Genomic DNA, 114779 nt, shown 5'->3' on the forward strand with positions numbered 1-114779 from the left:
GAACCGGGCTGGACCGGTTCTTCCCTGGCTTGAAGATGGTCGACGAAATGAGCTGGGACCATGGCACGGTCCGCGAATGCGATTGGCTGCCGGGCTGCTTCTACCTGGTTCGCCGTGAAGTACTCGACCAGGTCGGTCTGTTCGACCCTCGCTACTTCTTGTATTACGAGGAAGTGGACCATTGCAAGCGCGTCAAGGAGGCAGGCTGGAAAGTGGTGTTCTACCCGCACACCACCGTGGTGCATATCGGCGGCGAAAGCTCCAAGTCGGTGGCGGAACTGGAGGCGGCCAGCCGGCAGATTTCCACCTATCAGATTGAAAGCGAACTCCTGTACTTCCGCAAGCACCACGGCGTCACGGGGTTGATCCTGCACATGCTGCTGGTCAGTCTCGGCGATGCGATCCTGGCCCTCAAGGCGCTGTTGAAAGGGCGTGGCTGGGCGGCTATCAAGGCGTGCTGGCTGCATACCCAAGCCACCTGGTCGTCACTGTTCGCGACCCGGTTCGCACGCCAACCCACACGGTAGGTTAAACCATGTTCGAGAACATTCGTGCCGACCTGCGAGCACATGGTGGAGACTGGGGGGCCCAGGGCTTCTGGGTTCTGCTGGTCTACCGGTTCGGTCGCTGGCGCTACGGTGTGCGCCCAGCGATCCTGCGCAAGCTCTGCTCGTTGGTCTACAGAGTGCTGTTCAAGCTGATTCAGATCATCACGGGGGTTGAGTTGCCCTGCGAGGTGGTGATAGGCCGCAATTTCGTCATCGACCATTTTGGCGGCATCGTGATCAGCGGCTACGCGCGCTTTGGCGATGACTGCCGGATTCGCAACGGGGTGGTGGTGGGCTTGAAGAATGTGGAGGAGCCTATCGCGCCGGTGTTCGGCAACAATGTCGACATTGGCACCGGGGCCAAGGTGCTGGGCAATATCCGCATTGGCAACAACGTACTGATCGGCGCCAATGCCGTGGTCCTCACCGACGTGCCGGACAACTGCGCGGCGGTGGGTGTCCCGGCCACCATCAAGGCGAGAAAGCCGGTCGAGGCCAATTTGTGTTCCTGAGGTAGCCGCAGGGCAGCGCGGTAAAAGGCGTGTTTCGTTCAAGGCAGACGAGTGAGGCCCAGGGTGACAGGCATCGGAGTCGTGATAATCGGCCGTAATGAAGGGCTGCGCCTGGAGCGTTGCCTGGCCTCCGTGGCAGGCTGTGCGGACACGGTGGTGTATGTCGACTCGGGGTCCACCGATGGCTCGGTGCAGCACGCCTTGGACCAGGGTGTCGAGGTGGTGTCGCTGGATCTGTCCATCCCGTTCACAGCAGCGCGTGCACGCAACGAAGGCTTTGCCCATTTGCACGGGGTAATGCCGTCGCTGCGCTTGGTACAGTTCGTCGATGGCGATTGCGAAGTGGTCGCCGGTTGGCTTGAGCAAGCCCAGGCTTTTCTGCAGGCGCATCCAGAGGTTGCCGTGGTCTGCGGTCGGCGTCGCGAGCGGTACCCGCGGCATTCGATCTACAACCTGTTGTGCGATCTGGAATGGGACACACCACTGGGTGAAACCAAGGCGTGCGGGGGCGACGCACTGATACGTGCCGAAGCCTTCCTGGCGGTGTCGGGCTTTCGTGCCGACCTCATCGCCGGCGAAGAGCCTGAGATGTGTGTGCGGCTGCGCGCCGGCGGTTGGAAGATCTGGCGACTGGGCGTGGAGATGACCCTGCACGATGCCGACATGACCCGTTTCAGCCAGTGGTGGCGGCGGAGCATGCGAGCGGGTTACGCCTTCGCCCAAGGGGCGCACTTGCATGGCGAGACGCCCGAGCGACATTGGCGCAGAGAATCTCGTCGGGCCTGGTTCTGGGGCCTGGGGCTGCCGCTGGCCAGCGTGGTGGCCAGCCTGTCGTTGGGCAGTGTCGGGCTGCTGCCACTTCTGATCTACCCTTTGCAGACGATGCGCCTGGCACGCCGTGGTGGGCGAACATGGCGTGAGAACTGGCTGCAGGCGGTGTTTCTGGTGCTTGGGAAGTTCCCCGAGATGGTGGGGCAGGCGAAGTTTCTTTTGAACAGGTTCGGCGCTGGCAAATCCGCGCTGATCGAGTACAAGTGAGAAACCCATGACATATCGGTCGATCGTGAAAAGCGTGCTCACACTGCAGCCCGGTTACTCGCTACGGGCACTGAACAACAAGCTCAAGCTGGGAATACTGATCATCAAGCAGCGGGAAGACCTCAAGGCCTTTGTGGCGCGCATGTCGGCAGCACTGGGCCCCAAGGGGTTCAAGGCGCTGGGTTTCGACAGCATTGGCGTGGTGCAGTGGCCCTACATCAGCAAGGCGTGGGAAGCGCCGCAGCGGCTGGATGCGGTAGCGTCGCACTATGAAGTGGTCGCCGAGCAGTTCCCGAGGCTGTTGCTGATGGGGCGTGACGAGCATCAGGTGCTGTGCGATCTGTCGGGGTATTCCAGCCAGTGCACCCTGGTGCTGGACCGGCCTGTCTGGTTCCGGCGCGAGGGGGAGTTGGTGCTCAACCTGTTCCAGGGCGACCTGCGTGTGGCATCACTGGCCTTCAGCCTTGGCGGTACCGGGGGTGAAGTCTTCGTGCTGATCGGTGCCGTGCAGGGAATACACAAGGGTATCGACAGCGAAAGGTCGTTGAGTATCTACCGGGACCTGACCAAGGATTTCGAAGGGCTGCGCCCGAGAAGTTTTTTGATCGAAGTCCTCAAGTGCCTGGCCAGAACCCTTGGCGTTGCCCGTATCTATGCGGTCGGTGACCGCTATCGGCACCATCGTCATCGCTATTTCGGCACCGAAAAGGCCGACGATCTGGCGGCCAACTACGACACCATCTGGCTGGAGAACGGCGCATCGCCGTCGGAGCGCGAGGACTTCTTCACGATTCCGCTGGAGGCCGCCAGACGCTCGGCCGACGACATCGCCCCGAAAAAGCGGGCGATGTACCGCAGGCGTCACGCCATGCTCGACGATGTGTTTGGCCATATCGAGGGCATGTTCCCCGTTCAACCCGCAGCCTGGCCATCACCACTACAGCAGGGACAGGAAACGTTGCATCACCTGACGAAATCGGGGGACAGGCCAGTGACCAACAGCCTGGAGTAACGGGCTGGAAACGACTGAGCAAGCCTGGTCATTCATCACGCGGGCATCGACTTGGATTCCTATGCGCATTGCTTATTTCATCAATCAGTACCCGAAGGTCAGCCATAGTTTCATTCGACGGGAAATCCTCGCCCTGGAACGCCAGGGCATGGAGATCCAACGCATCGCCCTGCGTGGCTGGGATGCCCAATTGCAGGATGACGAAGACCTCGCAGAACGCGACAAGACCCTCTACGTGCTCAAGGACGGCCTGAAGGGGTTGTTCATGCCGTTGTTTGAGGTATTACGTGCCCAACCGCGGCGCTTCATGTCGGCGCTTGGCCTGGCGCTGCGCCATGGGCGGCGGGCCGACCGCCCCTGGCCGTACCATCTGGTCTACCTGGCCGAGGCCTGCCGTGTAGTGCAGTGGCTGCAGGCATTCGGCGCCGAGCACGTGCATGCGCATTTCGGCACCAACTCCACTGAAGTGGTAATGCTGGCCAACGCCCTGGGCGGGCCGAGCTACAGCTTCACCGTGCACGGGCCGGAAGAGTTCGACAAACCGCAGTTTCTCCATATGGGCGAAAAAGTGCGGCACGCCGCCTTCGTTGCCGCGGTGAGCTCCTATGGGCGCAGCCAGCTTTACCGTTGGGTAGCCCATGAGCATTGGGCGAAGGTGAAAGTGGTGCATTGCGGCCTGGAGCGCTCGTTCCACGAAGTGCCAGCGGTCGACGCGCCGGCGGTGCCTCGGCTGGTGTGCGTGGGGCGGCTGTGCGAGCAAAAGGGGCAATTGCTGTTGCTGGAGGCTGTACGTCTGCTGGCGGCACGGTCGGTGCCGTTCGAGGTGGTACTGGCCGGCGACGGTGAGATGCGTCCACCCATCGAAGCTTTCATTGCGCAGCATGGCTTGCAAGGGCAAGTGCGCATCACCGGCTGGATCAGCAGTGCCCAGGTCCGTGAGGAGATCCTCGCCGCCCGGGCACTGGTGCTGCCCAGTTTTGCCGAGGGCCTACCGGTGGTCATCATGGAGGCGATGGCCTTGCGCAGGCCGGTGTTGACGACCTACGTGGCCGGTATCCCCGAACTGGTCCGCCAGGGCGAGAGTGGCTGGTTGTTCCCGGCAGGTGCAGTGGAAGAATTGGCCGACGCCATGGCCGAATGCCTGGACCAACCTGCCGAGGTACTGCAGAAAATGGGCGATGCGGCGTATCGCCGTGTGTTGCAGCGCCATGATATCGACACCGAAGCGGCCAAGTTGGCTCATTACTTCAGGACCTGCGCATGATTACCGTGCTGGGATGGCTGTTGGTGGCGGTTTCACTGGTCATGCTGCTGCCAGTGCTGGTGCTGTTCACCCAGGTGCTGGCGGCCTGCCTGCCAACACGCTCACCGCCGGTGCTGGCCGGGGCGCGCCCCCGCGTGGCGGTGCTGGTACCGGCGCACAATGAATCACCGGTGATTCGCGCAACGCTCGACAGCATCCGCCCGCAATTGCGCGAGGGCGATCGGTTGCTGGTGGTGGCGGACAATTGCACCGACGACACAGCGGCACTGGCACGTTGCACGGGGGCGCAAGTGGTCGAGCGCCAGCATGCGCACCTGCGCGGCAAGGGTTATGCGTTGGACTTCGGCGTGCGCCACTTGAAGGATGACGCGCCTGAGGTGCTCATCATCATCGACGCCGATTGCCGGGTGGCAGAGGGTGCTATCGAACGTCTGGCGTGCGCCTGCGCTGCAGCCGATCGGCCGGTGCAAGCGCTCTACCTGATGCATGCACCCCAGGGGGCGGGGCTGAAGGTTCAGGTCGCCGAATTTGCCTGGCGTGTGAAGAACCTTGTGCGCCCCCGGGGCTGGGCTCGATTGGGCCTGCCGTGCCAGCTCATGGGAGCAGGGATGGCATTGCCCTGGCATGCGCTGGCCTTGGTCGACTTGGCCAACGGGCATCTGGTCGAGGATCTGAAGCTGGGCTTGGATTTCTGCCAGCGCGGCAAACCGCCTGTGTTCTGCAGCGATGCGCAGGTCACCAGTGTCTTTCCGAGCAGTCAGGAGGGTTTGAACACCCAACGCACCCGTTGGGAGCACGGTCATCTGGGCGTGCTGCTGGCGGATGCCCCCAGGCGACTTGCGGCGGCCTTCACGCAACGCAACGGCGCACTGCTGGCCATGGCCCTGGACCTGATGGTGCCGCCGCTGGCGCTGCTGACGCTTTCCTGGGTGGCGCTGTTCTGCATTTCATGGCTGGCGGGCGTGTTGTTCGGGACCTGGCTGGCGGCCGTGATCGCCAGTGCTGCGATGGGGCTGCTGATGGGGGCGGTGTGGCTGGCGTGGTGGCGCTTCGCACGGCGTTTGATCTCGTTTTCGGTGCTGCTGTACGCACCGTTCTATGCCGCCAGGAAGATCCCTCTGTACCTGGGTTTTCTGATCAAGCGCCAGGTCGATTGGGTGCGCTCGAAGAGGGACGACGGCTGATGGACAAGCACCCCTGGCAACAGCGCTGGAAGACGATCCTCGGCAAGTTGCGGGTGGTCAGCGATCCGGCGGACGAGCAGCGGATACTGGCAGCGCTGTCAGCGCCACTGGCGCCGACCGTGCTGGGTTTCGTCAACGCCCATGCCATGAACCTGGTGGTGGGTGATGCGCAATACGGCCATGCGTTGTCAGGCGCTGACGTGCTGCTGAGGGACGGGGCAGGCATGTCGATCCTCTATCGCCAGCTGGGCCTGGACCCTGGCCTGAACATGAACGGCACCGACTTCATCCCAAAACTGTTGCAGAGCTACAAGGGGCGTCGCGTGGCGTTCTGGGGGACCCAGGAACCCTTCCTGAGCCAGGCGGTGGCACACGCTGCGAGCGTTCATGGCGTAGTGCCTGTTTCGATTCACCATGGTTTCGCCGATGCCGACACTTATCTCGAACTGGCGCGCGAGGTCCGCCCGGAGCTGATCGTTCTGGGCATGGGCATGCCTAAACAGGAGGCCGTTGCCGTCCAGCTGGCGCGGGCTGCCTCGCCGTGTCTGATTGTCTGTGGTGGGGCCATCCTGGATTTCCTAGGGGGCAAGGTCACCCGCGCGCCCCGCTGGATACGGCGCCTGGGCGGCGAATGGGCGTTCCGCTTGTTCAGGGAGCCTAAACGGTTGTTCGTGCGCTATGTGGTGGGCAATCCGCTGTTTCTGCTGCGCACCTGGTTGCTTAGCCGGCGGGGCGTGTGAACCGGCCAAAAGCAAGGGCAGGAGGGCACTGCGACCACGCGGGTGACACGGCGCTGCTACAGTTGATTACAACCGCCTCGTTGGCGGGCTGGGGTGGGGCTTTCATTGGGCGTCGGGCTTTCAGGCACTGAAAGCGGCTGTTGCGCCCGTTGAAGCGGATGCAAAGACGTTTGCTACGCTCACATAGATGAGGTCGGAGAATGGTTTTCGAACCCAGAAGCAGTCGCTCCTTACTCCAGCGCAGAAGCAGCGTCAGCAACGCCATTCAAGCTGGCCTCGATGGAATCGCCGTCACCGGTATCGCCTGGTACTTGATCTACACCCAGTTCGGCTACATCACTTCCGACTACGTCATCATGCTGCTGTTGCTGATCGGCGCGCTGGCGGTGGTCTACGACCACTATGCGATCTACCGCAGCAATGCCAAGCTCAGCATCAAGGCCTTCAGGCTGTTCAAGGCTTGGTCGGTCACGTTCTGCTTTCTCGTGGTCATGGCGTTTCTCACCAAGCAAAGCGAGACCTACTCGCGCTTACTGGTGGGCAAGCTGTTCGTGATCGGTTACTTCGCCCAACTATTCCTGCACATCGCCGTGTGCGAGGTACAAAAGCGCTTCATGACCCACGGGCTGGACAATGCCCTGATCATCGGCACAGGGGAGCTGGCCAACTTCCTGCATCAGAAGATCAGCAACAACCCTTGGCTTGGCGAGCGGGTAGTGGGCTGTGTGCTGATGGAGGCGGGGCAGGACAATGGCAAGGACGGCGTTGACGGCAAGCAGCGCTTGCCGGTGCTCGGGCATGTGGGTGACCTCGATGAAATCGTCACGCGCCATGCGGTGCGCACGGTCTACCTGGTCACCCCCTTGGGCGGATCGGAGGTCATCAGCGAGGTTTACCTCAAGCTGCTCGACAGGTGCATCGCCGTCAACTGGGTGCCTGACATCTTCTCGCTGCGCCTGATCAACCACAGTGTGCGTGAAATTGCCGGTATTCCCGTGTTGACCTTGTCCGAGACGCCGTTGACGGGGATGAGCCTGTTCCTCAAGAACCTGGAGGACAGGGTGCTTGCCGCGCTGATCGTGCTGTGTGCATCACCGGTTCTGTTGGCGATTGCCGCTGCCATCAAGCTGGACAGCCCGGGGCCGGTGTTCTTCCGCCAGGAACGCACCGGCTGGACCGGCGAATCGTTCCGCATCTGGAAGTTCCGTAGCATGCACGTCCACCAGCCGGAAGCTGGCGTGGTCAAACAGGCGCAAAAGAACGACCCACGGCTGACCCGGGTAGGCGCATTCATCCGCCGCACCAGCCTGGATGAACTGCCGCAACTGTTCAATGTGCTGACAGGTGAAATGTCGCTGGTGGGGCCGCGTCCCCATGCCCTGCAACATGATTCGCTGTATTCCCAGGATATCGTGGATTACTTCGCGCGCCACAACATCAAACCGGGTATGACCGGTTTGGCCCAGGTGCGCGGCTTCCGTGGGGAAACCAAAGACATCGAACAGATGATCCAGCGCGTGGACTCCGATATCGAGTACATCAACAACTGGTCGTTGTGGTTGGACTTCGTGATTCTGGTGCGAACGCTCAATGCCTTTACCGGCAAGCACGCCTATTGAAGCCATCAGGGCTGCCCAGTCGCAGCTTGAAGCTTCCGCTGAGCATTGCTTCAGTCCTGAGCGTGCAGAGGGTGTAACGCCCGAAACCCTTCGGCTTCTTCGACCAGCCAGTCATGCACCGCACGCGCCCCTGGCTGGCTCAAACCGCCAGGCGCGTAGTGCAGGACATAGCGTTTGTGGTTGGCGATCGGTACACCGAACGGCACGATCAGCGCGCCTCGTTCGAGTTCGTCGTTGAGCAGTGTGCGCCGGGCGATGGCGACGCCAATGCCGGCAATGGCGGCTTCGATGGTCAGGTGGTTGCGGTTGAAGGTATGGCCGCGGCGTACATCCAGTCCACGGGCACCAATGCCGTCCAGGTAGAACTCCCACTCGGCATACTCGGAACTGCCGCGCCAGGCCGTGATGTCGTGCAGCAAGGGGTAGTGCACCAAGTCCGCTGGCCCGTGCAACGGTGGGCGCCCCCTTAACAGCGCGGGCGAACAGACCGGGAAGATCTGCTCGTCCAGCAATGGCGTCGACAGCATGCCGGGATAGCTGCCGTCGTTCAGGTCGATGGCCAGATCGAAATCATCCGGGTGCAATGCCTGGGCACTGTCCTCGGCCACCAGGCGCAGTTCGATATCCGGGTAGCGCTGTTGGAAGCGTGGCAGGCGAGGGGTGAGCCATTTAGCCAGGAAGGAAGGAATCGAACGCACGCGCAAGGTGCCACGAATCTCCCCGGCATCCAGGCGCAGCAACTCGGCCTCGATGCTGCCATAGGCTTCGGCCACGGTCTGGGCCAGGCGCTGGCCCTCGGCACTCAGTTCCACGCCCCGCGCCCGGCGCAGGAACAGCTGGTAACCCAGGCGCTCTTCGAGCTGGCGCATCTGCTGGCTGACGGCGCCGGGGGTGATGTGCAGTTCCTGGGCGCAGCGGGTGAAAGACAGGTGTCGGGCCGCACAGGAGAACACATGCAGCCAGACGAACGTCTGGCCATTGAGTTGTCGTCTCATCGTTTAGTTAAGCTAAAGCCTTGCTTAGAAAGTTTCGTTGGTCATCCGAAGGTATGCGCGGCAGTATCGCGCAACTTCGTATCACCGTTCAATTTTTCCGGAGGTCCGTGCAGCGGCGTACGTGGCTGGCACGGTCAGGCATTAGCATGACTATCAGTGTTTTCGACCTATTCAAAATCGGCATCGGCCCGTCCAGCTCTCACACAGTGGGCCCGATGCGCGCGGCGGCAAGCTTTGCCCTGGCCCTGCGTGAGCAGGGGTTGCTGGGGCGGATTCGTCGGGTGCAGGTGCGTCTTTACGGCTCGCTGTCGGCCACCGGCGTGGGTCATGCTACAGACCGCGCGTGCCTGCTCGGCCTGATGGGTCAGTGGCCGGACCGCATCGACCCGGCAACCATCGAGCCGCGAATCGGGCAACTGATGCAAGAGCGATGTCTGATGCTCGATGGCAGCCACCCGCTTGCGTTCGACTATGACCGCGACATGCTGTTGCTGGACGAAAGCCTGCCGTACCACCCCAATGCCATGACCTTGGAGGCACAGGGTGAACAAGGGCTGCTGTTCAGCCAGACCTACTACTCGATTGGCGGTGGCTTCATCGTCGAGCAGGGCGAAATCGACGCACCGCGCGACGACGCGCATCGCGTTACCTTGCCCTACGAGTTCTCCAGCGCCGACCAACTGTTGGCCTTGTGCAAGGCCCACGGCCTGAGTGTCAGCCAGTTGATGATGGCCAACGAGCGCGCCTGGCGTTGCGAGGAGGACGTGCGCCAGGGCCTGTTGGGTATCTGGTCGGCCATGCGCGAGTGTGTCGCCAATGGGCTGCGCAACGAAGGCATCCTGCCGGGCGGGCTAAACGTCAAGCGCCGCGCCGCACGCCTGCACCGCAGCCTGCAGGAGCTGGGCAAGCCCAATGTCATCGGCTCGACCCTGAGTGCAATGGAGTGGGTGAACTTGTTCGCCCTGGCGGTGAATGAAGAAAACGCTGCCGGTGGTCGTATGGTCACTGCACCCACCAACGGTGCGGCAGGGATCATTCCGGCGGTGCTGCACTACTACATGAAGTTCAACCCCGACGCCTGCGATGACGATGTGGTGGCATTTCTGCTGGCGGCCGCTGCGGTTGGCATCCTGTGCAAGAAGAACGCGTCGATCTCGGGTGCCGAGGTGGGGTGCCAGGGGGAGGTGGGTTCGGCCTGCTCGATGGCTGCCGCCGGTCTGGCCGAGGTGCTCGGCGCCACTCCCGCGCAACTGGAGAACGCTGCGGAGATTGCCTTGGAGCACAACCTGGGCCTGACCTGCGATCCGGTCGGTGGTCTGGTACAGGTGCCTTGCATCGAGCGCAATGCCATTGCTGCGGTGAAGGCAATCAATGCCGTGCAGATGGCCCTGCGCGGCGATGGCGAGCATTTCATTTCCCTTGACCGCGTGATCCGCACCATGCGCGACACGGGGGCAGACATGCATGCCAATTACAAGGAAACCTCGCGAGGTGGTTTGGCGGTGGCGTTCGTGGAATGCTGAAGACGCGCTGAAATATGATTGTAAAATGGCATGTAAGACAATAGGTTACAGTCGATACTTTGAGTAAATTATCGGAAAAGTATCTACTTAAAGTCATATCTCAGATCTGGTGCTTAAAGCATTGAATGTATTGCTGATAAGTCGGAGAGGCTGCACCGCGTCGAGTTCTTCGCGGGTAAACCCGCTTTTGCCTTGATCGGCGTGGAACAACCGAAGGAGCGAGCCTTGTTCGCGATGCGTCGCGTAAGCAGCACTCGATCCCACGTCAGTCCCATATCGGCGAACAAAAAGAGCATCGCGGGCGAGGCTCGCTCCCCCAGGGTGAAGCGGCCTTCTTAACCGAGTACCTCCCTCAAGCGGTACCACAGCATCCCCAATGCCAGCAGCGGTGAACGCAGCGCCTTGCCACCCGGGAAGGTCAGATGCGGAACGGCGCTGAATACATCCAGCCCCTGGCTTTGCCCAACCGCAATCGACTCCGCGAGCAGCTTCGCAGTCCAGTGGGTCACGTTCAGGCCGTGGCCGGAGTAACCCTGTGCGTAGTACACGTTCGGATGCTGGCTCAAGCGCCCGACCTGAGGGAATCGGTTGGCGGTGATGCCGATCATGCCGCCCCACTGGTAATCGATGCGTACGTCTGCCAACTGGGGAAACACCTTGAGGACCTTCGGCCGCATGTAGACCGCAATGTCCTTCGGATCGCGCCCCGAGTAGTGGCACGCGCCGCCGAACAGCAGGCGGCGGTCGGCGGTAAGGCGGTAGTAATCCAGGCCGACTTTCTGGTCGCACAGCGCCATGTTCTGAGGGATCAGCGTGCTGGCAAGCGAGTCGGGCAGCGGTTCTGTCGCCACCACATAGCTGCCAGCGGGCAGTACCTTGCCGCTTAGGCGCGGCTCCAAGTCGTCCAGGTGAGCGTTGCAACCCAATACCAGGCTTTGCGCGCGCACTTTGCCGCGCGCGGTGTGCAAGGTCACCGTGGTGCCATGTTCGATGCGCAGCACCGGGCTCTGCTCGAAGATCCGTACGCCCAGGGCCAGGGCGGCCCGCGCTTCGCCCTGGACCAGGTCCAGTGGGTGCAGGTGGCCGGAACCCATATCCACCAGTCCGCCGGCGTACTGGTCGCTGGCGACCACCTCATGCAGGTGTTCGGGGCCCACCAGGCGGGTTTCGTGGCGATAGCCAAGCGCTGCCAGTTCAGCTTGTTCATCCTGGAAGGCCGCGAACTGGGCAGGTGTGTTGGCCAGTTCGCAGAAGCCCCAGCGCAAGTCGCAGGCGATGGCATATTGTTCGATACGGCGGGCGACCAGGGCCACCGAATCGATGCCGGCGTGCTTCAGGTAACGCACGCCTTCCTGGCCCACATAGCGGGCGAACCCGCTGACATCGTGGCCGATACCGCGAATCAACTGACCGCCATTGCGCCCGCTGGCGCCCCAGCCGATGCGCCGGGCTTCCAGCAAGACCACCGAGAGGCCGCGTTCGGCCAGTTCCAGTGCGGTATTGACCCCGGTCAGGCCACCGCCGACCACGCACACATCGGCTGTCAGTTCGGTATCGAGGCTGGGGTAAGGTGCAGTGCTACGCGCCGTGGCGGCATAGTAGGACGCAGTGTGTTGGGTATTCAGAGGCATGGCGCGAACTCGCTCAGCGGTTGGACTTGATCTTGCTCCAGGAGCGGGTCATGACACGCATGATCTTCGGGCTCGGCGTGCTCGACACATACAGCTTGTCGAGTACCTCCTGAGGCGGATAGATCTCGGGGTTGTTGACCAACGATTCGTCCATGTAGGCCTTGGCATCGGGGTTGGCGTTGGCGTAGCCAACCGTGGCGCTGACCTTGGCGATCACCTGTGGGTCAAGCAGATAGTTGATGAAGGCCAAGGCCTGTTCCGGATTGTTGGCATCCTTGGGAATGGCCAGCAGGTCGAACCACAGGTTGCTGCCTTCCTTGGGGATGCTATAGGCGATTTTCACGCCGTTCTTGGCCTCGATGGCCCGGTTGGCGGCCTGGAACACATCGCCGGAATAACCAAAGGCTACGCAGACATCGCCGTTGGCCAGGTCGGACACGTATTTGGAGGAATGGAAGTAGGTGATGGAGGGGCGCAGTTCCAGCAAGCGGGCTTCGGCTTTTTCATAGTCTTTCGGGTTTTCGCTGCGCGGATCCATACCCAGGTAGTTGAGCACGGCCGGGAACAGTTCGTCCGGCGAGTCCATGAATGCCACCCCACATTGCTTGAGTTTCTTGAGGTTCTCGGGCTCGAACAGCACAGCCCAGGAGTCGATCTTGTCGATGCCAAGCGCGGCCTTGACCGTGTCGACGTTGTAGCCAATGCCGTTGGTGCCCCACAGATACGGCACCGCGTACTGGTTGCCCGGATCGTTTTGTTCAAGTTGTTTCAGCAATTTGGGGTCCAAGTGCTTGAAATTCGGTAACTTGCTGCGGTCCAGTGGCAAAAAGGCGCCGGCCTTGGCCTGCCGGGCGAGGAAGTGGTTCGAGGGCACCACCACGTCGTAGCCGGTGCGGCCAGCCAGCAGCTTGCCTTCGAGGGTCTCGTTGGAGTCGAAGACGTCATAGACCACCTTGATTCCGCTGCTGGCCTGGAAGTCTGCCAGCGTGGTGTCGCCGATGTAGTCGGTCCAGTTGTACACGCTCACGGTGGGCTGGGCCTGGGCGGCCGCTGCGAACACCAGGGTGAATGCTGCGGGGATCAGGGACTGCAAATGACGCATGTCGACACCTCGTTGGTCTTTTTCTTTGAGTTGGGTGTAGGGGGCCGCAAGGCGGCCCAGCGCCCCGGTTCGTCGGGCGCTTGCAAGGCGGTTGGGGCGCTGGGCGCCCCGGGGGAATCAAACGCTGAGCAGCAGGAACTCGCGCTCCCAGGAGCTGATCACACGCTTGAAGTTCTCGTGCTCGGCACGTTTGACCGCCACATAGCCCTGGACGAACTGTTTGCCCAGGTATTGCTGCACGGTTTCACAGTCTTCCATATGCTGCAGGGCGTCTTCGATTGTGATCGGCAGGCGCAGGTTGCGTCGCTCGTAGGCGCGGCCTTGCACCGGTGCGCTCGGCGAGATTTTCTCGACCATGCCCAGGTAACCGCACAGCAGGCTCGCGGCGATCGCCAGGTAGGGGTTGGCGTCTGCGCCCGGCAAGCGGTTCTCCACACGCATGGCCTCGGGGCTGGAGGTCGGCACACGCAGGCCGGCGGTACGGTTTTCCTCGCCCCACTCGACGTTCACCGGTGCCGAAGTGTCGGGCAGGAAGCGGCGGAACGAGTTGACGTTCGGAGCGAACATCGGCAGCAGCTTGGGGATGTACTTCTGCAGGCCGCCAATGTGGTGCAGGAACAATTCGCTCATGCTGCCATCGTCGTTGGCGAACACCGGTTTGCCGGTGGCGATGTCGACCACGCTCTGGTGCAGGTGCATCGCGCTGCCTGGCTCATCGGTGATGGGCTTGGCCATGAAAGTGGCCGCCACGTTATGCTTGAGCGCGGCCTCACGCATGGTGCGTTTGAACACCGTGATCTGGTCGGCCAGGTCCAGGGCATCGCCGTGGCGGAAGTTGATCTCCATCTGCGCCGGGCCGTCTTCGTGGATCAGTGTGTCCAGGTCCAGCCCCTGGATCTCGCACCAGTCGTAAACGTCTTCGAACAGCGGGTCGAACTCGTTGGCGGCGTCGATGGAGAACGACTGGCGGCCGCTTTCGGCACGGCCCGAGCGGCCCAGCGGCACTTGCAGCGGCAAGTCCGGGTCTTCGCAACGCTGGGTCAGGTAGAACTCCATCTCGGGCGCGACAATCGGCTGCCAGCCTTTGTCGGCATACAGCTTCAGCACCTTCTTGAGCACGTTGCGCGGCGACAGCTCGATGGGGTTGCCGTGTTTGTCGAAGGTGTCGTGGATGACGATCGCGGTGGGTTCGATGGCCCAAGGGATCTGGTAGACCGCCGTCGGGTCGGGGCGACAGACCATGTCGATGTCGGCGGCATCGAGCAGGTTGTAGTAGATGTCATCGTCGACGTAGTCGCCAGTGACTGTCTGCAGCAAAACGCTCTCTGGCAGGCGCATGCCGCGCTCGTGAAGAAACTTGGCGGTCGGGGCGATCTTGCCGCGGGCGATGCCGGTCAGGTCGCTGATCACGCATTCGACTTCGGTGATCCGGTGTTCTTTCAGCCAAGTGGACAGCTGATCGAAGGGGGCGTTCATACAGACCTCTTGATTGGGTTTTTGTGGCGCGGTGGGGGCCGGTGGCTTCCCAGGTGACGCGCTGAGGGCTATCTTGGCCGCAGCAGCGCGCAGCGATCTATCCACTTTCTTCGTCAATAAATGCACCAAAAGAGTGCAAAGGGACAGCGTGTGACAACGCCCAATGCCTTGCAGGTCCAGGCCTTCACCACCAGCGATGTAACCGAGCAAGTCCGGGCCACCCCAGGCTGGCAGCAGCAGTACCGGCAGATGTCGCCGGGGCTGTTCAATGGCCAATTGCGGTGCCTCGGACTCGATGGCGTGGAGGTTTACGAAGAGCGCCTGAATACCCGCGTGGAGCAATTCTTCACGGCGCCGAGCGGGTCGCTGGCGTTTTGCTTTGACCGCAGCGAAGACAGCCTTTACCTGCTCAACGAGCAAAGCCGCAACATCTGGATCACCCCGGAGAACTACCAGGAAGTCGCGGTGGTGTTCGACCAGCGTTTCCTTTCCAGCCACGGCCTCGACCCGCAGCGTCTGGAGGGGTTGTTCATGGTGCCGTTGGGCAGTGGCCAGAACGCGTTGTTCGGCAGTTGGCTGAGCGCCACCCTGACACGCCTTGGCCGTGCCGACTGTCCGCTGGAGGGGCAGGCTTTGGCCGAGCAACTGCTGGAGGACTGCCTGTTCATTCTCGACAACGCCTGCCAGCGACTGCAGGGAGGGGCCTTGGGACGGCGTGGCGAGGAGCGGGCGATCATGCACAGGGTCAGCGAATGGGCGGCGGACTGCCCGGAAGAAACCCTGAACCTGATGCAACTGGCTGAGGTGGCGGGTGTGTCGCTGCGACAGCTGCAACAGGCGTTCAAGGCCTTCACGGGCCTGGCGCCTGCACAGTGGTTGCGGTTGCGGCGGCTCAACGGCGCACGCCGTGACTTGCTGCGCGGCGGCGAGGTGACCGTGGCGGAAGTCGCCATGCGCTGGTCGTTCTGGCACCTGGGGCGGTTTTCGGAAAGTTACCGACAGTTGTTCAGGGAGCTGCCGAGCGAAACGCTCAAGCGCGTCAGGGCCTGAGCCGGTCGTTTGCGCAGGTTCGGCACTGAGCCCAGCATTTGTGGGCGAAAATTGTTATCGTGCCCGGCTGTTCTGCCTCGAGGTGTCGATGTTCTACCTGCCTTTGTCCAGCGATCGAGCTGACCGTCTTGCCCGTGAGCCTGCCGCCGGCGACTTCTTTCTGTCCGCCAGCCTGCTGGAGGCTGCCGCCGTGCTGTTCGTGCAGAACCTGCCGCGCCAGTCAGGCACTCCATCGGTCGAAACCCAGGAGCGCCGACTGGCGGAGATGGTGCGTATCGCCAACGACGTGGAAGCAGCTGCGCCTGGTCAGTTCCAGGCGCAGGTCGCGCAACGCTACGACCGCGAGGCATTCGCCATGGGCTTGGGAATGCTGGGCGAGAACGGTATCGGTCTGCTGTCGGCCGAGGTCCAGTATGACACTCAGGAGTTGCTCGACGACGACGGTCAGTGGAGCTTTCAGTTCGCCGATATCTACCGGCAGCGCGCCACGCCCTTGCACCCGGTGTACTTGCCGTCGCTGGCCAGTGACCTGATGCTGAGCGACCAGCAGAACCGCCTGCTGCGCGAGTTCCTGTCATGTGCCGACGAGTCGGTGGCGGTGCAGGGCTTCGCAGGCACTGGCAAGACCTTTCTGATTCACCAGTTCGCCCGCTTGCTCGACCCTTCTCGTACATTGTTGCTGGCGCTGACGGAAGGTCAGCTCAGGGCGCTGCAGGCCAGGGTCAAGGATGCCCAGGCGTACACCGCGATGACATTCGGCCAACTGGCCGACGAAATACTCAACCGCGACCTGACCAGCAATGGCTGGCGTTTGCGTGATCCGTACCGGACCAAACTGTCGTGGCGCCCGCAGGAGGCGCAGGTGGTGAAATGGCTGGGTATCCCGGACATCGGCCCACTGGCAGCCCGCGATGTGGTGGCGCTGTGCATCAAGGCCGTGCGTGCGTTCTGCCACAGCGGGGACGACCAGTTGCAGCTGCACCATCTGCCCTGGGCCGGCCCGGGTATCACACCCTTGGACCAAGAGGTGCTGCTGGATAAAGCGCGCCTGTACTGGCAAGAACTGGTTCGCCCCTCGGCCCGTGAGATCCAGTTGCCGGTGCGTGACTACCACCGTGTGAAGCTGTTGTCGCTGACCTTCGAGGTGATCGACGCCCGCTACACCCATGTCATCGTCGATGAGGCCCATGAACTGTCGGCGCCCATGCTGGCCGTGCTCGACCGCAGCCCGCAGTCGGTCATCGCCCTGGGCGACGAACTACAGAATCTCAACGGCCTGAGCCCGCACCATGGCGGTTTCATCCGCCAGCGTTACATCGATCATTCGCTGCGCGCCGGGCCGGCCATGGACGCGGTGCTCAACCCGCTGATCCAGGCCCACCCGGCGTCGATCCAGGCAGCCTTCAGTGGCAGCGCCGAGCACTATACGCGCGTCAGCTTCTTCGATGCCGTGACGGTTCCCGAGCAGCCGACGGCGTTGATCGTCGATGACGAGTGGGGGCTATTCGGCTGGTTCCAGCGACTGACGCACCAAGGGGTGCCGTTCGTCCTGCTGCAAAGTGCACGCAAGGATTTCGAGCTGTTCGTCGAGGACTGCATCGAGTTGTACCGGTACGGAACCCGGCCACGCCACCCGATGTTGTTCCGCTATGCCAGCTGGCAAGCGTTGGAGCAGGACAAAGGCGACGACAAGGCCTTCATCGCGGTGGCCAACATGCTGCGCAAAGGCTATACCCCGGAGCATTTCGCCAAGGCCAAGAGCCGTTACCGCTGGGACAAGGCGCCGAAGCTGTTCCTGGGGCGGGTGCGGGATGTGAAGAACATGGAGTTCGCCCGGGTGATGGTATCGCCGGAATTGATGGTGGCGCCGAGCACTGGAGGAGGCCGCAATGAGCGGGCGCTGACGCTGGCCGGGCTTTATACCGCGTGTTCACGGGCGCGGCATGAGTTGATCGTGCCGGGTGGGATGCTGGACTGGGTCAAGGACCAGGCGCGGGGTTGAGGGTAATGGGGCCGCAAAGCGGCCCCATTGATCGGTCAGTTCCGATCCAGCCAAACGGTCTGGGCGTTGGTGAACTCCCGCACACCAAAGTGCGAAAGTTCACGGCCAAAGCCGCTCTTCTTCACGCCACCGAAGGCCACGCGGGGGTCGGAGGCGCAGTAGCCATTGATGAACACGCCACCCGTTTCCAGTGCGGCAGTCATGCGCTCGGCCAAAGCGTAATCGGCGGTGTAGATGGTCGAAGCCAAACCAAACTCGCTGTCGTTGGCCAGCTCCACCGCGTGGTCGGCGTCGCGTGCGGTGATGATCGCCGCCACCGGTCCGAACAGCTCCTGCTTGAACGCGGTCATGTCAGGGGTGACGTTGCCAAACACTGTCGGTTCGTAGAAGTTGCCCACGCCTTCGACCTTGTGGCCACCGAGCAGCAGGGTCGCGCCTTCGGCGAGGGTCGCCTGGACCTGGCCATCAAGCTCGTCACGCAGGTCGTAGCGGGCCATCGGGCCAATGTAGGTGTCATCTTCCAGCGGGTTGCCGACTTTCAGCTGGCGGGTCGCCTCGACGAACTTGCGGGTGAATGCTTCGGCGATGCTCGCTTCGACGATCAAGCGCTTGGCGGCAGCGCAAACTTGGCCAGTGTTCTGGTAACGACCGATCACAGCAGCCTTGACCGCGGCATCCAGATCCGCGTCCGCCAACACGATGAACGGGTCGGAGCCGCCAAGTTCCAGCACGCACTTCTTCAATGCAGCACCGGCTTGTGCGCCGATGGCCATGCCGGCGCGCACGCTTCCGGTGAGGGTGACGGCCGCAATGCGCGGGTCGTTGATAGCCCGAGTGACGCCGTCGGGGGTGACGTTCAGCACCTCGAACACGCCTTCAGGCAAACCTGCATCCTTGAACAACTCGGCCAGCAGATAGGCGCTGCCCATGACGTTCGGCGCGTGCTTGAGCACGTAGGTGTTGCCGGCCAGCAATGCAGGGACCGCGCCTCGCAATACTTGCCAGATCGGGAAGTTCCACGGCATCACGGCCAGGATCGGGCCAAGCGGGCGGTATTCGATACGGGCTTTTTCGACTTGGGTCGGCTCCGGCGCCAGCATCGCCGGGCCGTGTTCGGCATACCACTGGCACAGACCAACGCACTTGCTCACTTCGCCACGGGCCTGGGCGATCGGTTTGCCTATCTCGCGGCTGATCATCTGGGCGAAGGTTTCAGCCTTGGCTTGCAGCGTGTTGGCCAGGGCCAGCAGGTACTCGCTGCGCTGACCCAGGGACACCTGGCGCCATTGGCTGTAACCCGCCTTGGCACGCTGCAGCGCCGCTTCCAGTGCGGCGTCGGTATCGAAAGGGTAGTGGCCGATCTGCTCGCCGCTGAAGGGGTCGACGGAGATGGCGTGGGTCAGGCTGCTGATCTGGCTCATGGATGTACGCTCGTTGTTGTTTATCAGTCAGCCCAGACTAGTGGTGTAGGACTTTATTGAAAACTGAATAATAATGAGCGAAACATTCACGTTTGGAGAATGACTTTGGATCTGGTGCAACTGGAGATCTTCAAGGCGGTGGCCGAGCAAGGCAGCATCAGCGCTGCCGCCCAACACATTCATCGGGTGCCGTCGAACCTGACCACCCGCATCAAGCAGTTGGAAGAAGACCTGGGCGTTGAATTGTTCATCCGCGAGAAGAGCCGCTTGCGCTTGTCTCCGGCAGGCTGGAACTTTCTTGAGTACACCCGGCGCATTCTCGACCTGGTCCACGAGGCGCGGCTTACCGTGGCCGGGGAGGATCCCCAGGGCACTTTCGCCCTGGGTTCGCTGGAAAGCACCGCGGCGGTACGTATTCCGGCGTTGTTGGCAGCCTACAACCAGCGTTACCCGAAAGTGGATCTGGACCTTTCCACCGGCCCTTCCGGGACCATGCTCGAGGGTGTGTTGTCCGGGCGCTTGGTGGCCGCGTTCGTCGATGGCCCGGTGTTGCACCCGACACTGGAAGGCATTCCGGTGTTCGAGGAGGAGATGGTGATCATTTCGCCCCTTAACCATACCCCGGTAACCCGCGCCCAGGATGTCAACGGCGCAAGCATCTATGCGTTTCGCGCCAATTGCTCATACCGCCACCATTTCGAGAACTGGTTCGTCCAGGACCAGGCGGTACCAGGCAAGATCCATGAGATGGAGTCGTACCACGGCATGCTGGCATGCGTGAGCGCGGGCGCGGGCCTGGCCATGCTGCCGCGCAGCATGCTCGACAACATGCCAGGGTGCAGCACGGTCAGCGCTTGGCCGATGTCGGAAGATTTCCGTTACCTCAAGACCTGGCTGGTATGGCGGCGAGGGACGGTCTCGCGCAGCCTGAGCATGTTCGTGAAATTGCTCGAAGAGCGCCGCGTCGGCTGACCCTGCGCAGGCACGAACTCGGGCATGGCCGCGGCGTCAAATGCTAGGTAAGCCGTTCCCATGTGGAGGGTCGAATCATGCGCAATCATCACTATGCACTGGGCGCTTTGCTGTTGCTGACGCTCGCCTTGCCGTGGACGCTGGCGGCCACCGCCGACCTCAATGCACCCATCGACATGCAGGCGGTGCAACTGCAACCCCAGGAGCAAAATGGCATCCGTTACCTGCAGGGCGGTATCGGCCAGGATGAAGCCAATGCCTTGCGCAAGACGCCGGGCTATGACTTGCATGTCACCCTGTCCACTGGGTCGGAAGGGAAGTTCCAGACCGGCGCCCAGGTCGATATCCAAAGCGCCCAGGGCCAATCCGTGCTGAGCTTGAGTGACGTCGGGCCACTGCTATTCGTTCAACTGCCGCCAGGGCAATACAAAGTCGTCGCCAATGCCCAGGGCCAGACGTTGCAGCAACCTGTGGTGGTCACTGGCAAGACCCCTGCACGGGTGGACCTGAACTGGCGTTGAATCGTTAACGTCTGCGCAGGAGTACAGATGTGCTCCTGCCGCTCAGGAGCGTATCGCCATGAACCTGGCCATGAACCTGGAGCGCCAGCTCAAGTCGCTGGACGAGCAGGGCTACGTGCTGATCCCCAATGTGCTCGACCCCTTGCGGGTGGCCTTGGTGCGCTGTGCCATCGACGACTTGCAACCCATCCACTGGGACTACCAGGGGCTGCTGGAGCACTACAAATGCGTCTTCAATCGTAACCCGCTGTGGTTACCGTTTCTTGATCTGCCGCCGCTTATCAGCTTGGCTGAAGCCGTGCTTGGTCACGACTGCCACGTGATCGGTCAGACGGCATGGCGCAGCCATCCGGGTTATCCGGGCATGGCGCTGCATCTGGACCATCTGCCCATGGCGCTACCAGCCTGGCTTCGCGAACACGGCGATTTCACGCAACCAATACAGATCCTCACGGCGCAGTTGTACCTCACCGATGTCGACCAGTCCCTCGGGCCTACATGGGTGGTGCCGGGTAGCCATCGCGCGGGCCGTACGCCACGGGAAGGCGAACGCCAATGGCAGGGCAGAGAGGCCGAGCCAGTATTGTGCAAGGCGGGCGATGCCTTGGTGTTTCGCAGCGACCTTTGGCACAGCGGCGGCGCCAACCTCAGTGAATCGCGCGATCGCGACATGCTGCAGGTGCATTACGGGCGGCGCATGGTGGCGCAGAAATTCTCGCCGTACCTGGCCTGGCGCTTCAACCCGGAGGTGCTGGAGCATGCCACGCCCAGGCAGCGACGTTTGCTGGGCGAGCATGATGAGGCGGAGTACGACTAAGTCGTGGCTATTAGCCAATAGTGGCAAAAGCCTTTCAACTTTTTGATTAACTGGACAATAATCAAAAAAGTATTACCTCGTGTGACCGGTTGGATGCACCGGCCACCGCCATAAGTGAGGGGTTCAAGCCCCCGTGTGCCTAGCAGGCCCCGTCTTGGCAGCGGCCTGCTTGTGTTGACCATCAGGAGAAGTCATTGATGAAAACCCGTCTCGCCGCTTCGCTGGCCGCCGCTGTGCTGGCCCTCGCCGGTGCCAACCTGGCCCAGGCTGCACAGGTGTCCGGCGCCGTTGGGGCCACTGGCCAAGGCGACATGACCTACCGTATCGGCCTGTCGTTCGATTGGGACAAGAAGTGGTTGGAGAGCAGCACCGGCTACCTGAGCGGCTACTGGGATGCAGCCTACACCTATTGGGAAGGCGGTGAGGCAAGTGGTGCCCACTCGCTGTCGTTCAGCCCGGTGTTCACCTACGAGTTCAGCGGTTTCACCTATACCCCCTACATCGAAGCGGGTATTGGCCTGGCTGCGTTTTCCAAGACCGACGTCGGCGATCAGCGCCTGGGGTCGGCCGTCAACTTCGAGGACCGTATTGGCTTCGGTCTGAAGCTGCCGGGTGAGCAGAAAGTCGGCATTCGTGCCATGCATTACTCCAACGCCGGCCTCAAGCAGCCAAACGATGGGATCGAGTCGTACTCGCTGTTCTACAGCAAGGGCTTCTGAGGTTCCTGGGGTCGCCTTGCGGCCTCGTCGCCGGCAAGCCGGCGCCTACAAAAGTAGGCGCTGGATGCCCGATCCGACGATCACACTTCAGAAGGTGTACGAAACCCCGGCCTGCACTGTGCGCGGTTCGCCTGGGTAGACGTAGTTGTTGAACGCGCCTTCGTCGTAGCCTTTGTCGAAGACATTCTTCAGGTCCAGGTTCAAGCGCACGTGTTCATTGACCTGATAGAAGCTGAGCAGATCGACCACGGTGTACTGCTCCATGGTGTAGGTCGTGGCGGCGGTCTGGCCTTGACGGTCGTCCACGTACTTCACCCCAACCCCAAGCCCCAGCCCCTTGGCCAGTCCATCCTGGAACTCATAGGTGTTCAGCAGGCTGAAGCTGTTGCGCGGAATATTCGCCAGCCGTGTACCAGTGGGCAGGCTGGTGTCCTTGGTCACCTCGGCATCCACATACGCATAGCCGCCAATCACTCGCCACTCAGGGGTGATGTTGCCCGCGATGTTGATGTCCAGGCCACGGCTACGCACTTCGCCGGCTGCAATCTTGTAGGTGCCGGTGGGGTCGTTCGGGTCGTTGGCCAGGACGTTTTCCTTGACGATGTGGTAGATCGCCGCGTCGACGCTCAGCTGACGATCGAGCGCTTCCCATTTCACGCCCAGTTCGTACGACTTGCCTTTCTCGGGGTCGAAACCACGGCCTGAGCCGCCTGCAGGGGCACCGCTGTTGGGCTTGAACGAGCGGGCAGTGTTGGCATACACCGCGACGGTATCGGTCAGGTCGTACAGCAGGCCGAAACGAGGCGTGACGCCATTCTCACCCTTGTCGAAATCGCCTGCCTTGTTGAGCTTGTTGACGTAGTCATGCTCGAAGCGCTCGAAGCGCACGCCGGCCAGGGCTTTCAGGCGCTCGGTCAGGGCAACCTGGTCCTGGATGAAGAACGCCCAGGTCTTGAGGTTTTCCTTGTCATGGGTCGTGGTGCGGGTCAGGGCAGGGCGGGACTGGTCGTAGACCGGGTCGAACAGGTCGATCGGATAGTCGGTTTTGCCACCGGCCGAGCGCAGGATGATCGAGTTGTAAACGTAGTCTTCGTACTCGATGCCGGTCAGCAAGGTATGGCTGAAACCAGCGGTGTCGAAGTGCCCGGTCAGGTTGAGTTGGTAATCGCGGTCTCGCCACTCCAGGTGGCGGTAGTTGAAGTTGCGTCCCAAGGTACGACCGTCGGCCTGCAGACCGTTGGCTTCGATGGCATTGCCCTTGAGCGAGCCGTCCAGCCACTGCGTGCCGCCGCCCAGGGTCCAGTCCTCGTTGAGCGCATGCTCGAAGCGCAGCTGTGCCATGTTGTTGTCGTTGTGCAGCATGTTGTCGCTGCCTTTGCCCCACACGTTGGTGTCACGCGAGGCCGACCCAAGCTGGTTGGGCAGGCGGGTCAGGCCACGGTCCAGCGGGTGGTTGTTACGCATGAAGTCGCCTTCGAAGACGATCTTGGTCGCGTCGTTGACCTGCCAGCTGAGCACGGGTGCGACGCTGTAGCGTTCGCTTTCGACATTGTCGCGGAAGCTGTCGCCGCCTTCGCCGAGCACGTTGAGCCGGTAGGCGAGGTTGCCGTCCTGGGTCAACGGGCCAGTGGCATCCAAGGTTGCCCGCTGCATGCCCTGGTCATCGAGCTGGCTACCCAGGGTGACGTTCGACTCCGGCAGCGGCTGCTTGCTGACCACATTGAAGGTGCCGCCAGGATCGCCACGGCCATACAGGCTGGTCGCCGGGCCCCGGATCACTTCCAGACGCTCGACGGTGTTGGCATCGGGGGCGTTCGGGTAGCCGCGGTTGATCGGGAAACCGTTGCGGTAGAACTCGCCGGTCGTGAAGCCACGCACGGTGAAGGTGGTCAGGCCCTGACCGCCGAAGTTGTTGGCACGGCCGACACCACCGGCATAGTCCAGGCCGTCCTGCAGGCGGGTGGCGCCGGTGTCCGTCAGCACATCCTTGGGCACCACGCTGACCGATTGTGGGGTTTCGTGCAGGGCAGTGTCGGTACGGGTGGCGCTGGCCGAGCGGGTGGCCTTGTAGCCGGTGACCGGGCCGTCCGCGCGCTCACTGTCGGCGGAACTGGTAATGCTCAGAGCCTGAAGCTCGATCTGGACGGGTTCACTCTGGGGGTCGGGCTCAGCCCAAGCCTGCGCAGAGACAGCATGAAGCACACAAAGCGAAACGAACGTGCGACGCATCGACGGTACGATCCTGGAGAGGGGCGCTGGAGGTTAAGGGGGATAAGTGTCGCAAATTACTACGAATCATTATCAAATGCATTCTTTTTAAGTGGAGCGCGCGTGCCAGGTCCTAGTCCACCGCAGCACGGGTGCGTGCTGCGGTGGACGGTCAGCTCAGCGGGTGGCCTTGATCGCGAGCACGTTGCACAACGGATGTTCCAGCACGTGCGCCGTGGTGCCGCCCAGGAACGTTTGCATGGCGTCGTGCCGGTGGCTGCCCATGACGATCACGTCCGCCCGGCTGTGGTTGACGAACTCAGCGATGGCGCGAATCGCCGGGCCTTCCAGAAAATGCCGGCGTTCGAGGGGGATTTCGTGGTGGTCACCCAAGCGGTTGAATGCTGCGCGTTGCGCGGTGCGCACGCTGCCATCGAAGCCTGGCATGGTCACGGTGCCTGCGCCGAAGTCAGCAATGTGGGTCTTGGTCGCATCGCACACATGCAGCAGGTGCAGCTCGGCATTGCATTGCAGCGCCAGGGCGTGGGCACTGCGGATGACCTGCTCGTCGAGGTGCTCGCCGGCGCCATGGCTGTTGAGGTCGACCGCCGCGGCGACCTGCCGCGGCAGGGGTAGGCGGATATCGCTGACCAGGTGCACGGCCACCGGACTGTCCTTGAGCAGTTGCCAGTCCAGCGGCGTCACCAGCAGGCGCTTGAGCACGGGTTCGTGTTGCACGTCCTTGATCAGCAGGTCGCAACCAAGGCGCTCGACTTGTTCGAGGGCGCTGGCCAGTGGGTCGCGGGTCAGCAGTAACTCGGTGGAGACATCCAGGCCTGAGTTGGTCAGTTGTTCAGCTTCGTCGGCCAGCCATTGCCGGTTGTCGCTGAGCAGGCGCTCACGTTCGCGGCCATCGCTCATCAGACCAAAGGTGTCGACGTCGTCGACGAAGACATTGATATCCAACAGCGCACCGCTGGATTCTGCCAGCGCGGCGGCGCGCTGCAGGGCGGGCGTGTGGCGCATTTGTGGGCCGAGCATGACGAACAAACGCTTGAACTGGCTCATCTCACACCTCCACGTGTGGCAGCCCCCCGGTTCATGCCTGTGTAGTTTTCTGGTCGTTGATGCCGTGCTTGTTCGTTCAGTCTAGACCTCGTGCGCAACGATGGCTTTGATTCGGTCGTGTCGGGGGCGGGCCGTTTTGACGTGGTGCCGTCCCCCGTAGCGGAGGTGCACTAACTTTATTCAGACTTGAAACTTCGCCACCTTCTCGTAGAACGCGCCTATGGTGATTGGCATCAATGTCAGTATACGAACTCCGCTCTCGTCGACGTGGATGCCATTGGCGGCTGCATGATAAACGTTAAGTTCCGAAAAGCCGTTTTTTCCGAAGTCATTATCGACTGTTCCATCGACGTTGAGTCTTGCTACGTGAAGGCTGGATTGTGCCTCTGGATCGTCACCACTTCGATAGGTTCGAGTTCCGGCCAGCAGCAACCTTCCTTGCGTGTCGAATTGCAGATGGTCGAAAACTTGCCCACCTTCAAGGTCCCCCCTGACTTCACGGGTGAACTGGGCAATTGGTTCGCCCTGCACGGTGTAGCCGTGCAAGTGCGTGCTGGTCGTGATGCTTGGCCAAACGGAAACGCTAGCCACTATCACGTCTTTGTGGATGGCAAGGCCTGCTCGGTTGGCGTTGCCACTGTCCGGTATTTTGATGGACCCTTGTACTCCAAAGGACGTATCTGGCAGAGCGTTCGGTTGATAACGCTGAAGGTGGATGGCCCCATCGGCTTGCCCAACCACAACGAAACCACCGTCGGCCATGAATGCCACATGGTAGGGAACCAGCGCTTGCCCATTGATTCTTGGCAGTTTCAACTGACTGGACTTCCCATCCTCGCCCAGGCCGGGCACTGGTGCTCCTGTTGCAGCATCCAGCAGCGCACACCAGAGGTCGTCATCCTGCGCCTCCCACGTTGCCACCGAGCCAGGGAAAACGGTGATGATGCGGTCATCGATAAGTGCAAGTTTTGGCTTGTATCTATAGTCAACGGCCTTTTGAAATTCGTTATACCCGAGGGTTTTAACAAGGGCCTCGGGCAGTAACGTGTTTTCTTTTTTGAAGGGCGGAGATGGAAGGGCGATGCCATCATCACCAAATCCGGCGACCGGAGAGAATGTTCTATCGTAGGCTCCCACTGCTACATGTACGACAGCTTTGTCCGTGTCGCCGGCGTAAATCACAGTCGAGGCTGTCAGGTAGCGTTCTTCATTTTTGTATTTTGCAAAGGTCATTGCATTGAAGTTGAAAACCTCGTAGGGAAGTGGCGAACTCTGCTTTTTGGAAACTTCAACATGGCCGGTTGCTTCATCCCATTGGCCGTCAGCACCAAGGCGGGTAAATACACCTTTTTCTCTCGTTGTGACATCATCAGTGTCGTAGCCGTAAAAGACCATGCTGCCATCGTCAGCGCTGGTGTATGGGTAAACTTGAAGCGTTTCTTTATCTGGGTTCTTGGGGGGCAGGGGCGGTACGCTTGCTTCTCCCTGATTGCCATACGATTTGTCGAGGTAGCCCGCACCTTCATTGGTGTTCATGCTCACGATTCTCCTGTTTCAAGACACGCTCACGTTGAGCGATTGGCTCTTGTCCAACAACTGTTAGAAATAACAGGTGGGTCGGGAATGCAGTCGGACACTTCGCGGGTGCTCGCTCCACCGCCAAGCGCTATGTCAGGTATGATGCGAGCCCCATCATTTCCACGAGGCCTATCCCATGTCCCTGAGCGTTGAACAGATTGGCGAATTCCGTGCCTTTGCCGAGCAGTTGGCTGACGCAGCTGCCTTGGCGATCAAGCCGTACTTTCGCGCCAGCCTGGATGTCGAGGACAAGGGAGGGCGCTTGTACGATCCGGTGACCGTGGCCGACAAAGCGGCTGAGGATGCGATGCGCGAACTTATTCAAGCTCGTTACCCTGAGCATGGCATTCTCGGTGAGGAGCTTGGCACGGCGCTGGGCAGCAGCCCGTTGCACTGGGTTCTGGACCCGATTGACGGCACTCGCGCGTTCATCACCGGCTTGCCGCTGTGGGGTACCTTGATCGCGTTGAACGATGGATCGCGTCCGGTGGTGGGTGTGATGAACCAACCTTTTACCGGCGAGCGGTTCGTGGGTACGCCTGAGGGGGCCTGGGGTAACAAGACGCTGCTTAAAACTCGGGCCTGTTCTGACTTGGCGTCTGCCACTTTGATGTGCACCACGCCGGATATGTTCGACACACCCGCACGCAAGGCGGCCTTCGAAGCCGTTGCTGGCAAGGCGCGGTTGATGCGTTATGGCGGCGATTGCTATGCGTACTGCATGTTGGCTTCGGGGTTTGTCGATGTGATTGTCGAGGCGAGTCTGCAGCCTTATGACGTGCAGGCGCTGATGCCGATCATCGAAGGGGCGGGTGGGGTGATTACGGCGTGGGATGGAAGTTCTGCGCAGCATGGTGGGTGTGTGGTTGCATGTGGTGATCCTAAGTTGCATGCACAGGTGCTGGAGATGTTGCGGTACGCGATGTAAATATAAATGAGCGGAAACTTCGATATTCAATCCGTGCGGTGATCTGGGCTCTGAGCTGGTGTTGCTTTATAGTGCCGTGAGTTTTTGTGCTACGTATTCGGTTTTAGGTTTGACGCTTTGGTGTTTGGGTTTATGAACATATCCATTTGCCAAGGCGACGCTCAATCACCTTTCCGCTCTTACAGCGGGTCACTTTTTGGCAGACGCCCCAAAAAGTAACCAAAAAAGTCTGGCTCCTATCATCCGGCCCCTACGCTGCGCTCCGGGGTTCCCTCGCTCCGGCCTTGCTCCGGGAGGACCGCGCTGAACGGCCCCTCCTGGGCCGCAGCGCTTGACGGGCATCCATGCCCGTCACCTCCCTGCGCAAGCCCTGCGCTCGGCCTCCTGAAGTCGCATCAGGTGGCGCCTGAACTACCGCGCGCCAGAAGCAAGAGCAAAGCGAAGCAAAAGAAAGTTTGCCTCGAATTTATAGTTTTAATGTTGGATTTAGCTGTTGTTGTTTTTCGGGTTTGGTATTTCATGCTCCGCTTTTGCTTTTAATGCGCGATATTCCAGACGCTGCAAATTGCGACGTCAGTAGGCCGAGCGTAGGGCTTGCGGAGGGAGGTGACGGGCATGGATGCCCGTCAAGCGCTGCGGCCCAGGAGGGGCCGTTCAGCGCGGTCCTCCCGGGAGCAAGCCCGTAGCGAGGGAACCCCGGAGCGAAGCGTAGGGGCCGGATGATAGGAGCCAGCGGTTTTTGCCTACTTTTGCCCAAGAGCAAAAGTAGGTCGCCGTAAAGGCGAAAAGGTGAATGAGCGCCTCCATGGCGAATGGATATTCACGCTATTTGAATGCCAGCGCCAAGTATTCGCTTTGAAGTATTGAAGTTTGAGGTTTTGGTATTTAGATTTATGAGCATATCCATTTGCCAAGGCGACGCTCAATCACCTTTCCGCTCTTACAGCGGGTCACTTTTTGGCAGACGCCCCAAAAAGTAACCAAAAAAGTCTGGCTCCTATCATCCGGCCCCTACGCTTCGCTCCGGGGTTCCCTCGCTCCGGACTTGCTCCGGGAGGACCGCGCTGAACGGCCCCTCCTGGGCCGCAGCGCTTGACGGGCATCCATGCCCGTCACCTCCCTGCGCAAGCCCTGCGCTCGGCCTCCTGAAGTCGCATCAGGTGGCGCCTGAACTACCGCGCGCTAGAAGCAAGAGCAAAGCGAAGCAAAAGAAAGTTTGCCTCGAATTTATAGTTTTAATGTTGGATTTAGCTGTTGTTATTTTTCGGGTTTGGTATTTCATGCTCCGCTTTTGCTTTTCATGCGCGATATTCCAGACGCTGCAAATTGCGACGTCAGTAGGCCGAGCGTAGGGCTTGCGGAGGGAGGTGACGGGCATGGATGCCCGTCAAGCGCTGCGGCCCAGGAGGGGCCGTTCAGCGCGGTCCTCCCGGGAGCAAGCCCGTAGCGAGGGAACCCCGGAGCGAAGCGTAGGGGCCGGATGATAGGAGCCAGCGGTTTTTGCCTACTTTTGCCCAAGAGCAAAAGTAGGTCGCCGTAAAGGCGAAAAGGTGAGTGAGCGCCTCCATGGCGAATGGATATTCACGCTATCTGAATGCCGCCCTTAAATCTGTGCTTTGAAGTTTGAAGTTTGAAGTTTGAAGTTTTGGTTTCTGGATGCGTGAGCATATCCATTTGCCAAGGTGACGCTCAGTCACCTTTCCGCTCTTACAGCGGGTCACTTTTTGGCAGACGCCCCAAAAAGTAACCAAAAAAGTCTGGCTCCTATCATCCGGCCCCTACGCTTCGCTCCGGGGTTCCCTCGCTCCGGTCTCGTGAAGCCGCGTATCGCACTTTTTCTCGTTTCTGGGTTCTATGCTTGGCCAGGCCCCGCCGATCCCCTGCGTGGCCGCCGACTTCGACCCGGTGCCAATGGTTGTACGCAAAACCCAATTCCTAAGACGACTGCTGCTGGCAGGAACCTTGATGTCGCTCGGCGCCTGCACCCAGCAACAGGGCCGCGATATCGTCAGCCAGCTCGGAGACGGCAAACCCAGCGAGCTGTTCCAGACCAGCGTCGACCGCTTGGCCACGCTGTCCATGCGCGACAACCTTCAAAGCCTGTACCTGCTGATGAACAAGCTCTACCTGCGTAACCCCAACCAGGTGAAATTGTCCGGCTACCTCGACGCCGCCACCGCCGAACGGCAGATACGCCACGCGATCGAGCAGCGCCAACCCCTGGCCCAACTGGGCAACAGGCGTGATCTGGCCGCCTTGAGCTATGCCCTGAGCCCGGAATTTCGCGGTGATCGCGTCGGGGCTTTCATCTATGCCATCGGCAGCATGCTCATCACCGCACACGGTGGGCGCACGGCGTTTTACATGACCGACACCATCGACCCCTTGTTCATCAACAACGCCGCCCGCAACATCGAAAAAGCCACCTGGATGCTCAGCCAACGACAAGATGCCAATGGTGTATTGCTGCTGTTCTCCAACGAGATCTCGGAAGAGGGCAGCAACCTGAGTTTCGCCGTCGAGTTCGGCAAGATCGTCGCGAGGCTGGACCTGCTGGCTGAACTGCTCGACGAGCGATACCGACGCATCGGCCTCAACTACGCCCAGAGCCTGCTGCTGATGAACTTCCTCCCCGTGCAATGAGCCCCAACGTCTGCACTGCCCCTGTAGTCATTGCCTTGCCAGCGATCCGGACGTCAACGCCAAGCAGAATGTTCGATAATCGCACCAAGCTCTCCCTCCAGCCGTTCGCTATCCGCACGCCCAATCCGGGCCTCAGATTGCCACTCACCCGCCTTTTTGCTTAGTGTGTGGCGATCCGCCGAACGTCGCCTGCCCCAGTGGACGCGCCTCAGGCCCGATAGAATGATCGTGAACGACCGCAACCACAGGCCCCAGGCCAGTAGGACGCGGCGACCAGAACAATAACGAGACCGAGTGCCTTGCCTATGGAAAGCCGCCTGCTGAGCGAGCGCAGTAGCGTGTTCCATCACGCCGACCCTTATGCCGTGTCCGATTACGTCAACCAGCACGTGGGCCACCATTGCATCGGCCTGTCCCGCACCACTCATCCCCAAGCCAGCCTCAGCCACCGCAAGTTCGCCGAGCTCGACCTGTGTCGCATCAGCTATGGCGGCAGTGTGCGCGTCACCTCGCCAGCGCTGGAAACCATCTACCACCTGCAAGTCCTGCTCAACGGCAATTGCCTGTGGCGCGGGCACCAGCGCGAGCACCACCTGGTGCCGGGCGAGTTGTTATTGATCAACCCGGACGATCCGGTCGACCTGACATATTCGGAAGACTGCGAGAAGTTCATCCTCAAGGTACCGACCCATCTGCTCGATTCGATTTGCGCAGAGCAGCGCTGGCAGCGCCCTGACGGCGGCGTGCGCTTCCTGCGAAACCATTACCGGCTCGAAGAGCTGGACGGCTTCGTGAACCTGATGGCAATGGTTTGCCATGAAGCGGAAGTGAGCGATTCGCTACCCAGAGTGCAGAGCCATTACAGCCAGATTGTCGCCAGCAAGCTGCTGACTCTGATGAGCACCAACATCCGCCGCGAAAGTCTTAGTGCGCCGCAGGCCGGTCTTGAGCGCATTCTTGACTATATCGAGCGCAACCTGAAACTGGAGCTGTCGGCTGAGGTGCTGGCAGAGCAGGCTTGCATGAGCTTGCGCTCGCTGTATACCTTGTTTGACAAGCATCTGGGTACTACGCCCAAGCATTACGTGCGTCAGCGCAAGCTGGAACGGGTGCATGCATGCCTGAGCGACCCGACTTGTGGTGTGCGCAGTGTGACGGAGTTGGCCCTGGATTACGGATTCCTGCACTTGGGGCGGTTCTCTGACGTTTATCGGAAGCAATTTGGCGAGCAGCCTTCGCAGACGTTCAAGCGGCGCGCGTAAGGCATCTGGCTCGGTTGCCTGATATTTCTAACAGTTGCGATTGGGGCAAGCCCCAAGCCACCATTTCGTTTCATTCTTGGTAACGGTGGCCACCATGTCGACGTCGCAAATGCAGCTCTGTTTCTACTCTCGTGAAGGCCTTTCGGTGATCAAATATCCTGGGACTGGGGCCTCAGCTATTTTGCGCGGCGCTGGGCTTGCGCTGATGCAACTTGATGATGGACAGGTGGGTTTTTACGCAACGGATATGCAAGGTTCAGTTCTACGAAGGTATATCCAGAATTCCTCAACGTCGATTGAGTACACAGCGTATGGGTGGGATAGCCATAAGGAAGGTGCATCAATGTTGCAATTCACCGGTCAGCGGAAAGAGCCAATCACTGGGAACTATTTGTTGGGGGACGGTTATCGTGGATATAGTTCGAGGCTTCTGCGCTTCAATGCTCCCGACAGCTTGAGTCCGTTCGGTGATGGGGGGCTCAATGCGTACTGTTACTGTACTAATGATCCTGTCAATAAAGTTGATCCGAGTGGTCATGCTGGTTGGCCGACCAGTGGCTTCTTTTGGGACGGCGTGTTCCCCAAGCGGTGGGGGCTCCGCTCGACTGCGTATTATACATTCGGTCCAAGAGCTCCAGCATTAAAAACCCTAAGCGTGAAGAAGGGACTATCTGATAAACACCCTCATCTCAGGGACAGGATAAAACACGTTGAAAGAAATCGATCCTGGAAGCCGAAGGATGTACAACAATTAGAAGATGCTTCGTTCGTGCTCCATGGCAGGTACAATCGGTACAATCTGGCTGAAAAGTATTTTGAAAGTGAAGGTTACCCCCTTGAAGCTAAAGCAGCTCGCGAGACAAGAAAGGAGATATTGAAAATTCAGCAATGGGTTGATCGAAAACTGTCAGAAGGAACGGCGTTCTTAAATCGCCAGTTGTTCGAAGCACTGCCATTTAATCATACTGCTGAGCAAGTGCCTAAAGTGCGAGCAGATGGATAGCACTCTGCACAATCCGGATAGTCCCTCATCCCCCGAATCCCTAACCTGACATGGCCTTACCAATAACAATGGAGACCCTGGCCATGTCCCTGGGATTCGACTACCTCAATGCCATGCTCGAGGACGACCGTGAAAAAGGCGTCTACCGGTGCAAGCGTGAAATGTTCACCGACCCGCGCCTGTTCGACCTGGAGATGAAGCACATCTTCGAGGGCAACTGGATCTACCTGGCACATGAAAGCCAGATCCCCGAGAAGAACGATTTCCTCACCCTGACCATGGGGCGTCAGCCGATCTTCATCGCGCGCAACAAAGACGGGGAGCTCAATGCCTTCCTCAACGCCTGCAGCCACCGCGGCGCCATGCTCTGCCGGCACAAGCGCGGCAACCGCTCCAGCTATACCTGCCCGTTCCACGGCTGGACCTTCAACAACAGCGGCAAGCTGCTCAAGGTCAAGGATCCGAGCAACGCTGGCTACCCCGACAGCTTCAATTGCGATGGCTCCCACGACCTGACCAAGGTGGCGCGCTTCGAGTCGTACCGTGGCTTCCTGTTCGGCAGCCTCAATGCCGATGTCAAACCGCTGGTCGAGCACCTGGGCGAGTCGGCCAAGATCATCGACATGATCGTCGACCAGTCGCCTGAAGGCCTGGAAGTGCTGCGTGGCGCAAGCTCCTATATCTACGAAGGCAACTGGAAGCTCACTGCCGAAAACGGTGCCGATGGTTACCACGTCAGTTCCGTGCACTGGAACTACGCCGCCACTCAGAACCAGCGCAAGCAGCGCGAGAGCGGCGAAGAAATCAAGACCATGAGCGCAGGCTCCTGGGCCAAGCAGGGCGGTGGCTTCTACTCCTTCGACCACGGCCACCTGCTGCTGTGGACCCGCTGGGCCAACCCCGAAGACCGCCCAGCCTATGAGCGCCGCGAGCAACTGGCTGCCGACTTCGGCCAGGCACGCGCCGACTGGATGATCGAGAACTCGCGCAACCTCTGCCTGTACCCGAACGTCTACCTGATGGACCAGTTCAGCTCGCAGATCCGTATCGCCCGGCCGATCTCGGTGAACAAGACCGAAATCACCATCTACTGCATCGCCCCCAAGGGCGAGAGCGCGGACGCCCGCGCCAAGCGTATCCGCCAGTACGAAGACTTCTTCAACGTCAGCGGCATGGCCACGCCGGACGATCTGGAGGAGTTCCGTTCCTGCCAGACCGGCTATGGCGGAGGCACTGGCTGGAACGACATGTCCCGCGGCGCTGAGCATTGGGTCGAAGGCGCCGACGACGCAGCCCGCGAAATTGAGCTCAAGCCGTTGTTGTCGGGTGTGCGCACCGAGGATGAAGGCCTGTTCGTGCTGCAGCACAAGTACTGGCAGGAAACCATGCTCAAGGCCCTTGAGCAGGAACAGCGACTGATCCCAGTGGAGGCCGTGCAATGAGCCTGCATGACACCGTGCGCGACTTCCTTTACCGCGAAGCGCGCTACCTGGACGATGCCCAGTGGGACCTTTGGCTGGAGCTGTACGCAGCCGATGTAACGTTCTGGATGCCCTCCTGGGATGACGACGACACCCTGACCGAAGACCCACAAAGCGAGATCTCGCTGATCTGGTACGGCAACCGTGGCGGTCTGGAGGACCGGGTGTTCCGGATCAAGACCGAGCGTTCCAGCGCGACTGTGCCGGACACCCGCACCTCGCACAACATCAGCAACATCGAGATCGTCGAGCAAGGCGAGGGCAGCTGTCAGGTGCGCTTCAACTGGCACACCCTGAGCTTTCGCTACAAGACCACCGACAGTTACTTCGGTACCAGCTTCTACACCTTGGACCTGCGCGGCGAGCAACCGCTGATCAAGGCCAAGAAGGTGGTCCTGAAGAACGACTACGTGCGTCAGGTCATCGACATCTACCACATCTGATCCGCAGTAACGCGAGCGCCGTTCGGCGTGCCACACGGCGCGCCGCGGCCAGGCTCGCCCGCGAGGTGCAACATGAGCTTCCAGATCGCACTGAATTTCGAAGATGGCGTCACCCGTTTCATCGAGGCCAGCGGCCATGAGACCGTCGCCGACGCCGCCTACCGTCAGGGCATCAACATTCCGCTGGACTGCCGCGACGGCGCCTGCGGTACTTGCAAGTGCAAGGCTGAATCCGGGCAATACGACCTGGGCGACAACTTCATCGACGATGCCCTGAGCGAGGACGAAATCGCCGAAGGGTATGTGCTGACCTGCCAGATGCGCGCCGAAAGCGACTGTGTCGTGCGTATTCCGGCGTCCTCGCAAGTCTGCAAGACCGAACAGGCCAGTTTCGAGGCGGCCATCAGCGATGTGCGTCAGCTGTCGGAAAGCACCATTGCCTTGTCGATCAAGGGCGAGTCCCTGAGCCGCCTGGCGTTCCTGCCAGGGCAGTACGTCAACCTCAAGGTGCCCGGCAGCGACCAGAGCCGTGCCTACTCCTTCAGCTCGCTGCAAAAGGATGGCGAAGTCAGCTTCCTGATCCGCAACGTCCCGGGCGGCTTGATGAGCAGCTTCCTCTGTGGCCTGGCCAAGGCCGGCGATAGCATGAGCCTCACTGGCCCGCTGGGCAGCTTCTACTTGCGGCCGATCCAGCGCCCGCTGTTGCTGCTGGCAGGGGGCACCGGCCTTGCGCCGTTCACCGCGATGCTGGAGAGAATCGCTGAACAGGGCAGCGCGCACCCGCTGCACCTGATCTACGGAGTCACCAACGATTTCGACCTGGTCGAGCTGGACCGCCTGCAGGCCTTGGCTGCACGCATCCCCAACTTCACCTTCAGCGCCTGTGTGGCCAACCCGCAAAGCCAATACCCACGCAAAGGTTACGTCACCCAACACATCGAGCCGCGCCACCTCAACGACGGTGACGTGGACGTGTACCTGTGCGGGCCGCCCCCGATGGTCGAGGCGGTTAGCCAGTACATCCGCGAGCAGGGCATCACACCGGCCAACTTCTTCTACGAGAAGTTCGCGGCGGCTGCCTGAGTTTTCATGGGGCTGCCTGCATCGTGCGGGTGAAGGCGGCCCCCTTTTATTCGATTGGCACGTCCTGTAGGGCACGGCGTTGGCTCCGCCTTCGATCGCCGGCAAGCCGGCGCCTACAGGGTGTGTCGAGCGCCTGATCGCAGGTTGAGGAATGGAACAATGAACAATCGATTCCAAGGCAAAGTCGCCCTGGTCACCGGTGCCGCCCAAGGCATCGGCCGTGGCGTGTGCTGGCGGCTCAAGGCCGAAGGCGCGCAAGTGGTCGCGGTAGACCGCTCCGAACTGGTCCACGAGCTGGCCGGGGAGGGCATGCTGACGCTGACCGCCGACCTCGAGCAGTACAGCGACTGCGCCCGTGTCATGGCGTCTGCGGTCGAGACCTTCGGCCGCCTCGACATTCTCATCAACAACGTCGGCGGCACCATCTGGGCCAAGCCGTTCGAGCACTACGAAGTGGAGCAGATCGAGGCCGAAGTGCGCCGCTCGCTGTTCCCCACCCTGTGGTGCTGCCACGCCGCACTGCCGTACATGCTCGAACGCGCCAGCGGCGCCATCGTCAACGTTTCGTCCATCGCCACCCGTGGCGTCAACCGTGTGCCTTACGGCGCGGCCAAGGGCGGTGTGAATGCGCTGACGGCGTGCCTGGCCTTCGAGACCGCTGGCCGTGGCATCCGGGTCAATGCCACCGCTCCCGGCGGCACCGAAGCACCGCCGCGCCGCGTACCGCGCAACAGCGCCGAGCAGAGCGAGCAGGAGAAAGTCTGGTACCAGCAGATCGTCGACCAGACCCTCGACAGCAGCCTGATGAAGCGCTACGGCAGCATCGACGAGCAAGTCGGCGCGATCTTGTTCCTGGCCTGCGACGAGGCCTCTTACATCACCGGCGTCACCCTGCCGGTGGGGGGCGGTGACCTCGGCTGACGGCCGCCCCAGGCAAGGTTTTCTTCCACAACAAAAACAACAGAGACAGATGCCATGCGAACCCTTGATGTTCAACCGATCATCGATAATGCCCGTTTTACCCCGTTCCACTGGATGGTCATGGCCTGGTGCGGCCTGCTGCTGATCTTCGACGGCTATGACCTGTTCATTTACGGCGTGGTCTTGCCGGTCATCATGAAAGAGTGGGGCCTGACCCCACTGCAGGCCGGGGCGCTGGGCAGCTACGCGCTGTTCGGCATGATGTTCGGTGCCTTGGTGTTCGGCAGCCTGGCGGACCGCATCGGGCGCAAGAAGGGCATCGCCATCTGCTTCGCCTTGTTTTCCACGGCCACCATCCTCAACGGCTTTGCCAGCAGCCCCAGCGAGTTCGGCATCTATCGCTTCTTCGCCGGGCTCGGTTGTGGCGGCTTGATGCCCAATGCCGTGGCGCTCATGAATGAATACGCCCCCAAGCGGCTGCGCAGCACACTGGTAGCGATCATGTTCAGCGGCTACTCACTGGGCGGCATGCTGTCGGCCGGCGTTGGTATCTTCGTGTTGCCACGCCTGGGCTGGGCGTCGATGTTCTTCGCCGCCGCCGTGCCTTTGCTGCTGTTGCCGGTGATTCTCCACTACCTGCCGGAATCCATCGGCTTTCTGGTGCGCAAAGGACGTACCGAACAAGCCCGCGCACTGCTCAAACGCCTCGATCCAAGCTGCGACGTGCAACCTGACGACGTGTTGCAGGCCCATGACCGCAACGGCAAGGGGGCCTCGGTAGTCGCGTTGTTCCGCGACGGCCTGGCCGTGCGGACCCTGGCGTTGTGGCTGGCGTTCTTCTGCTGCCTGTTGATGGTCTACGCGCTGAGCTCATGGCTGCCCAAACTAATGGCCAACGCCGGCTACAGCCTGGGTTCGAGTTTGTCGTTCCTGTTGGCCCTGAACTTCGGCGGCATGGCCGGTGCGATTCTGGGCGGCTGGCTGGGCGACCGCTTCAACCTGGTCAAGGTCAAGGTCGCCTTCTTCATCGCCGCCGCCGTGTCGATCAGCCTGCTCGGTGTCAACAGCCCCATGCCGGTGCTGTACCTGCTGATCTTCATCGCCGGCGCCACCACCATCGGTACGCAAATCCTGCTGTATGCCGGTGCCGCGCAACTGTACGGGCTCTCAGTGCGCTCCACCGGTCTGGGCTGGGCCTCAGGGATTGGCCGTAACGGGGCCATTGTCGGCCCACTGCTGGGCGGTGCGCTGATGGGTATCAACCTGCCGCTGCAACTCAACTTCATCGCATTCGCCATCCCCGGCGCGGTTGCCGCGCTGGCCATGGCGGTGCACCTGGCCAGCGGCCGGCGCGACGGTATAGCCGCGCCGGCGCAGGCCTGATCTTCAACTCACTGAACCGGAGGCCTTGCATGACAAGCCCGATTATCGAACGGCTGGAGGCGATCATCGTCGACCTGCCGACCATTCGCCCGCACAAGTTGGCCATGCACACCATGCAGCATCAAACCCTGGTGGTATTGCGCCTGCGCTGCAGCGATGGCGTGGAAGGCATCGGCGAAGCCACCACCATCGGTGGGCTGGCATATGGCTACGAAAGCCCGGAGGGTATCAAGGCCAACATCGACGCGCACCTTGCGCCAGCGCTGATCGGCCTGCCAGCGGACAACATCAATAGCGCCATGCTCAAGCTCGACAAAATGGCCAAGGGCAACACCTTCGCCAAGTCCGGCATCGAGAGCGCCTTGCTCGATGCCCAGGGCAAGCGGCTAGGCGTGCCGGTGAGCGAGCTGCTTGGCGGGCGCGTGCGCGACAGCCTGGAGGTGGCTTGGACCCTGGCCAGCGGCGACACCGCCCGCGATATTGCCGAGGCCGAGCACATGCTCCAGGTGCGCCGTCACCGGGTCTTCAAGCTCAAGATCGGCGCCAACCCGCTGGAGCAGGACCTCAAGCACGTGGTCGCGATCAAGCGTGAGCTGGGCGAGCGCGCCAGCGTGCGGGTGGATGTCAACCAGTACTGGGACGAGTCCCAGGCCCTGCGTGCTTGCCAGGTATTGGGCGATAGCGGCATCGACCTGATCGAGCAGCCGATTTCACGCATCAACCGCCGCGGGCAGGTCCGTCTCAACCAGCGCAGCCCGGCGCCGATCATGGCCGATGAGTCCATCGAAAGCGTCGAGGACGCCTTCAGCCTTGCCGCCGACGGTGCCGCCAGCGTCTTCGCCCTGAAAATCGCCAAGAACGGCGGCCCCCGGGCCGTGCTGCGCACCGCGCAGATCGCCGAAGCTGCGGGTATCGCCCTCTACGGCGGGACCATGCTCGAAGGCTCGATCGGCACCCTGGCTTCGGCCCACGCCTTCCTCACCCTGCGCCAGCTGACCTGGGGCACCGAATTGTTCGGCCCGCTGCTGCTGACTGAGGAAATCGTCAACGAACCGCCTCAGTACCACGACTTCCAGCTCCACGTACCGCGTGCCCCCGGCCTGGGCCTGAGCCTGGACGAACAACGCCTGGCGCGCTTCGCCCGCCGCTGAAGCGGTTACGGAAGAAACACGCATAACCCCGTAGGCGTGGTTCTAGCCGCGAAGCAGACGCCACGGGGATGACATCGCCCCTAACGATTTACCCGCTAAGCCAGAAGCAAGGAGATCCCTATGTTGTTCCACGTGAAGATGACCGTGAAGTTGCCGGTCGACATGGACCCGGCCAAGGCCGCGCAACTAAAGGCCGACGAAAAGGAGCTTGCCCAGCGCTTGCAGCACGAGGGCACCTGGCGCCACCTGTGGCGCATCGCCGGGCACTACGCCAATTACAGCGTGTTCGACGTGCCCAGCGTCGAGGCGCTGCACGACACCCTGATGCAACTGCCGCTGTTCCCCTACATGGACATCGAGGTCGATGGCCTGTGCCGTCACCCCTCGTCGATCCACAGCGACGACCGCTGATTCGCGCAACCGCACAAGAACAACACGAGGTACACCATCATGACCGTGAAAATTTCCCACACTGCCGAGATCCAGAAGTTCTTCGAAGAGGCCGCAGGCTTTGGCAATGATGACGGCAGCCCGCGCCTGAAGCGCATTATCCAGCGGCTGCTGCACGACACCGCACGCCTGATCGAAGACCTGGACATCACCGACGACGAGTTCTGGTTGGCCGTCGACTACCTCAACCGCCTGGGCGGTCGCGGTGAGGCCGGGCTGCTGGTGGCGGGCCTAGGTATCGAGCACTTCCTCGACCTGCTGCAGGACGCCAAGGATGCAGAAGCCGGCTTGCTCGGCGGCACTCCCCGCACCATCGAAGGGCCCCTGTACGTGGCCGGCGCGCCGATTGCCCAAGGCGAGGTGCGCATGGACGATGGCAGCGAGGAGGGCGTAGCCACTGTGATGTTCCTGGAAGGCCAGGTACTCGATCCACAAGGCCAGCCGCTGCCAGGCGCCACCGTTGATCTGTGGCACGCGAACACCAAGGGCACCTATTCGTTCTTCGACCAGAGCCAGTCGGCGTACAACCTGCGTCGCCGCATCATCACCGATGCCGAAGGCCGCTACCGCGCACGCTCCATCGTGCCGTCCGGGTACGGCTGCGACCCACAGGGGCCGACCCAGGAGTGCCTCGACCTGCTCGGTCGCCATGGCCAGCGCCCCGCGCATATCCACTTCTTCATTTCGGCGCCGGGGCACCGTCATCTGACCACCCAGATCAACCTGGCGGGCGACAAGTACCTGTGGGACGACTTTGCCTATGCGACACGCGATGGGTTGGTCGGTGAAGTGGTGTTCCACGAAAGTGCCGAAGGGCGCCATGCCGAACTGAAGTTCGATTTCCAGCTGCAAAAGGCGACGGACAACGACGCCGAACAGCGCAGCGGGCGCCCACGCGCTCTGCAGCAGGGCTGATCCAGCGAGGCGAGTTGCTCGCGGGTGAACCCGCTCCTACGGGTACTGCACAGGACCTGTAGGCGTGGGATTACCCGCGAAGCAAGCGACACGACAACAAGAGCCGGCAACACAACCCGGCCAGTAGTCTTACGAGAGGTCCAATGAAAGACCTGTTCAAAGATTGTTCGATGTCGGCCATCGTTGCCGGCTGCATCGCTACCCTGATTTCCTACGCCGGCCCGCTGGTCATCATCTTCCACGCTGCCGAGGCTGCCACTCTGTCCCATGGGCTGCTGTCGTCCTGGGTCTGGGCGGTGTCCATGGGCAGCGCCGTACTGGGTGGAGTGCTGAGTTTGCGTTACCGGGTACCGGTGGTGATCGCCTGGTCTATCCCGGGGTCGGCGCTGTTGGTCACTGCCTTGCCGCAACTGGGCATCGAACAAGCCGTCGGCGCCTACCTGGTGGCCAATCTGTTCCTGCTGCTGATCGGTATCAGCGGGGCGTTCGACCGCATCATCGCCCACTTGCCAGGCTCCATTGCAGCCGGCATGCAGGCGGGCATCCTGTTCAGCTTCGGTACCGAGGTGTTCCGCGCCTTGCCCACACAACCTGTGCTGGTGCTGGCGATGTTCGTCGCCTACCTGCTGATGCGCAGGGTACAGCCGCGCTACGCGGTGGCGGCGGTGCTGTGCGTTGGCGCTGCCGTTACCGTGGCCAGTGGCGCATTTCGCAGCGAGGCGCTGGTGCTGCAACTGGCGACGCCGCAATGGATCACGCCGCAGTTCAGCCTGCCGGCGGTCTTCAGCCTGGCCCTGCCCATGGCGCTGGTGGCCCTGACCGGTCAGTTCATGCCCGGCATGGCGGTGCTGCGTACGGCCGGTTATTCGACACCCGCCAGCCCGCTGATCAGTGCCAGTGCGTTGGGCGGTGCGTTGCTCGCGCCGTTTGGTTGCCACGGCCTGAATCTGGCGGCCGTCACCGCCAGCCTATGCACCGGCCACGAAGCCCATGAAGACCCCCGTCGGCGTTACGTGGCGGCGGTCTGCGGCAGTGTCTTGTACCTGCTGCTGGGCATCGCCGGCGCCACATTGATGTCGCTGTTCGCGGCCTTTCCCGCCGCCCTGATCGCCGCACTCGCCGGCCTGGCCCTATACGGCGCGATCAGTGAGGCCTTGGCGCGCAGCCTGGCCGAGCCTGTCGAGCGCGATGCGGGGCTGTTCACCTTTCTGGTCACTGCGTCTGGCGTTTCTTTCCTGGGCTTGTCCGCCGCGTTCTGGGGCCTGCTGTTCGGCCTGCTGGCCCATGCGCTGCTCAGGTGGCGACGACCGCAAGTTCTTGGCGCCCTGCGCCGCAACCCGTGAAAGGAGCCTTGTCACCTGCCAAACCCGTGTTCCCAACGCTTCATCAATAAAAACAAGATCAAGAGAGCTTCGGAATGAACCACACCCCTTGCGTCGCCCTGGGGCTGACCTTGCTCAGCCAACCGCTTCTTGCCGCCGACGGCGGTTTCTTCGAGGATGCCAAGGCCACCCTTAGCGCCCGCAACTACTATTTCAGTCGTGACTTTTCCGACATTGTCGGTGCCAACCAGCAATCGAAAGCTGAGGAGTGGGCCCAGGGCTTCATTCTTGATTTCAAGTCAGGTTACACGCCGGGTACAGTTGGTTTCGGGGTGGATGCCCTGGGCCTGCTGGGCATCAAGCTCGACAGCAGCCCGGACCGGGTCAATACCGGGTTGCTGCCGGTACAGGGTGATGGCCGGGCTGCCGATGAGTACAGCCGCCTGGCGCCAACCTTCAAGGCCAGGCTGTCGAAGACCGAACTGCGGGTTGGCGAACTGCAGCCCAACCTGCCCGTGTTGACCTTCAGTGATATCCGCTTGTTACCGCCAACCTACCAAGGTATGAGCCTGAGTTCGGCCGAGCTCGATGGCTTGACCGTGCAAGCAGGGCACCTGAGCTCGAGTCACCTGCGCAACGAAGCCGGTGATGGCAAGATGAACGCCATGCTCGGCCATGTGCCGCAGCGCCAGGCTCAAAGCGACGCCTTCAACTACGCGGGCGGTGACTATGCGTTCAACGCCAATCAAAGCAGCGTTAGTCTGTGGTATGGCCAACTCCAGGACATCTACGAGCAGGGTTTCGTTGGCCTCAAGCACAGCAAGCCGCTGGGCGATTGGGTGCTCAGTGCCAACCTGGGCTACTTCACGGCCCACGAAGATGGCGACGCACTGCTGGGCAACATCGACAACCAGGCGTTTTTCTCGCTGTTCACGGCCCGGCGTGGCGGACACAGCTTCCATGTGGGCTACCAGGGGATCTATGGCGACAGCCCGTTCCCACGGGTATTCGCCAATGTGTCGCCCTTGGGCAACGAGGTGCCGACCTATGAGTTCGCCTCCACCGATGAGCGGTCCTATCAGGTGCGCTACGACTACAATTTCGCGGCCATGGGCATTCCTGGACTGACCGCGACCGTACGCTACATCACCGGCGACAACGTCGACACAGGCCGTGACTACGAGGGGAGGGACCGCGAGCGCGATCTGGACCTTGGCTACGCCGTGCAGAGTGGCGTGTTCAAGGGGCTGGGCATTCGCCTGCGCAACGCCATGGCGCGTTCGAACTATCGCAGCGATATCGATGAGAATCGTGTGACGCTGGTGTACACCTGGCAGTTGTTCTGAAACGATGGCGGGGCTGCGATTGTGGCGCGAGGCGGCCCCGTGCCTACAGGACATCGCCGTCATTAGATTTGCGTTATTGGTGCGGACAACGGTAGGTTCCTGGTAACACTTCATCAGGAGTTTCACCTTGGACTCACTGACCCAAGCCGTGCTCGGCGCCGCGCTCCAAGGCACGGTGCTCGGCCGAATACAGGGCCGTCGCTCGCTGGCGTACGGCGCCTTGCTGGGTACCGTGCCGGACCTCGATGTGGTCATCCGCTATGCCGACCCGGTGTCGCAGATGACCTACCACCGCGGTTTCTCCCATTCCCTCTTCGTGCTCACCGGTCTGGCCCTGATGCTGGCGTGGTTGGTCGCCTGGCGCTGGCCCGACAAGGGCTACACGCGTGGGAGGTTGTTCCTCGCCTTCTGGCTCGTGCTGGTCACGCACCCGGTCCTCGATTCATTCACCGTCTACGGTACCCAGTTGTTCTGGCCACTACAGCTCACTCCGCTGAGCTGGGCCGCGGTGTTCATCATCGACCCGGTCTATACCGTGCCACTGCTGGCTGCGGTGTTCTACGCCGCCTGCAAGGGGTTGCAGGGACGGGGGGTGCGGGTGCTCTCACTGGCTCTGCTGTTCAGCAGCGCCTACCTGGGCTTTGGCCTGGCGGGCCGGATCACCGCCGAGCAGCGCTTTGCCGCGGCCCTCGACCAACAAGGGGTCGTGGCGAGCGACGTGCGGGCTGTGCCCATGGCCTTCAACAGCCTGGTGTGGCGGGTGCTGGCCAAGACGCCGGATGGTGATTACTACGAAGGTATCAGCAGCATTTTCGACCGCACACCGCCCGAGATGCAGCGCCTGTCGCGCAATCTGAACGTGGCCACGGCGCTCACAGACGCGCCCCTGCACAATCGCCTGCGCTGGTTCACCGATGACTGGCTGCGCTATGACGTGATTGGCGATGCGTTGGTGGTCACCGACCTGCGCATGGGGATTCCGGGCAACTACACCTTCCGCTTCGCCATGGCCCGCCGTGATGGCCAAGGGCGATGGATCGTGGATACGCCGACCTCTTGGCCGAAGGCGGGGGTGGGCGGCATGTTCAATGGCCATGACTTGGCGTTGATCTGGCGGCGCATCTTCGATCAACAGCCGCCGCTGCCGTTGGCGGCCTGGAATACTCAATACCTGGCCGAGCCCTGATCGGCTGGTCCGCTCGCGGGTCAACCCGCTCCCGCAGGCGCAGCACGGTATGGGCGTGGGTTTGCCCGCGAAGAGGTCGGAAAAACACTCAGCGACGTGCCCGCCTGCCGCTGACAAAATGCGCCACGTCATTGAATCCAGGCGTCGAGGCGTGACCTGGCGTGACCAACGAATCGATGAACGCTTCATCCTCTGCCGTGATCTTGACCTCCAGTGCCCCGGCATACGTGTCCCATTGCGCCTCGGTGCGCGGACCCACGATTGCCGAGCTCACCAGCTCGTTGTTCAGCACCCAGGCAATGGCGAATTCGACGATCCCTACGCCTTTGGCCTCGACGTAAGCCTGGATCTGGCGGGCAATGGTCAACGACTCCTGGCGCCATTCAACCTCCATGATCCGCCGGTCCTGGCGCGCCGCACGGCTACCGGCCTGCGGCGCTGCGCCTGGGGCATACTTGCCACTGAGCACGCCTCGGGCCAATGGGCTGAATGGCACCACGCCAAGGCCGTGGTAGGCCGCGGCCGTCATCTGCTCGGGCTCGGCCTGGCGGTTGACGATGTTGTACAGCGGCTGGCTTACCACTGGCTTGGCTACCCCCAGGCGCTCGGCCAGGTTGCAGATTTCGGCGATTCTCCAGCCACGGAAGTTGGATACGCCCCAGTAGCGGATCTTGCCTTGCTGCAGCAGGTCGCCAATGGCGCGCACGGACTCTTCCAGCGGAACCTTGTGGTCTTCACGGTGCAAGTAGTAGACGTCGAGGTAATCGAGGTCCATGCGCGTGAGTGTGGCGTCGATGGCATTGAAGATGTGCTTGCGCGACAGACCGCTGCGGTTGGGCAAGCCGTCGGCAGGCCCAAAGCCCACCTTGGATGCCACGATCCAGTCCTGCCGATGACGGGCGATCGCTTCACCGACGATTTCCTCGGCGCGGCCCGCGTTGTAGACGTCGGCCGTGTCGATGAAGTTGATACCTTGGTCCCAGGCCTTGTCGATGATCCGCAACGAGTCCTCGGTGCTGGTCTGCTCGCCGAACATCATGCTGCCCAGCGTCAGGGCTGAAACCTGCAGACCGCTGTGGCCGAGGGAGCGATAGATCATGCTGGGAAGTCCTTTGCAGTGGGGGTGTCCGTTCGTTTTACACAGGTTCAGCCAATCAGTTCAAGCGCCTGAGTCAGGCTCAGGGGCCGCTTCATCCGTTGCGACAACTGCGCCATCGCATCCGAATACCCCTGGGCAATCACCGCCTCGACCTGGTCGTCGACGCATTGCAAGGCAATGAAGTCGCCTTTTTCCGGCTCGCCGACGAATTCCATGCGGTTGAAGTCTCGTGCATGCCCGAGCACTTCATAGGTGCGCCCATGCTGGTAGGTCCAGAAGAACGGCACGTCATCGTAGCGCCGCTGTTGGCCGAGCATGTTGGCCGCAGCGATCACGCCTTGTTGCTGGGCCAGTCGCCAGTGCTCGATGCGTACCGGACGTCCCGAGAGGGGGAAGGTGGCGATGTCACCGGCGGCCCACAGTCCATCGGCTGCCTGCATGTGTGCATCGACGTTCAACGATTTGTCTTGGGCCATCACCAAGCCTTGGACGCAGCCAGTGGCCGGGCTGACACCGGTGCCCAGCAGAACCACGGAAGCGGCCAAGGTTTCGCCATTGGCCAGCACCACAGTGTCGACCTGGCCCTTTCCGGCCAGGCGTTCGACCTCGGTAGGGCCGTGGAAAATCACGCCCTTGCGCTCGTGCAGCGCGCGGATGCTGCGGCCGATGCGCTCCCCGAGCGGCTTGGCCAGCGGCACTTCATGACGGGTCACCACATGCACCTGGGCACCGTATTTGCGCAGTGCCGAGGCAGCTTCAAGGCCAATGAAGCCATCACCGACGATCACCACGGGATGCCCTGGTTCGGCGGCATCGAGCAGGCGGGCTGCGTCCTCGCGCGAGCGCAGGGTGAACACGCCAGGCAGCTCGACACCGTCGATGGCGGGGCGGTGCGGCTTGCCGCCAGTGGCAAGCAGGGCTGCGTCGTAGTCGATGTGCCTGCCGTCAGCAAGGGTAATCCGGCGCTTCTGCGTGTCCAGTACGCGCACCTTGCCGAACAGCCGCTCCAGGTGGCCTTTGCGAAGTGCCTCTGGCTCTAGCAATGCTGGCACTTCATCTGCGGGCATTTGCCCGGCGATGACGAATTTGCTCAGTGCGGTACGGTCGTAGGCGCTTTGGTGCTCCTGGTCGAGCCAGACCAGACGGCCACCAAAGCCGTGGGCCAGCAGCGTGGCGACCGCTGCCGAGCCAGCGGCGCCGGCACCGATCACCGCGAAACAACGGGCATCGCTGTGACGGGGTGGCTCGACCTGCGCCAGAGGTTGGTCGTCGACCCATACCGCTCCGTCCTTCACCCACGCCCGGTAACGGCGCAGATCGGTCAGCGCCGGGGGCTCGCAAACCGCGCCTTCATCGACGGCGAATGCAGCTTTGTGCCAGGGGCACACCAGCAGGCCGCCACAGACCATGCCCTCGTCGAGAGGCGCACCGGCATGGGGACAGTTGGCTTGGTAGGCGTGTACCTGGTCGCCCTGGAGGACCAGGACGAGCTCTTCGCTGCCGGCCTGCACGCGCAGGGGGCGACGGGGATCGAGTTGTTCGACGCGGGCGACGTTGTGCTGGGACATGAGGCTTCTCCAAATGGCCATTGCAACCATTTGACGCCTTTGCCTTTGGGGTGATGCAGCGAGCTGACGATCGGGTCGAGGATTGCTGGATGTTTCGCCGGCAAGCCGGCTCCTACGGACAGGAGCCCACTTGCTGGCGAACGGGCATCAATTGGTTTGGCAAGCGCGCAGCACGCCAGCGCGCGAAACGCGCAGGGCAACCAGGCTACCCAGCACGATCAACGCCGCCAGCGAGTACAGCGCCGCGTCGGTCGAGCCGGTCTGGTCCTTGATGAAGCCCACCAGGTAGGGGCTGAGGAAGCCGGCCATCTGGCCCACCGAGTTGATGATCGCCAAGCCCGCGACGGCGGCGCTCGCGCTCAGCAGCGCGGTCGGCATCGGCCAGAACATTGGCAGGCCGGTGAGGGCACCCATGGTGGCGATCGAAAGTCCGAGGATGGCAATGGTCGGGTTGCCTGCGAAGTTCACCGCGATCAGCAGGCCGGTGGCGCCCATCAGCATCGGTACCACAAGGTGCCAGCGGCGCTCGTTGCGCAGGTCCGCCGAGCGCCCGCAAAGGATCATGAACACACCCGCGAGCAAGTAGGGGATGGCGCTGAGCCAACCAATCAGCAGCGGGTTGTCGAAGCCCATGTTCTTGATGATCGACGGTAGCCAGAAGTTGATCGCGTAAACCCCGCTTTGGATGCAGAAGTAGACGAAGCCGAAGGTCCAGATCAACGGGTTGGTGAGCACACTGACTACGCTGTCACCCGTCGTGGCAGGCTTGCTGGCGGCGTCGGCCTTGAGGTCGGCTTCGATCAGCTGGCGTTCGGCTGGGCTCAGCCAGGCGGCTTTCTGGTAGCCGTCACTGAGCAGGCCGATGGCGAGCACGCCCAGTATGACGGTCGGCAGGCCCTGGATCAGGAACATCCACTGCCAACCGGCCAGGCCATGTTGGCCGGCGGCGAAGTGTTCGAGGATCCAACCGGAGAATGGCCCGCCCAGCAGGCCGGAGACCGGAATCGCCGACATGAACAGCGCCATGATGCGGCCACGACGATCAGCCGGGAACCAGCGCGAGAGATACAGCACTACGCCAGGGAAGAAGCCGGCCTCCGCGGCACCGGTTAGCAGGCGCAAGGTGTAGAACTCGGTGGGCGTGGTGACGAACAGCAGGCAGGTCGAGAGGCTACCCCAGGCGATCATCATCGCTGCGATCCAGCGTCGCGGACCGAAGCGGTTGAGCGCCAGGTTGCTGGGCAGTCCGCAAAGGACGTAGCCGATGAAGAATATCCCGGCGCCAAGGCCATAGACGGTTTCGCTGAACTGAAGTGCATCGAGCATCTGCAGCTTGGCGAAGCCGACGTTGACGCGGTCCAGGTAGTTGAACAGGTAGCAGATGAAAATGAACGGAATCAGCCGCAGCGTGATGCGCCGGTACAGCGCATTGCGGGTGGTGTCCGTGCCTTGGTCAAGGGCGGGGCTGTGTGCCATGATTGTGATCTCTGTTGTTATGGTTGTCGCCGCGTCGCCTGTTCCGGCGCTCGCCCTGAGGAGTCTCGGGGAGTGCGAGGCGGCTGTCTTTGTGCTTTTGCACAGTGTCCTGGGCGGGCTGCTGTGCCGTCGAACAAGCGGCCAGGGCGAGAGGATCGGCCAGTGATCATTTCAGCTTGGGGGCAATCAAGGCTAGAATGTAAGAAATCCAGTTTTGCCCGGAAGTGAACAACGGAGGCAACCATGGCGGCAAAAGCCTTAAAGCACGATCTTTCAGAGAAGGCAATTGACAATCTCGAGGTCAGCATCCCTCAAACGGCTGCTTGCGCGACATATGCTGCATATGTTCGTGCCTTGGCTGCAGGCCACACGGTGTTGCGGGTTGAAGGTTCCAACATTGTCGCAGCGAGTGCTGAAGGCGTTGTCCGCGTCGTGAACAAGACCAAGCCGCGCAGGAAAGTGACTGTTGGCGAAGTGGTCAAGGTGCGTCGGTTGGAAGCCAGTGCCTAGACTACGCGTTTTCGCTGGCCCAAACGGTTCGGGCAAATCAACCATAAAGGACCAAGTACCCCCTAACTTGATTTCGACCTATGTGAATGCGGACGATATCGAGAAGGAAGTAAAAGCCAGCGGCTTGCTCGACCTGGCTCAGTTCAACATCACTCCGACCTCCGAAGAGCTCCACGGGTTCTTGGGGCCACACCCGTTGATGCGCAAGGCTGGATTGGCGGGGACAGTGCAGGACATTGAATTGCACGGCCAGAAGGTCGACTTCAGTAAAGTGGAGATGAACTCTTACTACTCCTCGGTGATTTCCGATTTCATCCGGAACAAGCTGTTGGAACTCAAGGAAAGCTTCACTTTTGAAACCGTCATGTCGAGTGCGGACAAGGTCCGCTTTATCGAGTTGGCGCGAGCCAGCGGATATCGCACCTACCTTTATTTCGTCGCAACGGATTCAGTTGACATCAACATCAGTCGTGTAGCCAACCGAGTCAGCGATGGCGGGCACCCTGTCCCCGAAGACAAGATCCGGCAACGCTACGTACGCTCGCTAGAACTTCTGCCTTCCGCGGTTGCCGCTTCTAACCGGGCGTTCATTTTCGATAACTCCAGTGAGCAGTCGATCTTGCTGGCCGAGATCACCCATGGCACCGATCTGCGGTTCAACGTCGAGGAGCTCCCAGACTGGTTCGCGCAAGCGTACGTGGACAAAGTCATCTAGGCCCTCGGCCAAGCCACGCCTAACCTGCTGAGGAGCTGGAATGTTCGAACTGGACCACGACTTGGCTCAGGATATCGTCGACCGGGCGATGGCGATTTTGCCCTGCAACGTCAACGTCATGGACAGTCAGGGGTTGATCCTGGGCAGTGGCGAGTCTGAGCGCATCAATACCCGTCACGAAGGGGCCCAGCTGGTATTGGCCAACGGGCGGATCGTGGAGTTGGACGTGGATGCGGCCAAATGCCTGAAGGGTGTGCAGCCCGGGGTGAACCTGCCACTGATGCTCGATGGGCGGCTGATCGGCGTATTGGGGCTTACGGGTGACCCACGGCAGTTGCGCACCTATGGCGAACTGGTGCGGATGACCGCCGAAATGCTGCTGGCCCAGCGGCACCAGCAGGTGGAGCAGCAATGGCGGCGCCAGCGCTGCGATGACTTGCTGGCGCTGCTGCTGGGCGGCACCGGTGACTCGCCACGGCTTCTGGACGAAGCGCAGCAGTTGGGGCTCAAGCCACAGTTGCCGCGCATACCCTACCTGTTCGAACTCAAGTCAGGCCCGCCTTCGGAGGCACTCTCGGCCTGGCTGATGAGCCGCTACCCGGACAGCTGGTGCGTAAGCCCCGCGCGCCAGTCCTTGCTGTGGTGCCGCCCCGCTGGCGTGGTTGTGGACGAATCCAGGCTGCTGGAGCGTTTGCAGCGCCATGGCTGGGAGGTCGAGCGGATGGCGCTGGGTACCGTGGCGCACAGCCTCGACCAGTTGCGCCGGGGCTACCGCCGCGTGCGGGACCTGCTGGCCTATGGACGCGAAGTCTTGCCCAATGAGCCACTGCTTAGCCTGGCGCGCTACCGGCTTCCGGCTCTGCTTTGGCGACATCGCAACGACGATGCGCTGGATGAGCTGCTGGAACCTTTGCAGCGCATACGGGCCAAGGATGTCAGTGGTCAACTGCTCGCCACGTTGCGGGCATGGTGTGCGCATGATGGGCAGAGCCAGGCCTGCGCCGACGCACTGGGTATCCACCGTAACAGTCTGCGCTACCGGCTGGAGCGCATTGCAGAGCTGAGTGAGGTCGATCCCTTGCGACTGGAAGGCATGCTAAGCCTGTACCTGGGGTTGCAATTGCTGCCCGCGGATTGACCTGGCCTCCAGGGGCAGGCATTTGCCCAATCATCCCTGCGAACGTGTTGTGCATTCGACCGAGGCCAGCCAGGCGGCCACCTGTCAGCATGCCGGTCATCTGGACAGGAGAATCCCCATGAAGATCGTCATCGCCCCCGACTCGTTCAAGGACAGCCTCGACGCGGCTGGCGTCGCCCGTGCCATCGCCGGTGGCCTGGCCGAGGTATGGCCGCATGCCGCGCTGGTTCAGTGCCCGATGGCGGACGGTGGCGAGGGCACCATGGAGGCGATCCTGGCGGCCAGCCATGGCGAGCTTCGTCGCCAGCGCGTGCGCGGCCCCCTGGGGGAACCTGTGGAAGCCGGTTGGGGGTGGTTGGCCGACAGCCGCACGGCGATTATCGAGATGGCCCAGGCCAGTGGCTTGCAACTGGTCCCGCCCGGCCAGCGCGATGCCTGCCGCACTAGCACTTGGGGTACCGGCGAGCTGGTTGCCGCTGCCCTGGCAGCCGGTGCCCAGCGGATTGTCCTGGCGATTGGTGGCAGCGCTACCAACGATGGTGGCAGCGGCATGTTGAGGGCACTGGGCTTGCGTTTGCTGGACGCCGACGGCCAGGCGCTGGAGGAGGGCGGCTTGGCCCTTTCCAGGCTGGCGCGTATCGATGCCAGTGGTCTCGACCCGCGCCTGCTGGACGTACAGGTCGAAGTGGCCGCCGACGTCGACAACCCCCTGTGTGGGCCCAATGGGGCTTCGGCGATCTTCGGCCCGCAGAAAGGCGCAAGCCCGGAGCAGGTGCAGGCGCTGGATCTGGCGCTGGGCCATTTTGCCGACCACTGTTCGCGGTTGCTGGGTGAGGATGTGCGTGATCTTCCAGGCTGCGGCGCCGCTGGCGGTATGGGCTTTGCGGCCAAGGCCTTCATGGGGGCGCGGTTTTGCCCTGGCGTGGAGGTGGTAGCCGACCTGGCGGGTCTGGACGCTTTGGTGCAGGGCGCTGACCTGGTCATTACAGGCGAAGGGCGTTTCGACGCCCAGACGCTGCGCGGCAAGACGCCGATGGGCGTCGCTCGGGTCGCCAAACGCCACGGTGTGCCGGTGGTGGTGCTGGCTGGGACCTTGGGTGAAGGCTATCAGCAGCTGTATGTCCACGGTATCGACGCTGCATTCGCCCTGGCCAACGGGCCGATGAGCCTGGAGCATGCCTGTGCCAACGCCCCGGCGCTACTGCATGCCAGAGCACGTGATATCGCCCGGCTGTGGCGTATCGCCCGTCAAGCGGTTGCCCCCTCGGCATAAGCAACACCCCTGATCCGAGCCACTGCGCTGTTTTTCTGTTGGAACGGCCTGGCGCTGCGCGCGAGGCCGCTCTCACAACGACCCCAGAAATACTTAAATCATCTCTGACTGATATCCCTCCGGAAATCGGGGGCCAAACGGTCTTTGTCCATCAGCAAAAGGCACCGTTTGGTACGCAAAAGCCCACTATTTGACCCGCTTTGATACTTTTCAGCGCTCACCGCACTGTTGAATTAAGTATTTTACTTACCCTCCGCGCTCGCCAATTCTCGCCCCTGTTTTTTCCAGAGGGCGAGTCGATGCTAGTTCACAGCGACAAGGATTACGGCGTACTGAAGGACGCAGAACGCGAACTTCAGGTGCACATCGGGCGCATTCCCGACGCCGGTTTTTATGAGCGTAAATTGCAAGCCGCATGGACCAGGGCGCGCCAGAGTGCCCAGTACGCGAACATCGGCCACTACCAATTCTCGGCGTTCCAGCAACTGCCGCCGACCCCAAAAGCCTTGCTCAAAAGCCAACCGCTTCAATTCTGCACGGTGGCACTCAGCGAGGCCGCCAAGTACTACGCCACCACCGGCACCACCGGTGAGCCGACACCCACCCCACGGCTGAAACAGGACATCATCTGGAACGCCGTCAGCGTCGCCGGGCACTGGCGCGCGGTGCTGCAGCCCGGCACGCGGGTCGCCAGCCTGATGCCGTCGGATATCGTCCCGGTAGGCGACCTGATTGCCCATGTCTGTGAGTACCTGGACGTTTCCCATGTACGGCTTTACCCCTTCACCACCGGGATCACCGACTGGGAGCGGGTGTGCAAGACATTCGCCAGCTATCGCCCGACGGTGATGTTCATTGCTCCGGGCGTGCTGGTGCAACTGACACGCTTTCTGAAGCAGCGCGGGCTGCTGGAGGGTTTCGCTGAGTCGGTGCGCACGGTCATGCTGCTGGGTGAGGTCAATACCAGGCCATTGCGCGAACGCCTGGCCCGTGAATGGCGCTGCGATGTGTTCGACGCCAGTTATGGCAGTACCGAAACTGGGACGCTGGCAGTGGTGGGCGAAGATCAGCAGATGCGCCTGGCGACGGCGACCAACTATTTCGAACTGCTGCTGCCCGACGGGCAACTGGTGACGCCGGCCGAAGGCCTGACCGGGCGCTTGGTGGTCACGCCGCTCAACCTGTTCGCCCGCCCACTGTTGCGTCTGGACACCGGCGACAGCGTCACCATCACCGCGCCATGGATACCGGGCCAGGCCAGCCCGAGCGTGCTGGTCAACGGCCGGGACAGCGACACCGTGGTGGTGGCTGGTGCCGACCTGGATATCCGCGCGGTCGAAGAGGTGGTGTACGGCACTTGCAACGCCACCGGCTATGTCATCGAAATCGACCGCCAGGCCGATAGCGCCGCGCTGATCCTGGAACGTGACGTGGACTGGGACAGCGGCGCGGAACAACACCTGCAGGCTCAGTTGCTGGTGCGCTCGCAGCAGCGCATGGGGTTGCGTTGGAGCCGGGTGTTGTTCGTCAACAACCTGTCGGCCGTGAACAAGAGCGGCGCATCGCAAAAGAGTTGGAAGAAGACCAACCTGCGCTTCGTCGGAGGCCAGCCATGATCGGGCCACGGTTCCCCGAAGGGCATGGGCTGGCCAACGGTCAGCCGGACCTGTGGTGCACCTACGCAGCCATTCGCAGCCTCGCCTGGGTCGAGCGGTTGGACGCCGTGGACAGCCTCGCCCTGCAGCGCTACATCCAGTCCCGGCGCAACCGCGATGGCGGCTTTGCCTGGAGCAAAGGCATGCCGTCCGATGCATGGGCCACTTTCTATTGCACCCAGACACTCCAGGACCTGGGCATCGCCGTTGACCGATCCGAGGAAACCGCCCACTGGCTTCACAGCCTGTTCGACGGCGAGGCCTACGCCATGTGCCCAGGACAGACCGCAGACGTTTGGGCCACGCATTACGCCTTGCGCACCTTGATCGAGGTCTGTGCAGGCAAGGTGGCCGAGGTGCAGGCGCTGTACACCTGGCTGGGCGGTTTGCAGTGCGCCAATGGTGGTTTGAGCTGGTCCGCCGATTTCGCCCAACGCAACCACGCCGATACGCGGGCCTGCTTTTACGGGGTGATGGCGGCACGCGCCCTGGCAAGCCAAGGGTTGCCAGCACCTGATTGGAACATCGACAAGTTGATTGGCTGGCTGCAAGCCCAGCAGACGGATAGCGGCGGGTTTCGCTTCAGCGAGGCCGCCGACGTGCCGTGCCTGTGGGCGACCTACCGTGCCACAGCCAGCCTTGCGGTATTGCAGGCCGAGCCCTTGGGTCGCAGCGAATGCATTGCCTGGATCGCGTCCCTGGTAGGCCCGACGGGTGCTTTCGTGCGCTGGTCTGGTTACGACGGCGAGGATGTCTGGGCGGCGTTCTGCGCCGTGGGCACGCTCAAGGCCCTGAATGAACCCTTGGGACACCTTGCAGACGACGTGGCCAGGTTCATTGCCAGCCTGGCCGTGCCTGAAGGCGGCTACACCTACCGCCGTCAGGACGATGCCGCGGATGTGCTGACCACCGCGGCGGCCATACTCGGCGGCGCCTTGCCGCCTGCACGGCAAGCGGAGGCGCTGCGCTGGATCGAAGGCTGCCAGATGCCCAACGAGCCGGGGGTGATGTACATGCCCGGACGGGGTGCCGAAGTGCGTTGCAGCAACTGGGCCCTGGCGGCTGGCGCGTTCGCTGACTTGCCGGCATCGCGCGGGGCCATCGGCCAATGGCTGGCCACGCTGCAGAACCCTGACGGCGGCTTCGGTTTCTGGGAGGGGCGAGGCTCGGACATGGTCTCCACCGCATCGGCGGTGGCGGTGCTGCGGCAGCTGAACGACGACGCAGGCGTCGATCTGGCGCAGTTGGAGGCGTTCGTGGCCAGCTGCCGGCAGTCCGGCGGCCACGCAACCTACCCGCGCGGGCAGGCCACCTTGCGCGCTTCGCTGCAGGCGCTCGGTTGCCTGGCGTTCATTGGCCAGGATGTCAGGCAAGCGGTCATGCCATTGCTGGAGGCACACAAGGTACCCCAGGGCGGCTTCGCCAACCAGGGCCGGCGCATTCCGGACTTGCTCAGCACTTACCAGGCTATGGCGCTGATGAGCGATCTGGACATTACGTGCGACCTTGCGCACCTGCGCTTTTTCCTCGGCAAGATACGCAGCGAGCAGGGCTATGCCTGGTCGCCGCTGTACCTGCCTGGGCATGACGCGCTGTCGACCTGCCTGGGGCGGCTGCTGGAAGCCTTTGCCGAGGGCAAGCGCCAGCGCCTGCCCAACCTGTATTTGTCGTGAGGTGCGGCGATGCCAACCATCACCGTATCGAGCGCTGCGCTGCAACCTGTGGAACGCAAGCGTGTGGCCCTGGCGTGTACCCGGCAGCTCAAGCAGCTCGGGGCTGACCCGGCGCATTGCCTGGTGTTGTTCGAAACGTTGCCCCCGGGCCATGCCTTCAGTGCGGGCATGCCGTTGCCCAGTGCCGATCAGCACGGGGCGCCTTTGCAGTTTCACCTGCGTATCACGCTGTCGGTCGAGCGCGACCTGCAGCAACAACAGCGGTTGGCTCAGGGGCTGCACAGCTGTCTGCGCAGTGTGTACCCGAGCGCCTTCATCTACATCCACATCAACCTGATCGAGCCCGCGCAGGTGTACTACAGCGCTGGCCCGGAACTGATCAATGCCGACCACCGACAAGGAAGCACAGTCTCGTGACACACCACACCCATGAACACCGCATTCGCCAGGCCCTTGCGCAATTGCTCGGCCCGGAAGTCGAACTGATCGGTATGCGCGATAGCTTCCGCGAGTTTCTCGGCGAGCGTTTCGACAGCCTGATGGCGGTCGAGGTCGTTACCGTCATCGAGGCTACCTTTGGCTTCGAAGTGGATTACCTCAGCGACGATATTCGCTTCTGGTTCGAAACCCTAGAAAAGATGGACCAGTTCATCGGCCAGAAACTCGAAGACCAGTTGACCTTGCAGGCCGTCCAATGAGCGCCGACCACCTGTTCACGACCTCCGGCACAACCGCCGCCCCCCGTCAGTGGCTACGTAGCCAGGCGCAGATGGTCAGTGAAGCGGCGCTGATCTACGGCAAGTGGTCGCCAGCCGTTGGCGAGATCATCTCCTTCGCGCCGATCCGCCACAGCTACGGCATGATCCTCGGCCAGGTTGGCGCCCAGGTGATGAACGCACGCTTGCAAGTCTGCTCGCTCGAGCGCCAGCAGTTGCCGACGCTCGAGGGTGAAGGCGCGTGCGTGATCCTCGCCATTGCCAGCACTTGGCGGGTGTTGCCGATGTTGCTCAAGCAACTGGCCGACCGACGCCAGGTGCTGGTGGTGCACAGCGCTTCTGTACTGCCTCCAGGCGCGCTGGCCACGGTGCATCGCTTTGCGGGGCCGCAGGTCGGCTTCGTCGAGTTGTTGGGCTCTACCGAAACCGGTGCCATGGCCTACCGCGAGTTGCAGGGTACTAGCACGCCAGCGCAACCGTGGACGCTGTTGGACGATGTCACATTGTTCAGCCAGATAGGCGAGGTCGGCCCATTGGAGGTCGGCAGCTCGCGCATCGCGCGAGCGCACGGCGCCGATGCAGCCGCCGCCCGACATCTTTGCGATGACCTGGTCCAGCCACTGGATGCCCGGCGGCTGCTGTGGGTCGGTCGCGCCAGCAGCCTGATCAAGGTCAACGGTCTGCGTCTGGACCTGGCCAGCCTGGCCAGCGACCTCAGCCAGCGCCTGGAGTGCCCGGCCTTGGCCTGCGTACCGCGGCGCGATGCACTGCGCGCCGAAACCTTCGAGGTGCTGTACAGCTCCGGCACGCTCACCGAGCAGGCGGTGCTGAACGCCTTCGATCACCTGGCCCCCGGCCACCCGCGACCGGCCGCCGTACGTCGTGTCGTCGATCTCCCCCTGTCCGCCACCGGCAAGCCCCAGGTATGGGCCGCCTCATCTTCTGTCAAGGAATGCAAGCATGACCCACGCTAATACCCAAGACACCATCGCCCATTACTTCAATCACTGCGGCGCCGATGCCGCTATCGGCCGCGAGCAGCCGGAGTACCTGGCGCTGAGCCTGCGCAAGCGGCTCGAACTGCTGGAGCGCAACCCGGCGCTGGCCGCCGATTGGGCTGCGCAATATGAACAGTGGTGTACACATGCCGACAGCGATTACCGCTGCCTGACCAGCACGCGAGCGGTCATTGCCCCGTGGTTCCGCCTGGGTGTGAAGGACACCGTGGACGTCGCCGGGCTGCCGACCCGCCTTGGCCTGCGCAGCTACCGGCACTACCCCAAGCGCACCGCTCAGGCCCTGGTGTCCCTCGACCCCCGCATCGCACTGACCAGCAAGGTCGCCACCACCGAGCTCAACATCGGCTTCGGCGCGGGTTGTCGCAATCCGCATTTCCCGACGATCGATCCGTCCGGATCGAGCACCGGTTCCGCGGTCTCGGTCGCTGCTCGATTGTGCGACATCTCGCTGGGCACCGATGTGCTTGGTTCGGTGCGCTGGCCCGCGTCCCATTGCGGCATGATCGGCTTACGCATGACGCAGAAGGCCGAAAGCCTTGGCGGGGTGTTCCCGTTGTCGCCGCGCATGGATGCCCTGGGATGGGTCACCCGCAGCGCCGATGACCTGGACCTGCTGTTCCCGTTGCTGGGCCTGGAGCCTCTGCTGGGCGAGCAACTGCCCGTCAAGCCCCGCTACCGCATCGGTGTGCTGGAGCACGCCCTGGACCCGGCGCTGACCAGCACGGCGATGCTCGAGATGCTGGCCAAGGCGTGCAGCGCATTGGCCGACCTGGGCATGCCACCTTGCGAGGTGTCCATGCCTGAACTGTGGGCCCGACGGGGTGATGCCTGGCAGTTGTGCGCGCGTGACGCCTGGTTGGCCTCGGCGGCCTGGGCACGCCAATTCGATTGCGAACTGCACTGGTCGACCAACAGTGCCCTGGCGGTCGGGGCTGGGGTCAGTGACAGCGACTACCAGCGGATTCACCAGCACATGGACCAGGTGCGCGCTGGTATTGGCCCCTGGTTCGACAACGCCAAGGTGGACTTCGTGATCTTTCCCATGGATCCGAACCGGCCCTTCGACCGCCGTAACCCTCAGCCGGGCGACTCGACCATTCCATCGCCGGCCGATGAGGGTTACGCACAGAAAATCGGTTTCACCCCGCTGGCCAGCTTCAGTGGGCTTCCCGCGATCACTGTGCCGATCTGCGTCAGCGCCGACGGCAAGGCGCCGCTGGCCGTGCAGATCATGGGCCGGCGCGATAGCGAGCGGCAGTTGGTGGATATCGCCAAGCGCCTGCAAGCGCTGGTGGGCGCACTACCTACCCGTCGTCCCGTGGTGTAAGGAGTTCGCCTATGTGTGGAATCACAGGCTGGGTGGACTACACCCGCGACCTGACACATCAAACCTGCGTCCTTGGCGCCATGACCGAAACCCTGGCGTTGCGGGGGCCGGACGCCAGTGGCCACTGGCAACACCGCCATGCGCTGCTGGGCCATCGTCGGCTGGCGATCATCGACCTGAGCGGCGGTGTGCAACCGATGACCTACCGCTTCGCCAACGGCCAGGAGGTGGCGTTGGTATACACCGGCGAGGTCTATAACCATGACGCGCTGCGGGACCGTCTGCGCAGGGCGGGTCATGTCTTCGTCACACGCAGCGACACCGAAGTGGTGCTACACGCGTACCTGGAGTGGGGCGAGCGCTGCTGCGAGTACTTCAGCGGGATGTTCGCTTTCGCCCTGTTCGACGAGCGCGACGGCCACTGCCTGCTGGTACGTGACCGGCTGGGTGTCAAGCCGCTGTACTACGCGCACCACCAGCAAGGCCTGCTGTTCGGCTCCGAGAGCAAGGCGATCCTTGCCCACCCGGCATTCGAACGCGCGCTGGATGTGGTCGGCCTGGTGGACGCCCTAAGCCTGGCCCGTGGCACGCCCCGCACGGCCTTGCGCGGTATCGTCGAACTGCCGCCGGGGCACCGGTTGTCCTGGCGGCCCAACGGGCAGATGAAGGTCTGCCGCTATTGGCAATTGCAGCGACGCGAGCACCAGGACGACGTGTCGACCACCGTCGAACGCACCCGCGAGCTGCTGGCAAACGCCTTGGGCGAACAATTGCACGCGGACGTCCCGGTGTGCTCCCTGCTGTCCGGTGGGCTGGATTCCACGCTGCTCACCGCCCTGGCTCAGCAGCGCCTTTGGGCAGAGCAGGGCGGCAAGGTCAATTCGTTCTCGGTGGATTTCGTCGGCCAGGCCGAACAGTTCCAGGCCGATGCGTTTCGTCCCGAGCGCGACCAGCCCTACGCGTTGGCTGCCGCTGAGCACATCGGCAGCCGGCACCAGACCATCCTGATCGACAACCGCCAACTGGTCGCCGAGCAAGCACGTCTGGCGGTGTACCGCGCCAACGATTCGGCCGCCACGTTCGGCGACGTCGACACCTCGCTGTACCTGCTGTTCAAGGCGATTCGTGAGCACTCCACAGTGGCCATTTCCGGTGAAGCCGCGGACGAAGTATTCGGTGGTTACGCCTGGTTCCGAGACCCCCAGGCCATTGCCGCGCCGCGCTTGCCGTGGCTGTCACGCATGCAGTTGCTGCAAGCGGAGCTGATCAATCCGGAGTTCGACCGCTTGTGCAACTTCGCTGAACATCAGGACAACGTATACCGCCAGGCGCTGGAGGCGGTCGAGCACCTGACAGCGGATACGCCGCACGAGCGGCGCATGCGCGAGATCTGCCACCTGCACCTGCACCACTGGCTGCCGACTCTGCTCGACCGCAAGGACCGCCTGAGCATGGCGGCAAGCCTGGAAGTGCGTGTGCCGTTCACCGACCATGCCCTGGTGGAATACGTGTACAACGTACCCTGGTCGATCAAGGGCCATGGCGGTGAAGAGAAGTGGCTGCTCAAGCAGGCCGGTGCCGATCTGTTGCCGCCATCGGTGCTGGCCCGACGCAAGAGCCCGTACCCGACCTCGGCGAACCTGGCCTACGAGCGCTTCCTGCGGGAGCGCTCACGGCAACTGCTGAGCGACGTCGCCAGCCCGGTTTTCCAGATCATCGACCACCGTCGCCTGGCTTGCGAGCTGCAGCAGCCCCAGGGCTATTTCAACTCGCAGCTGCGACGCAACAACCTGGAAACGGCGTTGGCACTGGACACCTGGTTGCGTGAGTACGGGTTAACGGTGTAGTTCGCGCTGGTCGATGCCATCCAGGATGATCGGGTTCTGGATGGTGTCGCTGAAGCGCCGTGGCGCGCCGACATCGAGCATGGAAATAAAACTGCCCAGGGCGGGGGAGGCGTTCTGGATGTTCCAGTTCATGTACAGGCCCATGGTCGGAACGGGCTGGTCCTTGATCGGGCGGATCGGCCGGAAGTGCACGCGGTCGCGCAAGGTCGAATAGGCAATGGATTCGGGTACCAGGGCTACACCGAAACCACAGGCTACCAGGCCGATCAGGGTATGGATCTGCGCAGCTTCCTGGACGATTTTCGGATAGAAACCCGCCGATTCGCACAGGGCGATCAACTGACTGTGATAGCCGCTGCCCAGGGCCTGTGGGGTGAACACGAAGTCGTCTTCGGCGAAGTCGCGCAGGTCGACCACCGGCTGCGTCACCCGTGGGTGACTGGCCGGCAAGGCCATCACGATCTGCTCGTTCAGCAGCAGGCGTGACTCGATGGTGTCGGGCGGCATGGGGAGCTTGCGCATGAAGCCGATGTCGGCTTCGCCAGCCATCAGTGCCTTGGCCTGGGAGGCCGAAGGCATCTCGCGAATGGTCAGGCGCACGTTGGGGTACGTTTCGCGGAATCGTCGCAGCGTACTGAGCAAGGACTCGTAGTAGGCGATGGAAATGGCGGTGATGGTCAGCTTGCCGCAGATGCCTTCGGAGACATTACGGGCGTACTCGATGCCTTGTTCCAGTTCCTTGAGCGTGCGGTAGGCCGTTTCCAGGAAGGCCATGCCCGCTGCGGTGAGCTTGACCCCGCGCTTGTTGCGCAGGAACAGGCTGAAGCCCAGTTTTTCCTCAAGTCTGTTGATCGCCTGGCTCAGGGGTGGTTGCGCCATGTGCAGGCGGATGGCTGCTTTGTGAAAGTGCAACTCCTCAGCCACGGCAATGAACTGCCTGAGCAAACGTGTCTCGATCATTCTCCGTTCCTTCATCGAGCCGAACTGGTGCCAGCGGGGCTGCACCCCCAACCCTGCGAGGCGGCAATCATAGCTCGGCGTGATATCTCGCAGATATCAAAGTTGCATGCTTTTAATATTAAGTCATTGATTTTTTTATTGTTATCGTAAAAAGGAGCATCGAAAGGGCGCGATTATGCCGTTCACAGACCCATTCAAGAATAAAGTCGCCATCATCACCGGCGCAGCCCAGGGGTTGGGCCTGGCCTATGCCAAGGCCCTGGCCGAGTGCGGCGCACGGGTGGTGATCAGCGACCTTGGCACCGACCGTTCAGGTTGCGGACAAGACCTGACAGCCGTCAAGCGGGCGCTCGAAGCCCTGCAAGCGGCAGGACACCAGGCCGTCGCCCATGTCGGGCACCTGGAAAGCGAATCTGAATGTCAGCAATTGGTGGAACTGGCCATCGAGCATTTCGGCGGGCTGGACATCCTCATCCACAATGCTGGCTGGGTTGACTACCAGGGTATAGAAGTTCAGGAAGAAGCGTTTCTGCAACGTGCGCTGGGCATCAGCGTGCATGCGCCCGTCTGGCTGGCCAAGCATGCCTGGAAGTACCTCAAGCGCTCCCACGCACCGCGGGTGGTGCTGACCACCTCGGACCGCGCCATGTACCAACGCTATGCCCAGCCGGGCCTGGTGGCGTACTCGGCGGGCAAGATGGCCCAGATTGGCATCATGAACGCCTTGAGCATGGAAGGCCTGGAGCACGGTATTCTGGTCAACACGGTGTCTCCGGTGGCCAAGACCCGCATGTGGGGCGTAACGCAGCCACCGGAAGAACTCAAGCCCGAATGGGTTACCCCAGGCGTGCTCTACCTGGCCAGTGATCTGTGCCGCGATACCGGCTACATCCTTAGGGCCAGCAACGGCCAGTTCACCGCAACGCGATTCAGCGAGAACAGCGGTGTCAGCTACCCCAGGGACCTAGCGCGGGTCGAGGCTGCCAGCCTGGCGGAAGTGGCCGAGCGCTGGAGTCGCATCAAGGAGTGCCACTACCTGCCGGTCAAGGTCGCCAATACCCGTGCAGACCTCGGCGAAAGCCCGGTCTGGGATGCGCAAAGCGGTGCCTTGTACTATGTCGACATTTCCGACGGCTGCATCAACCGGCTGACCCGTGACGGCGAAGTGGAACGGCTCTACGAATCGGCGGCACGCATCGGCGCGCTGTCGTTGACCGACCAGGACAACCTGATCTTCACCGAGGATGCCAGCGTGGCCATCCTGGATGTGGCCGAGCGCAAGGTGCGGCGGTATTCCAGCCCCGTGCATCATCGTCCAAGCTACCGTTTCAACGATGGTGCCTGCGACCCGCAGGGGCGTTTCGTCACCGGATTGATGGATGAAGGCCCGAGCGGCAAGACCGGCGTGCTGTACCGTTTCGACCAAAAGCTCAGCGCGCAGATCCTGCTCGATGGCTTGGCGCTGCCCAACGGCCTGGCCTGGTCGGAAGATGGCCGCACGGTGTATTTCGTGGACTCGGCTGCCCGGGCCATTTACCGTGCCGAGTACATGCGCGAGGGCCGCCTTGGTCAGTACACGTTGTTCGCCGAAACGCCTGCCGAGCTGGGGCGTCCGGATGGCATCGCGCTGGACCGTGAAGGCGGCTTGTGGGTGTGCCAGTTCAATGGCAGCTGCCTGCTGCACTATGACCGCGACGGTTACCTGACCGATCAGGTCAGCATGCCGGTGCCGCGTCCGACCAGTTGCTGCTTCGGCGGGGAAGACCTGGACACCCTGTACATCACCACCGCACGGTTCGGCATGACCCCGGCCGAGCTGCGGCATTACCCCGATGCCGGTGACCTTTATGCAATCCGACCGGAAGTCGGGGGCATCCGTCGTTTCACGTTCACGGAATGAGGTGGTCGAATTCGTGCAGCGTAGGTGGCCCTTTCGCGGCACAAGGGCGCTCGTGCGCGGTACTTGTAGGTGCTGGCTTGCCAGCGATGAGGCCAGCCCAAGCTTGCTTACAGGTACTGCAGCGTCTTTTCCTCCCGGCCATTGAACGGCGGGTATACGCGCAACTGCGTCGGCGACAACGGTCGACTGAAGTGGTAGCCCTGGGCGATGTCGCAGCCAGCAAGCTTAAGGCACACCACCTGTTCGCGGGTCTCGACGCCCTCGGCCACCACCTCGAGCCCCAGGCGCTTGGCGAGGATGATGGTGGAGGAAACGATCGGGCTGTCATCGTGGCTGTTGGACAATGGAGCGATCAACGAGCGGTCGATCTTGAGCTTGCTCAAGGGCAGTGACTGCAGGTGGGCGAAGCCCGCATAACCCCGTCCGAAATCATCCAGGCTGATGCCCAGGCCCGCCCGGCGCAGTCGGTGCAGGTGGTCGACTGCCGTGCCTTCGGAATCAAGCACGGTGGTTTCCGTGATTTCCAGTTCCAGCCGCTGCGGGGCAATGCCGTAGCGCTGCAGCTTGGACAGCAGGCGTGAGCTGAAATCGGGCTGGCGCAATTGCAGCGCCGATACGTTCACCGCAAGCCGCGTATCGCGACCCTGGACCATCCATTGCGCCAATGCTTCGCAGGCCAGGCGAATCACTTCCCAACCCAGTTCGACGATGAACCCGCTGCGCTCCGCCACGCCGATGAACCGGTCCGGGTAGAGCAGGCCGAATTCCGGGTGCTCCCAACGTACCAGTGCTTCGTACCCCTGCACCTGGTGTGTATCGAGACGAATTTGAGGTTGGTAGTGCAGCACGAACTGGCGCCCGGCCAATGCTGTGCCGAACGCCTGCTCCAGGGTGAAGGCCTGGATATCCGAGAGGTTCAGCGAAGGGTCGAAGAATCGGTACTGGGCGCGTCCGGCCTGCTTGGCCGAATACATCGCCGCGTCGGCGCTGCGGATCAGGCTGTCGATGTCCTGGCCATCGCGCGGGCAGATGCTGACCCCGACACTGGGGCTGGTGTTGACCTCCTGGCCGTCCAGGGCATACGTGGCCGACAGTTTCTGCACCAGGCTGCGCACCCAGGCGTCGATCTGCTCTTCACTGCGTTCACCGGCCAGTAACACCACGAACTCGTCGCCGCCGAATCGCGAGGCTTCATCCCCGGGCTCCAGCAGGCGCTGGATACGCCCAGCCACGGCCTGCAACAAGAGGTCGCCGATCTTGTGCCCGAGCGAATCGTTGATCGACTTGAAGCGGTCCATGTCGATGAACAGGATCGCCATCAGCCGTCGCTTGCCGCGCTGGCGAGTCAGGGCCTGGCTCGCCACTTCGACGAACTGGCGGCGGTTGTGCAGGCCGCTGAGGTGGTCGGTGGCCGCTGCATGGCTGCTGCGGCGGTGTTCCTCTTCAAGGCGGCCGATCAGTTGCTGGTTGACCTGCTGGGCATGCTCCAGAGCGGTGAATGCCTCTTGGCGCTTGCGCAGCAGGCGCAAGCTCCAGGCAAGGCCGGCGAGGATCATCAGGGTCATACTCATATTCAGCCAGAACTGGCGCGTATAGGCCTGTGCCGAGGGCGTGAGAATTTCATCCTCGCGCTGGGTGACCACTACGCTGAAACCCCGCTCGGCGACGCGTCGGTACAGGCTCTGGTAGGGGTGGCCGAAGGCATACTGAGTCAACTGGCCAGACTCTTGGGCAGTCTTCGGCAAGCCTGGCATCAGTGTATCGCTGGCCATCACCAACCCGCTGGTGTCGATGCGCAACCGTTCTTGTCCGTCGTCCTGGAGCAAGCGCAGCAGGCCGGTGCTGCCCAAATCGATGTGCTGGAACAATACCGCCAGGTAGCCGATATCCAGGTGAATCACCAGGATGCTGTCGATCTCGCGCCCGGGCAGGTCGGTCAGCGGTAGCAGGAAGGGCAAGCGCCAGTTGGGCATGCCGTTGGGGTCGCTGCCTGGGGTTATGCGCGGCAAAAACGGTTTGAATCCGTACTGGGCGACATGGACCTTGAGCTGTTGCAGCCAGTCCTCGGGCAACTGAGGGGGCTCGTCGGGCTGGCTGGAGGACAACAGCTGACCGCGCCGGTCGTAAAGGCTCATGCGTTTGAACACCGGGTCTTCGGCGAGGATTCGCGCCAGGCTGAAGCTCCCTTGACGCAGCGCTTTGATGTCGTCCTGGGTAACCCTGCCGACCGCTTGGGCACGGTCAACCAACTGGCGCAGGCTTTCGCTGACGATGCTGGCCAGGTTCAGGTGCTCGGCGGCCTTGGCTGACAGCGCATCCTGGCGCGAGGCTGCTTTCTGGCTGACATGCAGCCCCCAGAGGAACGCCAGTGTAGCGGCACAGAGCATCAGGATCAGCAGGCGCAACAGGCCTGCTGACGAGAGAGAACGGCGTATCACTGCTGGTAGTCCCGACCCTGGGTGAAGCTCGGAAAAATACGACAGTCAGATGACAAGCTCATGACTAGTGGCTATTGGCCTCTAGGGCTTTCCCTTGTCCGCGAGGGGCGACTGAACGCGCGCGGTCTCTTCTTCCAGGTAAGCCAGCACCGCGTCTACCTCGGCCTCGCCAAGACGCATGTTGGGCATCGCCAGGCGGTTGTATTGCTCGTACAGGAGCAGGGCCAAAGGATCCTTTTCGGCGAGCATCCGGTCGGGCTCTTTCAGCCAGCGGGCCAGCCAGCGCGGGTCGCGTTGGCGGGTCACGCCGAGCAGGTCAGGCCCGATACCGGGCAAGCCGCCGGGTTCGGCATTGCCCACCGAATGGCAGGAGGAGCAGCGTGTGCGGAATATCTGCTCACCACTGCTGGGCGGACGAACCGCCGGGGCATTGGCGTAATCGTTGTGCATGCTGCTGGCCTGCTTCCAGTTGTGCAGGCTGTTGCCCAGACGATCGGCCAGGATGTAGGGGCTTTCGAAGGGCGAGGCTTTCATCCAGCGGCCGGTGGCCTGGTTGCCAATGATCAGGCTCAGGTTGTGGTCTTTGGAGCGACCGTTTTCCAGCCCTTCTATATACAGGCCAAGGCTGCGGCGCAGTCTTTCGATGTCCTCGGGTTGCCCGGTTAGCAGGGTCCAGCCGGGGCCGATACCGAACTTCTCGGCATAGCGCTTGAGCGTCTCGGGGGTGTCGTTGTAAGGGTCGATGCTGATGGAGTACAGGAAGATGTCCTTACCCACCCGGTCGCCAAGGATTTTCTGTACTTGGCGCAACCTGGCGGTTTCCACGGGGCAGGAGTCCGAGCAGCCGGTGAAGATGAAATTGATGGCGACCACCTTGTCCTTGATCAGGTCGTCGAAGAAGCGAACGGCCTGGCCGTCCTGGGTCACCAATAGGGTATTGGGAAAGTAGTCGGCGCCCCATGGCGTGGTGGTTTGGGCTTGAGCCTGGCGGGTAGGTTGCACGGGCCAGAAATGAACGCTGGCGGCGAACAGCGAAAGTGCGAGGAGTACACGCCATGAGCTTGTCATGATGCAGCCCTTCTTCAGTGGGAAAGGAAGTGCCTCGCGACGCTGCCTGCGGACACCGCGCGCACCTGTGCGAGCAGCCTCGTACCGCGAACGGGGCGCGAAGCGCCCCCATGCGATTAACGATTCAACGGATACTCACCGGCACCGTCACGCTCTGCCCCAGTGCCGACCGCACGGTCGCCGTCGCGGGTGTGGCGGGCCCATTGCCAGTGGTTGTGACCGACACCCGCCAGCGCGCCCCCGTCCCCGAAGTGCTCAGTGTCGCTGCACCCAGGTTCAGCGGTCCGGCGGTAGTGGCGACCGACACCGTGATGCTGTTGTTGGCCGCCACCGAGGTGGTGCCGGACAGCTCCCAGGTATAGCGATTGTTGCTGCGTACTTGCACGGTTGCGCTGCTGACCTGGATCTCGTCAGCGACCGCTGGAGGGCTCACGGCAATGTTCACGGTCGCAGGCACCACCGATTCCGCCCCCTTGGCGTCACGCGCGGCATAGGTGAAGCTGGCGGTAAATGACGTGGTAACCGTGGTTGGTGGGGTGTAGGTCACCTGCGTGCCATCGGTGCTGACCGAGCCTTTGCCTGAGTCGGGCTGGCTCAGGCCGACCACCGTCAGCGGCAGATTGCCCTCAGGGTCGGTGTCATTGGCCAGGACGTTGAGCACGATAGGCTTACCAGCCGCGGTTGCAGCGCTGTCGTTCACTGCCATGGGGGGCTTGTTGCTGGTGTCATCGCCGTTGCTGCTGCTTGCGTTGCGGAAGGTTGGCAGGCCAACCGACGCGACATACTGCACACCGTCCCAACCGGGTAGCGGGGTTGGCATCACCTGGAACTGGCCCGGATGCTCGATGTCCCACCGCAGCAGCATCGAGGAGTCCTCATGCTGAGTGTTATGGCAGTGTTCCATGTAGGTGCCGGCGAACTCACGGAAACGAATGGCCATTTCCACCTCTTCCGAAGAGTCGGCGTCCGGGCCGATACGGTAAACGTCCTTACGTGCCCATTTTTCCCATTCTGGTGGCGCTTTGCCGTCGCGACTGAGAATGACGCCTTCTTCGAAGTGAACGTGTACCGGGTGGCTCCAGCCGTTGCCGCCATTCTTGATCTTCCACACCTCGAGGGTTCCGTCGCCGCTGAAGCCGCCCTGGGTCGCCTCGCTGGCCAATTGAGCGGCGGCAGTGATGCGCCGTGGGTCCATGCTGAAACCGAAGCCACCATCGGTCTTGATGGTCCATGGCTTGGTATCGGTGCCGTCGGATCGGCCGAAGATGAACTCACGGTGCCGGGCGGTCTTGATCTTGTCCTGGTCGGCGATGGCGTTGCGGTCCAGCGGCAGCGGGATCATCTTCAGGCCTTCGGCCTTGCCTGGCTTGGCCGGCTCATAGGCGGTAGGGTCCATGCTCACGTCTTGGCCGGTATACGGCTGCACCAGCAGTTGCAGGAACTTGCCGACCACAGGGTCGCCCCTGTCCCACTCAGGCCCGTTGCTGGTCTGCTTGATCACGGCCTTGTACTTCTCGGACAGCACATCGGCCAGCGAAATGGCCTGCTTGGGGCCCTTGCCGGTTTCGTGCTCCATCAGATTGACGAAGTACAGCTTGTCACCGGCCTTGATGCCGTTCCTGGCGAAGTTGATGATGATGTCGTAGCGTTCTGCGATGCCTTGCAGTGGGAGGATGCCGTTGTTGTCCTGGCGGTCGCCGTCGCCATTGAGGTCCATGGTGCCGTCGAAGGGTACGGCGTGTTCCATGATGTTGCCGTCGTTGGCGATCATGTGGAACGGCACCCGCGCGTAGGAGATGTTCGAGCCGGTCGGCCCTTTGAACTCGCCACTGGTGCCGGCGATTTCACGCACCACGGCAAACTTGAAGTAGCGAGATACCGAGCCGTTGAGGATACGGAAGCGATAACTGCGAGCGCGGACCTTGAGCTTGGGCTGGTACTGCCAGTTGACGAGGATCTGGTCACCCAGGAAACCGTCGGTGTTGAACGGGTTGAACCACAACTGGCCGTTGTCGTCCCAGGCCTTGTCGGCCACTACCAGGTTGATGTCGTAGTCACGGTTGCCCCAAGGCATGGCCGAGCCGCTGGGGAAGCGCAGGTTGACGCCGTCCTGCAAAGCCTCGTTGCCCCGGTCCAGGGCGCTGTAGTAGTTCATCATCACGGCGTTGCCTTTGTAGACGTTCTGTGCCGTGAAATCCATCATGTGGTCGTGGAACCAGTGGGTGCTCATGGTTTCACGCCAGTCACCGCGAATCTTGATGCTGCCGTTTTCGCAGGTCTTCAGGCCAGGCGATGCGTCGTTGACGAACAAGGTTTCGCCGGGCGAGCAGGGGAAAGCCGCACGTGGGTCCTGGGCGCGGGTGTTGATGGTGTCGTAGCCCGCCAACTGTATCGGCCAGCGATAGTCGTAGTACTGGCCGGGGAAGAAGTAGGCATTGGCAAAGCCGTCGCTTTCGGCCGGGGAGTGACCATTGTGCTCATGGGTCGAGATGGTGTGCAGGCCGAATCCGCCATTGGCCGACGGGTCGATCGGCAGCGCATTGTAGTGGCGCATGATGATGGGCTGCCCATACCGGACCATCAGCAGTTTCGGTGGGAAGGTACCGTCGAAGGTCCACAATGACTTGTGGTTCTGCAATGGAAAATTGGGATGAAAGCGGGTGTCGATCCCCTTGGTGGTACCGAGCGTGGTAGGGATGTCCGAGGTCTGGTAATACAGCCCGCCGGGGCCGAACTCGCCGACGGCATAATTGTGCATCTGCTTGCGGTCGCGCAGCCCCTGGTTGATACGGGCACCGGCCTGAGCAGTCTTGAAGCCAGCCTGGGGATAGAACTCGTTCCAGCGCTGGTGCGACCAGCCTTTTCCTGGTGGGCGGCCTTCAGCCGGCGAGCCGATCGGTTGGCGATTGAGAAACATCTCGATCTGCGCTTTCCAGGGGTTGCGGTCGAGGGTGTTCGAATACTGGGTGGGGAACGGGTACAGGCCTGGCTGCTTGAGGAAGGCTTCCAGGGCGTTGCCGTTCGGGCTGCTGCGGGCGACGATGTTGGGGTCCTGTGCCGGCGCCTGGCCGAGCGTGGGGACCGGAAAAGTGAGCGTCGGCGGCGGCAAGGTAGGGTCGAGTTTTTCCGGGCCGAATTCCTCGAACAGCAGTAACTGCTGGGTGAAGGGTTGGGCGCCGAACAGCGGACTTGGCTTGCCATTGGTCGGGTAGTTGCGCGAGGTCTGCTGGGCAGGCTGCAACACGTTGTCGATACGTACCGTGTTGCGGTCGCCGTACATGCCGTCCTTGAGTTCAAGAGCACCTTCGTTGGCTTCCGGCATGGTGTCCAGGTTGAGCAAGGCCTGGGTAGGGTCTGCTGGCTGGTCGGTATAGGCCGAGGCGTCCGTGGGGGGCGGCTGGCTCACATCATCCATCGAAGCGGCCAGGGCCGAGGCTAGTCCGAGGCCAAGCATCAGCGCAGTGACTGATGACAGCCTGAACGCAGGGTTGCAGGGACTGACCACGGCTTGTTTTTTCATGGTGTAAAGCCTCGCTCGCGGCTAAATGGCCTGGGGCCATCGATGGCGTATTGCCTTGTCGAGAGGGCAGGAGCAACGCCTGTGCCAACCTTTGCTCAAGTAATGCTTTGTTAAACAAAACCTTGTGGCGCCTGATGCTGGCGAAATAATGGAGCGTCAAAAATGGGTATAGATCCCCACAACCGGGGAATCTGACAGCCCATTTTCGGTGGTTGGACGGATGCAAGGCGTACCGAATGACTCGCTTCAGCCCAGGGTAATCCGAGTAAGTCCGGCGACTGGTCGGGCCATCATTCGCCGGAGCAGAGCACGATAACTACCGATGAATACCCTCGAGTGGCGATCAGACGACTTCATGGGGTGAAATCAATGACGGTCACTCTCGGGGCCGGAGCAATTGAATGCGCACCAACAACAGGCGCTTTGACAAGCTCACGTATCCCACGGTTACAAACCCCGCCAAGCAAATAGATTCCAATTCAAGCAGTTAGCGCAATTTCGTAGACGATACGCAGGATTGGCAGGTCAATTGCTTTGCCTGCTGGGAAACTAAATTGAACCACAGGAAGTTTTGTCGCCGTTCTTACCGAGCTTTCCTGCGGTTCGAATCCAGCCCGGTTACCCGACAGCGGGTTGGATATTTTTCCCGTCGGTTGGAGGCAGAAGGCATGATCCGGTTTTCCCATGTGTGCCGCGGTACGTTGGGTTTTTCCCTTTTGTTCGCAAGTGCCACCGCCCTTGCCAGCGAGGCCCCGCCAGCCATCGACAGCGGTGACACTGCCTTCGTCGCGGTGTGTTCGCTGGTGGTGCTGCTGATGACCCTGCCAGGGCTGGCGCTGTTCTACGGTGGCATGGCGCGTACCAAGAACGTGCTGTCGATCCTGATGCAGGTGTTCTGCACCGCGGCACTGATGTCCGTGCTGTTCGCGCTCTACGGTTACAGCCTGACCTTTACCGACGGCGGTGCCTTGCAGTCGGTGCTCGGCGGCCTGGACAAGCTGTTCATGGTGGGCATCACCAAGGATTCGGTGGTTGGCACCATTCCGGAATACCTGTACTTCCTGTTCATGCTGCTGTTTGCCGCCATTACCCCGGCGATCATCGTCGGCGGCCTGGCCGAACGCATGAAGTTCGCCGCGGTGATGGTGTTCATGGTGGTGTGGCTGACCATCAACTACATCCCCATGGCGCATATGGCCTGGGGCGGTGGTTGGGTGTTCAACCTCGGCGTACAGGACTTCGCCGGGGGTAACGTGGTGCACCTGAACGTCGGCATCGCCGCGTTGGTAGGGGCCTGGTTGCTGGGGCGCCGCCGTGGTTTTGGAACGCCCTCGCTGGCACCGCACAACATGACCATGACCCTCACCGGTGGCTCGCTGCTGTGGGTGGGCTGGTTGGGCTTCTGCGGCGGTTGCGCCCTGGCCGCCAATGGCTTTGCCATGTTGGTGATGGTCAACACCATGCTCGCCAGTTGCGCCGGGGCGCTGGGCTGGATGTTGGTCGAGTGGCAGCACCGTGGCCGGCCGAGCATGTTCGGTGCGCTGTCCGGCGCCATCGCCGGGCTGGTGGCGATTACCCCGGCTTGCGGTTATGTCGGCCCCATGGGCGCCATTCTGCTTGGGCTGATCGCAGGTCCCGTGTGTGTCTGGTCGGTGGAGAAACTCAAGCCGATGATTGGCCTGGACGATGCCTTCGACGTGTTCGGCGTGCACGGCGTCGCTGGCATCCTGGGTGGGCTGCTGACCCCGGTGTTCGCACTGACGGCCATCGGTGGACAGGGCTTCGCCGACGGCCGTGGGTTGCTCGACCAAGTGTTGGTCAATGCCGGTGCGATCCTGTTCAGCGTGGCGTTCTCGGGCATTACCAGCTTGATCGCGTACAAGGTTGCCGGTGCGCTGTGCGGTGGATTGCGGGTGGATGAAGAGTCCGAAGTGGACGGGCTTGACCTCTCTGCCCACGGTGAAGTGGGCTACAAATATTCCAACTGAGGGCTGCGCCGATGAAACTGATTACCGCGATCATCAAGCCCTTCCGCCTGGACGCTGTGCGCGAGGCCCTCACCGAGGTAGGGGTGAGTGGCGTCACGGTCACCGAAGTGAAGGGTTATGGGCGGCAGAAAGGGCATACCGAGGTATACCGAGGTGCCGAGTACCTGGTGGAGTTGTTGCCCAAGGTCAAGCTTGAAATCGTGGTGAGGGATGGCGTTTGCCAGCTGGCCGTCGAAGCGATTCTGAAGGCGGCGCGCACCGGCAAGATCGGGGACGGCAAGGTCTTCATCCAGGATCTGGAGGGGGTTATCCGGATAAGGACCGCAGAGATGGGGGACGATGCGGTCTGAGCGTTGATGCGGGGCTGCGCAGCAGCCCCAAACCTCTCGAATCAGGCGCGCACGCGCGCCTTCTGTGGGTCATACGCGACGGTGCTGGACGCCACGATCGCGCGAATACGCTTCTGCTGGCCGTCCAACTTGCCGACTTCCAGCTCGGTACCCGGCTCGCCATAGGCAACGTCCAGTCGACACAAAGCGATGTTCTTGCTCAGCACCGGCGAGCGTGTGGCACTGGTGATGATGCCCACCTGTGCACGGCCGTCATAAACGCAATCGCCATGGGCTGCCACCTCGTTGCCGTCCAGCTCCAAGCCCACCAGACGCTGTTGTGGGTTGGCTGCGCGGCGCAGCAAGGCGTCCCGACCGATGAAGTCAGCCTGCTTGGTCTTCAACGGTACGCAAAAGCCGATGCCCGCCTCGAAGGGATCAGTCTGGTCGCTGAACTCGTAGCCGGCGAAGATAAGCCCGGCTTCGATGCGTAGCATGTCCAGGGCATGCAGGCCCAACGGTACCAATCCCAGCGGTTCACCCAGTTGCCACAGGCGCTGCCAGACGCGCGGTGCGTCGCTCGGATGGCACCAGACCTCGTAACCCAGCTCGCCGGTATAGCCGGTACGCGACACCATCAGCGGCGGGCCGTTGTAGTCGTCGAGCCGTCCGGTCAGAAAGCGGAACCAGCCGAGCTCCTCCAGCTTCGGTTGAGTTCCGGGCGTCCAGATCATGTCCTTGAGCAGCTCGCGCGACAGCGGTCCTTGCACCGCGACGTTATGGATCTGCTCCGAAGCGCTCTTGATCCACACCTTCATGCCGAGCTTCTGCGCTTGCTCGCGCAACCAGGTGCCGGCCTGGTCCTCGCCGCCAATCCAGCGGAACGCATCCTGGCCCAGGCGCAGCAGGGTGCCGTCGTCGAGCATACCGCCGTGCGCGTAGCACATCGCTGAGTACACCACTTGACCGACCGCCAGCTTGCGCACGTCGCGGGTCAGGCAATGGTCCAGCAGGGATTCGGCGTCCGGACCGAGCACCTCGAATTTGCGCAGCGCCGAAAGGTCCATCACCGCCACCCGGTCGCGGCAGCCATGGTATTCCTCGATGGCACCGTAGCCATCGTAATGCGTGGGTGTCCAGACACCTCGGTAGTCGCTGAACTGGCGGGTCAGTGTCGCAGTGCAGGGATGGAATCCGCTTTCGCGGGTCAATACGGGGTCGGCGTCGGGCGCCTTGCGGTTGGCCATGGCGATACTGAAACGCTCCTTGTCGCTATACACGCGTAGATGGATATCGGTGGGCTGCCAGCCGTTGGCCGGGTCGATATCGTCGGGGCAGGATGAGCTGGCGCACACCAGGTCGGTCATGGCGCGCAACAGTACATAGTCGCCGGGCCGCGACCAGGGTTCGTCGAGGGTCAGTTGCTGGTGAGCATCGACCCCGGTGTTGAAGAAAAAGTTGATCGCAGGCCAGCCACCACGCTGTTGCACGCCAAACCCGGCCAGGGCGCGGCTGATATTGTCACTGCAGTTGGCATGGCCGAAATAGCCGTGGGCTTCGTAGTAGCGTGACGTGCAGGCGAGGGCGAAGGTGTCGTGGCGGCCAACGGTGTCGCGGACCACCTCCAGCATCGGTTGCAGGTTGCGGTCGTAGAAACGGCTGAACAGGCCTGGGCCGGGATAGGCACTACCGTTCAAGGTGCGGGTAACGGTGGGGTCGAGGTCTATTTCGCGCCCTTCGTCCAGCCCCCTCCGGTCGAAGGCTACGAAGTCAGAGCACTGGCGCCCGGCCACATCCAGGACCTGGATGTATTGGCCTCGGGCCACGCGATACGCCATCGCATTGCCGGGGGCGATGGTGAACTCGTCCACCACCTCGCCCAAAGGCGGCGGTAGCGGGGGCGTGAGAAGCGCGCGGGGGTTGGCGCGGTGAATCAGCAGGCGCAGTTCGCTCGCGCGTAACTGGCTGTCGACCGCTGCCGGTGCACCCGGCGCGGCGACGATCACCAGCAGCGCTTCGCTGGTGCGAAGGCTGCGACCAAAGCCGGCAGGTGTTTCGCGTTCCCACAGCGATGCCGCGCAGGGCAGGTGGCGGTAGTCGATGCCACGCCGCGCCAGACCCATGCTGACATGGGCGGCGCCGCGGCTGCCATCGTGGAGCAACTGGGAGATGAATCTGGCATCCAGGCTGGCGCTCAAGCCTAGGGCCGACAGCGCCGCACGACCGTCGCCGGCGAAGGCCAGCAACTCGGCGCGCTGGTCGCCCTCGAGGTCGATCACGTCGAGCCGGTCACCCGGCTCCAACGCCACTACCGTCAGTCCACCGGGGGCGACGGTGTGGCGTTCGAGGCTGGGCGCACGGGCAAACAGGGCCGGTTCTCGTGGCCTGGAAATCAAAGGAGGGTTCATGGCGAGACTCCACTCAGGGCAATGGATAGGGCCTGCCCGGTGGGTGAGCGCCCGGGCAGATCCGGGGAGGTCAGCTTGCCGTTTTCAACGGGTCGAACGTGGTGTCGGCCAGGTAGGCCGCCAGCGAATCGTCCAGTGCCTGCAGCCAGGGTGTGTGGTGCGGGGTGGCGAGGGTTCCGGTGATGAGCGAGCGATGGCACTTGTCGCGGTAACCCATGATGTCTTCGTACTTGTCGTGCTTCCACGCCAGGAAAGTACGGTTGACCTCGGCGATATCAAAGCTCGGGTAGTCGGTGGCTTCGATCAGCTGGCGTATGTACTCGCCCTGGAATTCGAACATTTGCTGTGCGGTTTCCAGGCGCTCCTCTTGCGCGCGCCAGGCGAGGTTTTCGGCGTGCATGACCGCTTGTGCAGGCAGCGCGATGCGTTCGAGAATGACATCGCGCACATACCAGGCCTGGGCGTCGAACATGTTGAAGCTGTACCACTGGTCCTGCATGCCCAGGTAGATCAGCCGAGGGTTCTGCTCCCAGAACACACCCTTGTACAGGTTCAGCGGCCACAGGCGGTTGGCGGTCTTGAGACGCAGGTCTTCGGCAAGGAAGGGGAAGTGATGCTTGTAGCCGGTGCACAGGATGATCGCATCGACAGGCTTGCTGCTGCCGTCGCGAAAGAACGCCATGTGGCCGTCGACGTGGGTGAGCAGCGGTTTCTCCTCCCAGTTGTCCGGCCACTTGTAGCCCATCGGCGCACTGCGGTAGCAACTGGTGATGGTGCGCGCACCGTACTTGAAACACTGCGAGCCGATGTCTTCAGCCGAATAGCTGCCACCGACGATAAGAACGTCCTTGCCCTTGAACTCCAGCGCGTCGCGAAAATCGTGGGCATGCAGTACCCGTCCGGCGAAGCGTTCGAAACCTTCGAAGTAGGGCACGTTGGGGGTGGAGAAGTGACCACTGGCGACCACCACGTAGTCGAAGGTCTCGCTGTAGGTCCGGTCGTCCTGGTAGCTGTGGGCGGTGACTGCGAAGGTGCCGGTGGAAGGGTCCCAGGTCACATTGCGCACGGTGGTGTCGAAGCGGATGTAGCCACGGACACCCGCTTTCTCGACCCGGCCCTTGATGTAGTCCCACAGTACTTCGCGGGGTGGGTAGGAGCCCATGGGGCGGCCAAAGTGTTCATCGAAACTGTAGTCGGCGAACTCCAGGCACTCCTTCGGCCCGTTGGACCACAGGTAGCGGTACATGCTCCCGTGCACCGGCTCGCCGTGCTGGTCCAGCCCGGTGCGCCAGGTGTAGTTCCACATGCCGCCCCAGTCCGACTGCTTCTCGAAACAGACCAGTTCAGCGATAGCGGCCCCTTTATCCTGGGCCGACTGGAAGGCACGCAACTGGGCGAGGCCGCAAGGGCCGGCGCCGATGATGGCGACGCGTTGTGTCATGCTGGAATCTCCATTGCAGGTTGGGACCGGTCGACGCTTGAATGCTGCAGACGTGCCGCGGCCAGGGTGTTCTTCATCAGCAAAGCGATGGTCATGGGACCGACGCCGCCGGGGACTGGCGTGATGGCGGCGGCGCGGGTGCAGGCGGAGTCGAAGTCGACATCACCGACCAGGCGAGCGCGCCCGCCTTCGTCGAGTCGGTTTATGCCGACGTCGATCACTACCGCGCCATCCTTGAGCCAGTCGCCCTTCACCAGGCGAGGGCGACCGACAGCGGCAACGACGATGTCCGCCAGGCGGCACAGCTCAGGCAGGTGGGTGCTTCGGGAGTGCACCACGGTTACCGTGCAGTGCGCCTTGAGCAGCAGGGCGGCCATGGGTTTGCCGACGATGTTGGAACGGCCGATCACCACGGCGTGCTTTCCGCTCAAATCGCCGCAGGTGTCTTGCAGCAGGCGCAGGCAACCGGCAGGCGTGCAGGGCGTCAGCACTTCGCGCCCCTGGGTGAGGCCTCCGACATTCGCGGCGTGGAAACCGTCGACGTCTTTGACGGGGGCGATGGCCTGCAGTACGAGGTGTTCGTCGATGTGCGCGGGCAAAGGCAGCTGGACCAGGATGCCGTGTACACTGGCATCGGCATTCAGCGTGTCGATCAAGGCCAGCAAGCGGCCAGCCTGGCACTGCGAGGGCAACTCGAACTCCAGCGAGCGGATGCCACATTCCTCGGCGCGCCGCACTTTATTGCGCACATAGACCTGGCTGGCCGGATCTTCACCGACCAGCACCACGGCCAGCGCGGGGGCGATGCCGTTGGCCTTGAACACCTTGACCTCATCTGTGACTTCGGCGATTACCCGCGCGGCCGCTGCTTTGCCGTCGATCAGTGTCACGGCGCTCATCGGAAAATCACCGTCTTGTCACCGTTGAGCAGCACGCGGTGTTCAAGGTGGTACTTCAGCGCCTTGGACAAGGCGACGGTCTCGGTGTCCCTTCCGATCGCCACCAGGTCCTCTGGCAGGTAGGCATGATCGACACGCTGTACTTCCTGCTCGATGATCGGCCCTTCGTCCAGGTCGCTGGTGACGTAGTGGGCGGTGGCGCCAATCAGCTTCACACCCCGTTCGTAGGCCTGGTGATAAGGTTTGGCTCCCTTGAAGCCCGGCAGGAACGAATGATGAATGTTGATCGCCCGGCCCGACAGCTGCTTGCACAGGTCGTCGGAAAGAATCTGCATGTAGCGGGCGAGTACCACCAGTTCGGTACCTGTCTCCTCGACCAGCTTGAGCAGCGCGGCCTCTTGCTGGGCCTTGGTGTCGCGCGTCACCGGCAGGTAGATGAAGCGAATGCCTTCGCGCTCGGCCATTGGTCGCAGGTCGAGGTGATTGGATACGATGGCGGTCACCTGCATGTCCATCTCGCCTTTCTGATGCCGATAAAGCAGATCGGCCAGGCAGTGGTCATACTTGCTGACCATCAGCAGCACCCGCATGGGGCGGTCGCCCTCGAACAGCTCCCAGGCCATGGCAAAAGGCACGGCAACATCTTCGAAGCCTTGGCGCAGCGCCTCGATGTCGGCCTTCACACCGTCGTTGAAACGAAACACCGCGCGCATGAAGAAACGTCCAGTGACTTCGTCGTCGAACTGGGCCAGTTCGCTCAGGTAGCACGCGCGACCGGCGAGGTAGGTGGTGACCGCTGCGACGATGCCGGAAGTGGCGGGGCAGCTGATCTTCAGTAGGTAGTGGCTCATGTGGGGTCCCCGTACAGGTCAGCCTTTGGCGGTGCGTTTTTTCTTTTCCGGGTCGTCGAATGGCAGCGTGTGGGTGATGGCGTTCACCTGCAGGCTGCCGCGTACCTGCAGCGGCACGCCTTGCTCGGCGATAGGGGGGGCGACGCGGGCGATGGCCATCGAGCGATCGGTCAGGCGCGAATACATCGCGCAGGTGATCACGCCGACCTGGCGGCCCTGATGCCACAGCGTGTCGCCGGCCTCGGCAGCGACGGCACCTTCGAGCAGCACGCCAAAGATCCGAAAGCGCTCCTTGCCCTTGAGCCGCAGGTGCTCACCTGCACCGCGAAACGCTTGCTTACCGGGAGAAACGGTGAAGTCCAGGCCCAGCTCCCACAGGGTGTCGCCGGCTTTCTGATCGGCGAAGGGGTACATCTGCGAGTTGTCATAGGGGAAGAACAGCAGGTAGCTCTCCACCCGCAGCCAGTCCAGTGCAGTGAACGCGCAAGGGATGATGCCGTGGGCCTTGCCCTGCTCAAGAATGCCGTCCCAAAGCATGGGAGCGTCAGCGGCCTTGCAGAAGATTTCGTAGCCACGTTCGCCGGTGTAGCCCGTACGCGAGATCATCACCGGACGGCCGAACAGGTGGGTCTGCAGGTGGTGGAAGTAGGGAAGCTCGCGTATGCCTGGTACATGCTCGGCGAGAAAGTCCACCGCGCGCGGGCCTTGCAGCGACAGGTCATGCAGGTCGTCGTCGAACAATACCGCGACCTGACGCCCCTGGGCCGAGCGGATCAGCATCTCGTGGCCGCTACCGGCGCCATGCACCACCATGAAGGCATTGGGGCCGGTGCGGTAGATGATGCAATCGTCGATGAACATGCCATCGTCGTCGAGCATGCAGGCGTATACCGACTTGCCCGGATACAGCTTGCTGACATCGCGGGTCGTGGCGTAGTCCAGCAGGCTTTCGGCGTGAGGGCCGACGTAATGCACCTTTTTCAGGCCCGACACGTCCATCAGTCCTGCTTGGGTGCGGATCGCTTCGTGGTGGTCGGCCAGGTCGCTGGCGTAGGTCCAGGCGGTGCCCATGCCGTTCCAGTCTTCCAGGTTCGAACCGAGCGCCAGGTGACGTTCGCGCAATGCACTGATGCGCCATGAGTTAGCCATGGGCAGTTCCTCTCGTTGTGGTTGTTCAGGCAAGTGATTCAGGCAGTGGCATCGAAGCGGCGCAGCCATTGGACCAGGGGCTGGCGGTAGCGGGTGATGCCTTTGTAGTCGGCGATCGGGTCGGGCAGGTCGCGCATTACCCGGTGCAGACGCTGCGCCCAGGCCGGATTGCTGACCAATTCGTCGAAGCTGATCAGGTAGGTACGGATGCCGAACAGCAGGGCGTGCGAGCGTGGCAGGCGACTCATGGTCTGCAGCTCGACGCGCAGGTGCACCAGGCGTCCGACGTTCTCGACGGTGACCTTGCCGCGGTCGCTTCCCCACTGGTGGAAGGTCTCAGGCGAGGTGTCAAGGCGCGGGTTGATGGTCAGCGTCCAGTTCAGGCGGCGCACCGGGTGGCCGACCTGGAGGTTGAGCAGGTACTTCAGCGCACGATCGAACACACCCATCTGGTGCGCCATGGGCACCGGCGAGTGCCATTGCTTGAAGCTCATGCCAGCGTCGAAGCGCAATGACCAGTCCGCCGGGCAGGTGACCATGCCGGCATCCATGTAAAGGTCGCTGTCACGCTGATCGAGCACGGCGAAGTCGCCTTGCATCTGGCGGGTGACGTACTCCAGCGGCTCGCATGGCAGCGTGCTGGCATCGCCGTAGGTGAAATGCTGGTCGATGTTCAGCGCGAAGTTCTGCCAGTGCCAGGCGGCGCCGTCACGGCTCAGACGGAACACCTCGGGATAGTCCCGGGCCAGATGCTCCATGAGCATTTCCAGGGTGTCCCAGGCAGCCTGGGCCATGTGCGGCATGACCAGGCAGCGCTGCGGATCCTGCTCCAGTACCCGGGCGCGCTCGGCGATCTCCGATAGGTAGTGCTCATCGATGTCGAAACAGTGTTCGAACACCGAGCCCGGGTCGCGGGACACGGCCGGCTCCAGATTTACCGAGTACATGTACTGGTCTTGCGCAAACGGGAAGGGAAAACGGGCGATGGCCGCCGGGCTGTTGCGGAAGCTGAAGTCGTCCCGGTAGGTTTCCAGAGGCTTGAAGGTAAGGGTCATGGGAGCGTCTCCGGTTCAGAGGTCAAGCAGGATCGGGCTGCCGCAACCGCGCGAGACGCACGGCATCAGATGGCGGGTGCGGTCTTCTGCGCTCAGGAACAGGTCGCGGTGCTCGACATCGCCCCTGAGCCAGGACGTCTGGCACTGCCCGCAGACGCCACCGCGGCAAAGATTTGGGACTTCCAACCCTGCTTCTTCGAGGGCTTCGAGCAGGCTCTGGTGGGCAGCGACCTGCAGCTGTCGGCCACTGCGCAGCAACTCGACACTGAACGGCTGGCCTGGCTCGGCAGCGGCGAAGGCTTCCCTGTGCACCCGACGGGGGCTCCAGCCTTGCTTGCGGCTGTGTGCCTGCAGGTCGGCGAGCAGTGATTGCGGGCCACAGGCATAAATGTGCGTACCCAGTGGACGGCCTTGCAGGATTGCGGCGATGTCCAGGCGGCGCGCGCCGCTCGGGTACTCGTGCAGGCGCGGCCCCAGCCATTGGCGAAGCTCGTCCAGGTAGGCATCACTGCTTGCGCAGCGGTAGGCATAGTGCAGTTCGAACTCACTGCCGTTGCGGAGCAGTTCGTGGCTGTAGGCCAGAAATGGCGTGATACCGATACCGGCTGCGATCAACACATGCTGGCGGGCTTCCCGGTGCAGCGCGAACAAGTTGGCTGGCGCGCTGATGCGCAACCGGTCGCCAATCTGCAGTTGCTGATGTATATAGAGCGAGCCACCCCGGGAGTTGGTCTGGTGCCGCACCGCAATGCGGTAATGGTCATGCCTGGCCGGGTCGCCAAGCAACGAGTAGGCGTTGCGCCGACCGTTAGGGAGATGCAGCTGCACATGGCTGCCTGCCGAGAAGCGGGGCAGCGGTTCCCTGACGGCTTCGAGGCGGTACTCGCGGATCACTGGCGTGAGGGGCCGGATGGCGGCGACCCGTACTTCGATCAAACCGCTCATGGGTGCACCTCCTTATACGGCTGGTCGGCATCGGCGCAGACGCCGAGATAAGCGCCCAGGCGTTGGGAAAAGTGGCGGCGAACTTCCAGCACGACACCGCAATGGGAGCAGGTCAGGTGAGGTGTTGCGCCGGTGGGCTGGCAGTGCGTGCAGTGCACGCAGAACACCAGACGACTGCCTTGCGCGCTGCTGCTGATGGTTATCTCGTCCTCTTGCAGGCCGGCAGCGCGCGCTTGGGCATGCAGTGGCCAGACGAACGCCTGGTCACCGCGCAACTCTAGGTGCAAGCCAACCTGGGCCGATGCCAGCCGTTGGGCCAAGGCGCGTTGAAGTGCAGCCATGTCGGCGTAGTCAGGCAGAGCCAGGTGGCCTGCCTGGGCATCGCCGAGTTCGCTGGCCACGGCGGCTGACTCGTCGCGCCCTGGCGCCTGGCTCACCAGCAGGTAAGTGGTCGCGGCCTGGTTAGGGTCACCGCAGGGGTAGCGCGGCACGCTGAAAGGGTGATCGGTGGCGGCACTGCTCATGCTGTCCTCGCACGGGTCGTTGTTTCCTGTTGGGGAAGATATTTTCTCTTCGGGAATCAACGTTCAATCCGCTAGGGGAGGTATGCACAAAGGGGTAGTCGTGCGCGCAAGGCATAAAAGTTGCTGTTCGAATGCGCGCCAAGCCATCGAGTGCCGCGGAGGAACAGAGGGATGCATCACGCCAGCGTGTTACCGACCGTCTTACCCCAGGCTCCCGTATGGGATGCGCTGACCGAGCGCGAGGGCCAGACCCTGGCATTGCTGACATCGGGGCTGAGCAACAAGCAGATCGCCCGCGAGCTGGGCATCAGCGACGGCACGGTCAAGATCTACGTGCGTAACCTGCTGCGCAAATTTCGCCTCAACTCTCGCTTGGAGCTGGCTACCCGCATTCACCGCAGCGGGGCGTCGTGGCGCCTGGCGGACGACCTTTCGCCGCCCAGTGAGGGTGCGCCTGCGCCTTTCGATGCACCGATTCCGTCCATGGTCGGCTTACTCGATGAGTTGCCCGGGCTGATCTATCGTGGGGACAACGACCGTACCTGGTTCATGGACTATGTCAGCGCTGGCTGCTTGAGCCTGACCGGATACCCCGCCGAATACTTGACCAGCAGCCCGCAACGCAGCTATGGCACGCTGATTCTCGACGAGTATTCCGACTACATCTGGTACTGCGTGCAATGCGCGCTGCTCAAGCGCGAGCCGTATCAACTCGACTATCGCATTCGCTGTGCCGATGGGCAGGTCAAGCGGGTGTGGGAGACCGGGGTCGGTATCTATTCGAGCAACGGCGAGGTGCTGGGTGTGGAAGGGGCAATTTTCGAGCGTCGGGACTGACGACGGCACTTGCCGCGCTCCCCCTGCAAGATGTTGGCGTTCTCATTCCAAGGCACGGCCGCCAGTAGGCACCGTCAAGTTGCTCATCACCGGGACATCCCGATGATGAGCACTGGCTCGATCAATGACCTGCGCTCTGACCGCCGTCGACGTGCAGAATCTCGCCGGTCACAAATGCTGCGCTGTCCAGGTAAAGAATCGCTTGAACGATGTCATCGATCTCACCCATGTGGCCGACGGGATGGAGTTGACCCAGGGCTTCGTGCGTTTCAGCGCCGTGCATCGGGGTTTTGATGATGCCAGGCGACACGGCATTGGCGCGGATGCCTCGCTTGGCGTACTCAATGGCGATCGATTTGGTCGCAGCGTTGATACCACCTTTGGTAAGCGACGCCATTACCGACGGAACGCCGTCGATAGCATGATCAACCAAGCTGGTGGTGACGCTGACTACATGCCCGCTACCCTGCTTTTCCATTTGCGCGATGGCAAGTTGCGAGATATAGAAGAAGCCGCTCATGTTTGTTGCGACGACATGCGCATAGTCTTCTTGGGTGTAGTGGGTAAAGGGCTTGGCGACGAAAATCCCTGCATTGTTGACCAGTGTATCGATGCGCCCAAAGCGGGCCACGGCCTCGCTAACCACTCGCTGCGCAGTGGCCGGGTCCGCGATATCGCCTGCAACGGTCAGGATATCCGGATCCGTCGATGGCTGAATGGACCGCGAGGTGGCGACAACGTTGTGACCCAGGGCTCGGAACCCTTTGACCACCCCCGCACCGATGCCCTGAGATGCGCCAGTTACAATGATCACTTTTTTAGAGTTGCTCATGATAATTCCTCCGTTATCGATTAACGTTCTTTAGGTGGGCGACGTGATGCGTGCCGACTGTCTTATGGCCTGCTCGTAAAACTCGACAGATTGCGAGCCGGCAACGACGTGCTGTTGATTCAGGATCATTGCAGGCACCGCACTGATGCCGCGTTCCCTGTAGAAACTTTCAACTTGGCGAACTTCGTGCGTGTATTGCCCGCGCTCCAGGATTTGCAGCGCATCCTTGGCATTCAGTCCGACGTTTTGGGCCAAGGTCGTCAAGGTTGCGTGGCTGCTGGGGTTTTGTCCGTTTACGAAGTACGCCTCGATCAAGGCCTGGTGCAACTCAGTTTGAAGCCCTTTGCTGGCCGCCCAGTACAGCAGGCGATGAGCATCGTGCGTGTTGAAAAAATGAGTTCGCTTTTCAAGGTTGAACTCAACGCCGATTTCTCGTCCTCGTTCGATCATCAACTGGTTGCGCGCCGCCACCTGCTCCGCGGTTCTACCGTATTTGCGAACCATGTGTTCGAGGGCATGTTCTCCCTCGGCAGGCATCTCGGGATTGAGCTCGAACGGTTTGTAGGTCAACTGAACGTTTATCTCGTCGGCTACGTTGGCGATGGCTTGATTCAATGCCGCCGAACCGAGTGCGCACCACGGACAGACGACATCGGAAACGAAATCGATTTCTACTGTCCGTTTCATGACTTCGATTCCGACAACTGCCGCCTGTATTCAGTGGTTGTAATACCTGAGTAACCCCAGTTATCAGTGTCGACTTCTTCTATCACGATATGCGTTAACAGCGGGTCTTTATGGAGAACACGCTCCATGGTTTCAGTGATTTCTTTTATTACCTGAGCCTTTTGCTCCCGGGTAACGCCATCACGGGTGATACGAACGCTGATAAATGGCATGGTCAGTTCCTCTATCCAGTGTGCTGTGGGTAATGAGCAGCGGATGGAGAAACTTTAAGAACTCACGGCCAACTGATAAATGGGCCGTGAGTTACATCATTTGTGACGTCGTGTATCGAATGATGCATACCGCGCCTGGGTTGCCCCTCGTTATGGGCCAGAAAAGAAAGTGGCGGTAATGGCCGGGGGCGCCTATCGAGCCCCCGCGGCGGTCCTACCGTTGCAACACCAGGATGCGTGACAACAATTCATCCCGATCCACATAGCACCCCTGGAAATGCCGGTCACCGCTTGCCGGATCGAAGGCATCTCGGGCATGCAGCACGCGTCGGTTGTCAAAGCACCACAGTTGCCCCGCTTCCAGCCGGCGGGTAAAGCAAAAACGTGGCTCCCGGGTCATCTGGATGAAGCGTCGGTAGGCGAGGTAGTAGTCCGGCATTCGCTGGGCATCCATCTGGAAGGGGGCGCGCAAGAAGTTCGCCAGGCGGATCTCGCGCACTTCGCCGCTGCTGTCCAGCGCGATCACGGGGGCGGTGCAGCGGTAGTCGCTGTGACGGTCCTTGTTGCGAAACTCCACCGGCGTTTCGCAGAGTAGCCGGTAGGCGGCCGGGGCCTCGATGCGCAGCGCCTCGGCGATCGCGAAGCCATCGACGAAGGTGCTGTTTCCTCCGGTGGCGTCATTGACCAGGCAATGCAGGAACTGTAAACCCGGTTGCAATTCACGGGTCGGCAGGTCGGTGTGCAGGGGCAGGTTGAAAGCCGTGTAGGCATTGCTGTCCGCATCGGCCTTGGAGCGCACGTCGAACAATACGCCGAAGTTGCTCTCGCGAATGAACGAGATGCGCTTGGCCAAGGGAATCAGCGCGCCGGGCTCGGTGGGAACACCGTGCAACTGCGTCAGGCCCACGTCGCGCACCGCCAGCAGCCATTCGAGCAGCGTGTCGTCATCCTGCATCACCGCCCCATGATCGTAGACAGGCAACGACAGACCTTGCATCCAGCGGTGCTTGTGCGGCCTGGCCGCCTCGCGCTCGGCCAGGCTCTGGGCATCGTAGGCATGGGCGCGCAACCAGCCGGGGTGATAGGCGCTGGCATGGCCGTCGTCCCATTGCACGACCAGCCGGCCATCGTCGCCGATGGTGACGGCTTGCACCTGGATGTCTTCCGGTACGTCGGCCACCAGAAACACCTGTTCGCGGGTGACCTCGTAGACACAATCACCGCAAGGGCAGTTGTCGCGCAACCAAAGATTGTGGAACGGGCTGATCCGGCCGTCGGCCCAGGTTACCGAGACCCCGCCGGCGAAGGATGCGGCACTGGCCAAGGGGCTGATGAGCGGGAAGGTGCGGTAGTCCGCGATCGCGTTCATTTCGTTGAGACTCCTTTGCGGTGGGTAGGCGCCACGCCCGAGTGGGCAGGGGCGAGAATGATGTGGATGGCGCGCGCGGTGCCAGCGAGCACCAATAGCAGGCCCGCTGTTTCCAAAGCGCTTGGTGCACGGCCGACGAACGCCAACCCCATCAGGCTGGCGAACACCGACTCCAGGGCGATCAACTGGCCAGACAGCACCATGGGCAGATGGCGGGTGGCGATGTTCCAGGCTGCGGCGCCGACCAGCGACGAAGACACGCCGATCAGCGCTGCCCAGCCATACAGGTGCAGCGCGCCCTCGGTGCTCCATTGAGCCCCCTGCCAGCGCAGCAGGTCGTAGGCACTGGCAAGGGGCGCGAGAAGGGCTGCGACCAGGCCTGCGCCAACCATCATCAGGCAAGTCCAAGCTGCGGTAGCCCGCGGCGCGAGATCGACGACCGCGTTTTGGTTGATGACGCTGAACGACAGCCAGGCGAGGATCGCCAAGCCAGCGAATATCCCGGCGAGCACACCGTCAGCAGGGGCGTAGGGGCTGGTGAACAGGTCCAGGTTGATCAGCGAAAGGCCGATGCCCAGCAGCCCGATCGACAGCGCCAGACGTGTCCATGCCACCCGTTGCGCGTGCACATTGCCCAGCAGCGCCTGGAGCACCGGCACGCAGCCGATGAAGGCGGCGATCAGGGTCGGGCCGCCGAAGATCACGCTCCCCGCGATGCTGGCGCTGTAGACCAGATAGCCGATGACGCCCAGGGCCATGCCGGTCAGCCATTGCCGGGGCCCCAACTGGCGCAGCCGCTCGCGATACAGCAGCAGGCCAATCAGGCCCAGAGCACCAGTGAACAGGTAACGCACCAGCAACACGTCGAGAATCCCATATTCACCCGTGACGTAGGGGGTGATGAAGTTGCTGGCCCAGAACAGCGTGGCGATGACGGCAAAGACCACGCCCCGGGCGCTGGATGAGGGTGAGGCGAGCATGTTGGCTCCTGGCCGGGGGCGGTGGTGGGCTGTGCCCATGCTGCGGGCGCGCAGGCTGTGCTACAAATGATCTTTCGGTCCAGAGGGTTAACCTGAAGTCATGAATAGGCTCGGCAAGTCACTCCCCCCACTGGCCTCGCTGCTGCCGTTCGAGGCAACCGCCCGGCTCGGCAGCGTATCGCGTGCGGCCCAGGAGCTGCATATCACCCAGGCAGCGGTCAGCCGGCAGATTCGCGCGCTTGAGGCAGACCTTGGTGTCGCGCTGTTCGAGCGGCGTAACCGCGGCGTGTACCTGACCGAGTCGGGGCGCAGTCTTGCCTATATCCTGGGTAATGCATTGGCTGGGCTTGCCAACGAGGCCGACCGGCTGCGCGGCGTTGCCGGAACCAACCAAGTGGTGCTGCTGTGTCAGATGTGCGAAGCATTCCACTGGCTGATGCCTCGACTATCGAGCTTTCACCAACAATTCCCGGAGATCGAACTCAAGGTCGCGACGTTGCTGCGGCCATTGGCCGAGTACGAGGGCTATTTCGACGTGGCGATGCAGAGCAGCTGTCGGGACCGAGGGGCGCATCCGCTGCTGTTCAGCGCCAGCGATGAAGTGTTCCCTGTCTGCAGCCCCAGCTATCTGGCGCGCATGGGCAGCGATGCGCTGACGCTTGACCAGGTGCAGCGCTGCACCCTGCTGCTGCACCAGACAGTGCCGCAATACGAATTGGAATGGGACACCTGGATGGCGGCCCATGGCCTTGAGTTGCCAAGCGGCGGCAAGTCGTTGAGCTTCGATAACTACTCGTTGATGCTCCAGGCCGCTGTTGCCGGACACGGGCTGGCCATGGGCTGGCGACGCACCGCAGAGGGGATGCTCGCGCGGGGGGAACTGGTTGCGCCATTCGCCGAGACCGTCGTGCTGCAGGACGCTTTGTCGGTATGCGTGCGACACGGCCAGGAGCGCCGCCCAGAGGCACAAGCGCTTGCCGCCTGGCTGAAGGCGCAGCTCAGCTGATAGGCGTGGCGCCCGCGACTTTCGTGGTCGATGCTGGGATGGGACCGATGATGCGAAGGGGGCAGCCCTGAGCTGCACGCCATCGACGTGCGTGCTAGCGTCGCTGCCCTTCAGCCCCAGGCGCGAGTGCTCCGAGCAGCCCGGCCGCCACGGCCAGCGCGCCACCCACCGCCGCCAGGCCCGCCCATCCGGCCTGGTGCGCACCGTAGCTGCCTAGCGCCGCACCGGTCGCCCCGCCGAGGAAGTAGGTGCTCATGAACACCGTGTTCAGTCGGCTGCGCGCTTCAGCGCGCAACGCATAGACCCGCGCCTGGTTGGCCACCAAACCCGCACGATTGCCCAGGTCGAGCAGTGCCATTCCGGCCAGCAGCGCGGTCAGGCTGTGGTCGGCAAAGGCGACCAGACTGAACCCGATGACCAGCGCTGACACGCCTGTCATCACCGTACGCTGCGTGCCGATGCGGTCCGCCAGCGCGCCGATGTGTGGCGAAGCGAATATACCGAGCAGCGCCACCAGGCTCAGCAGGCCAACGGTGGCTGGGCCGAAGCTGTAGGGCTGCTGGCTCAGTAGCGAGGCCAGCGATGCCCACAGCGCGCTGAACGCGGCGAACATCAGGAACCCGCTGGCCGCGCACAGGCGCAGCACTGGCTCTTCGCGCAGCAGCGTGGCGAGAGAACGCAGCAGATGTGTGTAGCCAATCGAACCCAGGCTCGGGTTGAGCGGTAGCTGGCGGGCGACGATCCATAGCAAGCCCAGGTCGGCCACTGCCGCCATCAAGAACACCGCCTGCCAGCCCGCCTTGGCGCCGAGCAGGCCACCCACCGTGCGCGCCAGCAGCAGGCCACTGGACAGCCCACCCAGCAAGCTGCCGACCACCCGTGCGCGGCTTGCCGCCGATGCCGCGCCGGCGACGGTGGGAATGATCAACTGCGCGCTGATCGCGGTCATGCCCACGGCGAAGCTCGCCGCACACAACATGGCGAAGCTGGGGGCCCAGGCACAGGCAAGCAAGGCCACCAGGTTGGCGATGATCGCCACCGAGGCGAGCTGGCGCGGTTGACGCGCGTCGGCCAGCGGCACGATCAATAACAGGCCCAGGGCGTAGCCGAGTTGCGTCAGCGTGGCGATGGCGCTGGCGTGTGTCGCCGTCAGCCCGAAGCTTGCTGCCATCTGTGCCAGCAGGGGCTGGTGGTAGTAGAGCGCGGACACGGCCAGCGCGCAGCTTGCCGCCATCACCGCCACCAAGCGGCCGGAAGGTTCACTCATGGGCATGTACTCAACGTTCGGCCAGCGACTGCGCCAGTTCGGCGGTGGTGGCGATGCTGTGAGCGAAGGTCGGGCCATTGAGCGTGTGGGCGGCGTGCATCATTTCCGGCGTGAAGGCGGCGGTGGCATCACGCACCAATGTGACGTGGTAACCCAGTTCCATGGCGAAGCGTGCCGTCGATTCGATACAGGTGTTGGCGAGCAACCCGACCACGATCACGTGAGTGATGCCTTGCTGCTTGAGCTGGAAGTCCAGATCGGTGTTGGCGAAGCCGCTCTGGCCCCAATGCTCATGGACAATGATATCGCCTGTTTGGGGGATGAAGTCCGGGTGCCATTCGCCGCCCCAGGTGCCCTTGGCGAAGGTTTTGCGCTGCTGCACCAGGCGCTGGGTCGGGTTCGGATGGCTCCAGTTATCGTAGTCGCCGGGCTGCCAGCGGCGGTGGGGCACATAGAACACCTGCACGCCGTTGGCGCGCGCGCTGGCAACGGTGCTGCGCAGGTTGTCGAGCAGGTGCACGTGCTCGGCGACGTCCTTGAGTAGCGGGAACAGCTTGCCGCCTTCGGAAAGGAAGTCGTTGTAAGGATCGACCAGCAATAGGCCGGTGCGTGACAGGGGGTAGGCGGTGTCGGTCATGGGGGAGGCTCCGGGATAGGTGTGCCGAATATCAGCTATGAAAATCATAGTGTCAATGGTTTCGGTGGTTCTAGCCGTTTCTTTAGGTGGGCCAAAGGCTGGTTGCCGTGTTACTTTGAAAATCAAAGTGACTATGGAGAGAAACGTTGTGACACAACGGCCAGCCGATGCCTCATCCACGCTATGCCCAGTGAGCCGATCAGTGGAGCAGGTAGGCGACAAATGGACGCTCTTGGTATTGCGGGAGCTGTACATGGGCGCGACGCGCTTCGAGGATATCCAGATCCAGACCCAGGCAACCCCGCAAATGCTGACTACCCGGCTCAAGGCGCTGGAGGCCGACGGTCTGGTCGAACGCCGTCCATACAGTGACAAGCCCCGGCGACACGGCTACCACCTGACCGCCAAGGGCCAGGCGTTCTACCCGGTGATCTATGCCTTGCGTGCCTGGGGAGAGCGCTGGTGCAAAGGCGAGGGGGAGGCGGTGGCGGTACGTATGGTGCACAGGGCATGCGGGCATGACGTGGGCCTTGCCAGCATTTGTCCGCACTGCGGCGCGCCGGTGACGCGTGATGATCTCGAAGCCCACGTGAGTGAGGAGTTCGCCCACGAGCGGGCAGCCCGGCGCGAGGCATTCAAGCGAAAAGGCTAGATCGTGCAGCGAGAATCGACCCGGCGGGCTTGCGAGGGAAACCTTGAAATTGCCTTGGAACAAAGGGAAAATTCGTACGTAAATACATAGTACATACTATGGTACGAAATATCAGGAGCGGCGATGGCCCGGGTCGGAATAAATAAAGAGGTGGTGCAACAGGCACGGCAAGCGTTGCTAGCCCGTGGCGAACATCCCAGTATCGATGCGGTACGTATCGAGCTCGGGAATACCGGGTCCAAGACCACCATCCATCGTTATCTCAAGGAGCTAGAGAGCCTTCAGCCGGCCACACCAAAGGGCACGGCGGCGCTAAGCGAGCCACTGGGACGTTTGGTGGAGCAACTGGCCAGGCAATTGCAGCAGGAGGCCGACCTGCGCATCGAGGCGGCCGAAGTTGCATTCAGCCAGCAGCGTGAGCAACTTGAAGCCCGTTTTCAGCTCGCCCAGCAGGCATTGGCTGCGACCCATCAACAGCTGCAGGTTCAAACCCAGGCATTGGAGGCAGCGTCGGAAACGCTCGGCACCACGCAACGTACCCTGCAGACGGAACAGCTGCGCAACGCAAGCCTCAGCCAGTCGCTTGGCGAATTGAAGGTGCGCCTCGCCGACAAGGACGAACAGATTCTTTCATTGGAGGAAAAGCATCGTCACGCCCGCGATGCGCTAGAGCAAGAGCAGCGCCGCCATGAAGCGCAGCTGAAACAGCTGCAGGCGCAAGTGCGCCAGTTGCAGCAAGGCTTGATGTTCAAGCAAGACGAACTGACCCGGCTGCACCGGGACAATGAGCGCATGCTCGCCGAGCAGCGACAGTCAACCCGTGAACGCGAGGTTCTGGACAGCGTGCTGGAGCAGCGCGACGCCCAGATCCAGGGGCTGCGGACGATCCTGGCGCAAGCGCAGGGGGCGAGCGATGAAATGCGGCGTCAGCTGCAAAGCCAGACTCAGCAGCTGGAAGCCAAGCGCGGTACTTGCGCTGACCAGGTACGGGAACTACAGCGACTGAACGATGAGCTTAAGCAGCGCGATCAAGCGCTCGAGGCGTGCCAGCTACAGCTCAAGGGCAGGGCGCAGCCCCACAGTAAGCGCCCAGGCGCTTGACGCGCCTTGACCGGTTCAGTCAGCCGCCAGTGCCTGCGGCTGTATTTGCCAGCGCACGGCACTGACGCCCTTTTCCAGGCTGACCCGACTGACCAGGCGCTCAAGCTGCCCAGCCGCTTGCGGGTTACCCAGCAGTTCGGCGCGAACCTCCAGGCGCTTCGGGTCGGCCAGGTCTTCGCTGTGCAGCGACTGCAAGCGCAGGCCAGGGTCAGCAAGGCTATGCAGCATCAGGCTGCGTACCTGGATTTCGTCCTCGGCTCGGCAAACGATGCGCACTTCGAAATGCTGTTCGACTTCACTGGCAGGCACGACCTGTTGCTGATCCAGGCGCTGGGCGATATCACGCAGCAAAATGTTCGCGCACAACACCACCAGGCTGCCCAAGCTTGCCTCCAGCAGCAGGCCCAGGCTGCACAGCACACCGATAGCGGCAGTACACCAAAGGGTGGCGGCGGTATTGAGGCCACGCACGTTGAAACCATCACGCATGATGACGCCGCCCCCCAGGAATCCAATGCCCGAGACCACATAGGCCGCGATACGCGAGGCATCGTTGGGGGCCATGCCGGGTACCGCCTGGGTCATCAGCACGAACAAACAGGCGCCGGTACTGACCAGCGCATTGGTGCGCAGGCCGGTCATGCGTTGACGTAGTTGACGCTCGGCGCCGATCAGTGCACCGAGCAGAAGGGCAGTGCTGACGCGCAGCAGAAAGACTTTCCAATCCATAGCAAACCTCTTCGATGGGCAAATGCCCATGCGAGCGCCACCATACGGCGCGGTTGAAAAACCAGAAATGCGCAGGACCACCGGTGGTGGTACAAGAGGGAGGAATTGGCCTTGAAGAAGGAGCATTCCACTGCCTTGCCAATGGCGAGACAGTGGCAGGAATCTGCCGGACTAGCTCGCCGGGTGGGCCTGTCGCAAACGACTGGGGCTACTGTCCAATGCAGGACTCCTGTTCAGGAATGCAAAAGTGCGACGCGGACCATACGCCGCGACACCAGGGCGGTCAAGGCTAAAAACATGACAATGGCTTCATCAGGAAAACGGCTACAAACAACGCGTAAACCTGACAGTTTCGTGGAAAAAAACGGTGGCAGCCGGTACCCTTGGCCATCCGTTTTCCATCGCCCGGACCTTGACATGCTGTTCAATCTTGCCGTGCTGTTCGGCACCCTGGTGGCCATGGAGGGCGTCGGTACGCTGGCTCACAAGTACATCATGCATGGCTGGGGCTGGTGGCTGCATCGCTCGCACCATGAACCGCACCTGGGCATGCTTGAAACCAACGACCTGTACCTGCTGGCCTTGGGATTGATCGCTGCCACGCTGGTGGCGTTGGGCAAGTCAGGCTACGCGCCGCTGCAGTGGGTGGGCGGTGGCGTGGGCGGTTACGGATTGCTGTACGTGCTGGCCCACGATGGTTTCTTCCACCGGCACTGGCCCCGTAAACCGCAACCGGTCAATCGTTACCTGAAGCGTTTGCACCGTGCGCACCGCCTGCACCATGCGATCAAGGGGCGCGAAGGCTGCGTTTCGTTCGGCTTCTTCTACGCGCCACCCCTGAGCAAACTGAAAAAGCAGTTGCAGCAGCGCCGTAAACGGCCGTGAATCAATTGGCCGTTTCGCCCTTGGGCGCAGGTGCCGCCGCACCATGCCCGCGGCTGACCCACCAACCGAAGCCTGCTGCGGTGAAGAACATCAGCAAGCTGTAGAGCGCTGCCGGTACGGCCATGGTCGCGTTGTTGAGCAGTGACGGGCTTAGCGCCAGCGCAATGGCCAGCGTTCCATTGTGAATTCCGATTTCCATGCCGATGGCGATAGCCTGGCGCTTGGGAATGTTCAACAGCCGAGGCACCCAATAACCGACAGCCAGGCTCAGCAAGTTGAACAGTAAGGCCGCCAGGCCGACGACGGGGGCATACTCCACGACGGTCTGCCAATCCTTGGCCAGTGCCAGGACGATGGTGAAGGCCAGGAACAACGCAGCGATCAGCTTCATCGGTCTTTCCATGCGAGTGGCAAAGCGCGGTGCCCAGTGGCGAATCAACATGCCGAGGCCGACCGGTAGCAGCACGATCGCGAATACCTGCAAGACCTTGGCGAACTGCAGCGGGATGGCTTGCTCAGAAGCCATGAACCAGACCAACGACAGGTTCACTAGCAGCGGCATGGTCAGAATGGCGATCAGCGAGTTCACTGCCGTCAATGTGATGTTCAGCGCGACATCGCCATGAGCGAGGTGACTGAACAGGTTGGCCGTGGTCCCACCCGGGGACGCGGCCAACAACATCAAGCCCACTGCCAGCGCCGACTCGAGGCCAAAGCCGTTAGCGATCAGGAAACAGACCAGTGGCAGCAGCAGAATCTGGCACGTCAGGCCAACCACCACGGGCTTGGGGTACTTCACCACGCGGGCGAAGTCTGCCAAGGTCAGCGACAGCCCAAGGCCGAGCATGATGATGCCCAAGGCCAGGGGGAGGACAGCGGTCAACAGGGGAGAGGCGGTCATCGGCGGGTTCTCGGGCGCATGATCCGAGGAGTGTAGGTCGGCTTAGCTGACTCGCTAATCGCACAATGCCAGTGCTTGGTAACCTTTTGTTACTGCACCCGCTTCAGCCCAGGGCGTCCGGCAGCAAGAGGACCCCGATACGCTCGGCCAGGTCGAGCAGTTCGGTGAATGCGGCCGGGTCTACCCGCACATCTCACTTTGCTGGCACCAACGCCTGGACGATGCGCTTGATGGCCTCTTCGGGAGCGCCGGCGATTCGCGTCGAGAAGTACTGGCCGAATATGCAGCGGCCGCTTGCCGCGTTGCGGTGAGGCCGCGGGCGCAGTAGCATTCGGGCTTTTGCCAAGGATTAGCCTGACATGCCGTATCAGCAAGGTCTGCTTGCCACGCCGGTGCCAGCCCACGCCCGTCACCTGTTTTTCGCCATCGAATCGCTCGAGGCGTTGCCCTCCGTTCTCGATGCCCTGCAACCACAGGTCGATGGACGCAGCCTGATCCTGGGTATTGGCGCACCGCTGGCCAAAGCGCTGGCTCGCGACATCGAAGGGCTGCGGCCGTTTCCGCTGCTGGACGCGGTGGTCGAGAACCCAAGTACCCAGCATGCCTTGTGGCTGTGGCTGCGGGGTGAAGAGCGCGGCGATCTGTTCCTGCGCGCCCAGCAGCTTGAACAATCGCTGAGCCCGGCCCTGCGCCTGGTGGACAGTGTCGACGGTTTCCTGCACCGCGCAGGCCATGACCTCACAGGTTATGAAGACGGTACCGAGAACCCGCGGGACGAAGCGGCGGTCGAGGCGGCCATCGTCGCTGGCGACCACGTTGGCCTGAGCGGCTCCAGTTTCGCCGCTTTCCAGCTGTGGAAGCATGACCTGAACTACTTCAAGTCGCTGCCCCAGCCTGAACAGGACGACATCATCGGTCGCCGCCTGAGCGACAATGAAGAGCTCGAAGACGCTCCGGAATCGGCCCACGTCAAGCGCACCGCCCAGGAAAGCTTCGAGCCAGAGGCCTTCATGGTCCGCCGTTCAGTGTCCTGGACCGACTCGCGTGGTGCGGGTCTGGCTTTCGTGGCCTTGGGCCGCTCGTTCGATGCTTTCGAGGTGCAGCTGCGCCGCATGAGCGGTCTCGAGGACGGTGTCATCGATGCATTGTATCGTTTCAGTCGCCCGCTCACTGGCGGTTACTACTGGTGCCCGCCGATGACCGAAGGTGCGGTGGATCTGCAGCGTTTGCTCGGCTGATCGCTAAACATCCAGATACAGAAACACCCGGCGGCCACGGATAGAGCAACTAGCCTTGGAAGTTTCCGACAGATGACGGGAGCTTTGCCATGTACGCACGTCGCGATGTCCTGCGCGCTGGGGCGACGCTTGGTCTGATGGCCGCCAGCCCCTGGCTGCGGGCGGCCAACACCGACGGGCTGATTACCCGCACCATCGCCTCTACCCAGGAAGCCTTGCCAGTGATTGGGGCGGGCACGTCAGGCAGTTTCGAGGTCCAGGCCGGCTCCGCGCAGTACCAGCAGCTCAAGGTCGTTTTGAAGGCCTTTTTCGAGGGTGGCGGCAAAGTCATCGACACCTCACCCAACTACGGCGGAGCGGATGCCATCCTTGGCCAGTTGCTGGAGGAGGGCGGATGGCGCCAGCAGTGTTTCATTGCCACCAAGATCGCTGCCAACAGCCGCGCCGATGCCCAGGAGCAATGGGCGGGTACCCTGCGCAGCCTGCGCACCGACAAGGTCGAGCTGTTGCAGGTGCACAACCTTCGCCAATGGCAGATCCAGCTGCCCTATGCCCGCGAACTCAAGCAGCAGGGCAAGACCCGTTACGTGGGCATTACCCATTACCTCAACAGCGGCCATGACGACGTGGCCGAGATCGTGCGCCGCGAGCCGCTGGACTTCATCCAGATCAATTACTCGGTCAACGCCCCGGACGCGGCGCGGACCTTGTTGCCGTTATGCCAGGAAAAAGGCGTTGCGGTGCTGATCAACCGGGCATTCGACGATGGGCGTCTGTTCGCCCGGGTCAAGGATATGCCCCTTCCGGGATGGGCTGGCGAGGCAGGCATCGGCAGTTGGGCGCAGTTGTTTCTCAAGTTCGCCATCAGCCATCCGGCGGTCACCACGGTGATCCCAGCCACCGGCCGCCCGGATCGCCAGCTCGACCAACTCAAGGCCGGGCACGGGCCGCTATTGACCCAGGCGCAGCAACAGGCGCTGATCGAACAGTTCGCCTGACCCATGAACACCTGGCGGCGTCGACTGGGCAAGGGGCTGAACTGGCAACCAGGGGAAGGCGCAGCGGTGGTGGCGGGCCTGGTGCTTTTCTATCTGCTGTTCACCGGCTATTTCATGCTGCGTCCGGTGCGCGAAACCATGGGCGTGGCGGGCGGGGTGGATAACCTGCAGTGGCTGTTCACCGGGACCTTCTTCGCTACCCTAGTGAGCCTGCCTTTGTTTGGCGTGCTCGCCAGCCGGGTACGCCGACGCCATATCTTGCCTTGGACCTACGGTTTCTTCGCCAGCAACCTTCTGTTGTTCGCTGTGCTCTTTGCCCGCGATCCGGATGATATCTGGGCAGCACGGGCCTTTTACATCTGGTTGTCGGTGTTCAATCTGTTGGCCATCTCCCTGGCCTGGAGCGTGCTCGCCGACATCTTCGACAACGAACAGGGCACGCGGCTGTTCGGGCTGCTGGCCGCCGGGGCCAGCCTGGGCGGGCTCAGTGGGCCGATCCTCGGCACCTTGTTGGTGGCACCCCTCGGCCACGCAGGCTTGCTGCTGCTGGCCACCGCTTGTCTGCTGGGCAGTATCGTTGCCACTGGGTATTTGCAACGTTGGCGGGCGCGCCACCCATTGCCCGCCATTTCCGAACACCCACCCTCCAAACCTCTGGGCGGAAATCCACTGTCTGGCGCCACCGCCGTGTTGCACTCCTCGTACCTGCTGGGCATTGCCGGTTTCGTGGTGTTGCTGGCCAGCGTCAGCACCTTCCTGTACTTCGAGCAGGCGCGGATCGTCAGCGAGACATTCACCGACCGCACTCGCCAGACCCAGGTTTTCGGGCTGATCGACACCATCGTCCAGGCCCTGGCGATTCTCACCCAGCTGTTTCTCACCGGACGTCTGGCCCGATATCTGGGGGTTGGTGTCCTACTGGTGGGGGTGCCGCTGGCAATGGCGGTCGGTTTCGTCTGCCTTGCGCTGTATCCAGTCTTTGCGGTGTTCGTGGTGGTGATGGTGGTGCGTAGGGCCGGAGAGTACGCATTGGTGCGACCGGGTCGGGAGATGCTGTTCACGGTGCTGACGCCCGAGGACAAGTACAAGGCCAAGAACTTCGTCGACACCGTGATCTACCGCGGCGGCGATGCGCTGAGCGGTTGGCTCAAGCGCGGGCTGGACGTGATGGCCGACCATCCCCAATTGGCCATGGTCATTGGCGCTCTGCTGGCACTGGGCTGGGGGCTGACCGGCAGTTGGCTGGGGCGACGTCATGGCCAGTCGCTTGGTGCGCCAAATACAGACTCCCCGCATATTTAACGCCACCGGTCAGAACCCTTCTTTTGAAAACGAATCCCTGCGGGAGACCGCACTCCGAACCTATGTACGGCGTACTGCCGTGCATATCCGAAGCCAAATGAGGTTAAAGACCATGGCTAACAAAGAAAATGGCCGCCAGGGTAGTCAAGGCGGCAGCAAGAACCCTGGCAACTTCGCCAACGACCGCCAGAAGGCCTCCGAAGCGGGGCGCAAGGGCGGCCAGTCCTCCGGCAGCAACATGGACCACGACCGCGAGTCGGGCCGCAAGGGCGGTCGCACTTGAGTGAAGGCGCTGCAGTGCCGGGCATGTCCTGGCACTGCATTGCCGCGTTTCGCTCAACCTCTCAGATCTTGCCAGGGTTAGGATTGGCGGCGTTCGCCGTGCCCTGCACCCGGGTGGCCTTGTCCAGGGTATCCTGCGGCAACTGGTCGAACTCATGCAGACCGTCCTTGCGATAGGGGTCGCCAATCCAACGTGGCGCCGCCACGAATTGCGAACTGACCAGGCTCTTCTTCGGCTCGTAGCGGTCATAGCTGAGCCCCGCGAGGTCTGACAGCGTATGGATCAGGTGCGAGCTGCTGTAGGCCCGGTTGGCCATCGCCTGGAAGTCGCGCGGATGCGTGGCCTGCCAGCTTGGCGAGGTCCAGAGTAAGAATGGAATGGTGTACATCGGCCGGGTCGGGGCGCCTTCGTTACGTCCCAGGCGGTCATGATTACCCGAGCTGTACACATCTTCGCCGTGGTCGGACAGGTACATCAGGAAGCCATTGGCAGCGCTTGCCGAGTAACGTTTGATCAGGCTCGAAACCACGTAGTCGTTATACAACACCGCATTGTCGTAGAAATTGTAGGTGTCTGCCTGGCTGTCGGTGAGCTGAGGCGGAACACCTTGCCGGTCTGTGAAGCGATCGTAGGCCTGCGGGTAGCGATAGCGGTAATCCATGTGCGTCCCTAGCAGGTGGACGATGATGAACTTGTTCGGTGCGGGGTCTTGCAATGCCTTCTCGAACGGTGAAAGCACCACGTCGTCATACTGGCTGGCGTTCTGATTGCGCTGGTTGTTCAGGTAGACCTGCTCGTCGGTCTGCTGGGAGAACGTGGTCAGCATGGTGTTGCGCTTGGTCATGGTCTGCTGGTTGGTGATCCAGAAGGTCTTGTAGCCCGCCTGTTTCATCAGGTTGATCAACGATGGATCGGTGAGGAAGCGGTCCGGGTTCTGCTGGTCACCGAACGTCAGGATCTGCTGCATCACCTCGATGGTGTAAGGGCGAGGCGAAACCACGTTGTGGAATACCGTCAGGCCTTTGTCGCTGGCCGCCAGAGCGTCGAGATTCGGGGTGGTCGGACGGTTGTAGCCATACAGGTGCATGTGTTCGCGGGTTGTGGATTCGCCCAGCACCAGCACCAAGGTGCGCGGTTCGGTACCGCTGCTGTCATGGAGATTTTTCAAGGGCGGCAACGAGGCGTTGCGGGCCAGCAGTGCCTGCATGTTGTCCAGTTGCTGGCGATACTGCCGGTAGCCGACCAACAACTGCCAGGGGACCGCCGGTTCCATGCGCTGCTCGACCTTTTCCATCGCGTCGGCAAAATTGCGCTGCTGATTGACCATCTGTTTGTAGAAGGGGTAGACGAGGTTCGCCGCCAACAGCAGAACAACTACCGGAACGCGACTGCGAAGAGGCAGCGAAACCGGGCGAATGCGCTTCCATAGCAGCACGGCGACCGCGGTGTACAGCAGCAGTGCCAAGCCCAGCCAGATACTGAAGTACTGGCTGAAGTACTCGCTCGCCTCTGCAGTGTTGGACTCGAACATCACGAAAATGACGCTTTGCGAGAACTCCTGGCGATAGATGCCGAAGTAGCTCAAGCCCACCAGGGAGGCGCCCCATAGCACCAGGCCAATCACTGCCGCGGTGGCGCGGGTGAAGCGCGGCAGCAATAACACCGGGGCAAGCCAGAGGCTGCTCAGGAACAAGGCGTCGCGAAAACCGGCAAAGCCTGTGGTACCGCTGAACAGCAAGAGCGCCTGGGTGACGCCGGAGAAGTACCAGAAGAACAGAAGTAGCCAGCCCAGGCCGGCCCAGTCCAGGCGTTTTGCGGTGGAAGGGGATGTAGTGTCTGACACGTTTGCCTCGTTGAACCATGGCGGCCGCGAGTCCTGCGGCTGCCGGAAAGGCCGTGACGCTAAAGGGAGGACTGTGAAAATAACGTCAACAGAAAGTCGCCGATGGGTCATTTCGAGGGAACTTTGCCAGCGCTTGGAGATTCCACCCAAGGGAGCTCTTTTTTGATGAGCGCCCCTGGGCCACCCCGAATGCGGAGACCAGCATGGCCAGACATATCATCCACTTCACCGGACCTATCAACTCGTCCACCTGTGGCAACCTGATCAGCACGTGCGGCAAGGCGATCCAGCAGGGCGCCGATGTGTTGCAGTTGAACATCGCCACCATGGGCGGTGAATGCAGTTACGGTTTCACCTTGTACAACTTCCTACGTAGCCTGCCCATCGCGTTGCATACCCACAACCTGGGTACCGTGGAGTCGATGGGCAACATTCTGTTCCTCGCGGGCGAGCACCGCACGGCCTGCAGCTACAGCAAATTCCTGTTCCATCCGTTTCACTGGACACTGCATGGCTCGGTGGACCATGCGCGGATGGCTGAGTACGCCATGAGCCTGGACTATGACTTGCGCCTCTATGCGCAGATCGTTGCCGAAAGAACCGAAGGCAGTGCCGAATCCCTGGATGTACCTCGCTACCTGATGGCCTACCCGCGCATTCTGGGCCCACACGAAGCGCTGCAAAGCGGGCTGATCCACGCCATCGACGAGCTCGCGATCGGTTCCGAGGCCACCCAATGGAGTGTGCATGCGTGAAACCCCTCTCAGTCGCTGAACAGCGTTTTGAATTTTCTGGAAAAACCCTGATCCATCAAAGGCTCATCCACGGAGAACAGGAGGCCCCCTGCGATGCCTAGCCCACAGCTGTATATCATCGACTATCAACTGCACGGCCAGCCGCGCAGCTTCATCATCCGCCTGGACCGGCTGGACAACGCCGACGCCTGGCATTGGGCCAGCTGTGACGCGGGGATCGGGGTGATTCCGAAGTTCGGGCGGGAAAAGCTCAGGAAAGTCAGCCGTCCGATGGCTGAGCGCTATGGCATCACCGAGGTCAGCTGGCGAGCTTCCGGTGACCGTCAGCGGCCCCCGCAGTGAGGCCTGCAGGGGCGCGCGTTCGCACACTCAGGAGCGTTTGAGCACCAGGGTCAGGATGTCGTAGCTGGCGACCAGCTCGCCCAACTGGTTGGTGACCTCCACGTCCCAGGCCACCACGCCTTGGGGTTGGCCAAGAGGACTGGTCTTGCCTTGGTCGATCTTGCGCTTGCAGGTCAAGCGCGCCTGAATGGTGTCGCCAATGCCAACCGGGTTGATGAAGCGCAGGGTGTCTAGGCCGTAGTTGGCCAGCACGGGTCCGGCGCCGGGGGAGACGAACAGCCCGGCAGCGGCAGACAGCACGAAGTAGCCATGGGCGATGCGCTTGCCAAACTGCGATTGCTTGGCGGCGATCTCGTCGAAGTGCATGTAGAAATGATCGCCCGACAGGCAGCCGAAGTTGACCAGGTCGGCTTCGGTGACGGTGCGACGGTGCGTCAGCAGCGACTCGCCGATGCGCAGGTCGTCGAAATGGCGGCGGAACGGGTGAACTTCGGTTTCGATCACTTCAGCGCCGCGGACATACTCGCCGGTGACGGCGGTGAGCATGCTTGGCGAGCCTTGCACGGCGGCGCGCTGCAGGTAGTGCTTGACCGCACGCAAGCCGCCCAGCTCTTCACCGCCGCCCGCTCGGCCGGGGCCGCCATGTTTCAATTGCGGCAGCGGCGAGCCGTGGCCGGTGGACTCTTGCGCGGCCTCGCGGTCCAGCACCAACAGACGACCATGCCAGGCGGCTGCAGCCGGAATGGCCTTGGCTGCCACTGCACGGTCGGCGGTGACCAGCGTCGCCACCAGGCTACCTTTACCACGGGCGGCGAGAGCCAGGGCCTCGTCCAGGTCGTCATACGCCATCAGCGTGCTGACTGGGCCGAAGGCTTCGATATCGTGGGCTCCGCCCTCGGCGTGAGGATCCCGGGCCTGAAGCAGGGTCGGGGCGAAGAATGCACCCTCGGCAACACCTTCGCCCACTGGGGCAAAGCCATCACCCGCACCGAACAGCTGGTCGCAACTTTCCAGCAGGCTGCGTACGCGCTCGCCGACATCGCGCTGCTGGTCGTGGGACGCCAGGGCCCCCATGCGCACACCTTCGACCGAAGGATCACCCACCACCACCTTGCTCAAGCGTTCACGCAAGCGGGTAGCGACAGCGTCAAGGTGCTTGGCTGGAACGATGGCGCGGCGGATCGCCGTGCACTTTTGTCCGGCCTTGGTGGTCATCTCGCGCACCACTTCCTTGATGTACAGTTCGAACTCTTCGCTGTCCGGGGTGACGTCCGGCCCAAGTATGGCGCAGTTGAGTGAGTCGGCTTCGGCGGTGAAGGGCACAGAGTTGCGCACCAGGTTCGGTGTTACCCGCAATTTGGCGGCGGTATCGGCGGAACCGGTGAAGGTCACCACATCCTGGCCTTGCAGGCGGTCGAGCAAGTCGCCTGTGCTGCCGATCACCAGTTGCAGGCTGCCGGCCGGCAACAAGCCGGACTCGTTCATCAGGCGCACCACGGCTTCGGTAAGGTAGCTGGTGGAGGTCGCCGGCTTGACGATGCACGGCATGCCAGCCAGGAAGGTCGGGGCAAATTTCTCGAGCATGCCCCAGATTGGGAAGTTGAAGGCATTGATGTGCACAGCCACGCCGGCGCGCGGCACCAGGATGTGGCTACCGGCGAAATGGCCTTTTTTGCCCAATGGAATCGCCGGACCTTCATGCACCAGGTTGCCGGACGGCAGTTCGCGGCTGCCAATGCCTGCATAGGAAAACAGCGTGGCGTTGCCGCCTTCGATGTCGATCCAGCTGTCGGCGCGGGTAGCGCCGCTGTGGTGGGACAGGGCGTAGAGCTGTTCTTTGCGCTCGGCCAGGTAAAGGGCCAGAGCCTTCAGGCGGGCAGCGCGCTGCTGGAAATCCATGGCCATCAGTTCTGCAAGGCCACGTGCCCGGGCGAAGTCCACGGCTTCGGCGAAGTCCGGGCGCTCTTCGTGGCTATAGGCCAGGACGTGACCGTCCAGGGCACTGCGCAGCGCCTGGGCGCCGTGCTGGCCGATCCAGCGGCCGGCGATGAAACTCTGCAGGGTTGGGGCGTCGGACATGCTGTTCTCCTCAAGAAGGCGCTGTTACCACAGCGCCAGGGTGTAGCCGATGATCAGGCGGTTTTCGTCCACGGCATTGGTCAGGCCGTTGCCGGAACGGAAGGTGACGTTGCGCCAACGCAGGCTGACGTCCTTGAATGGGCCGCTCTGGATGACGTAGGTAAGGTCGGTGTCGCGCTCACGCTCACGACCATTGCTGAGCGTGGCGGTCTCGGCATGGCGGCCGTCGGTGTAGCGGGTCATGAAACTCAGGCCGGGGATGCCCATCGCCACGAAGTCGTAGTCGTAGCGCACTTGCCAGGAGTCCAGCCCGGCACGGGTGAAGGTGTTGTAGGTCACCAGGTTGACGGTGAACGGGTCACCGCCGTTGACGAATGGAAAGGCGCTGTCGCCGGACATCTGCTGCCAGGTGGCGGTGAACTTGTGGGCCTTCACGCCCAGTGTGAACAGGGCGTTGAAGTTGCGGTTGTCGATGTTGCCCGCGCGCTCGGCACCGTCGCCGCGGCTGTCGAAGTAGCGCAGGTCACTACGCAAGCTCACGCCTTCGCCCAGGGGCTGGGTGTGCACCAGGCCGACGAACTGCTGGCGGTAGATCTCGTCGAGCTTGGCGTAGTAGTAGCTGAAAGTGGCCTGCGGGGTGATGGCGTAGCTGCCACCGGCCAGGTCCAGGTGATCGCTGCTGGCGGCGCCGTAGCCCATATCGTCGCGGCCGGACGAGTCGCGCAGGTTGACTTTGCTCAGGCGCCCGGCGTTGACGGTCAGCCCATCGATGTCCTGGCTGGTCAGCAGTCCGCCCTGGAAGGTCGACGACAGCAGGCGGGTGTCGTTGTACACCACCACTGGCAGGATCGGTTGCAAGGTGCCCAGGCGCAGCGTGCTCTTGGAGACCCGCACCTTGCCGGTCAGGCCCAACTCGCTGTAGTCATCCACCGGCTCATGGCTGTTCGGTCCGAACGGCAGCAGGCCGGTGTTGCGCCGGTCGCGGCTGGAGTCGAGCTTGATGCCAAGCTGGCCCATGGCATCCACACCAAAGCCCACGTAACCTTCGGTGAATCCCGATTCCAGTCGTGCGGTGAAACCTTGGCCCCATTCCTCGGCCTTGGCCTGGGGAGCGTTAGCCTGACGGAAGTCGCGGTTGATGTAGTGGTTGCGCAATTCCAGCCGTGCATGGCTGTCGTCGATGAAGTCCGCCATGGCCGGCAAGGGCAGGGCGAGTGTGGCGAGCCAGGCGGCTGAGGTCAGATGCGTGCGGTTCATTGTTTTTTTATCCGACATGATGCTGTTCTGGGGTCAGTGCTTGCTGGCGCCAGCGGCGCCGATACCGGTCATGGAGCGGATGAACTGCGCCAGGTAGCGCCCACGCTCCTCGCTGGCACGCGCGGAGGTGTCTGTTACCGAGAACACCCAGGCGCAGAGGAAGGCCAGGCTCATGGAGAACAACGCGGGGTTGCTGTAAGGGAACAGCGCTTGTTCGTTGTGCAGCACGTTGACCCACACTGCCGGGCCCAGCACGACCAACACGATGGCCGAAACCAGCCCGGCCATGCTGCCGCACACTGCGCCTCGGGTGGTCAGGCCTTTCCAGAACATCGAAAGCAGCAGCACTGGGAAGTTGACCGAAGCGGCCACGGCCAGCACCAGTCCAGACAGGAAGGCGATGTTCTGCGACTCGAACACCAGTCCCAGCACGACCGCCAGCAAACCAATCACCAGCGTGGCGATACGCGAGACGCGCATTTCCTGCTGTTCGCTGGCCTGGCCCTTGCGCACCACGCACGCGTAGAGATCGTGGGACACGGCGGAGGCGCCGGACAGCGCAAGGCCGGCGACCACCGCTAGGATGGTGGCGAAGGCCACGGCCGAGATGAAGCCCAGGAACAGGTTGCCCCCCACGGCCTGAGCGAGGTGTACGGCGACCATGTTGCCACCACCGATGATCGCACCACTGGCTTCGCGGTAGGCTGGCTCGGTGCCGACCATGACGATGGCACCAAAGCCGATGACGATCAGTAGCAGGTAGAAATAGCCAATGAAACCAGTGGCATAGAACACACTCTTTCGGGCCTCCTTGGCATCGCTGACGGTGAAGAAACGCATCAGGATATGGGGCAGGCCGGCAGTGCCGAACATCATGCCCAGGCCGAGTGAGATAGCGTCGATAGGGTTCGACAGCAAGCCGCCAGGTGCCATGATCGCCTGCCCTTTGGCGTGCACCGCCACGGCATTGGCGAACATGGCCTCGGTGCTGAAACCGAAGTGCTTGAGCACCATGAAGGCCATGAAACTGGTACCCGACAGCAGCATCACCGCCTTGATGATCTGCACCCAGGTGGTGGCGAGCATGCCGCCGAAAGTCACGTAGGCGACCATCAGTACTCCGACCAGGATCACCGCATACAGGTAGCTGATGCCGAACAGCAGCTCGATCAGCTTCCCGGCACCGACCATTTGCGCCACCAGGTACATCAGCGCCACGGCCAGGGTGCCGAACGCCGAGCTCAGACGCACCGGCGTCTGCGCCAGGCGGTAGGAGACCACATCGGCGAAAGTGTACTTGCCCAGGTTGCGCAGGCGTTCGGCGATCAGGAACAGAATGATCGGCCACCCGGCCAGTACACCCAGGGCATAGAGCAAGCCGTCATAGCCGTTCATGAACATCATCGCCGAGATGCCCAGGAACGAGGCGGCGCTGATCATGTCGCCCGCAATCGCCAGGCCGTTCTGCATGCCGGTCAGGCCTCCGCCGGCGGTGTAGAAGTCGCTGGCCGAGCGCGTGCGCATCGCTGCCCAGCGAGTGACCAGCAGGGTAAAGCAGACGAACACCATGAACATCGAGATGGCAGTCCAGTTCATCGTGCGCACTCCTGCTTGACCTTGTCGTTCAGGGGGTCGAGGACGTTGTTGGCACGGTGCACGTAGAGGCCGGTCAGCGCGAAGGACAGCAACACCATCAGGACGCCCACCAGCATGCCGACGGTGGTGACGCCGCCGCTCAGGGACTGGCCCAGGGTGCTGGGGGAAAATGCCACCAGCAGCACGAAGCCGTAGTAAATCACCAGCATGGCCAAGGTCAGGCTGCCATTGAGGCGGCGCTTGGACCGGACCAGGTGCTGGAAGTCGGGGTGGTTGGCGATGCTGTCGATGTGTTCGGGTGTCATGGGAAGCGATCTCTGGGTGTTGTAATTGTTGTGTTGAGGTCACGCGGGTGTTGCTAGGCAGTTCAGCGCCATGGAGATCCCACAGCCGCTCCGGGAGAGGCTGCGGTAGGCCAGGTGTCAGAGCTGGTCGAAATCAAGGACCACCTTGTCGCTCACCGGGTAGGTCTGGCACGACAGCACATAACCGGCCGCCACTTCGTAGTCCTCCAGCGCGTGGTTACTGTCCATCTCGACTTCGCCCTCGATCACCCGACACTTGCAGGTGGAGCACACACCGGCCTTGCACGAGTAGGGCAGTTCGGCGCCGATGGCGTTGCCGGCGTCCAGCACGTTCTGGGTATTGCGCGGCAGGTCGAAGGTAAGGGCGCGGCCATCGCTGATCACGGTGATGTGGCTGAGCGCGGAGTCGACCTGGCGCGCCGCCTCGCGGGCTTCGCGACGGGCTTGGCTGCCAGCGGCGGCGAACAACTCGAAATGGATGCGCTCATTGGCCATGCCATTGGCCTGCAGACTTTCACGCACGGTTTCGGTCATCGCCTGTGGGCCGCAAACGAACGCGGCATCCAGGCTCGAAACATCCATCCAACGGGAGAACAGCTGGCCGCACTTGTCGGCATCGATGCGACCGTTGTAGAGGTCGACGTCCTGCTGCTCGCGGCTGAACACGAAAATCAGGTTCAGGCGGTCGAGGTAGCGGTTCTTGAGGTCTTCGAGCTTGTCGCGAAACAGCGCGCCGGAACTGGAACGGTTGCCGTAGAGCAGGGTGAAGCGGCTGTTCGGTTCGCTGGCCAGGGTGGTGGCGATGATCGACAGAATGGGGGTGATGCCACTGCCGGCAGCTACACCCAGGTAATTGCCCTGGCGCGTGGGGTCCAGCGGCACGAAGAAGCTGCCGGACGGCGGCATGACCTCCAGCTGCTGGCCGGCCTTGAGGGCCTCGTTGGCGAACGCCGAGAAGCGACCGCCTGGCACGCGCTTGACGGCCACACGCAGTTCGCCGTCCTGCACTGCGCTGCAGATGGAGTAGGACCGGCGGACTTCTTCGTCATTCAGTTGGGTGCGCATCACCAGGTACTGGCCTTGGGTGAAGCGGAACGTTTCCCGCAGGTGCTCGGGCACATCGAAGGCAATGGACACCGCATCACGGGTTTCGGGGCGCACTTGCTTGACGGTCAGGCTGTGAAACTGGCTCATGGTGGTCTCCACGGCTCAAATGCATTTGAAATAGTCGAACGGCTCCAGGCACTCGCGGCAGCGGTACAACGCCTTGCATGCGGTGGAGCCAAACTGGCTGAGCAACTCGGTGTGGCGACTGCCGCACTGCGGGCAGCACACCTGCGGCGGTTCGCCCAGCAGGCTGCGCTTGCTGGGGTTGCCCTCAGGGGGAGCGATGCCGTAGGCCAACAGGCGTTCTCTGCCTTGGGGGGTGATCCAATCGGTGGTCCAGGCCGGGGTCAGTCGACGCTCCAGCTGCGGCGCGGCAAAACCGGCTTGTTCCAGGGCATGACGAATATCGTCCTCGATCACCTCGGTGGCCGGGCACCCAGAGTAGGTGGGCGTGACCACCAGGTGCAGGTGACCGGCGCGCCAGTCGAGGTCCCGGACGATGCCAAGGTCGACGACGCTGACCACTGGCACTTCGGGGTCCATGACCTGCTCCAGCGTCTTCCAGGCGAGGGACAGGTCATCACCGCGCAGCGCACGGGCGCGACGGTCGCTGGTAATCAGCTCACCAGGTTGCATCGGGATATGCCCTTGGCAGGAACTGCATCTCGGCCAACAGCAAGCCCAGATGTTCGGTGTGCAGGCCTTTGCGACCGTCGAGGTAGAAGTGACTGGCGGCTTTGGGCAACGGCAGGTCGACCGAGTCGAATACCGTGCTCACCTGCTTGAGCCAGGCAGCGCCTACCTGAGTTGGATCAGCAGCGATACCCGCCTCGGCCAGCTGCACTTCGCCGTCGCTGCCGGTGTTCAGCTCGACCGTGAAACGCCACAGCGCTGCAATCGCATCGAGCATGCGTCGGCGGCTCTCGTCGGTGCCGCCCCCGAGGCGCTGTACCCACTCGCCAGAGCGGCGCAGGTGGTAGGTGACTTCCTTGACCGCCTTGGCAGCGATACCGGCGATCCGCTCGTCGCTGGATGCCTGAAGCTGCTGCAGCACGGCAAGGTGCCAGGCGTCGTAGAGGAACTGCTTGGTCATGGTGACGGCGAAGTCGCCATTGGGCTGTTCGACCAGCAGCAAGTTACGGAACGCCCGCTCGTCCCGGCGAAACGCCAGGGCATCGGCATCGCGGCCGTCATCGAGCAGTTCTGCGGCATATTCCAGCCAGTTGCGCGCCTGGCCGACCAGGTCGAGGCCGACGTTCATCAGGGCCAGTTCTTCTTCGAGGGCAGGGGCGCGGCCGCACCACTCGCACAAACGCTGGCCCTGGACCAGGGCGCTGTCACCCAGCAGAAGCAGATACGCAATGAGGTTTTGTTCGTGCATGGCGGGCCTCACATGTGTCCGACTTCGTCGGGCAGCTCGTAGAAGCTGGCATGGCGGTACACCTTGTCGTCGGACGGGGCGAACAAGGGGTCTTTCTCATCGGGCGAGGACGCGGTGATCAAGGCCGAGGGAACCACCCAGAGGCTCACGCCTTCGCTGCGGCGGGTGTACAGCTCACGGGCGTTTTCGATCGCCATGGCGGCGTCGGCGGCATGCACGCTGCCGACATGCTTGTGGTTCAGGCCGTGCTTGCTGCGCACGAACACTTCATAAAGGGTCCAGACAGACATTTTCGATCTCCGCATCAATCGCCGCTCAGGCGGCGTTCTTGTTCTGTTGCTTGCGTGCATAGGCCACGGCCGCTTCGCGGACCCAGGCGCCATCCTCGATGGCCTTGCGCCGGGTGGCGACGCGCTCCTGGTTGCAGGGGCCGTTGCCCTTGATGACTTCGTAGAACTCGTCCCACTGGATTTCGCCGAAGTCGTAGTGGCCACGGGCTTCGTTCCACTTCAGCGCCGGGTCGGGTGCGGTGCAGCCCAGTAGCTCGAGTTGCGGTACGGTCTGGTCGATGAAGCGCTGGCGCAGTTCATCGTTGGTCTGGCGCTTGATTTTCCAGGCCATCGACTGGGCGCTGTTGGGCGAGTGCTCGTCGCTGGGGCCGAACATCATCAGCGCTGGCCACCACAGGCGGTTGATGGCGTCCTGGACCATGTCCTTCTGGGCCTGGGTGCCGTGGCGCATCATGGTCAACAGCAGTTCGTAGCCCTGGCGCTGGTGGAAGCTCTCTTCCTTGCAGATGCGGATCATGGCGCGGGAGTAGGGACCGTAGGAGGTGCGCTGTAGCACCACCTGGTTGACGATGGCGGCGCCATCGACCAGCCAGCCCACGGCACCCATGTCGGCCCAGCTCAGGGTCGGGTAGTTGAAGATGCTCGAATACTTGGCCTTGCCGCTGTGCAGCTTGGCGATCTCTTCGTCGCGGTCCGCGCCGAGGGTTTCCATGGCGCTGTAAAGGTACAGACCGTGGCCGGCTTCGTCCTGGATCTTGGCCATCAGTTGCAGCTTGCGCTTGAGGCTCGGCGCGCGGGTCACCCAGTTGCCTTCCGGCAGCATGCCGACGATTTCCGAATGGGCGTGCTGGGAGATCTGCCTGATCAGCGTCTGGCGGTAGGCCTCGGGCATCCAGTTCTTGGCTTCGATCTTGACTTCGGCGTCGATCTTCTCCTGAAAGTTGCGCTCCTCGGGCGACATCTCCTCCAGTGACTTGACGCGCTTGACTCCGGTTTCCACTAGCTGTGCGTACATGTTCCGACTCCTGCTAAGGCATGAGTCATTTGTAAGCGATACAAAACATAACGTCAAACTGTTTTTATGTGTATCACGTAACGTTTGTGTATCGCTTTGCCTGTCTGGAGTCTTGAGGTGGCCAATGAATCGAGCGCCGCCCGCGCGGCGCATCGCGAGTAAAGCTCGCTCCTACGTCTGTTTCGGGCCAGTAACGTCAGTCACAAACGCGCGCGACCGCCTGGTTTGTACGACTCGATATTGCGTCGTTCACCAAAGGGTTCATTGGCCCGAAACAGGTGTAGGAGCGAGCTTTGCTCGCGATGCGCCGCGCGGGCGGCGCTCTATCTGAGGCACACCAAAAAATCAGCTGGCCAACCGTTTGTCATACACATGACAGGCCTTGCCCTCGGAACGCTTGAGCGTCCCGCAGGGCTGTAGCCGCACTTGGGTGCTGATACCGATGTAGGTCTTGATCTGCTTGGTCAGCTCGCCGGTCAGCAGTTTGCGCTGCGCCTCGTCCAGGTGCTGGCACTCGGCACGCAGCTCGACATGCACTTCGACACTGTCCAAGTTTCCGTTGCGATACAGATGAATCTCGTATAGCTCTGAAAGCTGTTTTATTTTGAGTACCTGCTCTTCGATCTGCGTCGGGAACACGTTCACCCCACGGATGATCAGCATGTCGTCACTGCGCCCAGTGATCTTGCCAATCCGTCGCATCGGCCTGGCCGTGCCGGGCAACAAGCGGGTGAGGTCGCGGGTGCGATAACGCACCATCGGTAGCGCCTCCTTGCTTAGCGAGGTGAACACCAACTCGCCCAATTGCCCGTCTGGGAGCACCTGGCCGGTTACCGGATCGATGATCTCGGGGTAGAAGTGGTCCTCCCAGATGGTCGGGCCGTCCTTGGTCTCGATGCATTCCATGGCCACGCCTGGCCCCATGATTTCCGACAGGCCATAGATGTCCAGGGCGTCGATGCCCAGGCGCTGTTCGATGGAACGACGCAACTCGTCGGTCCAAGGCTCGGCGCCGAAGATGCCCAGACGCAGCTTGAGGTCCTGTGGGTCGATGCCTTGGCGCTCGATTTCATCGGCCAGGTTCAGCATGTAGGACGGCGTGACCATGATGATATCGGGCTGGAAATCGCGGATCAGCTGCACCTGCTTCTCGGTCTGGCCGCCGGACATCGGGATGACCGTGCACCCTAGACGCTCGGCGCCGTAATGGGCGCCCAGGCCGCCGGTGAACAGGCCGTAGCCATACGAGACGTGTACCTTGTCGCCCTTGCGCCCGCCAGCGGCACGAATCGAACGGGCAACCACATTGGCCCAGGTGTCGATGTCGTTCTGGGTGTAACCCACCACCGTGGGTTTGCCGGTGGTGCCGCTGGATGCATGCAGGCGCACGACCTCTTGCTGGGGCACGGCGAACATGCCGTAGGGGTAGTTGTCGCGCAGGTCGTTCTTGCCGGTGAAGGGGAACTTCGCCAGGTCTTCCAGGCACTTGAGGTCATCGGGGTGGGCGCCGCATTCGTCGAAGCGCTGGCGGTACAGTGGCACGTTGTCGTAAGCGTGCTTCAGGCTCCAGCGCAGTCGCTCTAGCTGATGCTGGCGCAGGGCGTCGATACTGGCGGTTTCCATCGGGTCCAGCAGGGCACGATCGGCATCATGGTACATGTTCATGGCTTCACTCGAATTGTTCTTGTACGCCGGCGGTTTCTCTGAAAGCGCCTGGGCCGTGAGTGTCATGGGCGCAGCATAACCGGCTGCGCCGTCCTGGGTAACAAGCCGTTGGTCAGAGGCGCTCGATGACCATGGCAATGCCTTGGCCGACACCGATGCACATGGTGCAGAGGGCGTAATGGCCGTGGGTGTTTTCAAGCTCGTGCAGGGCGGTGGTGACCAGTCGCGCGCCACTCATGCCCAACGGATGCCCCAGGGCGATGGCGCCGCCGTTTGGGTTGACCCGCTTGTCGTCATCGGCCAGGCCCAGTTCGCGCAGCACCGCCAGACCTTGCGCAGCGAAGGCTTCGTTGAGTTCGATGACGTCCATGTCGGCCAGGGACAGACCGGTCAACTCAAGCACCTTGCGCGTCGCCGGTACCGGGCCAATACCCATGATGCGCGGCTCCACGCCCGCCACCGCCATGCCGACGACCCTGCCGCGAGCCTTGAGTCCGTAGCGCTGAGCGGCGGCAGTGCTGGCTAGCAGCAGCGCGCAGGCTCCGTCGTTCACCCCCGAGGCATTGCCCGCGGTGACGCTGCCGCCTTCGCGAAACGGCGTGCCAAGCTTGGCCAATTGTTCCAGTGTGGTGTCGCCGCGAGGGTGTTCGTCCTGTTCGACGCGCTTGGCCGGGCCTTTGCGCTGGGCGATCTCCACGGGCACGATCTCTTGTGCCAGGCGACCGCTGGCCAGCGCTGCTGCGGCCTTTTGCTGGCTGCGCAAGGCGAAAGCGTCCTGGTCGGCGCGAGAGATACCGAACTGGGCGGCAACGTTTTCTGCTGTTTCGGGCATCGAGTCGATGCCATATGTGGCCTGCATCAGCTGGTTGACGAAACGCCAGCCGATGGTCGTATCAAACAGCTCTGCGCTGCGGCCGAAGGCTTGCTCGGACTTGCCCATGACGAAGGGCGCTCGCGACATCGACTCGACACCACCGGCCAGCATCAGCCCCGCCTCGCCGCAGCGCAGGGCACGAGCAGCGTTACCGATGGCATCCAGGCCTGAGCCGCACAGGCGGTTGATGGTGGTACCAGGCACCGCAATGGGTAGGCCAGCCAGCAATGTGGCCATGCGCGCGACGTTGCGGTTGTCTTCGCCGGCCTGGTTGGCACATCCGAGGATCACATCGTCGATAGCCTGCCAGTCCAGCTCGGGGTGACGCTGCATGAGCGCCTTGATCGGCACCGCTGCCAGATCGTCTGCACGCACTGCGCTCAAGGCGCCCGCATAGCGGCCAATCGGGGTACGAACGGCATCGATGATCAATGCATCGAAGCGCATGGGTTCAGTCATCTTGCGTCTCCTGCGTCAGCACCGTGCCGCGCACTTTGTAGGATTTGCCGTGGAACAGGGCGATCAGCTCGCCGTGTTGGTTTTCAATGCGCACGTCGTACAGGCCTGTGCGGCCTTTACGGGTGAGCTCGATGGCCGTTGCCGTGAGTTGGTCGCCGAGCCGTGCGGGGGCGACGTAGTCGATGCTGCAGCCCGACGCGACCGTTGCCTCGTCGTAGCTGTTGCAGGCGAAGGCGAACGCCGAATCGGCCAATGCGAATAGAAAGCCGCCGTGGCAGGTGCCATGGCCCTGGATCATGTCGGCGCGTACCGTCATGCCAAGGCGCGCCTTGCCGGCAGCGATGTCTTGCAGACCGATGCCCAGGCTCTGGCTGGCCTGGTCGCGGGAGAACATGGCATCGGCGCAGGCCTGGGCGAGTTCGTCGGGCGTGCGTTGAGGTTCAGTCATGCAGGCGGCCTCCATTGGCATTGCTGCGTCGCAGCAGCAGGGAAGGGCGATAGCGGCTTTCGCCATAACTGCGTTGCAGGTTGTCGAGCACGCGCAGGGTGTAGTCGACACCGATGTGTTCGGCCCAGGCCAACGGGCCGCAGGGGTAATTGACCCCGGCGCACATGGCCAGGTCGATGTCGGCTGCCGTGCCGACGCCTTGCAGCACGGCATCGGCGGCTTCGTTGGCGAGCATGGCGACTGTCCTAAGCACCACCAGGCCGGGCAGGTCGGCCACAGCGGTGACCTGCAAGCCTGCACGTTGCAGCAGGGCCACTGCCTGATCCCGAGCGGCAGGGCAGGTGCCGGCAGCGCAACCGATGGCAAGACGGGTTGCAGTGGCATAGTCCAGGGCCAGGTCGAGCAGCACCAAGTTGCTCAGGCCATCCTCGCGTGCGCGCTGGCTGGCCAGGCGGCCATCGCTCAAGGCCAAGGTGGCGTCGCCAACGCGCAGCAGTCCCTTGCCTGCACGCTCGGTCACGCTGACACCTGCCGCGCGCAGGCGGTCAAGCAGCGGCTGCATCACCCCCAGATGACCTTCGACCACACAGTGTTCGACCTTTGCCGCACTCTGCAGTACCGATGCCGGGGGGCGCTCGGCTCCTTCGGCGTAGCTATAAAAGCCTTGCCCGGATTTGCGGCCCAGGCGGCCTGCATCCACCAACTCTTTCTGCACCAGCGAAGGCTGGAAGCGGAAGTCACCATAGAACGCGTCGAACACCGAGCAGGTCACGGCATAATTGACGTCATGGCCGATCAGGTCGGTCAGCTCGAAGGCGCCCATGCGAAAACCGCCTGCATCGCGCAACAACGCATCAAGGCTCGCACAATCGGCGGCGCCTTCTTGCAGCAGTCGCAGGCTCTCGGCGTAGAAAGGACGTGCCACACGGTTGACGATGAACCCCGGCGTCGAGCGGGTATGCACCGGCGTCTTGCCCCAGGCTTTGGCGGTCTTGTACAGGGCGTGCGCCAACGCCGGGTCGGTCGCCAGGCCGGAGACGATCTCTACCAGTGCCATCAATGGCGCCGGGTTGAAGAAATGCATGCCGATCACATTGTGCGGGCGCTCAAGGCCAGCCGCCAGGCTGGTGATGGACAAGGAAGAGGTGTTGCTGGCCAGAATGCAGTCGTCGGCGCACAGGGTTTCGAGCTGACGCAGCAGGCTTTGCTTGACCTGGAGGTTCTCCACGATGGCCTCGACAACGAGACGTGCGTCTGCCAGTTCGGCGAGGGTCTCGACCGGTTTCAGGCGGCCGATGATGGTCTCACGGGCCTGACCCTGCAGCTTGCCTTTGTCGACCAGGCGTCCAAGCTGGCGGTCGATTCCTGCAATGGCCTGGGCGGCCGCGCCTGGGCGGTTGTCGTACAGCTTGACCGGGTGGCCAGCCTGGGCGGCCACC

General features: G+C 62.3%; 100 protein-coding genes and 2 pseudogenes (2 of these 102 cut by a window edge). 56 read left to right on the forward strand and 46 right to left on the reverse strand.

Annotated features, from left to right (window positions below; genetic code table 11):
- The 8 genes from P3R38_RS11950 to P3R38_RS11985 all read left to right on the forward strand — a co-directional run.
- Positions 1-527, forward strand: partial view of a glycosyltransferase family 2 protein gene (locus P3R38_RS11950; protein ID WP_023380470.1) — the 3' portion only. It extends 430 nt beyond the left edge of the window; only the last 527 of its 957 coding nucleotides appear in the window; the start codon falls outside the window, past its left edge; it ends in the stop codon at positions 525-527.
- Positions 528-535: 8 nt separating this feature from the next.
- Positions 536-1060 (forward strand): serine acetyltransferase, encoded by a 525-nt coding sequence (locus P3R38_RS11955; protein ID WP_027907575.1) that lies wholly within the window; start codon positions 536-538, stop codon positions 1058-1060.
- Positions 1061-1123: 63 nt separating this feature from the next.
- Positions 1124-2098 carry a glycosyltransferase family A protein gene (locus tag P3R38_RS11960; RefSeq protein ID WP_104883964.1) on the forward strand — a complete coding sequence of 325 codons (975 nt, stop codon included), beginning with the start codon at positions 1124-1126 and terminating at the stop codon, positions 2096-2098.
- A 7-nt stretch (positions 2099-2105) separates the two neighbouring features.
- Positions 2106-3110, forward strand: a complete 1005-nt coding sequence (locus tag P3R38_RS11965; protein WP_277687173.1) for a DUF535 family protein — start codon at positions 2106-2108, stop codon at positions 3108-3110.
- A gap of 61 nt (positions 3111-3171) precedes the next feature.
- Positions 3172-4374, forward strand: a complete 1203-nt coding sequence (locus tag P3R38_RS11970; protein ID WP_023380474.1) for a glycosyltransferase — start codon at positions 3172-3174, stop codon at positions 4372-4374.
- Positions 4371-5558: a glycosyltransferase family 2 protein gene (locus tag P3R38_RS11975; RefSeq protein WP_023380475.1), complete on the forward strand. Its 1188-nt coding sequence runs from the start codon at positions 4371-4373 to the stop codon at positions 5556-5558. Before P3R38_RS11970 ends, P3R38_RS11975 begins: the two co-directional genes overlap by 4 nt.
- Complete coding sequence (locus P3R38_RS11980) at positions 5558-6298, forward strand: WecB/TagA/CpsF family glycosyltransferase (RefSeq protein WP_277687174.1); 741 nt, start codon at positions 5558-5560, stop codon at positions 6296-6298. Before P3R38_RS11975 ends, P3R38_RS11980 begins: the two co-directional genes overlap by 1 nt.
- A 200-nt stretch (positions 6299-6498) precedes the next feature.
- Complete coding sequence (locus tag P3R38_RS11985; protein WP_104883961.1) at positions 6499-7917, forward strand: undecaprenyl-phosphate glucose phosphotransferase; 1419 nt, start codon at positions 6499-6501, stop codon at positions 7915-7917.
- A gap of 50 nt (positions 7918-7967) precedes the next feature.
- Here the strand turns inward: P3R38_RS11985 and P3R38_RS11990 are convergent, their stop codons facing one another.
- Complete coding sequence (locus tag P3R38_RS11990) at positions 7968-8912, reverse strand: LysR substrate-binding domain-containing protein (RefSeq protein WP_023380479.1); 945 nt, start codon at positions 8910-8912, stop codon at positions 7968-7970.
- A gap of 146 nt (positions 8913-9058) precedes the next feature.
- Here P3R38_RS11990 and P3R38_RS11995 point away from each other — a divergent pair, with 146 nt between their 5' ends.
- Positions 9059-10435, forward strand: a complete 1377-nt coding sequence (locus P3R38_RS11995) for an L-serine ammonia-lyase (RefSeq protein ID WP_104883960.1) — start codon at positions 9059-9061, stop codon at positions 10433-10435.
- Between the two features lie 335 nt (positions 10436-10770).
- On the opposite strand, the gene P3R38_RS12000 is transcribed toward P3R38_RS11995, so the two are convergent.
- The 3 genes from P3R38_RS12000 to P3R38_RS12010 form a co-directional block, all read right to left on the reverse strand.
- Positions 10771-12066 (reverse strand): FAD-binding oxidoreductase, encoded by a 1296-nt coding sequence (locus P3R38_RS12000; RefSeq protein WP_104881804.1) that lies wholly within the window; start codon positions 12064-12066, stop codon positions 10771-10773.
- A gap of 13 nt (positions 12067-12079) precedes the next feature.
- Complete coding sequence (locus P3R38_RS12005; RefSeq protein ID WP_277687175.1) at positions 12080-13168, reverse strand: polyamine ABC transporter substrate-binding protein; 1089 nt, start codon at positions 13166-13168, stop codon at positions 12080-12082.
- Positions 13169-13285: 117 nt separating this feature from the next.
- Positions 13286-14644, reverse strand: coding sequence for a glutamine synthetase family protein (locus tag P3R38_RS12010; RefSeq protein WP_023380483.1), 1359 nt, complete (start codon positions 14642-14644; stop codon positions 13286-13288).
- A gap of 150 nt (positions 14645-14794) precedes the next feature.
- Here P3R38_RS12010 and P3R38_RS12015 point away from each other — a divergent pair, with 150 nt between their 5' ends.
- Together P3R38_RS12015 and P3R38_RS12020 are read left to right on the forward strand one after the other, a co-directional pair.
- Positions 14795-15694: a helix-turn-helix domain-containing protein gene (locus P3R38_RS12015; protein WP_027907570.1), complete on the forward strand. Its 900-nt coding sequence runs from the start codon at positions 14795-14797 to the stop codon at positions 15692-15694.
- Positions 15695-15782: 88 nt separating this feature from the next.
- Positions 15783-17696: an AAA family ATPase gene (locus P3R38_RS12020; RefSeq protein ID WP_277687176.1), complete on the forward strand. Its 1914-nt coding sequence runs from the start codon at positions 15783-15785 to the stop codon at positions 17694-17696.
- Between the two features lie 35 nt (positions 17697-17731).
- Here the strand turns inward: P3R38_RS12020 and P3R38_RS12025 are convergent, their stop codons facing one another.
- A complete protein-coding gene (locus P3R38_RS12025; protein ID WP_023380486.1) occupies positions 17732-19117 on the reverse strand; it encodes an aldehyde dehydrogenase family protein in 1386 nt (461 codons plus the stop codon).
- Between the two features lie 105 nt (positions 19118-19222).
- Here P3R38_RS12025 and P3R38_RS12030 point away from each other — a divergent pair, with 105 nt between their 5' ends.
- The 4 genes from P3R38_RS12030 (at position 19223) to P3R38_RS12045 (ending at position 22146) form a co-directional block, all read left to right on the forward strand.
- Entirely contained in the window at positions 19223-20089 is an 867-nt protein-coding gene (locus P3R38_RS12030; protein ID WP_023380487.1) for a LysR family transcriptional regulator, read from the forward strand.
- Between the two features lie 77 nt (positions 20090-20166).
- Positions 20167-20610, forward strand: a complete 444-nt coding sequence (locus tag P3R38_RS12035) for a hypothetical protein (protein ID WP_023380488.1) — start codon at positions 20167-20169, stop codon at positions 20608-20610.
- Between the two features lie 70 nt (positions 20611-20680).
- Positions 20681-21427 carry a phytanoyl-CoA dioxygenase family protein gene (locus P3R38_RS12040; RefSeq protein WP_041925664.1) on the forward strand — a complete coding sequence of 249 codons (747 nt, stop codon included), beginning with the start codon at positions 20681-20683 and terminating at the stop codon, positions 21425-21427.
- A gap of 197 nt (positions 21428-21624) precedes the next feature.
- A complete protein-coding gene (locus P3R38_RS12045; protein ID WP_023380490.1) occupies positions 21625-22146 on the forward strand; it encodes an acyloxyacyl hydrolase in 522 nt (173 codons plus the stop codon).
- 87 nt (positions 22147-22233) lie between these two features.
- Here P3R38_RS12045 and P3R38_RS12050 read toward each other — a convergent pair whose 3' ends face one another.
- The 3 genes from P3R38_RS12050 to P3R38_RS12060 form a co-directional block, all read right to left on the reverse strand.
- Positions 22234-24375 carry a TonB-dependent siderophore receptor gene (locus P3R38_RS12050; protein WP_277687177.1) on the reverse strand — a complete coding sequence of 714 codons (2142 nt, stop codon included), beginning with the start codon at positions 24373-24375 and terminating at the stop codon, positions 22234-22236.
- A 156-nt stretch (positions 24376-24531) separates the two neighbouring features.
- Entirely contained in the window at positions 24532-25422 is an 891-nt protein-coding gene (locus P3R38_RS12055; protein ID WP_023380492.1) for a universal stress protein, read from the reverse strand.
- Positions 25423-25602: 180 nt separating this feature from the next.
- Entirely contained in the window at positions 25603-26958 is a 1356-nt protein-coding gene (locus P3R38_RS12060; protein WP_277687178.1) for a delta-60 repeat domain-containing protein, read from the reverse strand.
- A gap of 178 nt (positions 26959-27136) precedes the next feature.
- Here P3R38_RS12060 and hisN point away from each other — a divergent pair, with 178 nt between their 5' ends.
- The 15 genes from hisN (at position 27137) to P3R38_RS12135 (ending at position 44517) form a co-directional block, all read left to right on the forward strand.
- The gene (gene hisN / locus P3R38_RS12065) at positions 27137-27928 is read left to right on the forward strand and encodes a histidinol-phosphatase (protein WP_186599136.1); all 792 of its coding nucleotides are present in this window, start codon (positions 27137-27139) and stop codon (positions 27926-27928) included.
- Between the two features lie 1911 nt (positions 27929-29839).
- Positions 29840-30571, forward strand: a complete 732-nt coding sequence (locus tag P3R38_RS12070; RefSeq protein WP_027906992.1) for a hypothetical protein — start codon at positions 29840-29842, stop codon at positions 30569-30571.
- Positions 30572-30876: 305 nt separating this feature from the next.
- Positions 30877-31833, forward strand: a complete 957-nt coding sequence (gene benR / locus P3R38_RS12075) for a benABC operon transcriptional activator BenR (RefSeq protein ID WP_277687179.1) — start codon at positions 30877-30879, stop codon at positions 31831-31833.
- Positions 31834-31927: 94 nt separating this feature from the next.
- Entirely contained in the window at positions 31928-32836 is a 909-nt protein-coding gene (locus P3R38_RS12080; protein WP_277687180.1) for an RHS repeat-associated core domain-containing protein, read from the forward strand.
- Between the two features lie 83 nt (positions 32837-32919).
- Positions 32920-34278, forward strand: coding sequence for a benzoate 1,2-dioxygenase large subunit (benA, locus tag P3R38_RS12085; protein ID WP_023380499.1), 1359 nt, complete (start codon positions 32920-32922; stop codon positions 34276-34278).
- Positions 34275-34760 carry a benzoate 1,2-dioxygenase small subunit gene (benB, locus tag P3R38_RS12090; RefSeq protein ID WP_023380500.1) on the forward strand — a complete coding sequence of 162 codons (486 nt, stop codon included), beginning with the start codon at positions 34275-34277 and terminating at the stop codon, positions 34758-34760. Before benA ends, benB begins: the two co-directional genes overlap by 4 nt.
- Positions 34761-34832: 72 nt before the next feature.
- Positions 34833-35843, forward strand: coding sequence for a benzoate 1,2-dioxygenase electron transfer component BenC (gene benC / locus P3R38_RS12095; protein WP_023380501.1), 1011 nt, complete (start codon positions 34833-34835; stop codon positions 35841-35843).
- A 159-nt stretch (positions 35844-36002) separates the two neighbouring features.
- Positions 36003-36764: a 1,6-dihydroxycyclohexa-2,4-diene-1-carboxylate dehydrogenase gene (locus P3R38_RS12100; RefSeq protein WP_104881794.1), complete on the forward strand. Its 762-nt coding sequence runs from the start codon at positions 36003-36005 to the stop codon at positions 36762-36764.
- Positions 36765-36818: 54 nt separating this feature from the next.
- On the forward strand, positions 36819-38147 hold the full coding sequence (locus tag P3R38_RS12105) for an MFS transporter (RefSeq protein WP_104881793.1): 1329 nt from the start codon (positions 36819-36821) through the stop codon (positions 38145-38147).
- A gap of 29 nt (positions 38148-38176) precedes the next feature.
- A complete protein-coding gene (locus P3R38_RS12110) occupies positions 38177-39298 on the forward strand; it encodes a muconate cycloisomerase family protein (protein WP_023380504.1) in 1122 nt (373 codons plus the stop codon).
- Positions 39299-39418: 120 nt separating this feature from the next.
- Positions 39419-39709: a muconolactone Delta-isomerase gene (gene catC, locus P3R38_RS12115; RefSeq protein ID WP_023380505.1), complete on the forward strand. Its 291-nt coding sequence runs from the start codon at positions 39419-39421 to the stop codon at positions 39707-39709.
- A gap of 39 nt (positions 39710-39748) precedes the next feature.
- The gene (gene catA, locus P3R38_RS12120) at positions 39749-40663 is read left to right on the forward strand and encodes a catechol 1,2-dioxygenase (RefSeq protein ID WP_027906990.1); all 915 of its coding nucleotides are present in this window, start codon (positions 39749-39751) and stop codon (positions 40661-40663) included.
- Between the two features lie 143 nt (positions 40664-40806).
- A complete protein-coding gene (locus tag P3R38_RS12125) occupies positions 40807-42006 on the forward strand; it encodes a benzoate/H(+) symporter BenE family transporter (protein WP_104881792.1) in 1200 nt (399 codons plus the stop codon).
- A 74-nt stretch (positions 42007-42080) separates the two neighbouring features.
- Positions 42081-43331 carry an OprD family porin gene (locus P3R38_RS12130; protein ID WP_023380508.1) on the forward strand — a complete coding sequence of 417 codons (1251 nt, stop codon included), beginning with the start codon at positions 42081-42083 and terminating at the stop codon, positions 43329-43331.
- A 127-nt stretch (positions 43332-43458) separates the two neighbouring features.
- Positions 43459-44517 (forward strand): metal-dependent hydrolase, encoded by a 1059-nt coding sequence (locus P3R38_RS12135; protein ID WP_104881790.1) that lies wholly within the window; start codon positions 43459-43461, stop codon positions 44515-44517.
- An 88-nt stretch (positions 44518-44605) separates the two neighbouring features.
- Here the strand turns inward: P3R38_RS12135 and P3R38_RS12140 are convergent, their stop codons facing one another.
- The 3 genes from P3R38_RS12140 to P3R38_RS12150 form a co-directional block, all read right to left on the reverse strand.
- The gene (locus tag P3R38_RS12140) at positions 44606-45616 is read right to left on the reverse strand and encodes an aldo/keto reductase (protein ID WP_023380511.1); all 1011 of its coding nucleotides are present in this window, start codon (positions 45614-45616) and stop codon (positions 44606-44608) included.
- Positions 45617-45663: 47 nt separating this feature from the next.
- Positions 45664-47184: an FAD-dependent oxidoreductase gene (locus tag P3R38_RS12145; RefSeq protein ID WP_023380512.1), complete on the reverse strand. Its 1521-nt coding sequence runs from the start codon at positions 47182-47184 to the stop codon at positions 45664-45666.
- Positions 47185-47331: 147 nt separating this feature from the next.
- Complete coding sequence (locus P3R38_RS12150) at positions 47332-48660, reverse strand: MFS transporter (protein WP_023380513.1); 1329 nt, start codon at positions 48658-48660, stop codon at positions 47332-47334.
- Positions 48661-48903: 243 nt separating this feature from the next.
- Here P3R38_RS12150 and P3R38_RS12155 point away from each other — a divergent pair, with 243 nt between their 5' ends.
- The 11 genes from P3R38_RS12155 (at position 48904) to asnB (ending at position 60533) form a co-directional block, all read left to right on the forward strand.
- Entirely contained in the window at positions 48904-49170 is a 267-nt protein-coding gene (locus P3R38_RS12155; RefSeq protein WP_023380514.1) for a hypothetical protein, read from the forward strand.
- A 67-nt stretch (positions 49171-49237) separates the two neighbouring features.
- A complete protein-coding gene (locus tag P3R38_RS12160) occupies positions 49238-49885 on the forward strand; it encodes a zeta toxin family protein (protein ID WP_023380515.1) in 648 nt (215 codons plus the stop codon).
- A 40-nt stretch (positions 49886-49925) separates the two neighbouring features.
- The gene (locus P3R38_RS12165) at positions 49926-51023 is read left to right on the forward strand and encodes a sugar diacid recognition domain-containing protein (RefSeq protein ID WP_023380517.1); all 1098 of its coding nucleotides are present in this window, start codon (positions 49926-49928) and stop codon (positions 51021-51023) included.
- A 118-nt stretch (positions 51024-51141) separates the two neighbouring features.
- Positions 51142-52296: a glycerate kinase gene (locus P3R38_RS12170; RefSeq protein ID WP_027906976.1), complete on the forward strand. Its 1155-nt coding sequence runs from the start codon at positions 51142-51144 to the stop codon at positions 52294-52296.
- A gap of 299 nt (positions 52297-52595) precedes the next feature.
- Positions 52596-53912, forward strand: a complete 1317-nt coding sequence (locus P3R38_RS12175) for an AMP-binding protein (RefSeq protein ID WP_023380520.1) — start codon at positions 52596-52598, stop codon at positions 53910-53912.
- Positions 53909-55624, forward strand: a complete 1716-nt coding sequence (locus P3R38_RS12180; protein WP_104881786.1) for a prenyltransferase/squalene oxidase repeat-containing protein — start codon at positions 53909-53911, stop codon at positions 55622-55624. The genes P3R38_RS12175 and P3R38_RS12180 overlap by 4 nt, the downstream gene beginning before the upstream one ends.
- A gap of 9 nt (positions 55625-55633) precedes the next feature.
- Positions 55634-56041 (forward strand): hypothetical protein, encoded by a 408-nt coding sequence (locus tag P3R38_RS12185; protein WP_023380523.1) that lies wholly within the window; start codon positions 55634-55636, stop codon positions 56039-56041.
- Complete coding sequence (locus tag P3R38_RS12190; RefSeq protein WP_023380525.1) at positions 56038-56322, forward strand: acyl carrier protein; 285 nt, start codon at positions 56038-56040, stop codon at positions 56320-56322. Before P3R38_RS12185 ends, P3R38_RS12190 begins: the two co-directional genes overlap by 4 nt.
- Entirely contained in the window at positions 56319-57314 is a 996-nt protein-coding gene (locus P3R38_RS12195) for an acyl-CoA synthetase (RefSeq protein ID WP_277687181.1), read from the forward strand. The genes P3R38_RS12190 and P3R38_RS12195 overlap by 4 nt, the downstream gene beginning before the upstream one ends.
- Positions 57301-58686, forward strand: a complete 1386-nt coding sequence (locus P3R38_RS12200) for an amidase (RefSeq protein WP_027906974.1) — start codon at positions 57301-57303, stop codon at positions 58684-58686. Before P3R38_RS12195 ends, P3R38_RS12200 begins: the two co-directional genes overlap by 14 nt.
- A gap of 11 nt (positions 58687-58697) precedes the next feature.
- Positions 58698-60533 (forward strand): asparagine synthase (glutamine-hydrolyzing), encoded by a 1836-nt coding sequence (asnB, locus tag P3R38_RS12205; protein WP_027906973.1) that lies wholly within the window; start codon positions 58698-58700, stop codon positions 60531-60533.
- Here the strand turns inward: asnB and P3R38_RS12210 are convergent.
- The gene (locus P3R38_RS12210; protein ID WP_023380532.1) at positions 60522-61493 is read right to left on the reverse strand and encodes a LysR family transcriptional regulator; all 972 of its coding nucleotides are present in this window, start codon (positions 61491-61493) and stop codon (positions 60522-60524) included. The two genes, asnB and P3R38_RS12210, sit on opposite strands and share 12 nt — an antisense overlap.
- Before the next feature lie 175 nt (positions 61494-61668).
- On the opposite strand from P3R38_RS12210, the pseudogene P3R38_RS12215 reads away from it, so the two are divergent.
- Both P3R38_RS12215 and P3R38_RS12220 read left to right on the forward strand, forming a co-directional pair.
- Positions 61669-62253 (forward strand): annotated as a pseudogene (locus P3R38_RS12215) (SDR family oxidoreductase); the annotation flags it as partial.
- 87 nt (positions 62254-62340) lie between these two features.
- Positions 62341-63393, forward strand: coding sequence for an SMP-30/gluconolactonase/LRE family protein (locus P3R38_RS12220; RefSeq protein ID WP_277687211.1), 1053 nt, complete (start codon positions 62341-62343; stop codon positions 63391-63393).
- Positions 63394-63500: 107 nt separating this feature from the next.
- On the opposite strand, the gene P3R38_RS12225 is transcribed toward P3R38_RS12220, so the two are convergent.
- The 3 genes from P3R38_RS12225 to P3R38_RS12235 all read right to left on the reverse strand — a co-directional run bounded on the left by P3R38_RS12225 (position 63501) and on the right by P3R38_RS12235 (position 70419).
- Positions 63501-65831 carry an EAL domain-containing protein gene (locus P3R38_RS12225; RefSeq protein WP_104881784.1) on the reverse strand — a complete coding sequence of 777 codons (2331 nt, stop codon included), beginning with the start codon at positions 65829-65831 and terminating at the stop codon, positions 63501-63503.
- A gap of 81 nt (positions 65832-65912) precedes the next feature.
- Entirely contained in the window at positions 65913-66899 is a 987-nt protein-coding gene (locus tag P3R38_RS12230) for an SCO family protein (protein WP_027906971.1), read from the reverse strand.
- 124 nt (positions 66900-67023) lie between these two features.
- Positions 67024-70419 (reverse strand): multicopper oxidase domain-containing protein, encoded by a 3396-nt coding sequence (locus P3R38_RS12235; protein WP_277687182.1) that lies wholly within the window; start codon positions 70417-70419, stop codon positions 67024-67026.
- Between the two features lie 668 nt (positions 70420-71087).
- On the opposite strand from P3R38_RS12235, the gene P3R38_RS12240 reads away from it, so the two are divergent.
- Positions 71088-72407, forward strand: coding sequence for an ammonium transporter (locus P3R38_RS12240; protein ID WP_023380541.1), 1320 nt, complete (start codon positions 71088-71090; stop codon positions 72405-72407).
- An 11-nt stretch (positions 72408-72418) separates the two neighbouring features.
- Positions 72419-72757, forward strand: a complete 339-nt coding sequence (locus tag P3R38_RS12245; protein ID WP_027906968.1) for a P-II family nitrogen regulator — start codon at positions 72419-72421, stop codon at positions 72755-72757.
- Positions 72758-72798: 41 nt separating this feature from the next.
- On the opposite strand, the gene P3R38_RS12250 is transcribed toward P3R38_RS12245, so the two are convergent.
- The 8 genes from P3R38_RS12250 to P3R38_RS12285 form a co-directional block, all read right to left on the reverse strand.
- A complete protein-coding gene (locus P3R38_RS12250; protein ID WP_277687183.1) occupies positions 72799-75144 on the reverse strand; it encodes an aminomethyltransferase family protein in 2346 nt (781 codons plus the stop codon).
- 70 nt (positions 75145-75214) lie between these two features.
- Positions 75215-76585, reverse strand: a complete 1371-nt coding sequence (locus P3R38_RS12255; RefSeq protein WP_277687184.1) for an NAD(P)/FAD-dependent oxidoreductase — start codon at positions 76583-76585, stop codon at positions 75215-75217.
- The gene (gene folD, locus P3R38_RS12260) at positions 76582-77484 is read right to left on the reverse strand and encodes a bifunctional methylenetetrahydrofolate dehydrogenase/methenyltetrahydrofolate cyclohydrolase FolD (protein WP_023380546.1); all 903 of its coding nucleotides are present in this window, start codon (positions 77482-77484) and stop codon (positions 76582-76584) included. Before folD ends, P3R38_RS12255 begins: the two co-directional genes overlap by 4 nt.
- Complete coding sequence (purU, locus tag P3R38_RS12265; RefSeq protein ID WP_277687185.1) at positions 77481-78335, reverse strand: formyltetrahydrofolate deformylase; 855 nt, start codon at positions 78333-78335, stop codon at positions 77481-77483. Before purU ends, folD begins: the two co-directional genes overlap by 4 nt.
- 18 nt (positions 78336-78353) lie before the next feature.
- Positions 78354-79484 carry an aminomethyltransferase family protein gene (locus P3R38_RS12270; protein ID WP_027906965.1) on the reverse strand — a complete coding sequence of 377 codons (1131 nt, stop codon included), beginning with the start codon at positions 79482-79484 and terminating at the stop codon, positions 78354-78356.
- 38 nt (positions 79485-79522) lie between these two features.
- The gene (locus P3R38_RS12275; RefSeq protein WP_186617460.1) at positions 79523-80539 is read right to left on the reverse strand and encodes a DUF3445 domain-containing protein; all 1017 of its coding nucleotides are present in this window, start codon (positions 80537-80539) and stop codon (positions 79523-79525) included.
- A 15-nt stretch (positions 80540-80554) separates the two neighbouring features.
- The gene (locus P3R38_RS12280; RefSeq protein WP_023380550.1) at positions 80555-81484 is read right to left on the reverse strand and encodes a PDR/VanB family oxidoreductase; all 930 of its coding nucleotides are present in this window, start codon (positions 81482-81484) and stop codon (positions 80555-80557) included.
- Entirely contained in the window at positions 81481-82008 is a 528-nt protein-coding gene (locus P3R38_RS12285; RefSeq protein ID WP_027906962.1) for a dimethylamine monooxygenase subunit DmmA family protein, read from the reverse strand. The genes P3R38_RS12280 and P3R38_RS12285 overlap by 4 nt, the downstream gene beginning before the upstream one ends.
- 171 nt (positions 82009-82179) lie before the next feature.
- On the opposite strand from P3R38_RS12285, the gene P3R38_RS12290 reads away from it, so the two are divergent.
- Positions 82180-82845 carry a LuxR C-terminal-related transcriptional regulator gene (locus P3R38_RS12290; RefSeq protein ID WP_104881779.1) on the forward strand — a complete coding sequence of 222 codons (666 nt, stop codon included), beginning with the start codon at positions 82180-82182 and terminating at the stop codon, positions 82843-82845.
- Positions 82846-82966: 121 nt separating this feature from the next.
- Here the strand turns inward: P3R38_RS12290 and P3R38_RS12295 are convergent, their stop codons facing one another.
- The 5 genes from P3R38_RS12295 to P3R38_RS12315 all read right to left on the reverse strand — a co-directional run bounded on the left by P3R38_RS12295 (position 82967) and on the right by P3R38_RS12315 (position 86925).
- Positions 82967-83677 (reverse strand): SDR family NAD(P)-dependent oxidoreductase, encoded by a 711-nt coding sequence (locus tag P3R38_RS12295; RefSeq protein WP_023380553.1) that lies wholly within the window; start codon positions 83675-83677, stop codon positions 82967-82969.
- A gap of 30 nt (positions 83678-83707) precedes the next feature.
- Positions 83708-84364, reverse strand: a complete 657-nt coding sequence (locus P3R38_RS12300) for a DsbA family oxidoreductase (protein ID WP_023380554.1) — start codon at positions 84362-84364, stop codon at positions 83708-83710.
- A complete protein-coding gene (locus tag P3R38_RS12305) occupies positions 84361-84576 on the reverse strand; it encodes a 4-oxalocrotonate tautomerase family protein (protein ID WP_023380555.1) in 216 nt (71 codons plus the stop codon). Before P3R38_RS12305 ends, P3R38_RS12300 begins: the two co-directional genes overlap by 4 nt.
- A gap of 214 nt (positions 84577-84790) precedes the next feature.
- Positions 84791-85945: a gamma-butyrobetaine dioxygenase gene (locus P3R38_RS12310; protein ID WP_104883940.1), complete on the reverse strand. Its 1155-nt coding sequence runs from the start codon at positions 85943-85945 to the stop codon at positions 84791-84793.
- Complete coding sequence (locus P3R38_RS12315) at positions 85942-86925, reverse strand: DMT family transporter (RefSeq protein ID WP_277687186.1); 984 nt, start codon at positions 86923-86925, stop codon at positions 85942-85944. The genes P3R38_RS12310 and P3R38_RS12315 overlap by 4 nt, the downstream gene beginning before the upstream one ends.
- A 100-nt stretch (positions 86926-87025) precedes the next feature.
- Between P3R38_RS12315 and P3R38_RS12320 the strand changes: the two genes are divergently transcribed.
- A complete protein-coding gene (locus P3R38_RS12320) occupies positions 87026-87931 on the forward strand; it encodes a LysR substrate-binding domain-containing protein (protein WP_023380558.1) in 906 nt (301 codons plus the stop codon).
- Positions 87932-88025: 94 nt separating this feature from the next.
- Here P3R38_RS12320 and P3R38_RS12325 read toward each other — a convergent pair whose 3' ends face one another.
- Together P3R38_RS12325 and P3R38_RS12330 are read right to left on the reverse strand one after the other, a co-directional pair.
- Entirely contained in the window at positions 88026-89198 is a 1173-nt protein-coding gene (locus P3R38_RS12325) for an MFS transporter (RefSeq protein ID WP_277687187.1), read from the reverse strand.
- Positions 89199-89208: 10 nt separating this feature from the next.
- A complete protein-coding gene (locus tag P3R38_RS12330) occupies positions 89209-89835 on the reverse strand; it encodes an isochorismatase family cysteine hydrolase (protein ID WP_023380560.1) in 627 nt (208 codons plus the stop codon).
- 133 nt (positions 89836-89968) lie between these two features.
- On the opposite strand from P3R38_RS12330, the gene P3R38_RS12335 reads away from it, so the two are divergent.
- A complete protein-coding gene (locus P3R38_RS12335) occupies positions 89969-90487 on the forward strand; it encodes a helix-turn-helix domain-containing protein (RefSeq protein WP_041925494.1) in 519 nt (172 codons plus the stop codon).
- A gap of 123 nt (positions 90488-90610) precedes the next feature.
- Entirely contained in the window at positions 90611-91588 is a 978-nt protein-coding gene (locus P3R38_RS12340) for a DNA-binding protein (RefSeq protein ID WP_027906958.1), read from the forward strand.
- Positions 91589-91603: 15 nt separating this feature from the next.
- On the opposite strand, the gene P3R38_RS12345 is transcribed toward P3R38_RS12340, so the two are convergent.
- The gene (locus P3R38_RS12345) at positions 91604-92317 is read right to left on the reverse strand and encodes an MgtC/SapB family protein (RefSeq protein ID WP_023380563.1); all 714 of its coding nucleotides are present in this window, start codon (positions 92315-92317) and stop codon (positions 91604-91606) included.
- Positions 92318-92734: 417 nt separating this feature from the next.
- Here P3R38_RS12345 and P3R38_RS12350 point away from each other — a divergent pair, with 417 nt between their 5' ends.
- The gene (locus tag P3R38_RS12350) at positions 92735-93202 is read left to right on the forward strand and encodes a sterol desaturase family protein (protein WP_277687188.1); all 468 of its coding nucleotides are present in this window, start codon (positions 92735-92737) and stop codon (positions 93200-93202) included.
- A 1-nt stretch (position 93203) separates the two neighbouring features.
- Here the strand turns inward: P3R38_RS12350 and P3R38_RS12355 are convergent, their stop codons facing one another.
- On the reverse strand, positions 93204-94103 hold the full coding sequence (locus P3R38_RS12355; RefSeq protein ID WP_277687189.1) for a bile acid:sodium symporter family protein: 900 nt from the start codon (positions 94101-94103) through the stop codon (positions 93204-93206).
- Between the two features lie 359 nt (positions 94104-94462).
- Between P3R38_RS12355 and P3R38_RS12360 the strand changes: the two genes are divergently transcribed.
- The 4 genes from P3R38_RS12360 (at position 94463) to P3R38_RS12375 (ending at position 97924) form a co-directional block, all read left to right on the forward strand.
- Entirely contained in the window at positions 94463-95341 is an 879-nt protein-coding gene (locus P3R38_RS12360) for a Dyp-type peroxidase (RefSeq protein ID WP_023380567.1), read from the forward strand.
- 89 nt (positions 95342-95430) lie between these two features.
- Entirely contained in the window at positions 95431-96339 is a 909-nt protein-coding gene (locus P3R38_RS12365; RefSeq protein WP_027906956.1) for an aldo/keto reductase, read from the forward strand.
- A gap of 3 nt (positions 96340-96342) precedes the next feature.
- Complete coding sequence (locus P3R38_RS12370) at positions 96343-97641, forward strand: MFS transporter (RefSeq protein WP_277687190.1); 1299 nt, start codon at positions 96343-96345, stop codon at positions 97639-97641.
- A gap of 112 nt (positions 97642-97753) precedes the next feature.
- A complete protein-coding gene (locus tag P3R38_RS12375) occupies positions 97754-97924 on the forward strand; it encodes a KGG domain-containing protein (protein ID WP_023380570.1) in 171 nt (56 codons plus the stop codon).
- A gap of 61 nt (positions 97925-97985) precedes the next feature.
- Here P3R38_RS12375 and P3R38_RS12380 read toward each other — a convergent pair whose 3' ends face one another.
- The gene (locus P3R38_RS12380) at positions 97986-99767 is read right to left on the reverse strand and encodes a phosphoethanolamine transferase CptA (RefSeq protein ID WP_081669648.1); all 1782 of its coding nucleotides are present in this window, start codon (positions 99765-99767) and stop codon (positions 97986-97988) included.
- A 203-nt stretch (positions 99768-99970) separates the two neighbouring features.
- On the opposite strand from P3R38_RS12380, the gene P3R38_RS12385 reads away from it, so the two are divergent.
- Positions 99971-100522 (forward strand): ATP-dependent Clp protease proteolytic subunit, encoded by a 552-nt coding sequence (locus P3R38_RS12385; protein ID WP_277687191.1) that lies wholly within the window; start codon positions 99971-99973, stop codon positions 100520-100522.
- 93 nt (positions 100523-100615) lie between these two features.
- Positions 100616-100864 (forward strand): DUF6555 family protein, encoded by a 249-nt coding sequence (locus P3R38_RS12390; RefSeq protein WP_023380573.1) that lies wholly within the window; start codon positions 100616-100618, stop codon positions 100862-100864.
- A 27-nt stretch (positions 100865-100891) separates the two neighbouring features.
- On the opposite strand, the gene paaZ is transcribed toward P3R38_RS12390, so the two are convergent.
- The 13 genes and pseudogenes from paaZ to paaH form a co-directional block, all read right to left on the reverse strand.
- Positions 100892-102943 (reverse strand): phenylacetic acid degradation bifunctional protein PaaZ, encoded by a 2052-nt coding sequence (paaZ, locus tag P3R38_RS12395; protein ID WP_023380574.1) that lies wholly within the window; start codon positions 102941-102943, stop codon positions 100892-100894.
- Positions 102944-102967: 24 nt separating this feature from the next.
- The gene (locus P3R38_RS12400; protein ID WP_277687192.1) at positions 102968-104200 is read right to left on the reverse strand and encodes an OprD family porin; all 1233 of its coding nucleotides are present in this window, start codon (positions 104198-104200) and stop codon (positions 102968-102970) included.
- A 33-nt stretch (positions 104201-104233) separates the two neighbouring features.
- Positions 104234-105796, reverse strand: a pseudogene (locus P3R38_RS12405) (cation acetate symporter); the annotation flags it as partial.
- On the reverse strand, positions 105793-106101 hold the full coding sequence (locus P3R38_RS12410) for a DUF485 domain-containing protein (protein ID WP_023380577.1): 309 nt from the start codon (positions 106099-106101) through the stop codon (positions 105793-105795). The pseudogene P3R38_RS12405 and the gene P3R38_RS12410, both read right to left, overlap by 4 nt.
- Before the next feature lie 117 nt (positions 106102-106218).
- Entirely contained in the window at positions 106219-107295 is a 1077-nt protein-coding gene (gene paaE / locus P3R38_RS12415; protein ID WP_023380578.1) for a 1,2-phenylacetyl-CoA epoxidase subunit PaaE, read from the reverse strand.
- 15 nt (positions 107296-107310) lie between these two features.
- Complete coding sequence (gene paaD / locus P3R38_RS12420; protein ID WP_027906951.1) at positions 107311-107844, reverse strand: 1,2-phenylacetyl-CoA epoxidase subunit PaaD; 534 nt, start codon at positions 107842-107844, stop codon at positions 107311-107313.
- Positions 107831-108589, reverse strand: a complete 759-nt coding sequence (paaC, locus tag P3R38_RS12425; protein ID WP_023380580.1) for a 1,2-phenylacetyl-CoA epoxidase subunit PaaC — start codon at positions 108587-108589, stop codon at positions 107831-107833. The genes paaD and paaC overlap by 14 nt, the downstream gene beginning before the upstream one ends.
- Positions 108590-108597: 8 nt before the next feature.
- Positions 108598-108879 carry a 1,2-phenylacetyl-CoA epoxidase subunit PaaB gene (paaB, locus tag P3R38_RS12430; protein ID WP_004374528.1) on the reverse strand — a complete coding sequence of 94 codons (282 nt, stop codon included), beginning with the start codon at positions 108877-108879 and terminating at the stop codon, positions 108598-108600.
- A gap of 25 nt (positions 108880-108904) precedes the next feature.
- Positions 108905-109894: a 1,2-phenylacetyl-CoA epoxidase subunit PaaA gene (gene paaA / locus P3R38_RS12435; protein WP_023380581.1), complete on the reverse strand. Its 990-nt coding sequence runs from the start codon at positions 109892-109894 to the stop codon at positions 108905-108907.
- A 345-nt stretch (positions 109895-110239) separates the two neighbouring features.
- The gene (paaK, locus tag P3R38_RS12440; protein WP_023380582.1) at positions 110240-111559 is read right to left on the reverse strand and encodes a phenylacetate--CoA ligase PaaK; all 1320 of its coding nucleotides are present in this window, start codon (positions 111557-111559) and stop codon (positions 110240-110242) included.
- Between the two features lie 112 nt (positions 111560-111671).
- Positions 111672-112892, reverse strand: a complete 1221-nt coding sequence (pcaF, locus tag P3R38_RS12445; RefSeq protein WP_041925495.1) for a 3-oxoadipyl-CoA thiolase — start codon at positions 112890-112892, stop codon at positions 111672-111674.
- Positions 112885-113340, reverse strand: coding sequence for a hydroxyphenylacetyl-CoA thioesterase PaaI (gene paaI / locus P3R38_RS12450; protein ID WP_023380584.1), 456 nt, complete (start codon positions 113338-113340; stop codon positions 112885-112887). Before paaI ends, pcaF begins: the two co-directional genes overlap by 8 nt.
- A protein-coding gene (gene paaH, locus P3R38_RS12455) for a 3-hydroxyacyl-CoA dehydrogenase PaaH (RefSeq protein WP_023380585.1) crosses the window boundary here: on the reverse strand, positions 113333-114779 show its 3' portion. It continues 71 nt past the right edge of the window; the window shows 1447 of its 1518 coding nt (coding positions 72-1518); its start codon lies off the right edge, out of view; it ends in the stop codon at positions 113333-113335. Before paaH ends, paaI begins: the two co-directional genes overlap by 8 nt.

Source organism: Pseudomonas sp. NyZ480 (assembly GCF_029537255.1).
Classification (GTDB): Bacteria; Pseudomonadota; Gammaproteobacteria; order Pseudomonadales; family Pseudomonadaceae; genus Aquipseudomonas; species Aquipseudomonas taiwanensis.

Excerpts from the sequence above, each read along its gene's own strand:
- P3R38_RS11955 (WP_027907575.1), top strand. The coding sequence starts at position 536 with ATGTTCGAGAACATTCGTGCCGACCTGCGAGCACATGGTGGAGACTGG.
- P3R38_RS11965 (WP_277687173.1), top strand. The coding sequence starts at position 2,106 with ATGACATATCGGTCGATCGTGAAAAGCGTGCTCACACTGCAGCCCGGT.
- P3R38_RS11970 (WP_023380474.1), top strand. The coding sequence starts at position 3,172 with ATGCGCATTGCTTATTTCATCAATCAGTACCCGAAGGTCAGCCATAGT.
- P3R38_RS11975 (WP_023380475.1), top strand. The coding sequence starts at position 4,371 with ATGATTACCGTGCTGGGATGGCTGTTGGTGGCGGTTTCACTGGTCATG.
- P3R38_RS11980 (WP_277687174.1), top strand. The coding sequence starts at position 5,558 with ATGGACAAGCACCCCTGGCAACAGCGCTGGAAGACGATCCTCGGCAAG.
- P3R38_RS11985 (WP_104883961.1), top strand. The coding sequence starts at position 6,499 with ATGGTTTTCGAACCCAGAAGCAGTCGCTCCTTACTCCAGCGCAGAAGC.
- P3R38_RS11990 (WP_023380479.1), bottom strand. The coding sequence starts at position 8,912 with ATGAGACGACAACTCAATGGCCAGACGTTCGTCTGGCTGCATGTGTTC.
- P3R38_RS11995 (WP_104883960.1), top strand. The coding sequence starts at position 9,059 with ATGACTATCAGTGTTTTCGACCTATTCAAAATCGGCATCGGCCCGTCC.
- P3R38_RS12000 (WP_104881804.1), bottom strand. The coding sequence starts at position 12,066 with ATGCCTCTGAATACCCAACACACTGCGTCCTACTATGCCGCCACGGCG.
- P3R38_RS12005 (WP_277687175.1), bottom strand. The coding sequence starts at position 13,168 with ATGCGTCATTTGCAGTCCCTGATCCCCGCAGCATTCACCCTGGTGTTC.
- P3R38_RS12010 (WP_023380483.1), bottom strand. The coding sequence starts at position 14,644 with ATGAACGCCCCCTTCGATCAGCTGTCCACTTGGCTGAAAGAACACCGG.
- P3R38_RS12020 (WP_277687176.1), top strand. The coding sequence starts at position 15,783 with ATGTTCTACCTGCCTTTGTCCAGCGATCGAGCTGACCGTCTTGCCCGT.
- P3R38_RS12025 (WP_023380486.1), bottom strand. The coding sequence starts at position 19,117 with ATGAGCCAGATCAGCAGCCTGACCCACGCCATCTCCGTCGACCCCTTC.
- P3R38_RS12035 (WP_023380488.1), top strand. The coding sequence starts at position 20,167 with ATGCGCAATCATCACTATGCACTGGGCGCTTTGCTGTTGCTGACGCTC.
- P3R38_RS12040 (WP_041925664.1), top strand. The coding sequence starts at position 20,681 with ATGAACCTGGAGCGCCAGCTCAAGTCGCTGGACGAGCAGGGCTACGTG.
- P3R38_RS12045 (WP_023380490.1), top strand. The coding sequence starts at position 21,625 with ATGAAAACCCGTCTCGCCGCTTCGCTGGCCGCCGCTGTGCTGGCCCTC.
- P3R38_RS12050 (WP_277687177.1), bottom strand. The coding sequence starts at position 24,375 with ATGCGTCGCACGTTCGTTTCGCTTTGTGTGCTTCATGCTGTCTCTGCG.
- P3R38_RS12055 (WP_023380492.1), bottom strand. The coding sequence starts at position 25,422 with ATGAGCCAGTTCAAGCGTTTGTTCGTCATGCTCGGCCCACAAATGCGC.
- P3R38_RS12060 (WP_277687178.1), bottom strand. The coding sequence starts at position 26,958 with ATGAACACCAATGAAGGTGCGGGCTACCTCGACAAATCGTATGGCAAT.
- hisN (WP_186599136.1), top strand. The coding sequence starts at position 27,137 with ATGTCCCTGAGCGTTGAACAGATTGGCGAATTCCGTGCCTTTGCCGAG.
- P3R38_RS12070 (WP_027906992.1), top strand. The coding sequence starts at position 29,840 with ATGGTTGTACGCAAAACCCAATTCCTAAGACGACTGCTGCTGGCAGGA.
- benR (WP_277687179.1), top strand. The coding sequence starts at position 30,877 with ATGGAAAGCCGCCTGCTGAGCGAGCGCAGTAGCGTGTTCCATCACGCC.
- P3R38_RS12080 (WP_277687180.1), top strand. The coding sequence starts at position 31,928 with ATGTCGACGTCGCAAATGCAGCTCTGTTTCTACTCTCGTGAAGGCCTT.
- benA (WP_023380499.1), top strand. The coding sequence starts at position 32,920 with ATGTCCCTGGGATTCGACTACCTCAATGCCATGCTCGAGGACGACCGT.
- benB (WP_023380500.1), top strand. The coding sequence starts at position 34,275 with ATGAGCCTGCATGACACCGTGCGCGACTTCCTTTACCGCGAAGCGCGC.
- benC (WP_023380501.1), top strand. The coding sequence starts at position 34,833 with ATGAGCTTCCAGATCGCACTGAATTTCGAAGATGGCGTCACCCGTTTC.
- P3R38_RS12100 (WP_104881794.1), top strand. The coding sequence starts at position 36,003 with ATGAACAATCGATTCCAAGGCAAAGTCGCCCTGGTCACCGGTGCCGCC.
- P3R38_RS12105 (WP_104881793.1), top strand. The coding sequence starts at position 36,819 with ATGCGAACCCTTGATGTTCAACCGATCATCGATAATGCCCGTTTTACC.
- P3R38_RS12110 (WP_023380504.1), top strand. The coding sequence starts at position 38,177 with ATGACAAGCCCGATTATCGAACGGCTGGAGGCGATCATCGTCGACCTG.
- catC (WP_023380505.1), top strand. The coding sequence starts at position 39,419 with ATGTTGTTCCACGTGAAGATGACCGTGAAGTTGCCGGTCGACATGGAC.
- catA (WP_027906990.1), top strand. The coding sequence starts at position 39,749 with ATGACCGTGAAAATTTCCCACACTGCCGAGATCCAGAAGTTCTTCGAA.
- P3R38_RS12125 (WP_104881792.1), top strand. The coding sequence starts at position 40,807 with ATGAAAGACCTGTTCAAAGATTGTTCGATGTCGGCCATCGTTGCCGGC.
- P3R38_RS12130 (WP_023380508.1), top strand. The coding sequence starts at position 42,081 with ATGAACCACACCCCTTGCGTCGCCCTGGGGCTGACCTTGCTCAGCCAA.
- P3R38_RS12140 (WP_023380511.1), bottom strand. The coding sequence starts at position 45,616 with ATGATCTATCGCTCCCTCGGCCACAGCGGTCTGCAGGTTTCAGCCCTG.
- P3R38_RS12145 (WP_023380512.1), bottom strand. The coding sequence starts at position 47,184 with ATGTCCCAGCACAACGTCGCCCGCGTCGAACAACTCGATCCCCGTCGC.
- P3R38_RS12150 (WP_023380513.1), bottom strand. The coding sequence starts at position 48,660 with ATGGCACACAGCCCCGCCCTTGACCAAGGCACGGACACCACCCGCAAT.
- P3R38_RS12155 (WP_023380514.1), top strand. The coding sequence starts at position 48,904 with ATGGCGGCAAAAGCCTTAAAGCACGATCTTTCAGAGAAGGCAATTGAC.
- P3R38_RS12165 (WP_023380517.1), top strand. The coding sequence starts at position 49,926 with ATGTTCGAACTGGACCACGACTTGGCTCAGGATATCGTCGACCGGGCG.
- P3R38_RS12170 (WP_027906976.1), top strand. The coding sequence starts at position 51,142 with ATGAAGATCGTCATCGCCCCCGACTCGTTCAAGGACAGCCTCGACGCG.
- P3R38_RS12175 (WP_023380520.1), top strand. The coding sequence starts at position 52,596 with ATGCTAGTTCACAGCGACAAGGATTACGGCGTACTGAAGGACGCAGAA.
- P3R38_RS12180 (WP_104881786.1), top strand. The coding sequence starts at position 53,909 with ATGATCGGGCCACGGTTCCCCGAAGGGCATGGGCTGGCCAACGGTCAG.
- P3R38_RS12185 (WP_023380523.1), top strand. The coding sequence starts at position 55,634 with ATGCCAACCATCACCGTATCGAGCGCTGCGCTGCAACCTGTGGAACGC.
- P3R38_RS12195 (WP_277687181.1), top strand. The coding sequence starts at position 56,319 with ATGAGCGCCGACCACCTGTTCACGACCTCCGGCACAACCGCCGCCCCC.
- P3R38_RS12200 (WP_027906974.1), top strand. The coding sequence starts at position 57,301 with ATGACCCACGCTAATACCCAAGACACCATCGCCCATTACTTCAATCAC.
- asnB (WP_027906973.1), top strand. The coding sequence starts at position 58,698 with ATGTGTGGAATCACAGGCTGGGTGGACTACACCCGCGACCTGACACAT.
- P3R38_RS12210 (WP_023380532.1), bottom strand. The coding sequence starts at position 61,493 with ATGATCGAGACACGTTTGCTCAGGCAGTTCATTGCCGTGGCTGAGGAG.
- P3R38_RS12230 (WP_027906971.1), bottom strand. The coding sequence starts at position 66,899 with ATGACAAGCTCATGGCGTGTACTCCTCGCACTTTCGCTGTTCGCCGCC.
- P3R38_RS12235 (WP_277687182.1), bottom strand. The coding sequence starts at position 70,419 with ATGAAAAAACAAGCCGTGGTCAGTCCCTGCAACCCTGCGTTCAGGCTG.
- P3R38_RS12240 (WP_023380541.1), top strand. The coding sequence starts at position 71,088 with ATGATCCGGTTTTCCCATGTGTGCCGCGGTACGTTGGGTTTTTCCCTT.
- P3R38_RS12245 (WP_027906968.1), top strand. The coding sequence starts at position 72,419 with ATGAAACTGATTACCGCGATCATCAAGCCCTTCCGCCTGGACGCTGTG.
- P3R38_RS12250 (WP_277687183.1), bottom strand. The coding sequence starts at position 75,144 with ATGAACCCTCCTTTGATTTCCAGGCCACGAGAACCGGCCCTGTTTGCC.
- P3R38_RS12255 (WP_277687184.1), bottom strand. The coding sequence starts at position 76,585 with ATGACACAACGCGTCGCCATCATCGGCGCCGGCCCTTGCGGCCTCGCC.
- folD (WP_023380546.1), bottom strand. The coding sequence starts at position 77,484 with ATGAGCGCCGTGACACTGATCGACGGCAAAGCAGCGGCCGCGCGGGTA.
- purU (WP_277687185.1), bottom strand. The coding sequence starts at position 78,335 with ATGAGCCACTACCTACTGAAGATCAGCTGCCCCGCCACTTCCGGCATC.
- P3R38_RS12270 (WP_027906965.1), bottom strand. The coding sequence starts at position 79,484 with ATGGCTAACTCATGGCGCATCAGTGCATTGCGCGAACGTCACCTGGCG.
- P3R38_RS12275 (WP_186617460.1), bottom strand. The coding sequence starts at position 80,539 with ATGACCCTTACCTTCAAGCCTCTGGAAACCTACCGGGACGACTTCAGC.
- P3R38_RS12280 (WP_023380550.1), bottom strand. The coding sequence starts at position 81,484 with ATGAGCGGTTTGATCGAAGTACGGGTCGCCGCCATCCGGCCCCTCACG.
- P3R38_RS12285 (WP_027906962.1), bottom strand. The coding sequence starts at position 82,008 with ATGAGCAGTGCCGCCACCGATCACCCTTTCAGCGTGCCGCGCTACCCC.
- P3R38_RS12290 (WP_104881779.1), top strand. The coding sequence starts at position 82,180 with ATGCATCACGCCAGCGTGTTACCGACCGTCTTACCCCAGGCTCCCGTA.
- P3R38_RS12295 (WP_023380553.1), bottom strand. The coding sequence starts at position 83,677 with ATGAGCAACTCTAAAAAAGTGATCATTGTAACTGGCGCATCTCAGGGC.
- P3R38_RS12300 (WP_023380554.1), bottom strand. The coding sequence starts at position 84,364 with ATGAAACGGACAGTAGAAATCGATTTCGTTTCCGATGTCGTCTGTCCG.
- P3R38_RS12305 (WP_023380555.1), bottom strand. The coding sequence starts at position 84,576 with ATGCCATTTATCAGCGTTCGTATCACCCGTGATGGCGTTACCCGGGAG.
- P3R38_RS12310 (WP_104883940.1), bottom strand. The coding sequence starts at position 85,945 with ATGAACGCGATCGCGGACTACCGCACCTTCCCGCTCATCAGCCCCTTG.
- P3R38_RS12315 (WP_277687186.1), bottom strand. The coding sequence starts at position 86,925 with ATGCTCGCCTCACCCTCATCCAGCGCCCGGGGCGTGGTCTTTGCCGTC.
- P3R38_RS12320 (WP_023380558.1), top strand. The coding sequence starts at position 87,026 with ATGAATAGGCTCGGCAAGTCACTCCCCCCACTGGCCTCGCTGCTGCCG.
- P3R38_RS12325 (WP_277687187.1), bottom strand. The coding sequence starts at position 89,198 with ATGAGTGAACCTTCCGGCCGCTTGGTGGCGGTGATGGCGGCAAGCTGC.
- P3R38_RS12330 (WP_023380560.1), bottom strand. The coding sequence starts at position 89,835 with ATGACCGACACCGCCTACCCCCTGTCACGCACCGGCCTATTGCTGGTC.
- P3R38_RS12335 (WP_041925494.1), top strand. The coding sequence starts at position 89,969 with ATGGAGAGAAACGTTGTGACACAACGGCCAGCCGATGCCTCATCCACG.
- P3R38_RS12340 (WP_027906958.1), top strand. The coding sequence starts at position 90,611 with ATGGCCCGGGTCGGAATAAATAAAGAGGTGGTGCAACAGGCACGGCAA.
- P3R38_RS12345 (WP_023380563.1), bottom strand. The coding sequence starts at position 92,317 with ATGGATTGGAAAGTCTTTCTGCTGCGCGTCAGCACTGCCCTTCTGCTC.
- P3R38_RS12350 (WP_277687188.1), top strand. The coding sequence starts at position 92,735 with ATGCTGTTCAATCTTGCCGTGCTGTTCGGCACCCTGGTGGCCATGGAG.
- P3R38_RS12355 (WP_277687189.1), bottom strand. The coding sequence starts at position 94,103 with ATGACCGCCTCTCCCCTGTTGACCGCTGTCCTCCCCCTGGCCTTGGGC.
- P3R38_RS12360 (WP_023380567.1), top strand. The coding sequence starts at position 94,463 with ATGCCGTATCAGCAAGGTCTGCTTGCCACGCCGGTGCCAGCCCACGCC.
- P3R38_RS12365 (WP_027906956.1), top strand. The coding sequence starts at position 95,431 with ATGTACGCACGTCGCGATGTCCTGCGCGCTGGGGCGACGCTTGGTCTG.
- P3R38_RS12370 (WP_277687190.1), top strand. The coding sequence starts at position 96,343 with ATGAACACCTGGCGGCGTCGACTGGGCAAGGGGCTGAACTGGCAACCA.
- P3R38_RS12375 (WP_023380570.1), top strand. The coding sequence starts at position 97,754 with ATGGCTAACAAAGAAAATGGCCGCCAGGGTAGTCAAGGCGGCAGCAAG.
- P3R38_RS12385 (WP_277687191.1), top strand. The coding sequence starts at position 99,971 with ATGGCCAGACATATCATCCACTTCACCGGACCTATCAACTCGTCCACC.
- P3R38_RS12390 (WP_023380573.1), top strand. The coding sequence starts at position 100,616 with ATGCCTAGCCCACAGCTGTATATCATCGACTATCAACTGCACGGCCAG.
- paaZ (WP_023380574.1), bottom strand. The coding sequence starts at position 102,943 with ATGTCCGACGCCCCAACCCTGCAGAGTTTCATCGCCGGCCGCTGGATC.
- P3R38_RS12400 (WP_277687192.1), bottom strand. The coding sequence starts at position 104,200 with ATGAACCGCACGCATCTGACCTCAGCCGCCTGGCTCGCCACACTCGCC.
- P3R38_RS12410 (WP_023380577.1), bottom strand. The coding sequence starts at position 106,101 with ATGACACCCGAACACATCGACAGCATCGCCAACCACCCCGACTTCCAG.
- paaE (WP_023380578.1), bottom strand. The coding sequence starts at position 107,295 with ATGAGCCAGTTTCACAGCCTGACCGTCAAGCAAGTGCGCCCCGAAACC.
- paaD (WP_027906951.1), bottom strand. The coding sequence starts at position 107,844 with ATGCAACCTGGTGAGCTGATTACCAGCGACCGTCGCGCCCGTGCGCTG.
- paaC (WP_023380580.1), bottom strand. The coding sequence starts at position 108,589 with ATGCACGAACAAAACCTCATTGCGTATCTGCTTCTGCTGGGTGACAGC.
- paaB (WP_004374528.1), bottom strand. The coding sequence starts at position 108,879 with ATGTCTGTCTGGACCCTTTATGAAGTGTTCGTGCGCAGCAAGCACGGC.
- paaA (WP_023380581.1), bottom strand. The coding sequence starts at position 109,894 with ATGTACGCACAGCTAGTGGAAACCGGAGTCAAGCGCGTCAAGTCACTG.
- paaK (WP_023380582.1), bottom strand. The coding sequence starts at position 111,559 with ATGAACATGTACCATGATGCCGATCGTGCCCTGCTGGACCCGATGGAA.
- pcaF (WP_041925495.1), bottom strand. The coding sequence starts at position 112,892 with ATGACTGAACCCATGCGCTTCGATGCATTGATCATCGATGCCGTTCGT.
- paaI (WP_023380584.1), bottom strand. The coding sequence starts at position 113,340 with ATGACTGAACCTCAACGCACGCCCGACGAACTCGCCCAGGCCTGCGCC.